Source organism: Bacillus ndiopicus, from assembly GCF_000612805.1.
Classification (GTDB): domain Bacteria; phylum Bacillota; class Bacilli; order Bacillales_A; family Planococcaceae; genus Metasolibacillus; species Metasolibacillus ndiopicus.
On the sequence record NZ_HG964404.1, the window covers coordinates 384,105 to 499,447 of the forward strand.

Here is a 115,343-nt window from a genome sequence, read left to right on the forward strand (position 1 = left end):
TAAGCATATCGTTCGCGGTGTTGCAACACGCATCAAGCAGCTTTCTAGCACCGTTTCCAATACAACCGAGCGCCCTCCTTATGTCCATCAAGTACCTTTAGAATTTATTCCAGGTCTAGGTAAGAAAACGTTGGACAAGCTATTAGCGGCTTTCGGTACAGAAATGGATATTTTGCATCGCACAACACTTGAGCAACTCACAGCCATTGTAGCACAGCCATTGGCAGAAAAAATAATACTCGCCCGCGCTGGACAAATTCAATTTACAGCAGGTGGCGGTGGCGTATATGGTAAAATAAAGTGACAATGCAATTAGGGGGAAAATAATGTTTCAAACAGAGAGATGTACAATAAAAAAATTAACTTACGAAGATTTAGCAGATATTCAAAATTTGTACCAACAGCATGAGGTGCGGAAATATCTTGGCGGTGTTGTAGTACCTTCTATCGTTAAAGAAAATGTAGAGGCCCTTTTAACAACGCCAGATGCAGGGCACCACTGGGTTGCTAGGGAGCTAGACTCTCAGCAATTTATTGGGCTTGTATCGCTTGATTTACATCATGATGGGCAATCTATCGAACTATCCTATCAACTATCCCCTACTTGGTGGGGCAAAGGCTATGCAACAGAAATTTTGCAGTCCATCTTACAGTTTGCCTTTAAAGAGTTACAGTTACCATATGTTGTAGCTGAAACACAAACCGCTAATATTGCTTCTTGTAAACTATTAGAGCGTTTAGGGATGACTGTAAAAGAAAAAGTGGAGCGCTTTGGTGCGGAACAAGCGATTTATTCTATACAAAAGCCAAACTAAAAAACTTGTAAGAATGGTAGAAATTAATCTACTATTCTTACAAGCCTAGTTTTCCGCTTGCATTAATCGAATATTGCCTTTATGGAATTCGCGCATATTGCGTGGATAAGCATAGCCCGCAATTAAATACTCACTATCTTTCTCCTGCTCAATACATTTGCGTAATGCCTTTATATAAGTTGCGGCATCACGTTGACGTTTCTTAATTTCCTCTATCTCCATCGTCATATTTCCATGTCCCGGAATGAGATAATGAATGTTATGCTGCTGTAATATGACATCAACTTTCGCAAGCGTTTCCTCATACGCAAAGCTACAATCATAAATATATGGAAATTCCACATCTGATAAATAATCGCCTGCAATCCAAATGCCAAGTGGCTCGACAATGGCAAATAAGCCATCATTCGTATGCCCGTTTGCCAAATAAAAAGTAATTGTTGTTTCACCAATAGTTACTGTTTGTTTTTCATGCTGAATCACAATATCAACTGTTGGATAGCTTAACGAATATGCCCGGTCTATATAATAATTATCGTCGAAGGTGCGAATTTGCTCTACTATTTGCTCTTTATCCGCACGCTTTTGAAAAGCCTCACTTGCTATCACGATTGCATCTGGAAATGCACCATAACCAATAATATGATCCCAATCCGAATGTGTAAATAATAAATATAAAGGACGACCGCTCTGTATTTTAGCAATATGTGCTTGGATTGTCTCGATTTCCTGTGGTAGCCAATTAGGATCTACAAGTAGTATACAATCCTCTGTTTCTATCACTGTAGAAGTTGTTTTAAACAATTGGCTCCTAAAAATAGTTAATTGTTTATCTTGGAACTGTATCATTGTTTCCTCCATCATTTGCAGCTCAATATCTACTAATATCCAGCAATTTATTCGCCGTATTGTTAATGCCATTATAAGCATCTTCAAAGCCATCCATGCTAGAGGAAAGCTGCTCTGTAAATGCGACGATTTGGTTTGTTGATAAGTTTACACTATCGATGGATGCTTTAATTTTCTCTAATTGCTGTGCGATTTTTTCTGCACTTTCTGTACTATTTTGTGCCATTTTTTGAATTTCAGAGGCAACAACTGCAAAGCCTCGTCCATGCTCACCAGAACGAGCAGCTTCAATAGATGCATTTAATCCAAGAATTCTTGATTTGACAGCAATATCCTTTACAAAGGATACAATTGTATTGATTTGTTGTATATCTTCATTCATCGTTTCTGAAAGCTCTGACAAATCGACAAGACGTTCCGCTACATCATCACTAGCTTGTATCAATGAATCATTCGTTGTTGTCATGTCGCCTACTGTACTAGATAAATCAGTTGCTAGTGTTCGTATACTATCTATTTTTTCATTGGAAATAACAGCACTAATAACGCCAATCACCTGTCCTTTATCAACTATCGGCTGCGCTGTTGCTATATACGCAAAACCAAATAATTCAGGACCGTGCTCCTCGCGCAAATATTGACCTGAATATAGTGCCTTTATTGATGTTGTACCTTTATAGTTTTCAACGTTATCTCCTATTTTAATAGGAAGGCGAATTTTCTTCCCTTCTTTGTATGCAATGATTTTTTCTGTATCAGTGACAATTACACATGCATCCTCCGAGTATGTTGTGTGATAAAATTCGATTGCGTCAACTATTGTTTTTAACTTTTCGTTCATGGCACGGCCCTCCCTAATTTGTATTAGTGTTTAAATTTTAACATCTCCCCTACCATTTTAACTATTAAAAATTATTAATCCAGCTCTTTTTTACCATCAATCGCAATCCCATTTAATGCTTGTGTTGCTAGTCGGTCTGCCTCTTCATTTTGCTTTCTTGAGACATGCTCATAAACCGGTATGATATTTAGCTTTGCTAGTCTTGCATCGACTTTATCGGCCCATTCTGCCAATTCCTTTTCGTAAACAGGCCATTCACCAGCCATTTGTTGAATAACAACTTGTGAATCACCTTTAAAGTGAACTGTGCTATTATGCACATTTAGCTCTTCCAACGTGCTGATGCTCAAATGTAGTGCTGCATATTCCGCATCATTATTCGATACTAAGCCTTCTACAAATGCATTTTTTCGAATTCGATATTGTTTGCCATCCTGTTCAAAATAAACAACATAGCCTAAGCCAGCCTGTCTCGTATTTTTTTGAAAGCCACCATCAAAATAGATGGTAATATTTTGTGGCTCAGAAGCAATTTCCTTCACATATTTTTTTAATTCCTTAACTGTCCACGTGCTATCATAGGCATCCAGAAGCACAATATTTTTCGCCCTGCCTGTTAACATTAAATCTTCCACAATCATCAAGGCTTGTGCCGCTGGTAAATGCTCCGAATTGAAAACTACTTGCGCACCATTTTTCGCTTTATATACCCATTCAATTTTAATGTTCATTCATCTATCTCCTTGTCAGCAAATTATTACTATTATTGTCTCTCTATAGACTTGAAATATCACAAATATTTTTTTCCAAAAAAATTTGATAAATGAAAATTAATCCTTAGTTAACAATAGCATTTTAGCACAAATGACATCGATAAATGTTTCAGGTAGTAAGTTAAGATGTAAAAAACTAGGGCTGAAGGAAAGCAATTTACACTCCCATTAACCCCTTTTTTACGCTATATTCGACTTTTCAGAGGACGATTTAAGACGCTTCTCCTCATCAATCTGTTGGAACTCAGCCATTCGAGCAGTTGCACGCCAGTAATGATAAACAAGGCGGTCAATCCACAGTAACGCGCCTACTTTGGATACAGCAACATCTAGCTCTGTTTCATTGGCAACAGAACGCTCGAAATATTCATTGCGTTTATTGCGACGTGCTTGCGCCATCATTTGTGAATGCGCCTCCAAGGTTTTAGAAATTTCACTTAGCGTTCCTTCATTGCTTAGACTTTGCTCCACAGCGGTTAATATTCCTTGCCATTCTGCCATTAATTGTGGCTGCAATACTAGCGCTTCTAGCTGCTGCTGTTCTCGTAGTACTTTTATAAGCCTTACTAAATGATCCTGTGTATGTAAAATGGCAATATGCTTATTGCGCTCTCTTTGCGAAGTCGATTGGATCGCATTAAGGAAGTCATGTGTAATTTTAATTGCTTCCTCTACTTCATCAATTTTTCGTTCATATTCCGTTGTTATTTTTTTAGTTGCCATTAGGGTACTCTGTGCAGTCGTCAGCACCGTCATAATATCGCGTATTGTCTTAAACGAAACATCAAGTGCTACGGAAGGTACTTCTAATAGCTTTGTATCCAAATTGCGTGTTAATGCATTTTCACGTTCCGGTACGATTTTCATTAATAGCTTTGCAAACTGTTTAATAAAAGGCATAAAAATAATCGCACCAAGCACGCTAAATAAAGTATGGAAAATTGCTAATGCCATCGTTTCATCGAAGCGCCCCGTAATTGCTTCCGTTATCCACTTCACCATTTGCAAAAAATATGGGAATGAAACTGTCACGAGTAGCGCTGTCACTACATTAAACAATAAATGGGTCATCGCTGTGCGCTTTGCCGATACAGATGCTCCAATAGCAGCAAATAAGGCTGTCGCAGTTGTACCGATATTTTGTCCGATAACTAAATAAGCTGCCTGCTCAAAATCAATAGCACCCGTAAATAGTGCCGCTAACGTTGCCGCCATCGCCGCGCTAGATGCCTGCATAATAATTGTCATAACAATCCCGATAACAATAAGCAGAAACGCTGAAAATACAGAGTTTGCAGGAATTTTATCGAAGGCAATTAAATTTTGCGCATCCCCCATCCCTTGTTGTAGCATATCGATTCCTAAAAACAACAAGCCAAAGCCTGCTAGTACACCGCCAAATTTTTTAATATCGCGCGGTGCAATAAATGACATAAAAACACCGAAGCCAATAATCGGTAATGCCATCGCTTGTAAGCTAATTTTAAAACCAATTAATGAAATAATCCAACCTGTCGATGTACTACCGATATTCGCACCAATAATAACACCGATGGATTGAACAAAGGTTAGCAATCCTGCACTAACAAAACCGATAGTCAGAAGCGTGGTTGCTGTAGAAGATTGCACTAAAACCGTCATAAAAATCCCTGATAACATGGAGCTAAATGTTCCCCTTGTGAACTTATTTAGCCAGCGCTTCAATGCCTCTCCCGCTATTTCCTTCAGGCCATTCGTTAGCATCGACATGCCAAGTAAAAAGAGCCCGATTCCGCCAAAAATCGTCAGCATACATTCACCTCCAAATCAATAATTATTCAACTTTATACATAAAAAAATTCGAGCTTCAATGCAAAGCTAGTAAATATTTATATTACCATTTTACTACTAAAAAATTAACTGAAATTTCATAACTGATTTACAAATAATCAATAATGACGAAGTATTTTTCACAATATAGCAGTATGATAGCAATTTACCCGTCATATTTGTTACACAAATGTAAATTACCTTTCTTAATACTTATGTATCAACGGTTTAGAATTGTTACATTGCTTCTTGGATAAACTTACCTAGCAAATACACAATTTATGCATGCTACAATCAGTTCGAGCTTGAAATCGAGGAGGGACCATGATGAAAAAACAAATATTCACAGCAGCATTAGCATTATCTGTTAGCTGTAGCTCACTACCATTACTACCTACTGCACTTCAAACATCCGAAGTAGCCGCTGCCTCTGTTAATGTAAGTCAACAAGCAGTGAATCAAAAAGCAGATCAAATTATCGCGACTGGAAAAAGCTTAATTGGCAAAGCAACATATAGCAATACGGTATACAAACCAACAGCACCTTATAAATTTTCTTGCGCCTCATTTTTAATGTATATTTTTGAGAAGAACGGCGTTGATTTAGGTACGTATAATGAAGATTATATGTTGCAGCAAGGTACTGCTGTATCTAGAAGCCAGCTACAAAAAGGCGATCTAGTATTTTTCAAAAGTAAAAAAACCGGAACAGACCCTGACCATGTCGGGATTTATATGGGCAATAACAAACTGCTACATATGGCTGACTCCAAGCAAAATATTGTAGTGTCAGATATGACTAGTAAACCTTATTATAAAGAAAATTATTATGGTGCTCGTCGCGTTCTGCCAGCATTAATGGCTTCGAACCCAGCTTCAACAGGCGACAAAATTGTCAAGCAAGCCTTTCTTTCTCAAGATAGTGTTCGCATTGGCTCAGTTAACTTAGCCGCACAAAAACGCTTTACTGCTGGAGGCTTTGTTCAATATGTATTAGGACAAAGTGGCGTGAAGGTGAATACAACTGTTTTATCACAACAAATGAAGCTTGGAACAACTGTTTCACGCAGCAATTTACAAAAAGGTGATTTAGTATTTTTCAGCAGCGCAAGGGGCTCTAAAAACCCGTCACTCGTTGGTATTTACGCGGGTGAGCACCGCATTATTTTACCTACTTCAGATGGTGTCATTACGCGCGTATTACTAGCAGACTACTACAAAGATCGCTATATTACGGCGAAGCGCATTACAAAATAATCTATTGAAGAGAGCGGAGGTGTCTATTTTAGACGCCCCCGCTCTTATTATTACCTTTCAATTCACTTGCAAAGTCAATCATTGACCTGCTTGACATCGGCCCTTTTATTAAAACAATAGAATTTTGCGTTAGCATTTTCCTCAGTAATTCCATTACTCCTGTTACATCTGTGAAGCTATGCACCGCAGCTTTTGTACCATCAGCTTTCGCTTGTATTGCTATTTCCTTTGCACTCTTACCAATTGTAATCAATGTATCAATAGATTGCTTGGCAATGAGCGAGCCTATTTCACGATGATATTGGCGCTCATATTTACCTAGCCTTTTTATATCGCCTAATATAACAATCCGTTTTTTTCCTTTTCCTACTGCTTCTAATACCTTCAAAGCTGCTTCTATCGAGGTTGGATTATTCGTCCATGTATCGTCAATAATCGTACTTCCTGCTACCCCTTTTGAAAACTGTAAATGGCGTTCCATATTTTTAAATGTTCGCAGCTTGGCAATTGCCTTGCGCAAAGGAAAACCCATTTCAGTTGTTGCCGCAAATGCCGCTAAAGCATTATACACTTGATGCTCCCCATAGCCTGGTACGAAACAATCGAAACGTTCTTTTTGTGCTGTTAAAGAAAAGCGCATACCACCTGTTACATACTGAATATTGCTTGCTTTGAAATTTGCATTTTTCTTTACACTAAATGTCACAACTTTCCCTTTAAAAGCTGCTAAAGAAATTTTTTTGCTGTTGTCATCATCCGCATTCATGATTAATGTGCCATTTTCCTGAATACCCTCTACAATTTCTGCCTTCGCCTGAATATAACCCTGTAAGCTTTTGCAGCCATCTAAGTGATGTACACCAATATTTGTAATAATCCCAATAGTCGGCTTGTAAATTAAGCATTGGTGCTTGATATTGCCTAAATTGCCTAAGCCTAACTCGAAAACGGCTGCTTTTGTTTGCTGGTCAACCATCGTCAAGTAGTTGAGCGATTGTCTTGGCTCATTAATACTACTCACTGTCGCTTGCACTGGCCAATCACCTAGTAAAATATGACGAATCATTTCCTTCGTTGTTGTTTTACCACATGTGCCTGTTAAAGCAACTACTGGAATCGTAAAGAGCTCTCGATAATAATCGACAAATTGCCAAAACGCTCGATGCATATTTTTCACATGCAATATTGTTATGGAAGCAGGAGCCTTTCGCAATTCTTCTTCCGCCTTATCTGACACAATCACAAGTGGCGTAAGCTGTGCCAACCTCTTCCAGTCTACTTCCTCACTTTTACGAAGGAAGACTAGCGCATAACGCCTTACGCTATCTAGCTGCTGGTAGTGTAAAGCCTGCTTCACTGAAAAATTTGTAGCGCCTTGTATGAATTGACCATTGAACAATGCTTGAAGGTCTTTTACGGGCAATGCTATCAAGCTAGCTCCTCCCCCCTGCGTAATTGCGCTGCTAATTCATGGATTGCCTCACTATACATATCACCTTTTATTAAAATGATTGTATTATTATCCGCGATTTTATTTAAGAGACTACGCGCCAACATATTATTTTTAAAGCTGTAAATCTCCGCATCAAGGCCCAACTGCTGCGCTTTAGATGCCATAATACTTGCATGCTCACCAACCGTAATAAGTATATCAACACCATGCTTGTAAATAATTTCACCTGCTAGCTTGTGAATGCTATAACCCCATGAGCCTAAGTCAGTAATCGTTCCAATTACAGCAATTTTCTTTTTACCAATCCCGAGTTTGTTTAAAACACGCAAGGCAGCATCTAAAGATGTTGTTGTAATGCTCCACGTATCATCAATTAACAGAGACCCGTTAATACCCCTTAACATTTGTAGCTGCTTATTTAATTTACGGAATGTTGCAAGCTGTGCAATAGCCTTTTGTAAAGGTACTCCGATTTCATGTACAACAGCTAATGCTGCTAATGCGTTATACACTTGATGTTCCCCATAACCAGGCATTTTCACAACATACTGCTTTCCTCCATGATGCAAAATAAAACGCATGCCACGCTCTGTATAGGTGATGCTGCTTACTATAAAATCTGCATTACTTTTACCAAAGCGAATGATTTTCCCTTGAAATCCGCGAAAGTTAATCTTTTTTGTATTGGCGTCATCCGCGTTAATAATAAGCGTACCTTTTCCTACTATTTGCAGCATTTCAGCCTTAGCTTCGATGTAACCTTCCTGCGTTTTACAATAATTCAAATGATGCGATCCTATATTTGTAATTACACCGATTGAAGGTTTAAAATACCGCCCTGCTCCAAGAACATCTCCAGGAGCACCAACTGCTGTTTCAAAAACTGCTGCTTTTGTCGTTTCCCCAATACGTAATAAATTTTGTAACAGCTCTGTTCGGGAATTATTACTTAAATGTGTTGCTACAATTTCATACTCACTTGACAGTATATGCTTCACCATTTCTTTTGTTGTCGTTTTGCCAGCCGTTCCTGTAATGGTAACGATCGGAATTTTAAATTGACTGCGATAATACTCAACAAATTTCCAATAGGCATTTGTCATATCCTCCACTTTCAAAATCGTTACTCCGTCAGGCACTTCCTTTAAACGGTATGCCCATTCAGTCACAATTACTAACGGCAAAAAAGTCAATAAGCTTTGCCAGTTGACAATTTTCGTATTTGTAAAAAATATTGTCCGTTTATGCTTTATTTGTTTTAAACGGTATGCACCATGTTCAATCAAAAGATCTGGTGACCCTTTTACAAGCTCTCCACCGATAATTTCTACTACAGCACCAACAGGTATAGGCTTCATACACTCCCCCCTTCTGCTAGTAGCATATGCTAACAAGACAAACACATTTGGATGAATGTTCTATTATTTTTATAAGATGTGCGTGATAGTCAACTATATGAAGCCCTCTTACGCTCATACATATAGAAAGATAGAAATCGTATATAGCCAAGTAGGAGGAGTGATGATGTGAAAACGATTGTTTTTATTGGAACGAGTAAAAGTGGCTCGAGTCGTGAAGCAATTAAAGCTGCTGAAAGTCTCGGCTATTTTACCGTGCTTTTTACAAATAATGAAAAGCAATTTCAGCAAAGAAAGGAATATGCTGATGTGCATAAAATGATGCTAGTCGATATAACAAATATGGATGCTATGAGAAAGGCTATCCACACTTTACAAAAAACCCAGTTATCGATTATCTGCATCGTCAGCTTTACAGACCCTTATGTGCATACAGCCTCACAATTATGCGATGAGTTTTGCCAAAGTTATACGCAATCTAAGGCGATTGCCAGTATGGAAAACAAAGAGGCGACAAGACAGCACTTACAAAAATTCGAGTTCACACCGAAATTTGCCATATTACAAGCAAATAAAGTGAGTGAGCTTCCTAAAATGAGCTTCCCTTTAATTGTAAAATCCCCAAAATCGACTGGCTCGAAAGATGTTCTTTTGGCACTAAACAAAAAGCAACTCAACCTTCATATAACAACACTACAAGAAAAATATCCAAAAGATACAATTATGATTGAAGAATATATCGATGGCCCCCAATACTTAGTCGAAACAATTATTCATAATGGAAAGCCGCATTTAATTGCGGTCATTGAGCAAGATATTACACAGGGCAAGCGCTTTATTATTACAGGTTACACCGTGCTTGCAAATATTCCTCCGAAAATGCAGGAAGCTTTGCAGGACATTGCAGAGTCGATTACAAATGCCTTTCAGTTAAAAAACGGTGCCATGCATTTGGAGCTACGTCAGACAAAAGCAGGCTGGAAGCTTATTGAAATTAACCCGCGCATTTCGGGTGGCGCAATGAATCATATGCTACAGGCGGCCTTTGGCTTTAGTTTAGTAAAGGAAACATTAAAGCTTTTAACAGGTGAAAAACCAAATATTGAACCACTGCATCGTCGCTTCGTCTATACTAAATATTTAGTTGTCGATCGAAAAGGTATATTAGAAAGAGTGACAGGCAGAAATAAAGCCAAAAACAGCCGCGGTGTTGTCGAAGTCTATATAAAGCCGAGAAGAGGAACTTTATTAATCCCACCGCTCTCTATGGGACATCGCTATGCCTATGTCATCGCAACAGGTAACACCAAGCACGAAGCCAAAAGAAACGCCTACTCCGCAGCCAAAAAAATTCACTTCCATATGAGAACCATATAGTTACCAAAAATAAGCATCTCCTCGTGGTGAGGAGATGCTGTTTTGCAGTTATTAGTGATTTTGTGTTTTATTTGCGTGTTTTTGTGAGTTATCTGCGCTTTCTTATGACTTATCTGCGGTTTTCTCAAGTTATCTACGTATTCCATGTTTTATCAGCGATTTCTCATGGCTTATCTATGAATTTTATAATATATCAGCGACTTTGGGACATTTATCGGCGATTTTTTGATTATATCAGCGACTTCGAGTCATTTATCGGCGACTTTCTGATTATATCAGCGACTTCGAATCATTTATCGGCGACCTTTAAATTTTCTCAGCATTTTCTTATAATTTCCCAGGCTATTTTCCTTCATACAAGTCCGCTAAAAATTTCACGGTTTCAAACATATTGGTTTTGCTTGCACCTTTGATAAGAATTGTATCGCCTTGTTTAATGATTTTTTCAAGCAACTCATGAAGCTTCTCCTTATTCGTAAAATGATACGTATTTTGGGGGTTAAAGCCCTTTGCCTTTGCTGCGGCATTCATTTCATCTGTGCGGAAGCCATAGGTTATAAAAATATCAATATCTTGCTCTGTTACATATTCCCCTACCTTTTTGTACTCAGCCTCGCGCAAATCCCCGAGCTCTCGCATTTGCCCAATAATGGCTACCTTTCGACGCCTCGCAATGGATGACAATACATCAATCGCTGCCTTTACTCCCTGTGGATGTGAATGCACTGTATCATCAATCAGCGTAATATTGCGCTTGCATCGATAAATCGTCAAACGTCTAGGTGGTTTCTTAAAGATTAGCCCTTGCTTAATTTCCTCTGCTGTAAACTGCAAATAATCGGCAATCGCAATCGCGTTCAAAGCATTGTACACATGATGTTCCCCTAAAATTGGGATAAAGAGCGAAACTTCCTTACCGCGTAGCTTAATTTGGAATGTCATGCCATCCTCTTTGTAGCGCACATTATATGCCTTGTAATCCGCATTAGAACGAATACCTACCGTTATTATTTTGCCTTTAAATTGCTTCAGCGTTAAATAATTCGAATTCGCATCATCTTTATTAATAACTAAAACGCCTTGCTGATTCATTCCTTGAATTAGTTCAGATTTGGCAAGTGCCACTTGCTTGACATCACCATCGAAATTCCCGACATGTGCCAAGCCAACATTGGTTACGATACTCATAGTCGGCTGAATAATACGACAGTGCTCGGTAATAACACCTTTGTATGCCATTCCATATTCCAATACAGCCGCATCATAGCCGTTTTCTAGCTCTATTGCATGCTTTTTCGTATGCTCTGTTGTATTCCAATAATCCTTTGATTCAAAGGTAGACCATTTCGTTCGTAAAATAGATGATAAAAATGCCTTCGTTGTCGTTTTACCGGCACTCCCTGTAATCCCAATAATCGGCATATCATCAGGTCGTTTTTTCGATGTGGCTACAGTTTTTGCTACCGCTTGCTCCTGTTCAGCTTTATGCGCTCGCTTCGTCTGCCTTGCCTTCGCTAAAACTTGCTTGTTTTGCGCTAAATATTTCGCATAGCCAATCGTATTTTTTACAACATCTAGCTCTAAGTAAAATGTTGGCGGACATCCTGGGCGCCAATTCACCTCATAAATCCAAAGCTTCATATTTTGATCTAAGCCAACATCGACGCCAATTTCATCAATTAATTCACCAAACTCCTGCATTTGAATATGATCTAAATGCTTCGCAAGCGCTAATGAAAAATGCTCTAATGTACGCTTTAAATCGAATGCCTGCTCTGTAAATTCCTGCTGTAAAAAAGGCTCTAAATAATTCGTAAAGCCGCCATTATTAATGTTGGGAACTAAGCTGCCGGCTGGTGCTACGCGTGGATAAACCGTCGTTACAACCCAATTGCCCTCCCCATTTTTTTGCACATGTAAACGAAAATCAAACACTAGGCCCGATTTTGTAACAGAGCGAATATAAGGTTGCACAATAAAAGTACCTGTTGCCAACTGTTCTGTTAATAATGCATCTAGCTGCGTTTTTGTATATTTTGTCGTTTCACTATTGTGTTTAACAGCGTAACTCGTACCTTCTTTGGAAATAAAATAAATGCCCTTTCCTTTGCGCCCATCAATCGGCTTAAAGGCGATTGTAGGATACTTGGCTAAAAACTGATAAACAGTATCAATCTTTTGAGTAATTTCTGTCGGTATAATGTATTTCGCAAAATCCTTATACGCGGTTAAACGCTTCGCTACATTCCATTTGTTCCCAATAGAATTCGTTGTAAAAGGAACTTCCTTACGTAGTTTTCCTATTATATCCCTTGATACAGCAAGCTTTTCTGGACTTCCTGCATTATAAACGACATCTGGAAAAGGCTGCTCCTTTTCATGCCATGCCCCATTTTCATACACTTGCGCCATTATTGTTTTCTTCGTAAAATTAACGCTTTTCGGTGTGAAATAAAAAAAATTAACACCTTCCGCCTTCGCCACCGCAGCAAAGGCATACGATTTTAAAACCGTAGTCGGATCTTTCCGATGGTGTAGCATGCCAATCGTCGTCAAAAATATCCCTCCTTCTACTATCTCTATTTATTAGATTCAAATAAAATCAAAACACCTAGGACAGAAGCTTAAAGGACGGAGAAAAAGAGGGCTAATTATCACCTCTTTTGTGCCAAGAAAAGTGGGACCACCATAGGAGCAATTCAAAAAATCGAAATACGGCTTTACTTATTCATTTTAAAATTGAAAGAAACTAGTGTTTTCAAGCTTTTAAAAAAGAAAAAAGCTGCCCAGAAAGCAGCGTATTAGCCTGCTTTTCGGACAACCTTAGTCTTCTTTCGTTTAACTGCTAAAAATATAAGATTTTCTACGATAAACGCTTAACACTAGCCCTACAAGACAGGCATTTATTAGCGTTGGCATAAAGCCGTACGTTATAAATGGTAAGGGGACTGCCATAATTGGTAACATCCCGATGCTCATGCCAAGCGAATAAAGTACCTGTGTTGCAAATAGCGTGCTCGCACCTATCACAAGCAGCTTGGCAAAGGATTGTGATTGCTTTATACAATGCTTGCCCATTTGTACAATTAGTACGAATAATAGTAGCGCCACAATAAATGCAAACACATAGCCATATGATTTAATTAATTGAACAAAGACAAAATCCGTATGACCATTTAAAAAGAATGTTGATTCAATTGCTCCAAACCATTTTGCATTGTCTATTATCCCTTTAACATATAAATAAATATAGCCCTCTGTAGTAGGATATTTCTCTGGGTTTAAAAAACCTATCACCCTCCCTAGCTGATAAGGTTTAATTATTCCCCCTAGCACATTAAATGCGATAAATAGCACGAAAAGAATAATTGCTACTACAGCACTTATAGCAAATACTATTTTTTGTTTGCGCTCAAAATACCCCTGCAATAGCATGACAAACGTCATAACAGAAAAAACTAAAAGCACTGAAGTACTTCCTGTACTAGCAATTAGTATAAAACCAGTTCCCACTAAAAGAATTACTTGCCATAACTTCACAGTGTGCTTTAAAAACAACGCTGCCCATGCGATACAAAAAAACGGAAGTGTATACCATGCATTTAATTTGTAAGCTCCAATGACAATCACTTTTTGACCAGCGCTAACGTAGCCAGAGAAAAAATGTAACCACAATAAAAAGCCAATCGCTATACCATAAAAAATAAATCCTTTGTTTTCCAGTTTCTGCACATCAAACAGCATTAAACATACTAATACAATTATAGCAAAGCCAATATGTAAAGCATTTCGCCAGAATATCGAATTAAAGCCCACTATTTTATGCTCTTCATGCATAACCGCTAACAACGGCAAAAAACTGAATGCTAACAGCAGTGTTACAAGCCCAATCATCAGCCAATCTACTTTCGGCTTATGTACTTTGCCAAGCTCCTGTCCAAGTGTCATGGGGCTACCCATATGCTGTATGGCTAAGGCTTCTGCTGCTTCCTCTTGATAGCCCTTATCCATCCACGCTTTTTTTGCATGAGTGATATGCTGCTCAAGCTCCTTTTCTACATGTTTTTGAGCAGGCTTGGAGCGAATAAACGACGTAACTTGCTGCAAAAATTGCTTACGATTCATTTGGCTTCACCTCATTTAATAGTCTTTTAAATGACCATTTCGCTTCACTTTGCTGTGATGTTGCCACATATTTATGTAGGCCTTTTTTCGTTAGCCTATACGATTTTTCTCCCTGCTCATGCCAAAGCCCTTCCACATAGCCTGCCACCTCTGCTTGGTGTAGCTTAATAAACACTAGCCCTTCATTTTGCCAAATGCTTTTTACTCCCTTAACATGCAATAGTTGAATTAGCTCCGTTGCTGTTTTGCGCTCTGTTAAAAGAGAAAATAGCTCTTGTTCAATATCTGGCTGCATTTTGTCACGAATCTTCATGCGTTGTTCTTCTGTAAAATGCACATTGGCAAATGTATTATTTTTCAGTGCTCGCTTTAAATTTTTCAATCGCTCGTCCATTACAATGCCTCCAATCGTGTTTTTAATAATGCCTTGCCTTTACGAAGTCTTGTTTTCACCGTATTTTCATTCACTTGTAGAAGCGCTGCAATTTGTTTCATCGTATATTCTTCAAAGTAAAATAAGTAAATTGCCTCACGGTAAATAACAGGTAACCGCATAACTGCATTTGCTAATGCCGCATCCTCATCCTGCTGAATAATTTGCTGCTCGATTGCCTCTTGACTTTGGACATTATGTAAAACCGTATCATCTGCTGTATAAACATTTTGGTTGTGCCAGCTTTTCAAATAATCTTTCGCGTGATTTATCGCAATGCGCCAAAGCCATGTTTTGAGCGAAGATTTTGCTTTATAGGTTGGTAGCGCCTTATAGCATTTCAAAAAAATCTCCTGCGTCAAATCCTCTGCCACAGCCTCGTTATGAACATACGCATAAACGAGCTGCAAAATGCTCTGCCCATACATTTGCATAAGTGACTCCATAATTTCCTCTGTCGTTTGCTCATCACGAAACGCCATCACATCATCCATCGTCTCCCCTCCATTTCACACATTAGACGATTGCCAGATTGAAAATGTTTGCATAATTTTTAACAAGTTAAAGGCTTTGGGAATAACAGATCAATTGCTGTTTTCCCAAAGCCCTTTACCCAACAAAGCTAAATTTTAAAAAGCGCTTTTTCCCAATTTGTAGCACATCTTCATTTCGAAGCGTTAGCGTCATTTCCTCTAAGGAAAGCTTCCTTTCATTTAAGGCAATACCATTTTGCTTAATTAATCGTTGAAATTCGCTTTTGCTTTTTACAAGTCCCCTCTCAATAAGTGCTGGCATTACATCGTTTAATGTCATTTGCTCATTTTCCAGCAGCAATGCAGGGATGTTGGCTGGGATTTTCCCCTTTTGGAATGCTGTTTCAAAATATGTTTTTGCCGCTAGCATTGCCTCCTTTCCGTGATATAGGGCTGTAACAATTCCAGCTAACTCGATTTTTATATCTCTAGGATTTTCACCCTTCTCTAAACGCTTTTTTATTTGCTGAATTGTTGCGGGATGCTCATCTGTTGCAAGCTCAAAATACTTGATAATGAGTTTGTCAGGTACTTCCATCATTTTTTTAAACATCACTTCTGGCGCTTCATTCACACCGATATAATTGTTTAGGCTTTTGCTCATTTTCTCAATGCCATCGAGCCCCTCCAACAATGGCATAAAAATCGCTATTTGCTTTTCAAGCCCTACATGCTTTTGCAATGTGCGCCCCATTAAAATATTAAATGTTTGGTCAGTCCCACCTAACTCAATATCCGCTTGTAGTTCAACTGAATCGTAAGCCTGCATTAACGGGTAAAAAAACTCATGAATGCCAATGGGTATTTGATTTTTATAGCGCTTTTGAAAATCATCACGCTCTAAAATACGCGCTACAGATGTTGAGGCAGCCAATTTAATAACCTCTTCAAATGTCAATTTTGATAGCCATTCACTGTTAAAACGAACCGTTGTTTTTGTTGTATCAAGCACTTTAAATACTTGCTCACAATATGTTTTCGCATTTTCCTTAACAATCTCGTCACTTAATGCGACACGACCCTTCGCTTTACCAGTAGGATCACCAATACGCCCTGTAAAATCACCAATCACAATAACTGCATGATGCCCTAAATCCTGAAGCTGCTTTATTTTGCGCAAAACTACTGCGTGACCTAAATGAATATCGGGTGCAGAAGGGTCTAAGCCTAATTTAACAATTAACGGTTTTTGTTGCTCATAAGAACGCTGCAATTTCAATTGTAGTTCTTCAACATCTACAATTGTATCAGCACCTTTTTGAATAATCGCAAGCTGTTCCAATGGTTGTAAAAACATACTAACATCTCCTTTTAAAGTCTATAAGAACAAAATAAAAACGCCCCTTAGACATAATGTCTAAAGGACGTATAATGAACGTGTTACCACCTTTTATTTAAGAGCTGCTCACACAACTCTCCTCTACCGGTACGGCATACTGCGATACCTCTTGCATTGATTACGGATGCAAACCCGTCGTAGCCTACTAACTATTCGGTACGCAGCTCCAAGATGTATTCATTTTAATTTTCCTTGCGCCTCTCAACAACCGGCTACTTTCTGTAAGTTCCATTAAAATTACTCGTTCTCTTCAACGCTTTTACTCTTATACTTCGAAATGTTCGAACAAATCTTACATTTAATTATATTTGGGAAATTTGTTTTGTCAATAGCAATTACATTTCCGAAAAATCACTAATTAATAGGATTGTATCACCATTTCGACTCAATAAATACATTTGCACTTAACAATGAAGTGGAAAGAAGCCGAACCCCTGAGAGCGTGGTCGTACTGACCGTTGCTCTTTTATCCGTTTTCTCTAGCGTGACCATTTCTTCGCTTTGCGTTGTCGGCTCGCGCTCGATTGACATTGGGCAGAGCAAAGAAACAGTTACTAAATTGCGTGCAGCGTCGATATTTTCTATTCGAAAATAACAAGTTGCAAAGCCGCTTTCATAATCCGTTAGCTGTAAATGTGTACCTCGCCTTGTCAATAGCGCAATTGGAATCGTATCGCTACCGATAATTTTCAATAATAAATGATTGAAATGCTTTGTCCGAGTATGCTCAATTAAGTTTTGAAAATGCAGTATTTCCTGTAGTACCTCACATAAACGATTTTGCTGTTCGTCCAACACGCCCCTCGCCTCCCGCGCAAAAGCATCTGTACTTTTACCTTATGTTAAATGCCTGCAATATGACAAGGGGCTTCGCCTAATTTTAAAAAATGAGTGACACTATTTTAAATAAATAACAAGCTCCTGACGATATGAACCATTTTCCTCATAATGATCTAGTGCATGGAAATCGTACTGGTAGCTACCGAAAGGAAATGTTACACTTTCTCCTTGTACTGCTGCTAATAAACCCGCAACATCTGTTGAGACCATTTCTAAAAGCTGTTCCCCTGTTGTGGTTAATGCAAAAATCACATTCATTTTCTATCTCTCCTTATGAACCTATAAATAATGTAGCTTGACTAATGGCGACGAAAAAATCTGCCTGCTGAATAGGGCTATGTGGCTCAATTTGTAGTATTACATGAAAAGCATCCTCTGCTTCTACATAAACGGCCTGCCAACGTGCAACAATTTCATCATTTACTAAAAAATTGGACCAGCCTTCCATTTGCTTATCAATTTTCATTATACCGCCTGACCAATGAATGGTTAGCTCTGGTAGCCCGATACGCCAATTTTCATATGTCACCGTATAGCGTTCTTGCTTTATATAAGAAAACGCCTCAAACCATAGTTTACCACGACGAATTTTTTTCGTAATGCGAAATGTTGGCTCACCTCGTAAATCGGTCATTTCATATGTTAGAAAATAGCGATAGTCAAAATAACCATCTACTAATCGTTTTAATCGATTACTATACACACGTGCTACATCAGCGACCTTCTCGCCATCAATACCGACAATCGGCACTTTTTCTGTAGAGGCAATATTCCCTAATAATTGATACGTATATTGATTCATTGCAAGCTCCTTAAAATAATATCGTTAATTTATTATAAATGCGCTTTAAAAAATAAGTTTCGTTACTTAGCATCGTACGACTCTTATTTGCTTTATCGGGATGATTTGTGATAATTCCATCAACACCATGCTCTAAAAAGTATTGCAGGTCACGCTCTGCATTTACTGTCCAAATAAACAGCTCCGCCTCACTCTGTTTTACTTGCTCCATAATGCGGCCTGTGACAACATCTTGCTGTATCGCAATAAAATCAGCTTCAATTTGCGGTATTCTCCCAATATAAAGCGCAAAGACAAGTCCTACTTTTAAACGGGGCTCTAATTCGTTTAATTTCCAAATAACTGCGCTATCCAACGATTGAATATAATGCTTTTCAAGCGCATCATACTTCTCAAGTAGCTGGGTTAAACGCTCTAAATAATCGTCTGTTTCATATCCATGTGGCTTAATTTCAATTAATAATTGGATATTAAGCTCATCACTTTTTTGTAGCATTTCTTCTAAAGAAGGAATTTTATCCTGCAATTTACCTGCTCTAACAGTAACGTTCGTGAGCTCATCCAATGTCATTTGACGCACGGTTTCTTTACGTCCAGCCATTCTCGACAATGTCGCATCATGAAAAACCACAAATTGCCCATCCTTCGTTTGCTGTATATCAATTTCGACCATATCAGCCCCTGCCTCCGCAGATGCAATAAGGGAGCTCATCGTATTTTCTACACCACGCTCCATAAAGCCTCGATGAGCAATGACCTTCGTCGTTGGCTCATATAGCGTTTTCTCTAAATTAATGACTTGTACGGCACTTACCAAAAAAAATACGAAAATGGTGCAAATAATCGTCCAATGCATAATCGTTTCACGGAATGATTCATTCTCTAGTGTTACTTGTTTGTCACGCGTTAAACGGAAGCCAACAAGCACAACGAGCTGTGAAAATACGGCCTGTAATAAAGTAAATAAAAATAGCAACAAACCTTGTGCAAATGTCAATGTGAAGGCTGCTGCAACCAAAGCCCACTCTGGTATTACCCGCTCAATAATAAATAACGGTACAAATGTTAGCGTTAATAATATAGCAGTTAAGCTTAAGTGCAAGACAAGTATTAACCCTAGCATACCGACAAGCTCAAACAATCGGCGCTTGGAAAACTGCCAGCTCATTTTTACAGCCTGTAACACTGTTGTCCATTGATATACTGTAAAATATGGCATCGTCAAAATAAAACGTAAACCAATTAAAAACAATAACGCCATACCAACGATATACAGCATGCGCCCTTTTGAAGATGTCATTAATTCATCAACGATAAAATTAGGAATGCTTAAGCTTTGCGTAATCGCGGATGGCAATATAGAAGAAATAAGAGGCATAACTAGCACTAAATAAAGGAAGAGTAAGCCTGTTTCAAAGCTAATAAAATAAACAACCTTTTGATTTAAACGGCGCAATAGCTGCTGCAATGTATATGGAATACCTCTTTGTTGATGATATGCCAGCAAAATAAGCATGCCCATCTCATAATAAATAAACAGGAGGACAATTAGAATCATTAGCGTTAATACAAATAAAAATAGTGGATGAGCGAGTAGCTGTATGATATTTTCCTCTGTAATACTATCAATTTTTAAAATGTGTAATGTCGCAGCTAATAGTAATGAAATAGCTGGTAGTACAATGAGTAATTGAAATAGCCGAATCGCCAAAAAGACGCGGATATAATCTACTCGGTACATGTAAATATTGTGAAAAACTAGTCGTGTTATACGTAAAACACGCTCCATTCACTCACCTCCATCTTCTATTTTACGCAAAAAACGACAAATTGTATGCAAGAAAGCTCAACTTTATGCGTTGTATCTTTGGATTTCCAATGGTAAAATTAAAATCTTTACCACAATGCTAAAATGATTTTAGATATAATGGTGGCGTTAGTCAGCTATTTTAAGGAGGAGCAAATGCAAGGAATTATTTCGAAAATCAATGGTGTGTCACTCTGGCATCTTGTTCAAGGTCAAGGTGTTCCGATTGTGCTCTTACATGGGGGGCCTGGTTCGTATGATTATTTACAACCTGTTGCTGAGTTATTAGATGAGCGTTATTTTAAAATTATTCGCTATGAGCAACGAGGGAGCTGGAGGTCTGAGAAAACTGGCCCCTATGATATTGAGACATTTATTGAAGATTTGGAGCAATTACGGATTCATTTAGGCGTGGAAAAATGGGTTGTGTGTGGGCATTCTTGGGGCGCATCATTGGCATTAGCCTATTCCACCAAATATCCTGCGAATGTAAAGGCGCTAATTTACATATCAGGAACAGGAATTAATTCCGCCTGGCACGCTGATTATCGTACAAATAGATTGAACAGCATGAGTCCCACTGATAGAGAAGAATATATTTATTTACGTTCAGTAATGGAAACAATGATCGGTGTAGAAAAAGAACATACGCAAGATCGATTGCGTGAGCTTAGTTTAAGAACGGATTTATTTAATCAAAATAGCTTTACTCAACTTCCACGTATTGACGGACAGTTTGTAAACAATGAAGTGAATCAAAAAATTGGCTCGGAATGTAATGGGTATTTTGAAAATGAGAAATTTAAGAAAGCTATTTCCTTAACTCAATTCCCTTGTCTTTTTGTTCATGGAGAGGCAGATCCACGCCCGTATCATTACGTGAAAGAGCTTGCATCTAATTTACAAACTAGCGAATTGGCAGTGATTCCTCGTGCTGGACATTATCCATGGCTTGATAATTCTGCGGCTTTAGGAAAGGAAATTAACAAATTTCTACTTAAACATGTTTTGACATGATACTAAACCAAGTCAATGTTACGCTTTAAAAAATACAAAAAAGCTACTGAGCAGTCCGATTTTTTTCTGACTTTCCAGTAGCTTCATATTATTTAAACTGCTGTATGGGCGAAAAATTCCTCATAAAGCGCCTTTAAAATTTGATTCTCATATTGGCTTAGTACGCCAAATACGAGACTTACTTCTGAAGAACCTTGATTAATCATTTCAATATTAGCGCCTGTATTTGAAATAGCTGTCGCTGCGCGCGCTGCTAAGCCCGTGTTATTTCGCATACCCTCGCCAACAATTACAACCATTGAGAAGTCATGACGGAAATGCACGTCTTCTGCTTGTAGTTCCTCTTTCACGCGCTTCATAATACGCGCTTCAATTTCATCATTTAATTGATGCGAGCGCATAATTACTGAAATATCATCCAGTCCAGATGGTGTATGCTCATATGAAATATTTTCTTCCTCGATAATTTGCAGTAAACGTCTACCGAAGCCTACTTCACGATTCATTAAATATTTCGATACATATAAAATTGAAAATCCACTATCAGTCGCAATACCTGTAACAGGGCTACCTGTTGCTGGGCGTTTCGGTACAATGCGTGTACCCTCTGCAGCAGGATTATTTGTGTTTTTAATATTTACTGGAATCCCTTGTTTATATACAGGCATTAACGCCTCATCATGAAATACTGAGAACCCCGCATATGAAAGTTCGCGCATTTCACGATATGTGATTTCCTTAATTTCCACTGGACAATTCACCACTTTCGGATTTGCTGAAAAGACGCAATCAACGTCTGTAAAATTTTCATATAAATCTGCATTAACAGCAGAAGCTAAAATCGAACCTGTTATATCAGAGCCGCCGCGATCAAACGTACGCAACACGCCCGCCTTTGTATACCCAAAAAAGCCTGGGAATACAATAATTTCTTCGACATTAGCAAGCTTGCTTAGATTTTCATATGTTTCAGGCAAAGCAAAAGTTCGCTCAGGTAAATCGTTTACAATTAATCCCTCTTTCGGGCTGATATATTTGGCAGGCATTCCGATTGAACTGAAATAAGCTGCGATAAGCTTTGCATTATTATCCTCACCACTGGCCTTTATGCTATCCATAAATTGCGCCTCTTGTGATTTGTCTGCATCTAAACGTTCGCGCAAATCATCTGTGATTACTTGGACAATCGTATCATCTAATCCTAGCTCTGCTGCAATATCAGCATAGCGTTCAATTACTGTACTTAATTTTAACTCAGTATCCACATTTCGCAGTGCACTATTCGCAAGATCAATTAATAAATCCGTTACTTTAATGTCATCATTAGTGCGCTTCCCTGGAGCAGATACTGCAATAATTTTTCTTGCAGGATTAGCCTTTACAATATTCGCAACTTTTTTTATTTGTTGTGCGTTCGCAACAGAAGTTCCACCAAATTTACATACAATCATTCTACCAAATCCTTACTTAATAATATTTTTGTACTTTCCATAAAAACAATTGATTTTACACAGTGTACAAACTTATTACAAATACGTCAAGACTAATTTGTAGTAAGTTTGAGGTTTATTATAAAAAAGATGAACATTTTTCAAAACTTTTGCACTTATTATATGGTTTTTCATTTAAAAAAGTGCGAAATTCCTAGTTGAAAAACAATTCAGACAAGTTTTCGCAAATCACTTTACAGAGCATTATTGTATACGCATATCCCCTAAAAAACAATAGAAATCTTACCAGATTACTAAAGTTTCTTTCATAACAAATAATAAGAGCAAATTTTAGATAGTGAACATTCCAATCCAATAACAAAAAATTGCCCGAAAAGTGGCGTGCTAGCCTGCTTTTCGGACAATTTTTTCGCCAAGACAAATAACGTCTTACTTCATCCAATTGTTCAAAGGTAAAAATATTATTTAAAATAATCTGAAGCGTTGGTATACCCGCCTTCACTGTCGCTACCTTCATGCTCTCACGCAATACACCAAATTTATTAATCAAAAGCATCGTAGCTCTGTGTGATAACGCTTTTATCTCCCCTTTCGCAATTCCTTTTCCATCCTCAATTCCATGTTGCATTTGCTGCTCAGTTATATCTTTGTTGACGTCAAAAATATAACGCAACATCGTTTCGACATTTCCTATTGCAGATTGTTTATCTTGTAGCTCATGTAGATAATAGAAGGTACGTAACATACCTTCTATTAAATATTCTCCCTGCTTTATTTGCATATCAGGCAACAATGCTAGCACCATTTGATACAGAAACGGCACTATCATTTTCTTGAAATTTTATTGCTAAATCAAACGGTAATGATTCATGCTATAATCTTTAAACAGAAGAATCTTTCTTTCTGTATAATTTGGTTGTGATGACTTATTTTTATCAATAGCGGTTCTTATTTTTAATAAAAAAATTGAAAGCCAGTGAAATTTTACTGATTGTAAAATTTTACTGGCTTTTTAGTTTAGAGATGGGTTTTGTCCCTGCCTCTTTATTTAAAAATATTGCGTTTTTATTTTATAATCATCTAACTTTGAATTGGACATGCCTTGCCAGGGCTGCACTTAGGTGGTGGGAAACCGCCACTTCCAGCTCCTTGTTCGTTTGCAGCGCTTGCTACTGAACCAAATGACAAACTTAAAAGTAAAAGAGCTGCAGTAACAATAGACCATAGTTTTTTCTTCTTTTTCATTGTTTTCTCTCCTTTTGTATTTAAAATTCGCCTTACCCTAAGTTATATTCTACATTATTAGTTAAATTCCTTCCGTTTTTGGAAGCTTATTTAAAATAAATAAAATACTTTTTGAAACTTTTCATTTGAAATACCGTGGAATAATCTGTAATTAAAAGCACTTCATCATCGCTTCAAACAAGTTGCTTTACAATAAAAAAAATGAAGCGTATAGTTTTTATTTAGCTAGGTAAATAATTTTAAGGAGCGTTAACATGAATCCGATATTCCATGCTTTATTCCAAAAAACTCGTTATTTTACGAATCGTTTAAATGAAGTACTGAAACAGCATAATTTGTATAGTTCACAATGGACTATTTTATTTTGCTTACATACACACGGTCCAATGACATTAACGCAAATCTGGAAGTATTTAAATGTTGAAGCGCCCAGTATAACAAGGGCAATTACTCGACTTGAAACGTTAGGGTGGGTACAAAGAATAGATGGTGAAGATAAACGAGAAAAAATTGTTACCTTAACATCAGAGGCTGAGCAACGATTGCCAGCTATTTCGAAAACTATTTTAGCTTTTGAGGAAGAAATGGTAGGGTCGCTTACTGTTGAAGAACAACAGCAATTTATAATGCTACTGGAAAAAATGAAAGGTTGATTGACATGCAACATGAAGAAAATTCGAAAATCTGGACGAAGCGGTTTATTAGTCTGTTTTTAACAAATATTTCGGTGTTTTTTGTTTTTTATGGGCTCGTAACGACTTTACCGCTTTACGCGATTGGTGAGCTTCATCAAACTGATAAAGAAGCAGGTTTATTACTATCAGGTTTTTTATTATCAGCTATTATTGTACGTCCATTTTCGGGTAAATTATTAGATGTTTTTGGAAAAAAGAAGCTTTTAGTGATTTCGATTGCTGGCTATTTTTTATGTACGGTTTTATATTTATTTATTCATCCATTCGGACTTTTACTTGGACTACGCTTTATTCAAGGAATCTTCTTTAGTATTATCACAACTGCAGCAGGTTCTTTAGCTGCGGAGATTGTACCAGCAAAGCGTAAAGGAGCAGGTCTTGGCTATTTTAATATGTCTACTAATTTGGCTGTCGTGATTGGACCATTCGTTGGCTTACTACTTATTCAATATAGTAGCTTTAGTGCATTGTTTATAGTGATGAGTATTTGTATATTAGCCGGGGGCATCTTAGCTGTAACGATAAATACGAATGATTTACCGAAGCCTGCACATCAGGGCAAATTGACTTTTAAATTTAATGATTTATTTGAACGTAATGCACTTCCTATAGCGGCTATTGCTAGTTTAGTAGCCTTTTCATATGCGAGTGTTTTATCGTTTTTATCAGTATACGCACAACAAAAGGACCTCATGGCTGTTGCGACTCTATTTTATGCTGTGTTTGCAGCGGCCATGCTAATTACGCGACCTTATACAGGGAAACTCTACGATACAAAAGGACCGCAATTTGTCATACTTCCTGGTATTATATTCTTTGCTATAGGGCTTGTTATGCTCGCATTTGTCTCAGGACCATCATTGTTTTTATTTTCAGCTATCTTTATTGGATTTGGTTACGGAGCCGTGACAACAAGTTTGCAAGCATTAGCAGTTCAATCCGCAGCACTTCAACGCAGTGGCTATGCAACTGCAACATATTTTACGATGTTTGACATCGGGATTGCTCTCGGTTCGTATATATTGGGGATGATAGCAGTGCAAGCGAGTTATGCTTCAGTATATCTAAGTAGTGCAGGTATACTGGTTGTTGTCTTCCTTATATATTTAATGCGTTTAGCCAAAATAAAAGCAAAAAAAGTAGCGCAGGAGAGCGTTTAAAAACCGTTGGGTCCCCCCAACGGTTTTTCCTATTCCTTTGAACTCCCCCCGCCCTTATGAGTTGCTTGGTTCAGGTCTTTATTTTGCTAACCTCAGCACGAACAAAGTTGACTGGAAGCAAATGTTTTTGATGTAACAACTACTTGTTTGCTATACCATTTTGCTTTGTACTCTAGTATGATTCTAAATTGCGACCATGATGCTACATTGAATGCTTTAGCTAACTTGTGTTTTTTTAGCATATTCGCTACCGATTACATTATGGTTTTTAATGATTTCGGTGGCGACTTTATGCAAATAGCCTGTTCTTACATAAGCTATTTTTTCATGAATACGTACTATTGCATATACAAAATACTGCTCTTTTGATATTTCAAGCAAATTTCAATATGATTAATGTTGGAAAAAGGTAAATTGTATTTAGTAAGTACTTCACTGAAAAACAAACTCCAGCTTCCCCTCTTGCAATTTCAAACGAGCCTTGCCTTTTTTGCCACTTTTCCATGTAAAGCGGATTTCACGCGTTTCTTTGCCAGCTAATAGCTTTTTCGCATCAATTGCAGTTACTTTGCCCTTCATTAGCACTTTGCTAATCGCGAATTTACATGCTTTATTTTGGCATGTGTATGCACGGAAGCCTTCTACAACTGGAGTTCGACATAATGGGCAGCTACCCACAACGACAATTTCCTTTTCGGCTACTTCCATTTGCAATGCCTTCATACGCGCTGTTGTTTCTTCAATAAATGTAAGCATTTCTCTGTAAAAGGTAGTTGCATTTAATTCACCATCAACAATATCCTTTAGCTTCTTGCTCCAAACAGCAGTGAGTACGGGGGAGATGATATCGTGGTCGCCTAAGCTAGCAATCACATCTATCCCAAAATCGGTGGCGGCTAGCGATTTCCCTTGCCGTTCTAGCATACCAATCGTTATCAATTTTTCTATAATTTCAGCTCGTGTAGCTGATGTTCCAATTCCCTCGGCATCCTTCAATATTTTTTGCAGCTCTGCATTTTCTACAAAGCGCCCTGCATAAAACATCGCATCGAGTAATGTGCTATCAGTGTAACGTGGTGGTGGCTCAGTCATTTTTGATAAAGTTTTTATTTCTTCAATTGGTAATATTTGATCTATCTTTAATAACGGTAGCGAACGCTCTTCCTTTTTGCGAAATGCTTCATATAAAGCTGTATAACCCTTTTCTACAATGGTATTGCCTGTTTGTTTAAAAAGCTCGCCACCTGATTGTAAAATAATCGTCGTTTTATCGAATATGTAGGCAGGCAAAAAGATGGCTAAAAGGCGCTTGCAAATAAGGTGGTACACTTTCCATTCCGCCTCTGTTAGCTTCTTACGCCCTACCGCCACATCCGTTACAGTGATGGCATGGTGATCTGTTAATTTTTTATCGTCAACGTAACGTTTAGAGGACGCTACGCGCGAAATATTTGCTTTATTGCCTAAAATACCGCTTGTCACGGCTTTATACTCATCTAGTGAACTTACAGCTTCAAGATGTGCTGTAATATTTTGCGCAAAGGCTGTTGGTAAATGCTTTGACTCGGTACGTGGATACGTGATTAGCTTTTTTTCATACAAACTTTGGGCAATTTTTAACGTATTTGCCGATGTAAAGCCGAAAAATTTATTCGCTTCCTTCTGTAGTTCGAGTAATGAATGCAGTGATGGTGCAGGTAGTGTTTTGCGCTCTGTTTCCAGCTCTTTGACAATTGCAGTTTCTGTAATACGCGCTACAATTTCCTGCACTTGGTCAGGCCGTATTTTATTTGTCTTATTTATTGGATCAAACCATAACGCAGTCATTTCTGGCAGCTGCAATTCAATTTGTGCGTAGGGCTCTGGCTTGAAATTTTTGATTTCGAGCTCTCGTTTCACTACAATAGCGAGCGTTGGCGTCATGACACGACCGACTTTAATCGTGCGCCCACCCTTCACCGTTGCAACACGTGTTAAATTCAAGCCAATTAACCAATCAAAAATCATCCGATACATAGCCGCATTGCGTAGATTGCGAATTAATACATCATTCTCATCTAGCAAATACATTAATGCTTGCTGTATTGCACTATCCGTTGTTTGCGACGTCCAAAAGCGCTTTACAGGCAGTCGACAACCCGCTTTTTTATAAAAGGAATAAAAGATATTTTCACCTTCCATCCCCGCATCACAAGCATTAATAATAAAATCATAATGCCCTGTCTTCAGCTTTTGCTCAAGCTCCTTATACACTTTATAGGCAGTCTTTTTTACGCGGAATTCATAGCGCTCTGGCATCATTGGCAGCACCGCTAAATCCCATTTCTTCCATTCTTTTTTATATTCATGTGGCTCTTTTAGCTCCACAACATGTCCTACAAATGAAGCAAAGTCAATTGTATATGGTAGCTGCATTCGCTTGTAAACCTTTTCTATATCTCGCATAAGCGATGGTTTTTCTGCAATGAGTAACGCTCTCATTTTTACATCGCCCCTTTCTCTACTACTAAGTATATAGAGCGTACGTATGTTTGTAAAATTGTTTCTATACAAGTTAACTCTAGTCGCAGAAGATACTTGCTAAAAAAAGCCTACTTCAATCCAGTACAGTATCGAATTTAGGTGAGCTAATCAGCTTGTATAAAATGAAAAATAATATCTTTAAAAAACAAAATTTTATTAATCCAATTTGGCTTTTGTTTTTTTCATAACTGCTTTAAAAGAACTACTAGAGCTATTTTTATCATAAGATATAATTTACATCACAAAGTCCTCTAGACTTAGCGACAATGCTTCACCAGAAAAACCTTCGTATATTTATTCATTTATAATTCACTAATTTTGAACAGTATAAAAGTAAATAATATGTGTATTATAGTAAAAAAACTATTTTTAGATATGTTGATACTACTGGCTAAATGAGAGTAAGTCTTTCATAAGGAAACACTAAATCTTATTCTCTTTAAATCATTTTGCATTGTTTGGAATGAATGTAGAAGGTAATTATAATATTTTGAGAGTTATTATGTTGAGCTTTATAGAAAATCATATTGAAAATCTAAAGTTACATACTTACAGAAGATGAGAAAATATCCTTTATAAACACTTGGAGTAGCGTTATTATATTTAGAAAGGAATATAGTTCTTACGTACGAAGCATTAAGTTATGTAGACGCCAAAGATAGTATTCAATAAATATGACTTAGTATGTAAAAATAGCCGGCCTATTCAAGTTTTATTGATATATAATGGGTTTATTTGATAAAGGCCATTTTCTCAAAGTTTGTTCCTGTTAAAACTGAAAGACAGACCTAATCTACAAGGCATGTAGATTAAATCTGTTTTTTTGGTTTGATATTTCATGAATCTAGAATTTGCTAAAGCCCCCGTTAGCCTATTATCTACTCCTGGTATTAAGATAGAAAACTCGTTTTCAGACCTGATTTTCATAAATTTGCCATCATATTATTTTCGTACTGCTTCAAATGTAATGATTTGACTCACATTTGATGGTTGCTGCTTATAATTATAAGCAGCCGAACATGTAATTTCAGAAAAACCAACACTTTCTAAAATAAGTTTGAACTCTTCAATACCATACCAACGCATTGCGAATCTTTGTAATTCAGTTTCAATCAATTTTCCTTTTCGCCATTTCTCGTATTTTATATAGGATACAGTTTTTTGATTAAGCCAATCAATTTCAATAGACTTGCTTTCCATCATAATCCCATCGCCGCTTGGTAGAGAGAAAGTTGAAGTTGATATCTCTCCTGTTTTCCAGCCATGAAGTAATTCAAGGTCAACAATTAAACGACCACCTGAAACAAGGTGCTTAAAAAAGCATTTTAATGCGGATAAAGAATCTTCTCGATTTTCAATCAAACAGAAAGAACCAGTAGGAATCATAATCGCCTCATAATTTGATGGCAACGAAAATCTCTTTAAATCTTCTTCATACAAATTTGGATTGTATCCCCGTTCTTCACAACGTTCTCGACAAGAATTTAACATTTCAGGAGAATAATCAATACCATCAACTATATATCCCGCCTCAAGAAATGGAATCATAAAACGACCTGATCCAACTGCTGCTTCTAGAATCCGTCCTTTACAAGTTTTTAATCGTTCAAGGTAGTATTCAATATCACCGTCAATTGAATATCCCACTGGTTTGGTAAAATCATAAACCTCCGTACTTAATGCACCATAATAACTAAACATTTCATTTCCTCCGATATTATGCACGGAAGAACTTTCTTCCGCACCCCAATTTTATTGATTAAAACCTATGATTTCTTTTTAATTGGTACATATATTTCCATGACTGCATTTTCTAAACCATGACAACGTTCATCGTAAAACTCAAAGTCTATTTTTGTTTCATCAAAAACATATTCACTGTCTTGAAACCATTCTTCAAAAATATATTTCCATGTTGCCTTTACAACTTCTGATAATGGGTCTGTATTGTATGTTGCTGCTGTTGCAACATTGTCAATAGGCGGGGTTGTAAAAACTGCATATTCCGCTTTTGGAACATCAATTGTCATCATATCCGACGTTACCTTTGAATAATCATCAACAATAACGCCGAACAAATATTTGACATTACTTTCATTAGATGAAGATACGCAAATCCCAACTTCTCCATGCTTTGGTGGATTCAATTTTTCATACATTTTGCTCTCTAAATTTTCACCAGTATAAGTATCCCAGTATGCAGCAATGTCTTTCGTATACCCCTTTGAGATTTTGGTTTTGATTCCATAACCGGCAACTTTAAAAGCAGATTTTTTAGTAAAGATAGGGTTCATGTTACAACTTTCAATTTTCAAGCTATTTTCGCTTCTTTGTAAGCTATTGTTTCTAGCAATATAAACAGTTGGACTATAACCAAATTCTTTCCGAAAAGCTTTGGAAAACCCACTTGCTGTTTTAAAACCATAATCAAAAGCAATGTCAATAATTTTCCTGTTTGATAGAAGTTCTTCTCTAGCTTGAATTAATCTTTTTTTACGAACATAATCCATAAGAGGTGTTCCTTGAAAGATACTGAAAACTCTGCAAAAGTGGAAAACAGAATAGCCTACATGTTCTGCAATCTCATTTGCGGTAAGTTCTTCCTTAATGTGCATTTCAATATATGTGATACTACGCTTAATGTCATCTTTATAATTCAATGTACCAACCTCCCTTCTTCTGTATGGCGAATTCATTATAACAATTTGTAAAATTAGATGCTGTTCCGTTTTTGCTAAAAAACTGTTTACATTTTTTTTGCTCTTTAAAATTTCAAGATACTGCTTCAGCCTAATAAAAAAGGAATCTTTAGATAATGAACAATCACTTTTGTTCGTTCTAATGGGTAAGAAAAGGGATATTTCTATTCTATTTTTAGGGTATTCTTTCTCTGCTAACTTGCACCATTAGCTGAAGAAGAATCCTTTCCACAACAGCTATGCCCCTTATAAAATAAAAATAATCACCTCATTTAATATGCCCATTGAATTGGAGGTGCCTTATTATAAAAAAGGAAATGAATTTATACTTTATCGGATGGTGTTTATGGTAGTAATTGTCTCTGTATCGATTGATTCTGTTTAGCAAGAAAATCATCCAACTATTACTTGAAGTGCATCAATCAGCTTTTTTGCGTTTGCTATGGCATCTTGAAAAGCATTTTCATCAACTTTGTATATGATAACTGCCGAAATTCGTATGCCAGGAGCAACCATTTTGGAAAAACTCATCATATACAATGTATTTTGAGGTTGTTGGCTGAACAAGGTAGGTAGTGGACCACCACGATACCTAAATTTGCCATTGTAATCATCTTCTACAATCCAAAATTGATCCTGCGCAGATTTTTGCAGCAATTGTTTCCTACGTGGCTCAGACATAATGACACCAACTGCACATTGATGAGAAGGCGTAACAAAAACAAGTTTGATTTGTGGATGAATACAATCTACTAGTATTCCGTACTCATCAAGAGGCACCGAAAAAACATTCATGTGCCGATATTTCATGGTCATCCAGGTAGCAGGAAATCCAAGATCTTCAACAGAAACCATTTCTCCTTCATTTAAAAATGCTTGGGCAATGAGATCTATGCTATGCTGCACACCTAAAGTTAAGATAATTTGATCAATATCTACATGAATACCTCTTTCAAATGTCAGGTAACGTTGAATCTGTTCACGTAGCGGTGTGAAACCATAAGTGTTGCCATAACCCCAATTGTTCAGATCTGCTTCTGCTTTATGTGGAATTCATAGCGTTCCGGCATCATTGGCAACACTGTTAAATCCCATTTCTTCCATTCTTTTATATATTCATGTGGCTCTTTTAGCTCCACAACATGTCCTACAAACGAAGCAAAGTCAATTGTATATGGTAGCTGCATACGCTTGTAAACCTTTTCAATATCTCGCAAAAGTACAGCCTGTTAATACGGGATAAAGCCGGGCATTCATTTTCAAGATTCAGTCTGAAGATGACTTGAATAGCGTTAATACTTTTTAGTAGTAGAACATTCTTTATATCTAAATCGCCATACTCTCCTAAACATACTTTCTATTTTTCTATAACGAATTGGTTGCTCTATAAACTTCCAAGAAATCGATGCGATTAGAAGAGTAATTCCAATTTGTATAAGAATATGAGGTATGGAATTTTCTCCACCTGAATGTGGTAAGAACAAAACTAAGACTGGGTAATGCCAAATGTAAATTCCATATGAACGAACACCAAGCCATTGTAACGTCCTACATCCCAAAATACGAGTAATCCAAGTTGATGGGTGAACCGCCGCAGCTATAACTATAACCGAAGCAATACTTTGAAGAACCATCCCACCACGGTAAAGAAAAGCCTCATACTGATTGGTCTGCCAAATCATCCAAAATAAAAAAGCAAAACTTATTCCCCCACCTATATCCAAAGAAAAACGCAGATATTTGTTATTTGCAACCTTCCCCTCAAACATTTTACTAGGTAAGCAAAATGCGAGTGCCGCTCCAATCAGCAATGCAAACGCACGAGTATCTGTCCCGAAATATACTCTGCTTGTGTCCATTAACCCAGGTTGATAAAGGAATGCCATTCCTAATACGGAAGCTAACGTACCAACAAGGATAAACGCAATAAACAGCTTGCGGTTATGAACGAAACGGAGTCCAAGTAAGAGCAAGATTGGCCAAACCAGATAAAACTGCTCCTCGATTGCAAGTGACCAGAAATGCAATAGAGGTGAAGGTTCTCCAAAATTAGAGAAGTAGCCGACATCGTTAAAAATGAACCACCAATTAATCACATAAAAAAACGAAGCTAAAAAGTCACCCCATAGGTTTTCTAATCTTGAAAAGTTAAATAGCAATAGCCATACCGCCACTACAAACAATACTAAAATTTGTCCTGGTAAAAGGCGTCTAACTCGTTTGACCCAAAAATGACGTAAATTAACCTTCCCTGTATTCACCCATTCCATAATCAAAAGATCTGTAATGAGATATCCAGATAAGACAAAGAATATGCCTACACCTAGAAATCCCCCAGACGCCCATTCAAAATCAAGATGATAGAGGATTACTACAAATACAGCGAGCGCTCTTATCCCATCTAACCCTGGCATATAGCGATTTTTCTTAATTTTATTTCCACCCATCTCTACTTTATCCTCCGTTATTTTCGGAAGATTCAATTTGTTTTTTAATATAGTTCAAGTAAATAGGATAAAAATCCGCCTTGAAATGTATTCCATCTTCTTTATATAGATCCTGATTTTTTTCGAAAATAGAAGACAGGTCGATATAATTAATCTTCTCGGTTACCGCCATTTTTTCGAGTCCCTTATTATAGTCCGATATATTTTTATAGCGTGGTTCCGCCTTTATTGCCTCTTTTGTCACAAATGGAACCGATAAAACATGTATCTTCACATTTGGTAGCTGTGTCTTTATTTTTTCTATTAATACGGCGTAATTATCCAGTGACTCTTTCTGAGGATTGTCTACAGGGAATAACAAGTCATCTGAACCCAACATGATATATACATGTTCTGGGTTCTGATTTACAATATTATCAACTTCTTGAATGGCGAATAAAGCAGTTGCACCTGCATTAGCAATAACATTAGTCTCCTCCAACAAATCAGATAAACCTATTAAAAGTGAATCACCCAAAAAAACACTTTTACCATAAAAAGATTTATACGGGGCCTTCGCATCAATAGTAACTATTTCCTTTTCAATTTGATTGTTTCCGCAGGCCGTAGCAAATACTGCAAAGACCCCAATAAACACACTTAGAAAAATTTTTTTCGTCATAACAAATTACCTCCTAATTTTTTTGATTAAAGAACACTGTGATGTCCTTTATCTTTTACAATAGAAAGATTAATATAACGAAATAAAGATGAGGTCAAGACGAGGTCAATATCATTTAAAAAAAGAGAAATGTTGTTGTGACTAAAGACACACTGAAAGGACTATGAAAATAGGAAGTTTTGGTGTCGCGGATATTATGTAGATACAATAGGACGAACGGAAAAATCATTCAGGAATTTATAAAAAATCACTTTCCTTTCAAATAACCCACAAACAATGATATTCCTCACATAGCAAGGGGTTTTCAAATGATAAAAAAAACATCCGTTCAAAGGACCTTTGAACAGATGGCACAAAAATTAGAAGTTTCCAATAAAAACATCTACAATTTTTTATTTAAATAAAAGTAAAACAGCACTCCATTTTCTGTATTCGATACACCATACTGAGTACCATGAAGCTCTAAAATATTTTTCGAAATAGCAAGCCCTAATCCCGTTCCACCTTGCGAACGTTGACGTGACGTATCAGCACGATAAAAACGATCCCATATTTTCTCTAAATGTTCCTGAGCAATATGTGCCCCCTGATTCTCCACACATACTTTAATACGTTCGTTGTCCTCTATCGTAGAAATCATAATATTTTTATTTTCTGTCGTGTAATTAATCGCATTGGTAATAAAATTCGTTAAAACTTGTTCTATTCGGTGTTGATTTGCAACTACCATAATGCTAGAAAGTTGTTTATGAACATGTAATTGCTTATTCAATATGTCGATTTCCAATTGCTCACATATATACTCAATGACTTGGTCGATATAGAAGTCATGCATCTCCATTTTATACGTACCAGACTCAAATTTTGCTAATTCGAGCATATCAACAATGAGAATATTCATTTTATCTACTTCTTTTGCCATTGCCTTAAAATAATAATCTTTTTTATTACTCGCAACACCATCTTCCAAAATGGAGATACAACTCTTCATAATACTTAAAGGTGTCTTTAATTCATGAGAAACACCAGAAATAAATTCTTTTCGAGTATTTTCTAATTGCTTTTCCTTCTCTATATCTTGATGCAACTGATTAATATACGAATGCAAGGTTTTGGAAAGTGTATTAATATTGCATGATAAAGTACCAATCTCATCTTTTGTTTTAATAGGTATTGTCTCTGAAAAATCCAAGTTTGCTATCTTGTTTGTAGTATCATTTATTTGTAATAATGGTTTAGCGATTATTTTTGAATAATAGAATGATGCAAGAACAATAAGTAGTAGCACTAATATAATTAGATATATATAATATTCAGCTAACATTTGAACTGCTTCATCAACTGGTTGTAATGATGTCATAGCAAAAATATAAGTTGTTTCGCCAGTCGTATCTTTTATGGGGCTAATAAATATTTTGTAGTTAATATTATTTTCTTCATAGTCCTTTGTTTCTGCATTACTATTTCGATTTCCATTTGAAATTAAATCGACTTGAAATTGTTTTATTCTATCGATAACCACACGATTTGTATAGATGTTTGAACCCTCGGGTAAGTGTAAATTCTTAATGGCTCCTGTTAAATATAATGGAGATTCCCCTTGAAAAGTAGGTACTACAGCTTTTTTGCCATATAACTTTTCAGATAGCTGCCTATTCTCTAATGCAACATTCGAATTTTCTAGTGTTAAAATTGTTGGAATTATCAAATCATCTTTTTTCACTCCGTCAACAATAATACCTTTCCCCTGTTCAAAATCAAATTTTAACCTTTGCAAATCTTCTAATCCAGTGAAGCTATATAATGGGATGTTAATTACACAATTAGAAAAATCATTATTTTGAGAAGAGTCTAGTTGGATTTCTACAGAAAAATCATTTGAGTATTTAATATTTCCTACTTTATCTAATGTTACAATCCATGTCGTATTTTCTTGATAAAAATCCTGCTCAAGCTTTTGAACTGTTGGTACATCTTCTTCTGCCTTTAAGTACTCTTCCTTAAAAGATTGAATGCTCTTTTCGATATCATTTACTTTTTGGTTTGCATAGTATTGCTTGAAAAATACGGTCTGCCCTATAAATATAGTCACTAAAATAAGCATACATAATGAGGTTGTTAGCATAAATAATTTTGATACAATGCCGATTTTCATGCTTTACCCTCAAATTTATAACCAGCCCGAATAACAGTTACAATACAATTTGCTTTATTACCTAATTTATTTCGTAAATTACGGATATGACTATTAACTGTGCGATCATCACCAGCAAATTCATACCCCCAAATTTTAATGATTAGTTGTTCCCGCGTAATAATAATCCCTAGATTTTGCATTAAATATGTTAATATTTCAAACTCCGTGTATGTCAAACTTATATTTTCACCATCTACCATCAATGTACGTGAAGGTAAATGGACATGAATACCATTATTAATTAAAGTATCTTCATTAGGTACATTACCCACTTGAGAATATCGACTTTCAATTAATCGTTTTACTCTCGCTAATAAAATTGGCGGACTATATGGTTTTGTAATATAATCATCAGCACCTAATTGAAAACCAAGTAACGTATCATCCTCATCCACACGAGCTGTCAACATAATAATAGGAACGCTAGATGACTTGCGAATTCGTCTACAAACAGACCATCCATCTAACTGTGGCAACATAATATCCAAAATAATTAAATGTACTTCATGTTCTTCAAAAATAGCCGAAGCTTCATTTCCATTAACTGCTTCCAATACTTCAAAACCTTCATTTAGTAAATAATCTTTAGCTATTTCTCGTAAAATATCTTCATCTTCTACTATTAGTATTGTTTTTTGCATTTTTCTCCCTCGCCATATCATTAAAAGTTAATACCATTTAAGAATACCCCAACGAGATAAAGATGAGATAAAGATTTTATCTTGCTGCTATTGATTCCAGAGGTTCATAGTCGCTTGAATTGCAGTAGCATTAAGAATTAAAGCAATCATACCAATGATTACAATTCCTTAAAACGGAATTCTCCAACCAAAAACTTCACTTATATACGTTCCAACAGGTGCTCTGATTGCAGTGGCAAGACCTTTTTGCTGAATCAAGATAAACACACCTTTAATCTTTTCATCGCGGAGTGCACCGTTAATCGATGGAAGGCAATTAACTGCCCTTTGAAAACAACCGCATACACTCCGTATGGTGTTGGAGATTGTTGTAACAATTGCTCTCTGCTTGTTAATGGGATTATTTGTGCTTTTACATTTAATTTCTCAGCAGCCAGTAACACATTATCCTTTGCGACATCAATAAAAGGGCATTGCGCCGTTTGAAAAATTGTTAACTCCTGCACATGCTGTACTCGCTCCTCCCAATTGCTCGGGAAATACGGCTTTGGTTGTTTGTTAAAGGCATAAACAAGCAACTCAAAATCATCCAATGCACAGTCTATTTGCTCAAAGCCCCACTTGATAAAAATATCTTTGCTCGGCGTCCAAGAAGTGCCTGCATTCGTTACTACGACAACCCCATTTTTATTTTGTGCTTTAGCATCCTCAATACAAGCTTGGATTAACTTTGAAGCATAGCCTTTACCTGTTATACCTACCCATAAGCAATGAATCATCATATAATTTTCTCCATAAACGACCCTAGACGATTGCTCAATTGGAGTATATTCGATAAAGCCTGCCTGCTTCTCACCTTCCATCAATTTTATATATTGTAACCCCTGCTGAAATTGTTGCCGCATCCATTCGCTTTTATCTTGATAACCTATAGCACCTTTGTCACTTCGTAAACAGTAGCAGCCCTCAGATACCAGGCTTTGCTCATTTAGCTTTATCATTTTCACCAGTGTCATCTTTATCCCCCAATATTTCCTATATAATACTTTAAGTATACATTTTCTCTATTCCATCTGCATTATCAAATGCTATAATGCAACTATGTGTAATTGAGGGGGGTAACTATGGGATTTGGAAAACGTACTATTTTTTGGCTTGTGCCACTTGGCATTCTAGGGGCTTTGATTTATTTTTATGGTCCAAAGGATGATATTACTAACAATAAATACATAGATGAAATGAAGCAAATATCGTTAAGTGAAACGAATGCAACGTCAATCGAGGAAGTATTTAATCACTATTGCGAAAAAGGTAAATGGGTCTTTTTTAAAACTCAACGCGAACAGGCCGTTGTTGAATTTAAAGGTAAATGTATGATTAATAATGAAAATCAACCAATTAATATGCAATTTTTAGTTGGTAATAAGGATAGCGATTACCAACTTGGCGCGTTGCTTATTAATAATCTTCAACAAACAACAGAAGAGCGCACGAAGTTTATTGACTATTTATACGAAAATTTATAATAATGAGCTTGTCTGAAAAGCGGCGTGTCTACCCGCTTTTCGGACAATTCAACATACATTTTTAGCATTTTGAAAGCTGTTTTTTCAAGCGCTGTAATAAGCGTTGCCGTCTTTTTTTCAACGTATCAGTTTTTAATTGCAAGCTTTCCGCAATTTCTTTGTCGCTATTTTGCTCTACATAATAACTGTGCAAAATATAACGCTCCTCTGCCGCTAGCTCTTCCCATACCACTGCTAGCTTTGACGTTTCAATCACACATGTATTTTGTTGATTATCCATATTAAATTGCAATACATCATCACTAATAAGCATCACGCGTTGCTGCTCAACATTTTGCTTGCGCATTTCAGCAATCACTTGGTAACGCATCATAAAATATGCATATGTTTCAAAGCTCCCTTTTTTCTCATCATATGACTGCATTGCCTCCCATAGTGCAACCATCGCTATATGGCGAAACTCATCAAAATTTTTATATACACGACAGCGATGTAGCACCTTCTGAACTAACGGTTTATACTGCTCATAGCATTGCTCAAAATCCATTTGCAAGTCCTTTTGCATTGTGCACAAGCGAGTTATTCCTAGGTGGCTTAAATATAGTCATTTAGCATTAGGCAAGCAAAAAAGAAAATAGCATATTTTTATAAAAAAAATAGCAGAAAATTAATTTTTTATACACAGAAAATTACATTTATTCAAATTTCATTATTAATCAATCTTTTTTATAATTGAATGTAAACGTAACTATTGACCTTGCTGGGGTACACCCGTGTGGCACAACGATTTGCATAGTCCTCATAATGAAATGTGAATTTATTGTAACACTGGATTGCAATTGGTAGTCTCTACATATTTAACTTCGGACAAGTACCCTATATATGTTAACAGCAAAAAAGATTGTAAGCGAAAGGTCTATTTGTACCTTCCGCCTACAATCTGTTGCTTGCTTAGATTGTAAAGCGTTAACTGATAGTAGTTTGTACCACGTTGATCTCAAGACTTGAAAAAAATAAAAGGAATTGGCGGAAGCTAGCTGTCCGTAAAGGTTAACAATCAGCGGGGATGAACTACTAATTGCAGTTTCACTTTATTTAGCTGTGGAATCCGTGTAAGTTACAGGGATATTATATTCTTGGTATTTTGCACGCATGCCACCACGGCTCTCACGAACATGGACATTTTCCTTAAATGTCAGCACATCTCCATTGTCTAAGCCTATAATAAATGTCGAATTGCCAGGTTCCTCTTCAGGCACTTCAATTAGCTCAATTTCTTTTACATTTTCCCAGCCCACATGCTGTTTATTAGACTCAAATAATCCCCTATATGTAAGACCGTTATCATCCATCGCTATATAACATTTTGAGCTTCCATAAAAAAGAGCAATGGCTACTAATAATAAAAGAGAGCTTGAAATAATTGAGATTTTTTTCTTTTTCCCAAAGAACAGCAATGCACAACATGCAATCAGCAGGGCAACCCCAATGCCAAATACAATATAAGCTTCCATTGGCGTGTAATAAAACCAAGTATATCGCTCAAAATAAAATGTCATTGGAATGGCGGATGGTATAAAGAAAATAATTAATGGTGAAAAAATAAGTAAGCTTACACCTATTATTAAAAAAAGATAGCGATATGATACGCTATTATCCATGTATTGTCCCCCCTTACATTGTATATACTATCATACTATTTAATCCCAATATATTAAATAGTCAAAATATATAGTTTATTCAATATATATTTTAAAGTATAATGGCTTTGAATTATGCACTGGCATACAAAAGCTGCTAGAAACAGATGCTTATCCGCCCTCCAAAGCCCTTAGTCAATTCGTATAAATAACAGGAATGTTATATTTATTATATTTAGCACGCATTTTGCTACGACTTTCCTGCACGAAAGGATTTTCCTTGAAGGACAAAACTTTGCCATTATCCAACGAAACCTTATAAGTTGCATTACCACTCTTACCTGCTGGTACTTCTATTCGCTCAATTTGTGTAACATTTTCCCAGCCTGCATATTGCTTTTGTTGCTCAAAAAGACCTCTATATGTAAAACCGTTATCATCCATTGTAATATAGCATCTAGAGCTTCCATAAAAAATAAAAATGGCTGCTAACAGTAAAATACTACTAGTGATAACAGACCATTTCCTCATTTTGCCGAAAAATAAAAAAGCACAGCACATAATTAAAACAGCGAGACCGATAGCAAATACAGTGAATGTTTCTGTTGGAACATAGTATACCCATGTATATTTTACAAAATAAAAGGTCATTGGAATCATTCTTGGTATTAGAAAAACGATTAATGGTGAAAAAATGAATAGGCATGTACCTATTACAAAAAATGCGTAACGATAAGACATATTATTTACCATCTATTGCACCCCTTGCATAATATATGTAAACATTATATACTATTATCTTAAAATAGTTAATTATTATAAAATTCAGACTACATGATATAATTAATTACACAATAGCTAACTTTAGCTCAGATTGAAAATTAATCTAAAACCGTTACGACACGTATAAACAGGCGTCGTACAGCCCTCTCTTCAAAATCTGTGACATCTGTCGGGGCTATCTTGAAAGGAGTTTCTATTATATGAACATACGCGCCGCGATTAATCTTACCATTTCGATGGCAATATTCGGCTCAATTGGTTTTTTCACAAAGCATACTGGCATTCCTGCGGTTGAACTCGTCTTTGTACGTTGCATTTTTGCAACATTATTTTTAGGAGGTCTATGGTTAATTGCTGGTGGCTTAAAAACGGAGCAATGGAATAAAAAGCAGCTAGCTACCACTGCATTATGTGGTGTTTTTCTCGTTTTAAACTGGGTATTTTTATTTAAGGCATTTGAGGAAATGTCAATTTCTGTAGCTATTTCTATTTATAATTTAGCTCCTATTTTCGTGTTGTTCCTTGGTGCCATTTTACTCGCTGAAAAAATGACTTTACCTGCCATTTTAGCAACAACCGTTTGCTTTTTTGGTAGTGTATTAATTGTTGGAATCGAGCATTTCCAATCACTTGATCAGCTATTTAATTCTGGCTTTATATGGGCTTTATTGTCAGCTATTTTTTATGCCTTAACGATGTTTACAAGCAAAAATATTAGTGGGCTTTCCTCTTATGCTGTAACATTTATTCAAACCGCAGTTGGGATCGTTATGCTTATGCCTTTTTGCGATTTTACGGTGTTTGAGGGACTGACAACAACAAACTGGTTATTTATTTTAGGGACAGGTATTGTACATACAGGCTTTGTTTACTATTTATTTTTTGATAGCATACGTAATTTATCAACAATTATCGTTTCAGTGCTCGTATTTGTTGATCCTGTCGTAGCTATTTTACTTGATGTTATTATTTTGTCATTCAGACCAACCACTCTACAAATTTTGGGGATTATACTTATTTTCGGTAGCATTATTTACACTGTTTTTATGCCTCAACCAGCAACAATAGAACAAAGAAAAAAAATATCCGAATCACCATAAAACAATGGGCTGATGGAAAACGCAAGTTCACACTTGCTTTTCCATCAGCCCTCGTTTTATATTTAGCAATCAAATTTTTCTACAATATTTTGTAAATGTAAAGATTGATTCTTTAATTGTGCAGAAATCGAGTTCAATTCTTGCAGAACATTTACTTGCTGCTCAATTGTACTAGCCACTTCTTGCGTGTAGCTTGCAGCATCATTTGCATCAGATGCGATATGAGCTACAGATGCTGCGACCTCTTCAGCAGTTGCTGAAATATGCTCTGTAAGTGACGATACTTCGCCAATCTCTTCAGCCATCTCTTCAATCGCTGTATGAATTTTATTAAATGTGTCACCAGCAGTTTGTACAACGGCTACACCCGTAACTGCATTTTGAACACTTTCATTTATTGCTTGCGCTACATGCTCAGTATCTTGACGGATAGCAGTTGTTACTTGTACAATCGCTGCTGCTGAATACTTAGATTGCTCCGCTAAACGGCGAACTTCATCAGCTACAATGGAGAAGCCTTTTCCATGCTCACCTGCTCTTGCTGCCTCAATTGCTGCGTTCAATGCTAATAAGTTGGTTTGTTCTGTAATTTCAGTAATTGCTGCAGTAATTTTGTCAATTTCGTTTGAGCGCTCAATTAACTGATTGATTAAGTTGCTCGTTAATGTAGTTGATTGTTGAATTGCTTGCATTTGCTTCTCTGCTATTTCAATATTGCCGCTTCCTTCATTAGCCAATGTTTGTGTAGTCAATGCGTTTGTATGTAATGTCACAGTTGAATGAACAATTTTCTGAACAGCATCGGCTGTCTCATCCATTGCACTTGCACTTTCATTTGCGGCAGTTGCAGAATTATGAGATCCCTTTGCTAGCTTATCTGCGACTTCAGATGTTTGCTGAACAGATGATGCTACCTCATTTGTATTTTTCGTAAGCTGCTCACTTGAGAGCGATAGCTTCGCCGTATTTTCTGTTACAGAAACGATAATAGATTTTAGCTCATTTTTCATCGTATTAAACGAATTTGCTAAATCGCGAAATTCATCCCTGGATTTTACTTTTACATCGTCATGCTGTAAATTCCCTTGTGCAATAACAGTTAAAGCAGATTGCAATTGTTTAATCGGATTTAAAAAGCTTCTGCTCATGACAATACTAATAATAACCGCTATTACAATACTTAAAACAAGAACTATTATGCTAAGTACAGATGCCGTAGTTGCTGTATTTTTAGCTTTGTTCTGTATGCTTTCTAAATTTGCTGCGTAGTAATCTGTTAAATTTGTCGCACTTTTAATTAAGTTTTGATTTGGTGGACGCAAATTATTGACAATAATTCCTTTTGCCCGATCGTAGTTCATTGCCTTCGTCTGCGCTATTGCATCAGCCATCGCAAGATTAAATTCCGTCATCGAATCATCTATTGCTACAAGCTCCTCACTTACAAATGAATCACTATTATTATTTTCTAGTGATTCAATTAGTTTATTCATCTGCTCACGCTGATCAATTATTTCTGGTAAGATGCTTAAATCACCAGAAATCACATATTGCCGAATAAGCATTCCTTGCGTACTCATATTGTTACGAATATCCGCAATTGTTAATGCATTCGCTTGTTCTTCCTCAATCATACTTTGATACATCGATTGAACTCGTTGAAGCTGTGTATAGTTTATACCAGATGCAATTACCACCATTAGGATAATGGTCGCAAAACTAATAAAAATTTTCGTGCGTATAGACACCCAATTCACCTTCTCATTATTACAAATATGAGTATTATTATATATGAAATAATTCCTGATAACATCTTTTTATCAAAAATTGTAAAATTATGATTTTTCAGATATTAATTTAATCACAAGTCCTAAAAGTCTAGACACAAAAGGAGTGTGAGGCTTCTCTCACACTCCTTTTGTCATCTTTGAATAAAAAACTAATGCTTATCACTTTATATTGGCTAATATTTTTCTCATTTTGTTTTAACAGTCTTTTCAATAATTGTCGTCACATGATTGAGCAGTTTCTTCAATTTATCAATCTCTGTAGTCGAATGTGATAGGAAATAATAATTTTTTGTTCCTTCACTGCGCATATCAATTAAGCCAACTTGTTTTAAAATTTTTAAGTGGTGTGATACTGCTGGTCTAGAAAGCTGTGTTGCATCCGTTAAATCAATAACGCGTAATCCTTTACAGTTATCAGCCTGTAAAAGTGTAATAATAATGGATTGTCGCTTTTCATCACCAAGCGCGATCAGAAAATCACTAACCTCGTCAAAATCCTTTTTTAATTGCTGTAAACTATCCATAACACACCTCAAACGTTCATTATTTCAAACCATTAAACCACCCTACTTTATGATTGTCAATCATTTATCCCGCATCAACGGACAATAGATTTCTCCCTCCTGTTTATTGAAGTTTCATTTTATGTCGGTGTTATTTAGTTGACATTTTTATTATTGTGTCATAATAATATGATTAATGGTTTAAACAAACGAACGAATGGTAGGGATTTTAAAATGGAAAAATATATGAATGCAGCAACAATTAATCGTTATGGTCAAAAACAGCTTGAACTAACAAAAGTCGAAATACCTGAGGTCTCTTCCGATGATGTATTAGTGGAAATTCATGCAGCAAGCATTAATCCGATTGATTTTAAAATTAGAGATGGTAAATTAAAAATGCTTCTAACTTATAAAATGCCATTAATTTTGGGCAATGATTTTTCTGGTGTTGTAGTTCAAGTAGGAAAATGCGTGACGGATTTTAAAGTGGGTGATGAAGTATATGGGCGACCAAGAAAATCAAGAATTGGAACATTTGCAGAGTATATCGCTGTTCATAAGGACGATATTGCGATGAAACCTAAAAATTTAAGCTTTGAGGAAGCTGCGGCTGTACCATTAGTTGGCTTGACTACTTATCAAGCCTTCCATGATGTGATGCAGCTAAAGCTAAATAACAAAATCCTTATTCAGGCTGGTTCAGGTGGGGTTGGAACCTTTGCTATCCAACTAGCAAAGCATATGGGCGCGTATGTTGCAACTACAACAAGTGCTAAAAATGAAGCATTAGTTAAAGAGTTAGGCGCAGATCTAGTCATTGACTATCGAACAGAAGAGTTTGATGAAAAGCTGACGAATTATGATTATGTCTATGATACTTTAGGTGGCGAATCACTCAAAAAATCGTTTAAAATTCTGAAGCCTGGCGGAAAAATCGTTTCTCTCTCAGGCATACCAAATCACCGTTTTGCTCAAGAGTATGGGTTAAACTTTTGGAAATCTTCCCTTTTAAAATTAGCAACAAGAAAATTAACTGCGCTAGAAAAGCAGTATAAGGTCCAATACAATTTTTTATTTATGAAGCCTAGCGGTGCACAGCTTGCTACTATTAGAGAATTGATTGAAGCACAAAAAATCAAACCAATTATTGATCGTGTCATATTGTTTGAGGATATTCAGCAAGCCTTCGACTATTCTGAATCAGGCAGAGCAAAAGGAAAAGTGATTGTTAAAATAAAATAATTTGGATACATCAAATTTCATCTTACAAAGAGAGCATAGCTTTTTAACAAAAAATAAGGACTGATTGAAAATGTATGACCTTTTCAATCAGTCCCTTTATAAGTATGCTTAATCCCCTGAACGAACCTCTGTCATTTGCTTCCAAACAGAGCCTTTTGCTTCTTCTCCCTGCTCAATGCGGGCAATCGCCATTTTTACTTGTAGCTTTACTTCAAACTCTGGGTCTTGTGCAGCTTGATGTAGCGCTTGTAACGCGTTTTCAGTCCCTGTTTCATATAAAAACATCGCAGCACGCCAGCGCACTAGTTTGTTTTTATCCTGTAGCGCTCCAATCATCGCCTCTTCAAAGGCTACTAAGCCCAAATCACTCATGCAATCTCCCGCTGTACGGCGCACCGCTGCACTTTTATCTTGTAAAGCTTGCTCAAGTGCAGGGACAACAGCTTCATCCTCAATCATGCCAAGATAAACTGTTGCTAAGCGTCGGATGGCCATTTGATCATCTTTTAAAGCATAGCTTAACATTTCGATATCTTCTACATTTGGGTCTGGCATTTGGTCAAGTAATTGGAAACGTTGCTGCCAATCCTCCGTTTGCTGCAATTGTACTAAAGTTACCTTCTCACGAGGAGCTGGCGTATAGTTCGCTTTATCGTTTGCAGCCTCGACAATTTCATTAATGCGCTCCGTAGGATATGTAGCCCAGACTTCCTGAAGCACATTTTCTACGACCTCTTGTTTATCACCGTAGCGTACACCATAATCTACCCATTTGCGTAGGAAAATATAGTTTTCATCGCTACCTTTTGTTTGCATAGCCTGAAACGCTTCTGCGTAAGCTTCTCCTGTAGCGAGGCGAACTTCACCTTCACTATCAAAGGCTTTTACTTGCAATGGCAGTCCTTTAAACATTTGCACATGCACATAGACTTCTCCGAAATGATCGACAGCTTGATTTTCTACAGCATTCGTCGTGTCATTTTCTCCTAACGCGTTACGAATGCTAGATAAAATATTTTCCCATGCAAATTTAGCATTGCGCTCTACTGCTAAAAAATCTGCCACATGGTAAATGCCCTTCACACCTTCAACAGTAAAAATAGCTTGAATAAAGGATGGCGCATCTGCAATATTGTCCTTCGTATAGTTAAAGCTTTTGCCAAATGGCAGTTCCTGATCAATAACAATTTTCATTGAATTCGGACTTGGTGTTGGCTCAATTGTAAGTATTTTCATCTTTCACTTCTCCTATCCATTCACAATTTCATCTAAATAGCTCCAGCGTTCAATTAAATGCTCATATGTTGCATTTAGTTCGTCTAACTTTTGCGTCAGCTCCTGCAATTTCGTAAAATCAGAGCCTGCCGTTGCAATGCCCTCTTCAGCCTTCACAATTTGTTGCTCCACTTTTTCGATATCTGCCGCGATTGTTTCCCATTCTTTTTGCTCTTTGAAGCTTAGCTTTTTCTTTTCCTGCTTCACTTTTTCCTGTTTAGGCTTTTCCTGCTTTTCCTCTTTTGTCGCCTGTTGCTGTTTTTGTGCACTGTGCGCTAAATAATCTGTATAAAGCATTAAGCTTTCCTCAACTTGCCCTTTACCATCTAAAATCCATAGCTTTTTGGCGATACGGTCTAAGAAAAAGCGATCATGGGAAATCGTCATGACAACGCCAGGGAATTGCTCGATAAAGTCCTCAAGTACACCAAGCGTTTCAATATCTAAATCGTTCGTTGGCTCATCCAATAAAAGAACGTTCGGCTGCTCCATTAAAAGGCGTAGTAAATGCAGTCGCTTGCGCTCCCCACCTGATAGCTTACCAATTGGCGTACCGTGCGTATGTAATGGGAATAAAAAGCGCTCTAGCATTTGTGCCGCGCTATAACGAACACCATCTGCATCGGTAATATCGTTTGATGCTTCACGCACATATTCAATCATTCGCTGATGCTCATTCATTTTCGGTATTGCCTGTTTGAAATGCAAGCGCTTCACAGTAGAGCCTACGACTACTTCCCCTTTATCTGGCTCAAGCTCACCTGCCAAAATATTTAGCAATGTCGATTTACCATGACCATTCGCTCCGATAATACCAATGCGATCACCTTGCTGAATTAAAAAGCTAAAATCCTGTAAAATCACACGCTCTCCAAACTGCTTTGAAATCTTGTCTGCCTCAAGCACTTTTTTTCCTAAGCGTGTTGTCGCAAGCCCCAAATCTAAATTAGCATCATCCTGTGTGCGATCAATTTTTTCATCCAACTCCTCAAAGCGCTGAATACGTGCCTTTTGCTTTGTCGTTCTCGCTTTTGCACCACGTCGAATCCATTTCAACTCATTGCGATAGCGATTGCGCAGTTTCGCCTGTGTCGCTGCTGTCATTTCCTCACGTATTGCTTTTGCCTCTAAATAAGCTGCATAGTTTCCTGTATGACGATAAAGCGTTTGGTCTGCTAGCTCATAAATGTGCGTTGCCACTTCGTCTAAAAAGTAGCGGTCATGGGTAATGAAAATAACTGCTCCTTTCAAGCGAGTTACCATTTCTTGTAGCCATTCTGTCGATTCAATATCTAAATGGTTCGTTGGCTCATCTAATAAATACAAATCGGCTGGCTCAATTAACACGCGAGCAAGTGCCACACGCTTTTGCTGCCCACCTGACAACTCTGTTACAGCACGATCAAACATATCGATACCAAGCTTCGTTAATGCCTGCTTTGCTAATGCATTGACATCCCATGCCCCTTCCGTATCCATGCGCTGCTGTAGGTGGAACAATTGATTTTGGAGCGCCTCATTCGCTGGTTCAGCCGCTAGTTTAGCGAGCGTTTCCTCATATGTACGGTTTAATTGCAGCACTGGTGAATCCCCCGTAAACACCGCCTGTAGTACAGTTTCACCTTGTTTAAAAGCTGGGTCCTGCTCCAAATATGCGATGCGATATTTATTCGGGTGATCAAGCTCGATTTTATCGGCTTCTTGCGTTTTCGCTAAAATGGATAAAAGCGTCGACTTCCCAGTGCCGTTAATTCCGATTAATCCCGCACGCTCCCCTTCATAAATAGTAAATTCGATATCGTTAAATAGCGTTTTATCGCCTACCGTTTTTGTTAAATTCGATACAATTAAATGACTCATTTGTTCTCATCTCTTTCCTGCATTTGTTTTTATTATAGAGGATATAGGAAGGAATTGCACAGGTTGTGGCTGTTATACTAAAATGATTTCCAATACAGAGGTTTTGAAAGTCGCTGATATTTTTGTGAAACCCGCCGATATATTTCTAAAGTCGCCGATATATTTCTAAAGTCGCCGATATTTCATCGAAACCCGCCGATATATTTCAAAAGTCGCCGATATCCCATCGAAACCCGCTGATATAATCACAAAAACGTGTCCGAAAGTCATTTTCGAACACGCTACATGTTAAAATTGCACGACTGAAATCTTTTTGCTTGCTGTATCAACAGCAATCTCCCCACCGATTGGCAATGTCATAATTGGCTGTGTATGCCCGAAGTCGACATCATACATAACAGGTATGTCTTGCAATAACGGATGCTTATCTAAAATAAAACGCAACTGCTCACTTGTCACTTTGCTCACTCGTTGGAAGCGTCCAATTAATAACGCCCTAACGCCACTTGCTACTTGCAGCAGTGAAGTCAAATCGCGCGCAAACGTTTCTGGATTTGTCATTTCGTCATCCTCGACAAATAAAATACAATCCTTTAATTCAGGCATATACGGTGTGCCTTGCAGCAAATTTAATGTGCACAAATTGCCACCGTATAATTTACCTTGTGCCTTGCCTACTGTGTACACTTTCCATTCTGTCGGCTCATACTGCCTGTTATCTTGGTCCATAAACCATAAATCATCGCTCCATTTTTCAGACGGCACAATATCATATACTTCCTCGTTCATCAAACATTGCTCAAAATACTTCGTTTGATATGCTTGCAAACCTTTCATGCGGAAACTTGAAAAATGTGGGCCTGAGTACGTGATAAATCCACATTTATGGTGAATCGCTGTCGCCAGCGCTGTAATATCGCTATAGCCACATAATATTTTAGGATTCTCTGCTATTAAATCATAATCTAAATATGGAAGTAACTCGTTACTGTTAAAGCCGCCAATTGACGTCAAAATGGCTTTCACATTTTTATCGGCAAATGCGGCATGAATATCTGCGACACGTTCTGCAATTGGTGACGAATTTTGCATATCACATGTATGTACATACTCCCCAAAACTCACTTTGAAGCCCATACTTTCCAACACCAGTGCTGCTTCTTTGATGCCTTCATCCCCTAAAATTTGCGCACTGCGACTAGGTGCGATAACGCGTATTTCATCGCCTTTTTGTAATTTTTTCATTTGTCTATTCCCCCATTTTGAGCAAATTGTCGAATTTTATGTGCAACTTCTTTTTCCGTGATAACAAGCGATGCAAATCGGGCTACCTCCCCATCCCCAACACAAACGCTGTACTTTGCCGCTTCAAATAATGTGTAGTCATTCATATCATTACCGAACGCAATAAAATCCGCTTGTAACCCCCGCGCTTTATGGATACCTAAAGGGCTAATGTCAACGATATTTTCTGAAGTGTATTGTGAAATCGTTACAGGAAGTTTCATTAGCTCGTCCAGTGCTTCCTTTGGCACATCGAATAATACAAGCTTACACACTTGTGATAGTTCATTCAACTTCATATTTTTCGCTGCTTGATGATGAATGCGATGGTAAATAGGATGCGCTTCGTCCCCTGTATATGCATAATCCCAATCGCTATCCGCTAAATACGCGAGCTGAAATTGTGCAGTGATATGACACAATTTCTCCCTTACTGTTTGTTCAAAGTAAATCGCTTCTATCCCATCATGCCCCTTCATCAACGCCCCATTGCCACCAATTAATTTACAGCCGTGGAATACTTCCGGCAAAATCGGCAAAAGATCACGAATCGGGCGTGCCGAAGCAAAAACAACATCATGCCCCGCCTCCATTAACTGCAAAATTGCCTGCTGAATTTCCTCACTAATCGTCTTTCCATCAAAGGAAATTGTTCCATCGATATCAAATACAAAATGCATTTCGCCTCACCTCTGTCCTTTAGTATAATGGTGAAAAATATAACATAAAGGACAGGTGTCCCAATTTGCTAGAATTATTTTCTACATATTATGCTTATTTCTCGGAAAATTTAAAGAAGGCGGAGATTCGTACATTTGAAAAAGAGGAACCGATTTTACTCGCTGGCGAAGATATTGATGGGCTATATTTTTTACTGGAAGGTAGCTATAATGTGCTGAGCCCTGAAATTAATGGGAAGGAATTATTGCTTCGAAAATGCACACCACCTTCGATTTTAGGTGATATTGAGCTGTTTCAACATTGTGTCATTCAATCCCATTGCATTGCGAAAACTCGTTGCACATTTCTGTTTATTACAAAGCAAGCTTACGAGCAAACATTTAAATTCGATACCGATTTTACACAGCTATTGCTTGAAGAGCTTACATTCAAATTAAAAACATGTACAACTTTATCGCGTGTCAATGCCCTTTCTTCAGTGGCTGTGAAGTTTGCGGCGTATTTATGCACAATTGAATCACCTAATATTACAAATGGCTATTTAAAAGTGCAAAATTTGCAGGAGGTGGCTGCTTTAATCGGTACAACAAGCCGACATATGAATCGTGTGCTGCAAAAATGGACGGAGCAACAAATCATTGAACGACAGGACGACACGATTCACATTAAAGACTGGCAAGCGATTCAGATAATTTCTGAAGGTGTTCGGTTTGTATAAAATCTCCAATCGTATGAAAGAAGGGCTATCCGAAAAGTCGATTTTTGGACTGCCCTTCTTAAGAAATACTTTTCACTTGATTTACCATTTACCTTCTTCTCTTTATATAAAAAATTATCAGAAAAACTTTGTTTATTAAAACAACATCGATAGTAGCTCATATTGTATATTTGCTATATAATTTAATTATTAAATATTTTAACAGGTTGGGGTATTATGTCAAAAGATGATCAATTACATCATGTAGAAATTATTATGAGAGAGATGCTTAAAATACAGCAAAAATCGAAAATGTTTGTCGAACTTCTATCTGAAGGGGAATCGCTATCCCAAAACCAACTAATCCTTCTACTTCAATTAAAAATTAATGATGGTATGAAAGCAACTGAAGTTGCTGATTTCTTCAGTGTGACGCCTGGCGCTGTTACGTCGATGTGCGATAAACTGGAGAAATTAGATCTAGTACAACGTGTTAGAGAAAATGAAGACCGACGTGTCGTAAAAATGGTTCTAACAAAGAACGGTGAAATAAAGGTTCAAAATTTATTTTTGAAGTTCTCGCAAGATAAGCTTACAGATATGGCAAAAATTCTGAGTGATGTTAATCAGTTAATGCAAGAAATTTTTTAGGATTTCATATAATTGAAATCCTTTTTTATTGCCCAGAAAAAAATATAAGGATTCATTTGGCGGATTGTCATATGAATTCTTCCGCATTACCTACCCATAGTGACCTTATTATTAACCCTTGACAAAATGTAGTTGTATATATTTTAATTAATATATATTTTAATAATTGAAATATATATTAATTAAATCAATCAGAGGTGATTATTCGTGATTCAAAAACTCCGCACTGTTACTCTAACAAATGGTAATATTAAAACCTTAGCAGCAGACTGTGAGCAATTAAACATCCGCGGATCTGTTGCTTTACATCAAGAAGTACGAGTTAAAAAAATCTCTTCCCATGGACATAGTTCTTTTCATTTATGTGTGGTAGCGCAGACTTTAAACTGTACAGGGTCATGCACAATAAAAGATTTTGGTGAAATCAATGAAATAAAAAGTGCTGGTAGCTTAAAAATGACCACTGGGCAAGTAATAAAAATAAATAGTTCTGGAAAGTTGATTATTACACAAAGTTTAGAGGCTAAAACTGTGGATGTGATTGGTATTGTAAAAGCAGTAGAAATAGTTGCTGAACGTTTTACCTTAAAATTATCTGGTAAAAGTGAGATTGGAGACCTGAGTGCTGACGATATATGGATTGAAAAAGATACGATTTCAATCTTTCCATTATTAAAGAAAAAGTTATATTGTAGTCGCCTAAAAGGGAAGCATTTACGTCTGTCCTATACAAATGCGGAAATAGTAGACGGAGATGTTGTCATTGTAGGAAGTAATTGTAGAATAAAAACGCTATATTATACAGATAGTTATTCAATTGACCAAAATGCGGAAGTACAACAAATTATAAGGAGAGAAAAAGAATGACAATCATCAAAATTATTCGAGGCTTTTTTTGCTCGTTGACCCTCCTTGTATTAGCTGTCCTCTATACTGGATTGATTTTAAGTGCGTTATTGTCATTACTAGCTGGTATTTTACGAACATTTGGTCTTGAACAAATCAAGATGAGCATATGGAATGGCATTGACCTTCCAGTCATTTTCAGTATACCTCTATCCCTTCTTGTAGCTCTATTACTATTCTTTTGTTCAGTGTATGTCAAACGCTCCATCCAATTCTGTCTATCAGAACTTAAATTTTAAAAGGACTCCTATTATAAGGGTCCTTTTATTTTGTTGATAAAGTGCTTTGTTAAATGATGATTACTTCGCCATGTACTTCATAAGTATTTTTCTCATTTTACTCTTCAGTAAATTTAGTCACATCTTCAAGTTCTTCCTCATAAGATTCAGGGAGCGTTTGAATCGCAACCAGCTAAAAAATAAAAACAAAGTATCAATAGTTTTTGAGTATTCATTACCCTCCTAATATTTTGTGCAGAAGCATCATCACACGCTGTAGTTTTTTATGTATAACTTTTTAAATCAATACATACTAAATAATGTCTTGAGTGTCTCAAAAATAGTGTGCCAGTTATTTAAGTTGCGCATTTTAGTATAGCATGAAGGGTTTTTTAATTTAAAAGATTTTTATTGACAATCTATGAGCTGGTTTAGTTAAAATGAAGCAATTTAATTAATATCCCCTAAATAAGTTGTAGCTTTTCCACTTTCAAAATAAGAAATCAAATGCGTTCTTAGTGCTTGTGGAAATAGTTTATAATCTAATAAATCATTAATCAGTAACCACTCTGTACCTGCTTGCCCCTTGTCTGGATTACTTCCGTTATCAAATGTATCTTGATGAATATGGCACAAAAACATAAATTCAGTTTGTTGTGCCTGAGCATGGTACATAGCAAATTCATGGTTTTTTCCAATGTATTCGCGTACAAAGAGCAATTCCCCAATTTCAACTTCCGCACCTATCTCTTCTTTACATTCTCTTTCTAAAGCTTGGTGCAAATTTTCACCATGCTCTTGACCACCCCCAGGCAAAATATAATATGTATCACCATTTTCTTGCATTTTTATTGCTAATAACTTTCCGTCTTTTACTATTATTGCTTTTGCTGAATTTCTTATTGTCATTTTTTAATTTTCTCCTTGAAAAATCTACTATTCATACTTGGTTTTCTAAAAAACTAATCTTTCCCTAATCTTTATTCAATAAATATGTATATATTTCCTTCTTCAGCCAGCCTGTGCTTGAAACAGAAGTTGAATGGCTAAATTCTCAAACTATTTTTATTAACAACCACACAGTGAGCTTATATAACAGTTGAACGTATTTCGAATAAAAAACGGAGTGCCACTAGGCATCTCCGTTTTTTTCATTCGTTAATTGCTGTAAAAACTGCTCCATAAACGCATGACGGGACTCCGCCATTTCGCGTCCCTTCGTCGTCACCATTAAATCCTTTAATAGTAACAGCTTTTCGTAAAAATGCGTGACAGAGGCAGTTGATTTTGTGCGGTATTCGTCTGCTGTCATATTAAAGCGAGCTTCTTCTTCATCATCGTACAGCTTGCGCCCCTTCGCACCGCCATAGGCAAAAGTTCTTGCGATACCTACTGCGCCAATCGCATCTAAACGGTCTGCATCTCGCACGATTTTCGCCTCTATCGTTTTTGCTTCAAGCGAATTGCCGCCATTAAACGACACTGATTCGATAATATCCTCGATATGCTTGCGCTCATCAGCCGTTATATCGAGCTTTTCCAAAATATCATTTTGCGCTGATTTATCCGCTGCATATTTAGCATCGCTCACATCGTGTAAGTAAACGGCTAGCTTGACAATTTTCTCGTCCGCAGTTGGCTCTTTTTGTAAAATGGCTTCCGCATTCATTAACACGCGCTCAATATGCTGAAAATCATGGCTTGCATCCATTTGCTCGTATATTTTTTGTACTAGTGCCTTACATTGTTCAATGACATCCATCTTAAAATAGCCCTTCCGCTCGACCGTCAGCCGTTACGCCCATTCTAAGTGCTGCTGGTTCCTTTGGTAGGCCAGGCATCGTCATAATTTCGCCTGTTAAGCATACTAAAAAGCCTGCGCCTAGTTTTGGAACGATTTCTCGAATTGTAATTGTAAAGTTTTCAGGTCGACCAAGTAGAGATGGTTGATCTGATAATGAATATTGTGTTTTTGCCATACAGATAGGCAGTTCACCCCAGCCGAATTTTTCAATTTGAGCAAGCTGTTTTTTCGCGCTATCTGTTAATTGAATGCCGCTACCACCGTATACTTTTTGTACAATTGTCGTAATTTTTTGTTCAACAGTTTCAGACAAATCATATAAATGGTGGAAGTTTTGAGGTGTTTCAAGCACTTGCAATACTTCTTTGGCAAGCTCGATGCCTCCCTCTCCCCCTTGCTCCCAAACATTTGTACGAGCAATGCGTACACCATTATCCTTCGCCCAAGTTAATACGACTGCTAGCTCTTCTTCTGTATCTGTTACGAAGCGATTTAGTGCGATAACAGGCTCAACACCAAATGTGCGAACATTTTCAATATGGCGTGCTAAGTTTTCAATACCAGAAGCCACAGCTTGTGCATTTTCAGCTTGTAAATCAGCCTTCGCTACACCGCCATGCATCTTTAAAGCACGAATTGTTGTCACAACAACGACAGCATCTGGTGTAATGCCACTTTGGCGCGCTTTAATATTCATAAATTTCTCCGCACCTAAGTCTGCACCAAAACCAGCCTCTGTCACTACGATGTCAGCTAATTTTCGCGCTGTTTGCGTTGCCATTACTGAGTTGCAGCCATGTGCAATATTAGCAAATGGTCCACCATGTATTAAAGCTGGTGTACCTCCAAGCGTTTGTACTAAATTCGGTTTAAATGCTTCTTTTAATAATAATGTCAAGGCACCTTCTACGCCTAATTGATGCACAAATACGGGCTGGCGATCATATGTATAGCCAATCACAATATTTGATATACGCTTTTTCAAATCCTCAATGCTTGTAGCCAAGCAAAAAACTGCCATAATTTCAGAGGCTACTGTAATATCAAAGCCATCTTCACGCGGAACGCCTTGCAGAGGACCACCTAAGCCAATTGTCACTTTACGTAATGCACGGTCGTTTAAATCTACAACACGCTTCCAAATAATACGGCGAGGATCGATGTTCAAAACGTTTCCTTGATGGATATGGTTATCAATAAGCGCTGCTAGTGCATTATTTGCAGATGTAATCGCATGAAGATCACCTGTGAAATGCAGGTTAATATCTTCCATTGGTACAACCTGCGCATAGCCACCACCTGTTGCTCCACCTTTTACACCCATTACAGGTCCTAATGAAGGCTCACGCAATGCAACCATTACTTTTTTGCTTAATTGATGTAGGGCATCTGCTAGTCCAACTGTTACCGTTGATTTTCCTTCTCCAGCAGGAGTTGGACTTGTTGCAGTAACAAGTACTACTTTTCCTGTTTTCGTTGACGTAATTTGATTTACGTCAATTTTTGCTTTGTAGCGGCCATATTGCTCAATCGCTTGCTCTGGAATACCAGCATACTTTGCGATTTCCGTAATTGGCTGCATTTTTGCATTGTTAGCAATTTCTAAATCGGATAAATATTTTGTCAGTGTCATATCATTCCCTGCTTTCTATCCTAATTACTTATATTATAAATCATTTATTCAAAAAAAACTCGCTGAAAAAGCGAAAAGCGTCAAAATTCGCCAAATTATTGACATTGAGGAATGAATGGCGTATATTATAATGCATAATTAACTTAATTTTTCGACACATTAAAATTTAATCCGCAAGTATGGGAGGCGAGCGCTCATGCACCAAGGAAAGGTTAAATGGTTTAATAATGAAAAAGGCTATGGCTTTATTGAATGTGCGAACGGTGAAGATGTTTTCGTCCATTTCACCGGCATTATTGGAGAGGGCTTCCGCCAGTTAGAAGAAGGACAAGATGTAGCATTTGAAATTGTGGAGGGTAACCGAGGACCACAAGCAGCAAATGTTTCTAAATTATAAAAAAGTGTAGGCAAAGATGCAATTCCCTTTGTCTACACTTTTTTAATTTACTTTAAGACATATGTCGCATTTTCACAAATAATTGTTTGCTCCTCAAAAGCTCCCTCAAAAATAACTGTATGCATGCCTAATCCGTCAGCTAAAATAGCATCCCAAACTTCCCCTTCGCCTTGCGCACAATAACAAACAATTTTCGCATTCGATAAATAGAGCGTATATTTTACTGCGTTTAATTGTTCATCAAACTGTTCCTCTGAGTGCAAATTACCTAACAGCTGTAACTGCTTTATAAAATCCAGTCGATTCACTAAATAAACTACTTCCGTAAGATTCAAATTGCCTTTTGGATGCGGAGCGATAATATTTAATGCGCTATATTCAGCGCGGCGCTCTTCAGAGGATACATCCCATTGAATAAAGAACGGAAAGTCGAAGCGTTGTTCAGGATGACCGATATGGAGTAGCTGCCAGCTAACAACCGAACCATCTGGCCGTGTACGTGAAAAGCGCTCAGGTCCTTTTACATGCAAGCCCGCATCACGAAACATTTTGGCATCCTGCTCAATAGTTGTTGTACGAATTGCCATACGTGCAAAGCCATTTTCTCTTCCTTTTTTCTCATACGTTTCATGCAATGTATAAGGCTGTTTTGCAGCAATTTCAAACTGTGATTCATTATCAATCCCAATCCACTCAATATATGTTAAATCGAAATAACTTAACGTATTATATGTTCCCCACTGCTTATGCTGTCCACCTTGAACTGCGTGAAAACCATACGCCTTCATCTCTTCCAAAGTTCGTTCTGGTTTCTCTACAAAATGGACAATATGGTCTAACTCATACATAGTTAATCCCCCTCTGCATTAATGGATAGCGCAATTCTTATCTACCTTCAATTTTAATCAATGCCCGATTTCACTTTAATTGTGGATCCCAAGCTTTACATACATTCACCCAGTCTTTGGCATTTGAAAACTGCTTGAGCTGTTCACACGTTAATTCAATTGCTGAATTGGCTGTGCCACAGGCAGGAAAAACGGTCTGAAAGCGCTGTAAGGAAATATCTAAAAAAACAGGCATATTTGTTGCTAAGGCAAATGGACAAACCCCGCCAACTGGATGCCCTGTATACGTTAAAACATCCTCAGGACTAAGCATTTTTGCCTTTATTTGAAAGGCTGCTTTGAATGCCGCGTTATCCATTTTCGCATCACCGGCTGCCACTACTAAAATTGCAGCACCGTCCGCTGAATAAAATGCTAACGTTTTAGCAATGCGTGCTGGAATAACATTTAAAGCATTTGCTGCTTGCTCAACTGTCGCTGTTGATTCAGAAAAAGTTAAAATATGCTCCTCATATTGAAGTGTTTGTAAATATGTACGTACACGTCCGCTCGCCATCTGCTTATCCTCCTATTCAAGCTCTGCTAATAAAGCAATTAGTTTTTCACTAGCCTCTTTTTTACCGTTTGCCTTAGTGACTTGTCCATTTTGTTGAACGATCAAATGAAGCGCATCATTGCCATACAATGATTGTGAACTGTTCGCTACAGTAAATTGTGCATTCGATGTCGCCATACGTAACTTTGCACGCTCAATTAAGTAATTTGGGTCTGATGTCGCTTCTAGCTTAAAGCCAACCAATGTAACGTCTGGCGCCCAGCCCTTAATTTGTGGTAATATTTTCGGCGCTTTTTTAAAGCGAATTGTTGGCGGCTCATCTGAAGGCATTTTCCCACCAGCCTCTAAAGCATTCCCTGCTTGGTCAAACACTTGATCCACAATCCAATCAGAGCCAGCAACTGCCATAATAACAATATCGATTTGCTCCTCCTGTAGCAGTTTTTGCAATTTGTCAGCCAAATCTTCAATGCCTTCAAAGCCAATCTGACGCATTTGTCCTACGCGCTCAGGTAATTTTGCAAAATAGCCATGCATATAAAGCACTTCTGCTCCCGCATCAAGCGCTTCTTCTGCTAAATAGCAGCCCATAATTCCTTTTGATAAATTAGTGTGTCCACGCACTTGATCCCACTTCTCCAGTGTGCCACCACTCGTAATAATAATTTTCTTACCTTGTAGCATTTTTTCTCTCTCCTTACTTAATCAGTAGACGCCGATGCCCTCTTCGATTGAAGTTTCACTTTATCTGTCAAATTCTCTTCATTTTCCTCTAGCCATTGCTTTAATACTTCTACAAATTTCTGCGCTGCCGGTGATAATGATTGCTTTGTAGCCAGTCCAAGCGTTCGGAAGCTTTCTTGCTTTAATGGAATCATTCGGACGTTTGAAGGGAGCTGTGACAATACGAGCTTCGGTAAAATGGACACCCCTACATGATGCCCAACCATCGACATAATTCCCCAATCATCAAAAAGCTCAAAGCGAATATTCGGCTTAATACCATATTTTTCGAATGTCGCTACAACATCGTTCATCCCTCGATAAGACGGCATAATAAAGGGCTCTTGCGCAATTTCAAATAAATCTATCTCCTCTTTATTATATAGCTGACTTTTCGAAGATACGATACAAAATAAATAATCTTTTTTTAATGGCATGAAATTAAATTGCTTCGAGCTCGTCCGATTTAAAAAGCCACAGTCTATCTCGCCATTAATAAGCCATTGCTCGATTTCATAATAATCCCCTTCGCGCAATTCGATTTTAATTCCAGGGTATTGGTCATCGATGGAGTGAATAATATTAGGCATCCATTGTGTAGAAATACTCGAGATAAGCCCTATGCGTACCGTCCCTTTTGTAACACCGACAATATTCGCCGCCTCCTGCTGCAATAATTCCTCCGCCTGCAAAACTTGACGCATTGCAAGCAGCATCGACTGTCCTTCTGTTGTTAGCTTCACACCATTGCGATTGCGATGGATTAAAGCAAAGCCAAACTCCTTTTCCAAGCTTGATACCGCATGGCTAACGGCCGACTGTGTTAAACCAAGTAGCTGTGCTGCCTCCGTAAAGCTTTGCACCTCCGCCACTTTATTCAAAATCTCATATTTTACTAAACTCATAGCGACCTCCTTATTATTAGCTAGATATTTCATGTTGATTTAGTTTATCCCAACAACTTAGGGTTTCTTAAAATAAAATATTAGGTGTGTTGACTTTTATTTTACAAATAAAACCTAGGAATTTGTTGATTTCTGTTGCAGGGATGCTTTCCGCAGGCACAGCTTTAGCTAATTTATTTTCGGCTCCTCGCCAAAAATAATTAGTTGGAGCTATGCCCGTGGAATGCGAGCCAATCGTAACGGGAATCAACTGCATTTTCAGCTTTTTTAAAAAATCCACACCAAAAAGCACTCGCACCATTTTGAACCATATTATACTGCATTTTGTTGACCGCAGTTTTGTTGATGAAACATTAATTTTACTCTTAAATTGCTCAATTATCTCGTTAAAGCAACCTTCTCTTTATTGCAAGTAGCATATCTCCCTCGACATTGGAAATAAAAAGGCTTATTTTTATACATGAAAATTTTTCATATTACATATTATAAACATTCGTTTTACTAATCGCAAAGCACAGTTTATATTGTTTTTTATAGCATTATTGTTTGACGAGGATGGGGTGAATGTTTTGAGCATACAAAGTAAAGCAAATATATTAATGGTGATTGTGACGATGTTTTGGGGGTTATCCTATACGTTCATGGTCATGGGGTTAGATGCGCTTGAAACATACAATATCGTTGCACTCAGATGTATTATCGCATTTACAGTAGCAGGACTTATTTTTTATAAGAAAATGTTGAAAATAAACAAGCAAACGATTTTTTATGCAAGTATTCAAGGCTTTCTTTTATTTATTGTTTTTTCGTTATCATTATTTGGTTTGCAAACAACTTCAGCATCAAACGCAGGATTTATTTTAAGTTTAACTGTTGTGCTTGTTCCAATTTTTGTGAGCATTTTAGAAAGAAAATTGCCCTCACGCGCGATTACCTTCGCTATCGTTATGACAATGATTGGTATTTCAGTTTTAACTTTAAGGGGATCGATGTCATTCCAAATAGGTGATATTTTAGTTGCGATTGCTGCTATTTGTTACGCTATTTATTTAATTTTAAATAGCAAGTTTACGAAGGATGTTGACTCAATTGCCTACGGTATTTATCAATTAGGCTTTGCAGGTATTTTCGGTGCAGTTTTTTGTTTATTTTTCGAAGTACCACAAATACCTGTAACAACATCTGGTTGGATTGCCATTTTAGGACTAGGTATTATTTGTAGTGCATTTTGCTTTATCGGTCAATCCGTTGTACAAAAATATACTTCCCCTACACATACGGGCTTAATTTTTTCTTTAGAGCCTATTTTTGCTGCGATTTTTGCACTTATTTTCTTAGGTGAAGTGTTAACGGTTCAATTACTAATTGGTGGTGCATTTATTTTAGCAGGTAATCTTGTTGCACAGCTTGAGCAACTTTATCAGCTACGCTTTGTACGCGAAGAAGCAATTGAAGAAAATTCATACTAGGCTAAATGGTCATGCTTCCATATTGCATGATCGTTTAGCTTTTTTTAATAAGCTCATCTAATCACTTGCTTTTTCCTCCTTTACACTTTATTATTTACCTACTGGTAAGTAAATTAAAGAGGTGGAGAAATGGCAACTAAAGAACAGACTTTACATGCGATTAAAGAAACGGCCTATCAGATGTTTGCACAGTTTGGTATTGATAAAACGAGCTTTGCTATGATTGCAAAAGAAATCGGCATATCCAAGCCCGCGCTTTATTATTATTTTGATTCAAAGGACGCATTAGTTGAAGCAATTTTTGAGGAGATTTATCAGTCCATTGAGGCTGATTTTTCAGTGGATATTAGCAGTGTCCGCAAAGAAGATTTCATTGCATATGTCCTTCAATTTGGCTACAAACAAATTGATGAACAGCTTCAAGATGAATATTTCAATGCAGTATTTAATGAGTATTTGTTGCTTTCTACTCGCAATGACTTTTATGCAAAGCGCTTACAGGCTATTCAACAAGGTTATCTCGATAGCTTTACTGATTTATTACAGCATGGTGTTGAAATTGGCTTCCTCGACAACGAGAACATCAACTATAAAGCAACGATTCTAGCAATGGTGCTAGATAATATTAGCAATTATATTTTAACAGGCTACCAGCTTGACTATCAGAAAACATGGCAAATTGCTGTACAGCAGGTGCTTCATTATGACTAAACGTATAGAGGGCTTAGATGCTGCACGTGCACTTGCGATGTTTGGTATGCTGATTGTCAATTTTACAGTTATCACTGGGGCCGATACAAGCGGACAATCTTTTTTACAAGTTTTTATGCATCTTTTTGAAGGCCGTGCCTCTGCTACATTTGTTATACTTGCAGGCATCGGCATCTCGTTATTAACAAAACGTGCTTATTTATCAAAGGAGCCTGCGCTCATTCGTGATAAGCGCACCGCTATTCAAAAGCGTGCTCTATTTTTATTTGTACTCGGCTTATTGCTTTACATAGTTGGCTGGACAGGTGATATTTTACATTACTATGGTATGTACATGTTGATTGCATCACTTTGTATTATGCTTTCGGCCAAATGGCTGTTTTCAATTTCCGCTATCATTACTGTAGTGGCGCAGTTTTTGCAAATTAAATATAACTATTTATTTGGCTGGGACCCGCAGCAGCCCCTATTACTTTATCTCGATTTCTGGACACCTGAAGGGTTTTTACGCAATTTATTTTTCAATGGCTATCATCCTATACTGCCATGGATAAGCTTCTTTCTTATCGGAATGGGATTAGGTCGATTCGATTTAAGCTCAAAGAAAATTCAAAAAAGCTTGCTCATTTTCAGCATTAGTAGCTGCATTTTATGTGAAGGCTTATCGCGTAGGCTACAGCATGTAAGCTTATCTTTTTTAGATAATGACAGTGCAGCCTTTTTATTTGGTACTGGTCCTATCCCTCCAAATATTTTTTATATTGCATCCAACACTGCCTCGTCGATTGTAATCATTGTGCTAACACTGCAGCTATGCGAAAAATTGGCTAACAATATTATTGTTAAAACACTGATACATACAGGTCAGCTTTCATTGACACATTATGTAGCGCATATTTTTATTGGCGTTTCTATTTTGGAGCTATTAGGTCGTTCACAAAATCAATCTTTGGCCTTTGTGCTTGGTTTTACAACTGTTTATTTTTTCATCACTATGCTATTATCCTTTATTTGGCGCAGAAAGTTTTCGCGTGGTCCTGTCGAATGGTGTATGAGAAAAATTGCTTAGCCTTCTGTTCTATTTATTTACAGTAAGGAATACAATCTAATTAGGCGCGCTTTATTCTGACAGTTCGAAATATATAATTAGTTTTCAAGAAATGAAACACACTGTATCATAGAAAATGTGATTTTTCTTTTAGTGTATATACAACGGTGTAGTGAATGAAACAATATATAAAGGACGTGTTATTAAAATGATCGGACGTAATGACCCATGCCTTTGTGGTAGCGGTAAAAAATATAAAAAATGCTGTGAAGGAAAAGCACAAGTAACCTCTGCTTCGTTATTTAACGACGAAATAGAAATGATTTTACAAAGCTTTTATGAAGCGTATCCACAGCGTAAAGATACGATGCAATATATTGATCTTGTACAGGCTTGGAGCCCTAAACTACAGGATCACCTACAAAAAGAGCTAATTGAAGCAGTTGCTTTAGATGAATTTTTCTTCCATACTAGACCTGATATTTGGACAGGCTATTTAAAGAAAGTAAGCAAGAAAACGGTTCGCCCTGCAACCGTTCGCTTACTAGAAAATTGGACATCGCCAACATTATTTATCGGGGCGATTTCTCATGTAGATGAGCAATATATTCATGCAACACATTCAATTACAAAAGAAAGCTATAAAATTCGCCGCGAAAACAAAAAGCCAATTCCTGAAGGGATGCAAATCTTTACTTTCCTATTACCTGATGGCTCAGAGCAGGAAGGACATTTCCTAGCGGTCTCTACACTTATTTTCTTCTCTTCCGAATACGAAAAGGTTTTCCAAGAATTCACAAACAACTGCCCAAGCACTGAAGAAGTAACGCAATTTTTACAGGATAACCATTTCGCATTTTGGCAATTGCTTGTGGAAAATGGCTATGCAGGAGAGGAATTTACATCATTTGAAACAGATGTATTAGCGCAAGTGAAGCAATTTTTACAGCAACAAGCGCTAAATGAGGAGCAATTAATTCCTGTATTAGAGGATTATTTAATAGAGCAACAGCCAGCAGCGCGTAAAGCTGCTGCAATCGCTGCAGGAGCCATCCGTTTTGGACAAGAACGTGGATTATTTGAAGGTTCCTTTACGGTGAAGGAAATTGCTGAGCATTTCGGCATTTCAGCTACATCGCTAAATAAATATTATCAGGATATGCTTGCATACCAGCTTGCAACTGCATAATGAAAAATAATGGCTGTTGGAAAAGCAGGTTTACACCTGTATTTTCCAACAGCCTTTTAAATTGATTATTTATTGTTGACTTTCATTAATTCTCGCCCTAAAAATTGTAGCTGCTCTCCAACTGTACACGATTCTATACAAAATTTATGTGCACCTGGCTTGCCACGCTTTTGTCGTAAATCATTAATAATAGGGCAGTCGACACAGTACGTATCCGTAATATAATCAATTTCTTGCATAACAGATACTTTATTCAAATTCGCTCCCCCCTTTTTTTGCATTTCTTTATTATACTGCCTTGCAAATTATTTTGTCCATTATTCATCGTTTCAGTTTATAATTATATTCAGTCATAGATGGAAAATGAGGGATTGTATGTTAGAAATTTATATTGACGGTGCAAGCGCAGGTTATCCAGGTGCTAGTGGCATCGGCTTGTTTATAAAAGGTGAAGGGCATCATCTTCAAATTAGTGAGTATATTGGTGAAACAAATAACCATATTGCGGAATTTACAGCACTTGTACGCGGCTTAGAGGAGGCAAAGCAGCTAGGTGCAACACTCGTTTCCTTACGCTCAGATTCGAAAATTGTCGTCGCCTCCATTGAAAAATCATATGTGAAAAATGAAGAATTCAAGCCTTATTTAGCGCAGGCTGAGGAATTAATTCAAGCATTTGAACTTTTTTTCATTAAGTGGATTCCCGAAAAGGAAAATCGCGCAGCAGATGCGCTTGCACGCGAGGCGATTCAAACAAAAACGAACCGTAGAAAAGAAGGCATTTAAAAAATTTGACCAGAGTATTTTCTGGTCAAATTTTTTATTTATTAATGTTTAAGAGAGCGCCAACTGCCCCTGCATAACCTTTATCCTGTAAAAAAATAGGCTTATGCTTTTTCAACAACGTGTAATTAGCAATAACTTTTTGTAAATCCGCATTATCCGCTAATGTCGAGCCGATATACACGATATGCTCTGTTTCCTTCTGTTCTGCAAATTGAATACTTAATGTTGTAATGACTTCACCAACAAGTCCTTGTACAGTTGCTAAAATATCCTCCTGTGGATGCTCTGTTGCAGCTGTAATGCCGACCTTTCCAAAATTGCTTGCTGTTAAATCGCCCGCAATTGGTGTATCCATTCCTTGATAAATATCACGCACAAGCAAATCAATATTTTCGCGTACACCATTCGACGCTAGCTTTGTAATTTCTTTAAAGTCTCTATGTCCCGTTAGTAGCGCAGCAAGTCCTACCAATGTCCCACCACCTACACCTGTGCCACCAACGCGCACATGCTGACCATTTCCCATGTAATGAATCGATGTCCCTGTACCAATATTAGTAATAATGGCATCATCTATTTCATGACCTTCTTGAACAAGTAGATATTGAACACCTTTTAATGTTGCTTCAAATTCTAAAATATATTCAATCGATTTCATCGTTTCTAGCTGTTCTCGTAGCTGCTCTGTACGACCACCTGTTAACCCGATTTCTTCAACATTAGGATGCTGCTTTAACCACTCTTTTACACGCAATAAATCATTCGATGGGAAGCTTTCTAGCACTAACTGGTCACGCTCATTAAAATAAGCCATTTTCGTTAATGTTCCCCCTGCATCGATTCCTATCGACTTAAACATAAAAATCCCCTTTAAATTATATGCTCACTACTTCTTTCGGGAATAAATTGCGCTTTCTATATTCCTCAATAATGACATATTCATATTTTTTCAGTAATTGACAAATATTCTCTTCATAAGCTTTAACAGTTGGAACTTCCAATAACTTTTCGATTGTAAGCTCCTCTTCTTTTAGTAGACTTTGCCATTTCATATTTTCCGTTTTTGGCATTGTACATTGATGCAATCGCATCCACTTCGAAAGTGATTTTAAGCCCGCATATGTTAAAATCACCTTTCCAGCAGATTGTGCGCTAATGTCCTGCAATGTTTTTTGTAGCTTACTAGAAGGCTTCATTTTTATTAATTGTTTAATATACGTTTCGCCATCTTCGGTTGTTTGCTCTTTTTCTTGTATGGAAAAAGGTAGACTTTCGCGATGTGTTGCCTGCTTGACAATATCGATGCGGTCTTGCTGTACTTTACAGTTTACATATGTAACCATAATATCAAACGTTGTTTCAAGCTGTCTCGAATATGTAAAGAGCATCAGCATATCATTCGTTTGCTGCTCCTCCATTAACGCTTCCCCGTCCGTTTTAGCAAAAATTTGCTGAAGACTTTGTGCATCAGCTAATGCACGATGCTGTGTACATGCTTCTAAGTTGAGCTCAGCCATCAATCTTTGTAGGCTAGGTTGCTCACGTAAGCTGTTTGCAATCATATATTTTTGTTGATAATCAACCATTGGAAATAAAAAATCACTACTTAAATGGTTGCGTTCCATTTCGTCCTCTAAAACTTTGCGATCAAACTCCCCGAACGTAAATAACACATATTGTCCATCACACCAGCACTTAAACCTTTGGATTGCCTCTTTAAATGTTGGCGCCGTAAGTAATTCCTCCGTCGTAATACCTGTTAGCTTTTGAATATGATTGTTCAATTTTTTAAATTTATAAGGCTGAACTAGTTGCGTAAATGTTTCCTGCATTCCATTCGGCAGCCATTTGACTGCACCAATTTCTATAATGCATTGTCGCCCTCGAATTAGCGCAGCCTCAATATCAATAAATATGTACGTTTTATCACGTGTCATGTAGCCACCTACCATTGTTGTATTGCTTCTACTATTCTAACTTAGAATGGGTATTAGGAAAACCCCCAATCCATGACACTTTGGCAAATTCTAGCCATCATCGGCTAAAATGGTCGTGCAAGCCTCTTTTCAAAATAAAATAGTGATTTTGGCAGTTACTATTTTATATTTCAACCATTTTGCGTTACGATAGAGGATGTATATAGTTGAGGAGGATTCGGTATGACAAATAAAGTGCTTCAAAAGGATGCAATGCGCGTTTTAAAGGAAACGAGCCGCACTTTTTATATTCCGATAACGTTTTTACAAAAAGAATTGAAAATGGCTGTTGCAACTGCTTATCTTGCAATGCGTGCCATTGATGAAATTGAGGACCATGAGGAAATTGATAATGCAATAAAGTATGAGCTATTAATGGCAACAAGTGAGCTCTTAAAAAAGCCTTTTGATGCACAAGAGTACGCTACACTGCTTGCACCACTCCAAGATAAATGGCCTGAGGTAACAGTGCGTTTAGCAGATTGGCTAGAGGCATGTCCAGCGCGAGCACTTCCACTCGTTACTGCTGCGACAAGTGAAATGGCGATGGGTATGGCAAAATGGGCAAAGGCCAATTGGCAAGTGACAACGCGAGAAGATTTAGACGATTATACATATTACGTCGCAGGGCTTGTCGGTGTGATGCTGTCTGATTTATGGTGGGAATTTGAAGGAATTAAAACTGACCGTGATCTAGCTATCGGCTATGGACGTGGTTTACAGGCAGTTAATATTTTACGCAATGAGCAGGAAGATTTAGACGAGCGTGGTGTCAGCTTCGTACCGGATGGCTGGGGACGCCCTGAATTATTTGCTTATGCAGAGGATAACTTAGCTAAGGCAGATGAATATATGAAGAGCATTAATAAACGCACAGTCTTGCTATTCTGTCGTTTACCGCTTGCTTTAGCTCATAAAACTTTAAAAGCGCTACGTGATGGACGTGAAAAAATGTCTCGCACAGAAGTAGAGCAGACCGTGGAAGAAATTCAAGCGGACTAACAAAAATGTGTGGATGACTAAAGCATCCACACATTTTCACTTTTTTGCCCACTGACTATAAGCAATATCAATTATATCCTTTAATGTCTCCATATTTATATCTTCTATTTTTTTAAAGCTTACGCTGCTGCTACCTATTTTCACCTTCCCAAGCTCATCCTTGTATTTTTTCACAACGTATTGATTATCTTCTACTGCATTAATATAAAGACTGTAATAATGCTTTTGAATGGCTATCCCTATCATAAACCAGTGCACTTGCTTTTTATCTGAGCGTTGATAAGTATAATCGCCATATCCGATAATTGTCTGCTCAGTTCCCCCCCCAAAAAATCCCTTCCCAAAGAAAACGCTGACTTGATGGAAATTTTTCTACAATTGAAAAATCAATCTGCTCGATTACTTTTTTATGCTGCTTATCTAATGAATCTAAATATATTTGAAAATCCTTCGTCGTTTTTTTCATACAAACACCTCTAATACATTTTTTTAAAGCATACTTATTGTTTTATCACAACTTGATTGCGCCCCTCTGCTTTTGCCTTGTATAGTGCCTGGTCGGCAGCGTCAATGAAATCCGTTATTTTTGCATAATCACTTAAATTTTGAGCGAAAACAATACCCGCACTGATGGTAATGATTTTGTTTTCCGCCATTTTATGCTCAATGTTCATCTTTTCAATCGCTTGGCGCACAGCCTCGCCTACTTCAAAACATTGTGCTTTCGTTGTCGATGTTAATAATATAGCAAACTCTTCTCCACCATAGCGCGCTAAAAAACCGTTTGGCGGAACTTGTTGTAAAGCAGTTTGAGCAAATGTGTATAAAATAGCATCCCCTGCAACATGGCCATAGCAATCGTTGTATGCCTTATATTCATCAATATCCATCAGAATAAGTCCCATATTTGTTCCTTCAGGAAACACCCCTTCGCATTGGTCATTAAAATATTGGCGATTATACACTTGTGTCAACCCATCTTTCCATGCTTGTTGCTGCAAGCGTTTGTTCATTTCCAATATATCCTGCATGCTTTTCTTTACTTTAGCATCTAAAGAATGGTTAAGTATTTGCAATTCATTGTTCAAATATTTCGTTCGTTGTAGCTCCTTGGCATAGGAGTGACTAGTAGCAATGACCTGGCAAACTCCAAAAATAGTAGCTCCGTACATGGCAAGCTGCCCTGTGGATAATAAATTTTGTGCAACTAAATAGTCATTGATAACCGTTATAAACATTAAAAAGCTACCAATCATTAACCAAATTGCAGTAAAATCCTTTTGCAAAGTTTGCTTTATAAGTAAGAACAGCATATAAAAAAATATAGGAACGACTAATAAAAATACGCGCATAAAATATGCTTGAAAAACAGCTACCTCTGTAACTAGTGTAATTACGCTTAGCATGCAAACCGTCGTCAAAATGACAAAAAACATCCACTTCAATATGCGATCTCGATACAATAAATAAATCATCAGCACACTAACAACACTAAGCCACTCTGTAATCAAGTATTCGATGCGGGTGATTGTAAGCCAAGACATGCTTGGGCATATTGTAGCAATAAATATATTGCCAGCAAACAAACCGCGCAACACCATTAAAAAACAAAAAATACCAAACACTAAAAATAAGTACTGCTTTTTAGCTAATAGAGCAAAGAGAATACCAAATACACCAATAATAAATAGTATACCTATTTGGAAAAATAGCTGATAATGCTGATAATGATAGTAATTCGTTACATCCTGAGGACTACCGATAACCAAATCATTATTAACTCCACCTTGTTGATGATGAAAATTTGAAATTTGCAATACAATATTTAACGTCTTGTTTTTCGGTGTGAAATAACCAATTTTAGCACTCATTTCCGGCTTACTTTGCTGCTTTGTTTTCCCCACCTGTCCTCCTTGCAAAACAAGCTGACCATCAATATAAAGTCGATAAGCCGTATACATGTATTGAGAATAGATAGCCATGTTTTCATTCACTTGCTGGGCATCTAATGTAATTTGCTTATGAAACGTCGCATATCCATTTGCGTCTCCCCATAATTTTTGGAAAGACAACGGTGCTGGGACAATGCTTGGAGAATACTGCCCTATTTCTTCAGGGCTTAACAGCCGCTGAGGGTACATTTCCCACTCCCCATCTAATTGATATACCGTCTGCTCCGTCATTGGAATCGTCTGTTGAATTGCTTCTTTATTTCCCCCACATCCACTAATAACGAATAGTACTGCTAGTAGAAAAAAACATATAAATCGTCGCATAACGATTCTCCTCACATATAGAAATAGTCGGTATACATTCACAAACCGACCCTTCACTTTTATTTAAATTGATTTGCATATACCATCAAGTGAGCAATAATGCCCCCAACTCGCTACCATTTACCCTATTATAATTAGTACTTATTCACTTGGATAGATACCTGTTTTAAAAATCTACCTATATGTACTATTTTTCATCATTTAAAACATGCGAAATTAGGCTGCTTTTTAGAAAGTGTCACATTTCATCTAACACAACTCCTTTGATAAGTGGCAAATAGAAATTTACAACATATTGGAGCGCATCCTCTTGTCGCTTTTTCAAACGCTTTATCAAGCTTTGTTCATACATCTTCATCATAAAGACCCCTACACTTTATACAACGAATAAAAATTTTTCCTCTCTGCAAAATAAAAAATTGCCAAGAAAATCGAAATTTTCAAGGCAATCCTTTCATTTATACCTTATAATGACCAGCCACTTCTTTAAGGCTATTCACTGTATCGTTTAATTGCGTAATGGCATTCGTCATATTGTCCATGCTTTCAACTTGGTCACTTACTTGCCCAGACATTTCTTTCATGCCAGAAGATGTTTGTCGCGCTAAGCTAGACACATCCTCCATCGTCGCCGTCACTTGCTGCGTGCTTGCAGCAATTTCCTGCGCTGCACCAGACACAGAATCCACTTCTATAGCTAAAGAGCGAATATCCGAATTTATACCTTCAAACGATTGCTGCACTTTATCCGCTATGACATGCCCTTCATCTAAAACTGTTGCAAGTGCTCGAATCACTTGAACAATTTCATTTGTTTCGTGCTGTACATTTGTTACAACTTGTGAAATTCGCCCAGCCGCAGTTCTTGAATCTTCCGCTAACTTCCGCACCTCATCTGCTACTACTGCAAAGCCTTTTCCTGCCTCACCAGCACGCGCCGCCTCTATTGAAGCATTCAATGCTAGTAAATTCGTTTGATCAGATATATCTGTAATTACTTTCGTAAAATCTCCAATTGTTGACGATAGTTTTACCAGTTCCTGTGTACTTGCAACGGAGGAATCATTTTTTTCATAAATCATTGTTAACTGCTTTTGTAATTGATTCATAATGGCTAAACCAACATTCGCATTTTCTTCTGTCGTACGAGAAATCGCTGAAATTTCTGTAATCGCTTCTGCAATATGCTGAATACCTTGTGCTAACTCGCTCATCGCATATGCACTTTCCTCTGTGCTCGTTAATTGGCTATTTGAGCCCTCTGCAACTTGCTCTGATTGTGCTTGAATCATTTGTGAAGCCTGTAATGTTTGACCAGCATTATGTTGGATTGTCGTTGTCGCATGTTGTATATCATTTGCTTCTTGCTGTAAATCACGAATAATGCTTTGGAAATTATCCATCATCGCATTAAAAGACGTAACAAGCTGACCAATTTCATCCTGTGAGCTTACATTAATACGCTTCGTTAAATCTGCTTCTCCTTGCCCAATATCCTCCAAAGAATCTTTTACTGCTAAAATGCGTGAAACTTGTCTTGAAAGAGTATGATTTGTCACAATAAAAATAACGAATATAACAATAAGCGCAGCGATTACTGTACTAATTTGAATATTTGTTAAAATGGCATTCGATACAGCCACTGTTAAATAAGAGCCATTTGACAATTTCTTTACATAATGAGTGACGCGCTGCCCCTCATATTTTCCTGTCCATTGCTCTAATGCTTCTTGCTCTGTGAAATGCTCACTGCTAAAGCCTAAATCCTCTAAAGATTGCTCGGAAGTTGCTGCTAGCACCTCTCCACTTTCTGACACCATCGCTGCATATAAAACAGTAGCAGATAAATTTTCCTTTAGCTTATTAATATAATACTCACTACCGATGCTTGTTTCTAAATCTAAAAGCTGTTGACCATGACGAGCTACTTGCACAATTTGGGGCTGAGCAGGATCCCAGCTACCCACGCCAACGAATTTATAAAATTCGTCATCGACATCGCGAATTTGCGCCTTTTGCACAATTTGCTGTGCACGGCCATCTAGTAGCTGCATATATTCAGCTGCTTGTCCGTTCGGATCTGCACCAAAATTGAAATCAATTGATGGTGCAACAGATGTTACACCTGTATTCCCTTTATCATCTGTACTCCAAATTTCATCGATGCCACTACGCTTTGCAATTTCCTTTAAATCCTCATATGTAGCGCCTTTATTAATAATATAGGATGCCATGACAGACTGCCCTAGCATTTCCTTTTCCATAATTTTTTCTGCTTCCATTCTTGAATGGATAGCCCCTTCCATTCCCATTGCAACTGACTCTACTAATGCTTCCCCGTTGCTCTTCATATTTTGAGAAGTCGTATGGTAAATATAAATAGAGAATGCACCAATAATTATTACAACGACTAGCATAATTTCTAACATCATCTTCCATTTCAGCGACTTTACCATTTGCAACATCTCCCAAAGAAAAACTATATTTTAATCTCATCATACAACAATAGTTCTTTTTTATTAAGACTTTTACACTATTAATAGGATATTAATTTATTTATTTTCAATAAAATGCCACAAAGTTAATTTAATCTTTCAAAGTTAACAAAAATAATATATTTTTTAATATATATAGCTGCTTTGTAAAGATTGTTATAACATGTTACGATTAAGTGCGGAGGAGGGATTTTATGCAAACATATAAAATTTATGTAACGAATATTTCACAAGCTCTTGCTGCATTAAAAGAAGAGGGCTATGTTGGCAAAGATAGCGGTACATTTATTGAAATAACATTCGACCCAAATCAAAAGATGTCCGTCATTATGCTATTAAATAAACATAAAATTGTTGTGTATGATATTGAAGAAGCGTAAACAAAAAGGCTATTGGGAGATGTAGGCATCCCCAATACCCTTTTTATTATTCGGCTCTATTATACGTTAATGTTAATAATCTCAATAAATTTAATATAAACCCAATTGCAGAAGTTTTTCCCTTTTCCTAATTTAATAAATTTTTTAGTCCCCAATCAACATATTAAAAGGAGTTATTTTGCCACCAATTTTAAACAAGAAAGGAATAAGTGCCAATAAAATAATTCCTACTACAAATGTTGATATAACTAACTCTTTCCATATAATTGAATTATTTAAAAACATTTGATAGATAATTAATGAATTTATTGGAAGGTTAAGTAATAAACCAGTGAGAAGTCCTGGTGCATACTTTTTCATCAAAATGGTCGCAATAAGGTGCGGAAAAATGGCATTAAAAATCATTGAGCCTAAAAATCCAATAAAAATCCATTTCGTAAAATCTGATTCTGGCATATATAAAAAACTAAATGCAGATAAATAAGCCAGAATAGTTATAAAAATAACAGCAAAATGGAATTCACTTGAAGTAACTGGCTTTTGAAACCTTGAAGATTGCTGTGACCATTTAGGCAACCAAATTGCTTCTTCGATATTATGAAGTGTAATAGCAAAACAAAAAAATACTACGAGATAATAGTCCATATACTTTTTCCCCACTCTTAAAGTAACTTACATCGTTAATTTAATAAGAATTACACATTAATTTTTGATAATGTCAGACTGCCATATGTGTCCGTTATTTCAAATACAAATTCTTATTTCGTTGATTAAACGACCACCAGCAGAATAAGAAGGTTCAACATAGCGTTTAACCCATTGATAGACTTGTTCTTTTTTAGGAAGCGGTAATGTATCGATATACTTTAACAAGTTGCTAGACGCTTTGCTCACCTTTGTAACCTCCCTGGAATTTTACGAATATTCGTTCTTTTTTATTGTAGCAAGTTTATGGAAAGTTATCAAATATCAACATTGTTCTTTAACAGAGCCTATTATTTAACCATGACAAACCTCCTGCTGCTTCTCTGTTAATTCGATTTCAAAGCCTAAATCCTCTAGCATTTTATAATCTTTATTTTTTTCCTGTCCTGCTGTTGTTAAATAGTCACCTACGAAAATGCTATTTGCTGCGTATAGTCCCAATGGTTGAAGTGAACCTAAGTTAATTTCGCGACCACCAGAGATGCGAATTTCCTTCGTTGGATTAATAAAGCGGAATAACGCGAGCACCTTTAGGCAATAGCGTGGATTCAGCTCCTTCGTTCCCTCAAGCTTCGTGCCGTCAATCGCATTTAAAAAATTGACAGGGATCGAATCTGCATCTAGTGCATGTAACGCATAGGCAATATCGACAACATCCTGCTTCGTTTCCTTCATCCCAACAATTGCCCCTGAACATGGTGACAACCCATGCTTTTTCGCAATTTCTACTGTATTGACACGGTCTTGATACGTATGTGAAGTTGTAATAAAATCATGGTGCCTTGCTGATGTATTTAAATTATGATTATAGCGATCAACACCAGCCTCTTTTAGTTGCCCCGCCTGCTCCTCCTTTAGCAAACCTAAACAAGCACAGACCTTTAAACCATACTTTTCTTTAATTTCCTTCACAGCCTCACTAACGACGTTGACATCCTTGCGCGTAGGACCTCGGCCGCTTGCCACAATACAAAATGTACCGATTTGATTGTCAAACGCCTGCTTAGCTCCTGCTAAAATTTCCTCTTTCGTAATGAAGCGATATTTTTCAATTGGTGCCGTAGAAATAGATGATTGCGAGCAGTAGCCACAGTTTTCAGGACAATAGCCACTTTTCGCATTTAGTATCATATTGAGCTTCACTTTATTTCCATAATAATGTTTGCGAATTGTATACGCTCCATGTAATAAAGGCAATAATTCCTCATCGGGTGTATTTAAAATAGCTAATGCCTCATCATTCGTTAAAAGTTTTCCTTCAATCACTTCATTCGCTAATTGTTGCCAACTCATACTGTTCCCCCTACTAACTATTTAATTGGTAAAATGCGCAATGTTTTTTGTAAGCGATAGGCAAGTAAGCCCGCGAAAATAGCCAAAATAAAATCCTTCGGCATCGGTGGAACCATCCATGCCCATGCTATTTTATAACTAAAGCCTTCTGGTGCTGCCGCCCATAGCTGATAAGCAAAATACATCCAATTTGTTCCTAACAGATAAATTAAAATCATCGTAATTAAGCCGCTAGCTACGTACGCTTTTCTTGTTTGATAGCGCTCAACAATCGCTCCTGCAATATAAGCGCAAATAATAAAGCTAACGATAAAGCCAAATGTCGGAGAAACTAAAGCTGAAGGTCCTCCAGAAAATTTCGCAAAAACCGGTGCACCTGCTAGTCCAATACACATATACACGGTGCAAGCAACCGCCCCCTTCACTCGACCAAGCACAAGCCCTGCCAAGACGCCAAAAAAGGTTTGGAGCGTAATTGGTACACCACCCGCTACTAAAAATGGCACAAACGAAGTAATGTTCGCTCCTACCATCATTAATGTGGCAAATGCACTACAGTAAAGTAAATCTACCGTGCGCCAAGTCGTACTTTTCGATACCGCTTCCATTCAAAACACCTCATTTACGTTAACCTTATAAAAATATAAGTTAACGTAAATGTTAGCGAAATATTTTATTTTAGTCAATATGAAAATTTGCTAAAATTTTCATATAACGAATAGAAATGAGGGAAAATCAATTGACACGAGGACTTTTGCATCATATCGAATTGTATGTTTCTAATTTGGAGCGCTCCGTAGCATTTTGGGGCTGGCTTTTAGAGGAATTAGGCTACGAACCTTTTCAAAAATGGGAAAGTGGGCAAAGTTGGAAGCTTGCAGATACATATATCGTTTTTGTACAAACAGACGAGAAATTTCAGGATATCCCTTACCATAGGTGTAGAGTAGGTTTAAACCATTTGGCATTTCACGCAAATTCACGTCAACATGTTGATGAGATAACCAATAGGCTAAAGGAAAAAGGCATAAGAATTCTTTACACCGAAAAGCATCCATTTGCTGGTGGAGAACACCATTACGCAGTTTATTTTGAAGATCCTGACAGAATAAAAGTCGAGTTAGTAGCCCCAAACTAAATAAGAGCCATGCGGAGAAATAACTCTGCATGGCTCGTTGATTTTAATTGGCACTTACACTTTCACCAAGATACGCATTTAACATCCATGTATGCTTCTCAATGCTTTGATACATTGCATTTAGCATATCCTCTGTGCGGTCATCGCCTTCCTCTGCCGCAATGGTCATCGTTTCATTTAGCGCCTGCATAATTGTTTTAAAATCGGCGACAACAACAGCCACCATTTGTTCAGCCGTTTCATTACCCTCAGCTTCCTTAATTAATGAATGTTCTAGATGCTCACGCAATGTTGCAACAGGCTTGGCATCCTTTGACAAAATGCGCTCTGCCAACTCATCTAAATTTAATGTTGTTTCATTATATAATTCTTCAAATTTTTCATGCAGTGTAAAGAATGATGGACCACTAACATACCAGTGATAATTGTGTAATTTCGTATACAGTACAGAATACGTTGATACAAGCTCGTTTAATTTTGTGTTTAAATTTTTAGACATAAATCAATAACTCCTTTGTATTTTAGTACACTATACTTTACCCACTTTTTATTTTTTTAATCATATATTTTTATTGAAAATGCTACATACTAATTCAAAAGCAGCCTTGGTTAAATAATTAGCAGGCTCAGCCATCGCCATTTCGGTTGTAATATTGTTTCTCACAACAGCATGGCAATATTGAAAATGCTGAGCTAGAAATTCTCTGTCTTCTTCCTCAATCGCTCCTGATAACAGAGCAACAGGTATACCTTGCTTTTTTGCATATGTAAGTACGCCAAATGGTGCTTTACCGTGTAACGTTTGTGAATCTGACCGTCCTTCACCTGTAATAATTAAATCTGCAGCTTCAATTGCCTGTGCAAAATTTAATCGATTTAGTACAAGCTCAATGCCTTGATTAAATTGTCCATTCAAAAAAGCGATTAATGCACCGCCCATACCACCAGCTGCACCTGCACCTTTGTAATCATGCAAGCGAATGCCCATTTCCTTTTCAACAATATCTGCCCAATGTGTTAAGGCACTATCAAAATAGGCGATGTTCTGTACACCCTTTTGCTTACCAAAAACCGCAGTCGCGCCCTTTGTGCCAACAAGTGGATTATCGACATCACAGGCGATGGAGAAATTGGCATGCTGAATTCTTTTATCCCAATTGGTAAAATCTAAGCGATGAACATTATATAAACCTTCGATTGTATTTTCAACTTCCTGTCCCATTTCATTGAGAAGACGCAAACCTAGTGCGCGCAACATGCCTACACCACCATCATTTGTTGCGCTACCACCAATACAAATAATAAAATCAGTATAGCCTTGTTCCAATGTATGCCGAATTAACTGCCCCGTTCCATAGCTTGAGGCAATTCTGGGATTTCTTTCATCCTCAAGTAGTAGCGTCAAACCAGAGGCTTGTGCCATTTCAATGATGCAAGTTTTACCATCACCTAATATGCCATAGCTCGCTACAATTTCTCTTCCTAAAGGGTCTAGCACATTTGCTGTTTTCATTTGTCCATTTGTACATTGCACAAGTGTTTCAAGCGTTCCTTCCCCACCATCTGCAACAGGTAATAGTAGCATTGTAGCACTGGACAACAACTGTTTAATGCCCTGCTCTATACTTTTCGCTGCCTCAAATGCCGTTAATGTTCCTTTAAATGAATCTGGGCTAATGACAATTTTCAATTTCCTCACCCTTTACAGTTAGTAAAAATATTATAGCATCCATTTCAGCCTAATTACCGATAGAATACTTTTTTAATCTTTGATATGCTAATGGATGGTTTCAAAAAAACGTGTCCTGCAAACACGAATAAGGTGGAATATGAATGAAGAATTACAGAGTTTTATTGTATTATTTTTACACAACAATCGAGGACCCTGCAGCATTTTCTGAAAAGCATTTACAGGAGTGCAAGGAGCTTGAGCTAAAAGGGCGTATTTTAGTTGCAACAGAAGGTATTAATGGTACTGTTTCTGGCACAATTGAAGCTACAAATGCCTATATGGAGCTAATGAAAAATGATCCATTATTTGATGGTATTGTTTTCAAAATTGATGAGGTAGAAGGTCACGCATTCAAAAAAATGCATGTACGACCTCGCCCTGAATTAGTAAATTTAAGCTTAGAGGATGATATAAATCCACATGAAATTACTGGCGAATATTTATCACCTGCACAATTTTTAGAGCAAATGCAGAAGGAAGATACGGTCGTATTAGATGTGCGTAACACATATGAGTATGATGTCGGTCATTTCCGCGGCGCCATTCGCCCAGATGTCGAAAACTTCCGCGATACACCGCAATGGGTACGTGAAAACAGAGAATTATTTGAAGGCAAGCGCGTTTTAACTTATTGTACAGGCGGTATCCGCTGCGAAAAATTTTCTGGCTGGTTAAAGCGTGAAGGCTTTGAGGATGTTGGGCAATTACATGGTGGTATTGCTACTTACGGCAAAGACCCAGAGACAAAAGGTCAGCTATGGGATGGTCAAATGTATGTATTTGACGAACGTTTAACTGTGCCAATTAACCAAGTTGAGCATGTCGTTGTTGGAAAAGATCATTTTGATGGCACACCTTGTGAACGCTATATTAATTGTGCCAACCCAGAATGTAACAAGCAAATTTTAACATCGGAAGAAAACGAAGCGAAGCATTTAGGTGGCTGTACAATTGAATGTACGAAGCATGAGCGCAATCGCTATATCGTACGACATGGTTTAACAGAGGAGCAAGTGCAGCAAGCAATCGCTGCACTTGAGCAAGCATAAAACGGAAAGCGCAAGAAATCAATGTTGATTTCTCGCGCTTTTTTAGTTTACGGGCGAATTAAAGCTTTTTGCGGGCGAAATCCACCTTCAATTGGGCGAAACTATTCGTTTTACGGGCGAATTTGTCTACTAATCGGGCGATTCATTACTTTAGGCCTACTCTCATAGTAGCGCAAGCTGTTCTTGCATTTGCTTCTGAAATGCGGATGTCTTCCAAAGCGTGACAGCTTCTAGTTCACCATATTTTGCAACTAGCTCTTGGACGCAGCGATAACCTATATAATAGGCGAGCCTTGTATAGCCAAACCGTGTGCCACCATTAATAGAAAACCATTCTTTGAAAATATTTTGCGCAGATAGCTGTTGTAAATCATCTCTGAATTTTTCTATAATATTTTGTTCATTCTCTTGACAAAACACCAGCCACTGAGGGTCATCGTAGTATACAAAATACACATCCTCGTGCGCTTGAACTGCTTTCATAGAAAAATAAGTAGCAACGCCTTCTTGTAATAACCAAATATACGGATTTCCCCAATCAACAAGCTGCCAGTTAATCTTCTCTTGTAAAGATATTAAATTGTGCGTCGCATGCCCAAATTCATGCGCGATAATCACTTTCAAATGCTCTTCCTGTGCTGAAAGCTTCTCTAAGCAAAAGGCAATTTCAGGGATAAATTGGCGATATGTATATGCGTTACTTCCATAAATACCTACAAGCAAATGCGTATTTTGTGTAAATTGAATATTATATGCCGTCTCGTAAAAATCGGTTATCTCTTTAATTAAAGCTGGCATAGAGAGCGCCATCGCTCGTATTGCTTGCAATTGCAAAGGATGCTTAGTTAAGGCAGCTTCCATTTTTTGTTCCTTATTGTGGCAATGATAGGTGAAATACTCTTCAAAATGCTCCTTATTGCGAGCAAAGTATTGTTCTAAATAAGTAGTTGTTGGCTCATAATGTTCTACAAATTCTGTTGCAACATCAATAATTTTCATATGAATTCCCCGCTAACCTTCATTTTTCAATAAATGAATGACAGACTGCAATATTGAAACATTGTCTACTACAACTAATTGTAACTTTTTACGTGTACGAACAATTGTATGATAAAGCACTTGTAGTGGGTCAATTGTTGCGCTTTTTCTTGCAGCAGACAGACGCCCATTTGCTTTATATGTGAAATGGTTATCAATAATAACGCAGACACGATTGAACTCATGCCCTAAAATATCGCGTGTCGTTGGCCGCTCAAAATGGTAGCAATCTACAACAAGCCATTTCGTTCTTTTACATTCTTCAATATACGTGATAAAAGCAGCTCTTGTCGAAAAGTAATGCACGCTAATATTTGGGAAATGTTGTTTACCGATAACTAAGCGTTGATCAAAAAGCTGTTGCACAAATGAGTGCATTTCTTTATTGTAGCGCATGACCATTTTAAGCTCATATATTTTCGTATCAAAATGCTTTTCAATATAGCCAAGCACATCAATCCGCTTTCCTTTTCCAAATAAATAATGCCCTGCATCAAGTGAAAAGACAGCAGGCGTCTCGCTTTGTTTTAGCTTCATACGAATATGCGATAGTTGCTCATAGCTCAGCTTTTGCGCTTCATCTATTACAACAATATCAACATCTGTCAAAGACATCTCACTTACCGTTTGGATAGCCCAGCCGTATTGCTCATTTAGAATGCGTTGTCCTCGATTTAAAATATTGCCATGAACAAGCACAACTTTTTTCCCTGCGTTTTTCCATGTTTTCACTAAATCATATGTCAGTAAAGTTTTACCTGTACCTGGTGCTCCATCAATAACGACTGATGTATTTTGTTCAACTAAATTAAGAATTTCTCGTTTAAAAGTCATCTGCGGAGAGGTTAAAAAATATTCTCCATTTATAAATGCATGCGGCAATTCGAATGGTGACACAAGATAATTAATCGGATCAAATACATCATCAATATTTGTCAGCATTCTAATTTGCTGATTTTCTAACACTTGTAGTAGATGGACAAATGATACCTCAATCAGTTGCTCACCTTTCAATTGGTACAATGTTCTCGTTGATGATACAAACGTAAAGCTTAAAATATCAACTTCTAAAAATTTTAAATAATAAACATTTTGCTTTAATTGCTTACGTATCCGATCTTCCGTACTTTCACTTTTTAATTCGATATTCACAATATAATTTTTGCCAATTCGTAATAAATCAAATTCCTTGCTAATCTGTTTAATTCGATAGCCAACGAAAAATTGATGAAGCTTCGGTTCACCAGCATTTATAAGCTCCTCCACGAGCATATATAAATCCTCCAGCTCATTCGTACGCATTTTTTCCATATCGAATTGCTCCGTATATTGTAAAAAAGCTGCCTCAGATAAGTCTGTGTATGCATCGAGCAAGGACTGTAAATGGATTGCTTTCATTAATATCACCCACCTATTAGTTTACCGAATAATGGTATAGAGTGAAATGCTAACCATGCATATTATTTTATGAAAATTAATCTTTGGCTATTCGCCTTTATAAAGAACCAAACACCCAACAATGGTTATAACGATAAAGCTGTGATGGTCGGTGCGCACCTTCCTTTACCTCTTCTCCTGTTGCCACAACCCTATCAGCAATATGGCGTCGGAATTGTGCTTTGAAAAGGCTTTTTCCTAAAATCATTTCATAGACCGCCTGTAAACGAGGCAAAGTAAATTTTTCGGGCATTAAATTGAAAGCGATATTTGTATACTCGACTTTGTTACGTAAACGATACAATGAATACAAAATAATTTTTGCATGGTCAAAGGCAATTGTATTGACCGCATCCTCCACAATTTCAATGACCTCTGTCGTTTTTGTGCCGTATGCTTGCTTGCGTACACGAAGCGTTGCCTGCGCCTGCACCTCTTTTGCTTTATTCGTTAATGTCAGCAAAATCTCCTCAGTTTCTTCAAGCATTTCCTTCGTTTCTTTATATTCTCTCAGCAAGCTTTCCGTTGTAACAGTAAACCAGCCCGCATCACGTGCGTCGTCCCCTGCCTTTAGCTGCATTTTATTTTTAGGCGCAAGTGCCATATAAGATGCACTTAAAATACGCATGCGCGGGTCTCTCTCTACATCTGACCATGTGTATAATTGTTCAGCATATATATCTGTAATACCTGTTTCCTCCATTAGCTCTCGCCCTACAGCCTGCTCCAACGATTCATTAATATCCATAAAGCCACCAGGTAGCGCCCAACAATGCTGGAATGGATGGTGCTTGCGTTGAATAAGCAATACTTCTAAGGCTGGCTGCTCTTGAGAAACTGTAAATACAACGATATCCGTTGCAACACTTGGTTTTTCGTAGCGTTCTTTTTCTTTTTTGTAATGCTCTAAAAATTGCTGCTCATTATCAAATGTCATATAATCACCCTCCTGTACTACAAACCAATTCAACTAATTAATGCACGCACATGCTTAATTGCTTGCTCCATCCTTTCATTATATGTGCCGCTAATTGTGACAAGTGGAATATTACGCTGCGCAAACATTTCTTTTAGTAGCGCATTATTTTTTTCACGTACTAAATCCTCACCTAATACACGATAGCCATCCTCAACCCATGGTACATCTGGCTCTAAATACAAATATAAATCATAGTGCTGTGTCGCAATTGCTTCCTCAACAATGGGTAGCTCATAGCCTTGGTAGACCTTTGTATAATATTGTGTGACCACTTGCTCCGAATCAATAAAAAGTACCTTATTCGTCTGTTTAAGACGTTGAAACTCTAAATGCTTATGTCCATACGTAATCTCTTCATAATGACGATCCATAATTAAATCTGATCCATTGCCAATTTCCTCACAAATTGTACGCCCATATTCCTCAACATAAGTCGTTTGAAAAAGCTTCGCCAAATTACGTACTAAAGTACTTTTACCACAGCTTTCTGTACCAACAACCGCTATTTTTTTCGTAAAGAATGGACGCGCACTAACAGGTAGCATATCCCAATGCTTATAAACACCTTCTGTACGAATTTGTGTTGCACTAATCGGGAACATTTGTCGTTCTTCATCTATTACAACATGCTCTGCATCGGGATAAATTTGATCAAACCACTTGCTATAGCTACTTTCTGAGCTAAAAACATGTGTAATTGGCTCACGGATCGCTGCTTTAATACGTTCGCCGCCCTCTAGCCAGTTATAATCCTCATCTGGAGAATCTGCATCTTCAATATATAAAATTTCTATATTTGGGCAATCTCTCGTTTCCTGCGAAATCCACAATGCGCGCTCTTTATAAGGAATATACGGGATATTTCCCTGCTCGCAAAGCCTACGATCACGCGCTTCATCATATAAAACAATGACATATAATTTATCGACCATTGCACTAGCCTTTAATGTACTGTATAAATGCCCTTGATGGAACGGAATAAATTTACCACCATAAAATCCTACTCTCATAATACTTGCACCTGACCTTTCGAAATGCGCAACCAGTTGACGTAGCCGTATACCGAGTTCGCAAGGAATGCACTCCACATCACAACCATAGTCCAATCATTACCGCCTGTTTGTACTAGTGTAATTACCCATAATGTAATTGTTAATACATTTACTAAAATCCAAAGAATCCATTGTTCTGCAAAGCGTAAAATCATTAAAATTTGCGCAATCACTGATAAGACAACTGCCATACTATCGATACGTACTTGCTGTGCATTAATTGTCGTTAATAACCATGCATAAAGCACTGCTCCAATAACAAAAGTCGATACAACAAGAAGCCACTGTTTCCCTGAAAGCCTTTTTGCATAAACCGTTTCGCCATGAACCGCTTCATTTTCAGGCTTTTTATGCTTTAACCACATATACAGACCGATAAATTGTGTTGGCAAATAAAATAATAAGTTCAGCATTGATTCTCCGTACAATTGATAAGTGTATGCAATATAACCATAGGTTGCTGTTTGAATAACACCGAAGAAGTAGTTACTAATTCTCCCCTTCGCCACTAAAACAACACATAGCATGCCTGATATTGATGAAATTAACCCTAAAATCGTATCATCCCATGCAAAAAATAAAATTAAATTGATGACCGTAAACAAAGCAAGCCAAATACGCTCAAACCAAGTCCAGTCTGCCCATTTCCCAAAAATTGTTGACATTTTATATCTCCCCTTTTACTTAGTAACATTTCGATACTTTATAGTTAGTATAAAAATGTTACTAACATAACGCAATAGGTCGAATGATTTATTTATAGTGCTGAGGCTTTTTAAACCGAGTTCGCATATACCAAAAAAATTTTAAGAGACATAGCGTAAAGGGGAATAGTATGAAATAATTTATATGATAAAATGGGGAGGAATTCGAAAATGCAAGTAAGGTTGACAAATTATACAGAAGATTGGATATTGATGTTCCAACAAGAAGTACAACTATTAAAATCTATTTTTGGTGATGAAATTATATCTTTTGAGCATTTTGGTAGCACATCTATCCCTGGTATGAAGGCTAAGCCTGTAGTTGATATGATGTGTATTGTAAAGGATATTGAAACAATAGACCTTTACAATGAGCAAATGAAATCATTGAACTATGATTTGACTGGCGAATGGGGAATAGAAGGTAGAAGATTATTCCGAAAAGGTGGAGAAAATAGAACACATCATATTCATTTCTATCAATTTGGCAACCCACATATTAAGCGGCATTTAGTATTTCGAGATTATCTTCTTGCTCACCCAAAAGAAGCCAGTGAATATAGTAAATTCAAAGAGGATTTGGCAGACAAATATGAGTCAACCCATGATTACAGTCCTGCCAAAAAAGCATTTGTTTCACATTTGGAGGAAAAAGCACTTGCTTGGTACAAACAAAAAAGTCACATCTAATTATTCCAATGGTGTATTATAAATATTAAGATATTCAAGAAAGCGAGGAAATCAAAATGTTTTATTACGTATCAAATTGTATTTGTTGCAAAAAGGATTTTAAAATATTGGAAGGCACTCGTAAATACCAGCTATATAAGCAAAATATGAACGGTAAATTTACATGTGATCAATGTAGCCACAAAGTTGAACTGGACGCACGAAAAGCGATGTTTGGTAAATTAGGATTTTAAATGAAAAAAGTAGTACCACCTTTATTTAAAAAGACGGTACTACTCTTTTATTTTTAAGCAAAAGTATCTATACTAACTTAACTTTCCGCCAGTAAGCTCTCAATTTCCTTCTCCGTTAAACCTGTGGCACGTTTGATTGTAACGAGGTCTAAATTTAAAGAAATTAGCTCTCTTGCTACTTTGAGGATACCTTTTTCAATGCCTTTTTCAATTCCTTTTTCAATTCCCTCTTGAAGGCTTTTTTCACGCACATCATCTAGTCGAGCTTCTTCATCCAAAATCGCCTTTAAACGAGATTGATAAGCGATAATCGTATTTGGTGTTTGGCTTAAGCTTTCCCATACATTGAATGCCTCTAACAATGTTTCATCTTTCATTGCTAACACCTCCAATTTGTTATTTTAACTATATTATATGGAAAATACTTTGTAGTATAGCAAAATCGACCTCATCTATAATATCTATCACTTCAACCATATCCCATAAGAAAATGCGGACAATTTCTTCGTTTGCCGTGAATGGCATTAGCTGCTTCAAATCACCATAGTATATAGGATTGTATTTAATTTCGCCATTTTCCTCATTTTCACTTTTTGCTACGCCTACAAATAATAACTCTTTTATATGTTGCCCCGTTTCTTCATAAAGCTCACGAATGGCGCATTGTTTTGGTGTTTCGTCAGCTTCTCTCATTCCTGCGGGCAATTCCCACTGTTCTCGCCAGCGATTATAACATAGTAGAATTTTCCCTTCGCATTGAATAATAGCGTAAGATCCTGCTAACCGTTCTAATGCTGTTATTTCAGATTCTTCAAGTCGTATTAACTCTAAAAATGTATAGCCATGTTTTTTGGTTTGCATATAGCCTCCTATTAATAGGTCAGTCGTTCTGTTGAAATTAATTGGTTGTTCTCAAATTTTGCGATTATAATATCAGGCATCTGTAAGCTATGCCAAAAAACAATATTATATTGTTTATCAAAATGATTTAATAGTAGAGTTAGGATATTGCCGTGTGTGCCAATAATAATATTTTCATCTTTGTGGAGGGTTAGTAATTTTTCGATTGTTGGGATAACACGATTTTGAGCCGCTATGTTTGATTCGCCGCCTAGGAAAGAAAAAGTAGGCTCTGCCCATACTTTTTGGATGGCACTTAAAAAATCAGGTATTATTTCTTTTGCTAAAATGCGTTCATTTAATGTTTCCTCATGAATAATTGGTAAATTTTTATCATTTGCTATTGGTTGAATTGTTTCGATAGCTCGTTGATAATTGCTTGCATACATTGCATGGATTTCTATAGCATTAAATACTTTTGTTAATTTCAGTGCTTCAGCGATACCTTCCTCAGATAATGGGCGACCATACTCATCTGGTGTATAGTGGGAATGTGCATGACGTACGAAATAGATTGTGTTCATATATTGTCCCTACTTCACATACTGCTCTGGGATTGGCTTATCTGGCCTTTGCGGACAATAGTGGCAGTATGGGTCACTGCATTTTTCCTCAAGCCATGTATTGCATGAAGGACAAAAATAAGCATCATATTGATCGTTTCGAATTTTTTGGCTATTACAATGCTTGCAGCGCTCATTTGAAATTTCCCCCTCGAATTTAAAGCCATTAATAATGATATAATCATCTTCTTGCCGAATATTCATTTATTTTTCCTCCATCATTTATTAGTCAATTGTTGTGTTCTCTACTACATTCTTACGTAATATATGTAAAATTTAGTAATCATCTATTATATTTTGCTTTAGTTTATCATTGTATGCAATAGCAAAAGGTGATGGATTTGTATTTTCGATTTTTGAAAAGATGTGTTTCTATCTGGAAAAATTAAAATAAAAACACGAATGGCTGTCTGGAAATATAGGTATTACCCTATTTTCCTGACAGCCTAATTTTCATTTAAAATTCTTCCCCTACTAACTCCTGTACAACATTATCATAGGCTAGTTGAATTTCAATTTTATCTGCTTTATCATTAGCAATCCATTGCGATACTTGCTCCTGCAAAGTTTGCGAAGCGCCATTTAGCTGAATTTGCATAATCGTTGATTTTAATAGTTGTTCATAGTGCTTGACTGCTTGTCGATTCATGGTGTACACCTCTTTAAATTACTTGCTCGATTTGCTGACGTAGTGTTTTCGCAGCAGCTACCATATTGGCAAGTGCCGCAACTGTTTCAGGCTCTTTTCGTGTTTTCAGCCCACAATCAGGATTTACCCAAAATTGATTACGCGCTAATACTTGCAAACTATCTTGCATAATTGTCAGCATCTCTTCCTCACTTGGAACACGCGGACTATGAATATCATAAACACCTAAGCCAATCCCTTTATCATACGGATTGTGCTGTAACGAGCTAATCAGCTCTCCATGGCTTCTAGATGTTTCAATTGAAATAACATCCGCATCTAAGGCGCTAATTGGTTCAATGAAATCATTAAACTCGCAGTAGCACATATGTGTATGAATTTGCGTTTCATCTTTTACGCTTGCGGTTGCTAGCTTAAAGGCACCTACTGCCCATTCTAAATAAGTGTCCCATTGCTCTTTACGGAGTGGTAAACCCTCTCTTAATGCGGGCTCATCCACTTGGATAATTGCAATACCCGCCTGCTCAAGTGCTTCAATTTCTTTACGCAACGCTAAGGCAATTTGATAGGTTACATCCTTTCGCGCTATATCGTCACGTACAAACGACCAATTTAAAATCGTTACAGGACCTGTTAACATTCCTTTAACATGACGCTTCGTTAAGCTTTGAGCATAGGCTGTTTCCTTCACAGTCATAGCTGCCTCCCATGCTACATCTCCATAAATAATTGGCGGTTTTACGCAGCGAGAGCCGTAAGATACTACCCATGCATTTTCGGTAAATGCAAAGCCTGTTAATTTTTCACCGAAATATTCCACCATATCTGTACGCTCAAATTCACCATGCACAAGTACATCCATATCTAGCTCTTCTTGAATTGTAATCCAGCGTGCTGTTTCTTTCTCTAAAAATGCGCTATATTCAGCGTTTGTTAAATTGCCCTTGCGCCACGCATTGCGCTTTTGTTTTACTTCGTCTGATTGCGGGAAGCTACCAATAGTTGTTGTTGGGAACAATGGTAACTGCAATGCCTCTTGTTGAATGGATAAACGCTCTACAAATGCTGTGTTGCGCTCAAAATCAGCTTGCTGAATAGTTTGAACAGCCTGCTGTACTACCTTGTTGTTGCGAATCGGATGATTTTTCAACGCCTCTATCGCCTTCATGCTTGCCGAAATAGCGCTATTATTCGATGTATCTTGACCATTTAAATAAGCTGCTACTTCTACAATTTCTACAACTTTTTCATCCGCAAATGCTAGTGCATTACGCAATGTTGAATCAAGCTTTGTTTCGAATTTCGTCGTAATTGCTGTATGCTGCAAATGACATGAAGATTGAATCCATAGCTCTCTCGCACCTGAAAGCTGTTCAATTGCCTTCACAGTTGCGTTTACTTCCGCTAAATTCGCACGCCAAATATCTCGTCCGTTAATGACGCCAGCCGCTAAAACTTTGTCTTTTGGGAAGCCGTACTGACGTAGTGCATCCATATTGTACGTATAGCCATGTACGAAATCTAGACCGATTCCTTGAACAGGAAGCTGAATAAGCTGCTCATATGCTGATAAAGACTCAAAATAGGTTTGCAGCATGATTTTAGCTTCCGGAACAGCTATAGAAAGCTGCGCATACATCTCTTGCACAAGCTTAATTTCTTCATTATCTAATGAAGTAACAAGCGCCGGCTCTTCAAGCTGTATCCATTCTGCCCCAACATCTACTAACTCCTTTATTACTTGCGCATATAGAGGTAAAATCGCTAACACCAATGATGCCTTTGCTAGACGGTCATAGCCTTTTGTTAGCTTTATCAGTGTATAGGGCCCAATTAATGTTGGCTTTGCCGTAATATCGAACGCCGCCTTCACTTCAACAAAATGCTTTAACACCGTATTTTCTGTTAGCTGTAATGCTTGACCTTCATATTCAGGTACAATATAGTGATAGTTTGTATTAAACCATTTCGTCATTTCACTTGCGACAGCGTCTTTATTCCCACGTGCCATCGCATAATATGTTTGCAAATCTACTTTGCCGCCCTGCCATTTAAAACGCTTCGGTACAAGCCCGAACATTACTGCCGTATCAAGCACACGATCATAATTTGTAAAATCACCAACCGAAACAAAATCCAATCCTAGCTGCAATTGTTTTTCAATACGGCTTAAGCGAATTTCCTTTTGCTGCTTTAAAAAATCCTCCTCTGTTATTTCTTGTTTCCAAAATTTCTCCAACGCCTTTTTCCACTCTCGATTTTCCCCAATATATGGATAGCCAATAGTTGTTGTTACATACGTCATTTCATAAACCTGCCTTTCAATTTTTGTTTTTTGTACAACAAAAAAGCCATCTTCCTTTTATGGAAAATGGCTAAAGAAATTTACACATCGCAAAAAACACGTAATGGTTATCCCATTCGTACTTGTTTGATTGCTCGTACTCGTAACATCAATCGTTACTTTTCACCACCTATTTCCACGTAGGTATTTTGGTGTGTACTAGATATTGGCAGGTCTCCTGGCTTATCATCACTGCGCCTCACAGCCTTCCCAGTTTTTCACCAGTGGCATTTGTGATTTGCTCCGATTTACAGTTGCGGGACAGCGTCGGATTTGCACCGACTTCCCTTTTAAGCCAAACTTTCGCTTGGCACCAAACCTTACACATTATTCAATTGTGCCCTTACTGTATCATACTTCTCTATAAAAATGCTATCTTTTCTTAATAATTTTATTTCTTTAGTATGATTTAAAAAAGGTGCAGTGGAGACTGTCCCCACTGCACCTCTATTATTATTTACGCTTTAAAAATAACAATGCCAATATTGCCAATATAGCAATAATAATTGATGGCATTAGCCATTTGCTTGTAGAGTTTTCTTCCTCTACTGATTGCTGTAGCTGAACATAATGCAATGCGGCTTCCGTTGATGCTTCTGTAGCTTGTTCATGACCTTCGCCGTGGTGACCATGGCCACCACCACCTGTAGTGAAATAAGAAAGATCAACAGTGCTACCTACCCAATCTTGCGCCTTATCTGAAGATGCAGATACGCGCGGATGGCCTGATAATGGATAATCCTTACCACCAATCACTAAAATCGTCGCTTCATCCACCGTTTTTACATCATCAATAACACCTGTTGGCCCTGCAACAAAGCCTCCCATTTGCGGTAGTGTATGTCCGTTCATATCATAGTTCAAATGTTCAAAGATAAAATCAATATATTGTGCCTTCGTTAAAGTTGCATCTGGATTATCAAGCTTAAGCTCCTTATGGAACAATGCCATATTTAAATCATTGTATGTAATATCTCCTTCTAAAGAAGATACGTATTCCTCTTGAAGGCTAGCATTTGCTTTTTGCTCAAAATTTTCACCTTCTAAATGGAAAAAGTCCGCAATCCATGCCGCAAATTCCATGCGAGATAGGTTATCCTCTTGCGATAACTTCATATCTTCACTATTATAACCAAGTAACCCCAGACTATTTAACAATAGTATTTTCTGCGCATTTTCAGCAGTTGGATCAATATCCTCATAGATATTTTTTTCTGTCATTGTATGCGCTGATACACTTTGAGTTGCAAATAACAAGCATAACGCCAATAATGTCATTATTCTTTTCATACTCTTTCCTCCTATGGTCTATCTACTTTTTTAGTATAGCCTAGAAATGTGAGTAAAGTATGAAGATGCACTATTTTTTTGCTCCTCTCTATTATTTCGTCAAAAATTGTTCAATTACTTGCTGAAACGCTGCCATTTTATGTTGCTCTTTCAAGGCTACGCGGAACCATTGTCCATTCATTCCAGCAAAATTTTGCGTATGGCGCAGTACGATGCCTTGTTTTAATAGCGAAAAATAAAAATCCGTTGCATCATATGCAAGTGGTAAACGAAACGCAATATAGTTTGTTTCACTATTCGTTACAGTACAACCTTTTTCCGATAAAAATTTAGCTATTGCTACACGGCTTGTCGCTGCTTGCTGTCTTGACTCTCTACAGAAGCTATCCTCCTGCAATGTCTGCAAACCAAGCGCTATCGATATAGCACTTACATTCCAATGTGGTAGCCCTTGCTTAATTTCAGAAGCTTGCTGTGTTAGTGCATAGCCAAGTCTGACACCTGCCATGCTATACATTTTGGTCATCGAGCGAAGAATGATTAAATGATCGAAGCTTGCAACTAAATCAATCATCGAGTGCGTTTCATCTGTCCAATCCATAAATGCCTCATCAACAACAAGATCACATCCTACTAGCTGTGCATGTTGCAGCAATTCAATTAGCTGTTCTTTAGGCGTTACAACACCTGTTGGATTGTTTGGGTTACAAATATATAAAGCTTTTGCTTCAAACATCGCCTGTTTTAAGCGCTCCATTGGCAATGAATAACTCGTTAGCTCATCTACCTCAATCGCTTGTATAATTGCTTGCTCTTGTACTAACGTACGTGTATATTCCGAAAAAGAAGGCTGCACAATAACAACCGTTTCTTTCCTATAACGCTTAGCTAAAGCCATTAAAAGCTCTGCTGCCCCATTTCCTATCACAACATGTTCTGTCTCTACATGATGTCGGTGCGCCAATTGACTGCGCAGAGGCTCTGCATTTTCATGAGGATAGGAGGCAATTTTTTCGAATAAAGACGACCAGATAGCCGAAAAACTTGCCGGTGGTCCTAAGAAATTGACATTCTCACTTAAATCAATAATATGTTCTGGCATGTCAAGCTGTAGCTGCTTGTACAACGTTGCTGGATTAGCGCCATGTGCAGGATATTGCATAAATAACACCTCCAATTAGTAATGTAAAAATAATCGTTACAGTGTATAAGTGCTGTATAGTACGCAAAATATGCTGTTTATTTAATTCCACAATAGGCTCCCCCATATAGGCACGGAATGATGATTTACCTTGATAAATATTTTCGCCACCTAAACGAATTCCTAATTGCAAGGCAGTTGCAGCTTCTAAATAGCCGCTATTTGGGCTTGGATGTTTTTTAGCATCTCTCAGCCAATAACGAAGGCGCATTCTCATTGAAAAAGGGCCTTCATTTTTCGTAAATAATAAAATAAATAATCCAGTGATGCGGCTCGGTATAAAATTTGCGATATCATCAAGCTTTGCAGCAAAGCGACCAAACTGTTGATAACGCTCGTTACGATAGCCAATCATGGAATCAAGTGTATTGATTGCCTTATAAACCCATGCGCCTGTCGCACCGAATAACAGCGCATAAAAAATCGGTGCAGTAATGCCATCGCTTGTATTTTCAGAAACAGTTTCAACGACACCGCGCACGATTTCAGGCTCCTCTAAATGCTCTGTATCACGACCAACAATCCAGCTAAGCTTCGTGCGCGCCTCCTGCATATCGCCTTGCCGCAATGCATGATAAACGACCATCGCTGCATCCTTCAGGCTTTTTTGTGCAATGGCAACTGCACTTAAAATAACCTCAAGCATAGCAGCTAGCCATATTGAAACAAATCCAGCAAAATAAATAATTAACCAAACGATAAATCCTGTCATGCAAACAACAAATACTGCGGTTACCAACCCTTTTATAAAACGAGCCGACCCGTGATTAAGGCGTTTTTCAAAAAATGAAATAAGCTTGCCTACCCAAATAACAGGATGTGGCCATGAACGCGGGTCTCCAACAATGCGGTCAAGTACAATAGCTACGCAAACAATGGCAATATTCATCGTAGCTCCCCTTTTTGGTACGCCTCATAGCCATCAATCGCTTTATACAACGTGGTCGCAACGCCTTTTCCTATCAGTGCGCCTAAACGTGTAATCGAGCCTCCATATTCATGGAACTCACCTCGTTCCGTCATCGCAAGAGCAACGCTATCTGTTGATGTTCCTGTTGCAATGGTACCACTTTGTTGGTCCATTATACGGCGCTCATACAGCACCTTTACTTTTGCCTCAATAATGCAATTGTAAGCTTGAATAAATGCCTCCTCACTTACATCCCCTTCTATAAATACGAAAATATTTATCGTTCCAACAGCAGGTCTATATGTATATTGAAAGGATTGTGTTACATCTACTGCATTTCCTAAACCAGCTGTTATAAAAACTATAATGGAGGTTTCTCCATCCGTATAATGATCCTTCATAATAAAGCGCTGTGGTACTGCTGTCATCATTGCAACTGTAGCATCCAAAGGTACTTTATAGCGCTTTAAAAATTGCTCATATTCCAATTTTGCATCCTCGGGATAATAGTCTTTATGAACCGTTCGATTGACAAAATATTGATAATAGCCAATCCCCGGATTGACCATTGCTGAGCTTAATACTTTTAGTGGCTGCTCACTTTTCATAATAAGAAGCTGCTCATCTAGCTCAATTGTTAACATGCTGTATCCTCCAATCCAATGAAAAGGGCGTCCCAAATTGGACGCCTCTATCTCACAAAAACAAAATGATTGTTATTGCGCAAGCTAAACAAACGACCATGTAAGCGAGGGCAATAATAAATTTCCTTTGCTCCTTCATAAATATATACTCAAGCGCTACGCGAATAGCAAACACGAGGGCAAAAAATAAAAATAATAAGAAATATAAATACTTCCCACTAAATCCTTTCACTGCAATATTGACGATGAAAAATGCAGACAAAAGAATTTCAAATACAAGATGAGCTTTGTTTACGTATTGATCCATAAACTTTTCATTCTTTTTAACGTTAAATTTTTTTCTTAGCCTTAAATCAAGTATGCCAGCAATAACAAAGCCAGCAATGAAAACGATAATAATCACAACTTTAACCCTGCCCCAATTTTTTATTTTTGTAAATACTTATTTCGCCATTCATTCGGAACCAAATTCCCACCTGTTGACCAAACAAGATGGTGTGCGTTTTGCATAAACGGTTTTAATCCATGTGTATCTAAATACATCTCGCCTTTACGAGCAAGCTGTACTGGTCCAAAAAAGCCAGCATGTGCTGATGGCTCCATAAAAATATGCTCACTACTAAACATTTCTCGTAAGCTCTCAAATAGAAAAGAGTCTTCTACAGTATAACAACCGCTCACAATCGTTTCCATCTGTGCACCTACAAATTTCGATGCTCGGCCTACTGCTAAACCATCAGCCTCTGTTATATTTGTTAAGCCAATTTGCGCAACATCAATTTCATCATGTAATCCGGTCATCATACCTAGTAGCATACACGGTGACTGCGTCGGCTCAGCGAAGAAAATATGCACATCTGGGCCATATAACTGCTTTAGGCCATAGCTTATCCCTCCTGGCGCACCACCAACACCACACGGTATATAAACAAATAACGGATTTTCTTTGTTAACAGTAATGTTCTTGGCATCTAACTGTGCCTTCAAACGCAATGCCGCTACAGCATAACCAGCAAATAAATCCAGCGAATTTTCATCATCAACAAAATGACATGTTGCATCTTGCTCTGCTTCCAAACGCCCTTGTCTTACCGCCTCGCTATAATCTGCCTCGTATTCAACAACCGTCACCCCAAGAGTTCGCAGCAATTGCTTTTTCCATTCCTTTGCATCCATCGACATATGCACGGTTACATCAAAACCTAATTTTGCACTTATAATACCGATACTCAATCCTAAATTACCTGTTGAACCAACTGCAATTTTATAATTCTTGAAAAATTGTCGAAACTCTTCATTATTTAATTTACGATAATCGTCTTCTATAGACAATAACCCGTGCTCAAATGCTAAACTTTCAGCATGCTTAATAATCTCATAGATACCGCCTCGTGCTTTAACAGAACCTGCAATCGGTAGTGCATGATCACATTTCAATAGAAGATTCCCCTCTATTTTTATGTGATTAGAGCTTTCTAAATAGGACTTCATCCGTGCTATGTCAATTATTGGAGATTCGATAATTCCTTGCAATTCACGCATTTCTGGAAAAGCTACTTCAAAATATGGTGCAAAGCGTTGCAGCCTTGCCTCTGCGTCATGCACCATTTCCATCGAAAAAGGATAATTTTGTGCATCATTTACTTGATTATTTAGCCAAAAAGCTGGTTCAGCTCGTTGTAAAAATGGAATTAAAGGGAATTTCTCGCTAAACTGCGCTAATGAATTATGCATTATTATTCATTTCTCCTTTCAATTTTTCAGCCCGTTCACAAATTTGTTGAAATTTTTTTTCGAAGGCAATATTGTTTTCCTCCGTACGCTTTTTTGGACCTTTTGTTCTTCCTCCTGCTCGGCGAAATTTTGCACTTTCATAACGAAAAGCTAGCAACTGGTCTATATTGTCCGCCGTCATCTCTCTTCCATTATGGTCAACTACAAATGCTCCTTTTGCTAAACACATTGCTGCTAGACCATAATCTCCTGTAATAACAATATCATTTTTCGAAAGCGTATTCACTAGCTTAAAATCAACTGAATCTGGCCCCTTAGGCACAACAATTGTTATAACATTATCACGTTCAATGCGATGAGACGTATCGCAAAACAAGATTGGTTTTATCTTATATCGAGATGAAACAGATAGCGCCAAATCAATAACTGGGCATGCATCTGCATCAATTAATAACTGGATCAATTTTTATTTCTCCTTTCAAAAAAATGCTTTTGTTACTCTTATTTTATTATTTTTATATAATTTTTTGTCGGCTTATTTCCATCCTTTTTTTCACAAACGAATAAAAATTGATTGAATTGCAAGAAAAATCATAATACTATAACATTTAATAGCATTTGAGGAGGGAACAATTTATGATGACTGAAATTAATAACGAGCAATTAGCGAAAACATATGTTGATGGTGTGTTTGAGAAATTAAAAAAGAAATACGCTTTTGAATCAGAATTTTTACAAGCAGCCGAAGAAATCTTTTTATCATTAGTACCTGTTTTTGCCCAAAACCCAGAATATATTCACCATAATATTTTAGCACGTATTGTTGAACCTGACCGCATAATTTCATTCCGAGTAGCATGGCAAGATGATCAAAACAATGTGCAAGTGAATCGCGGCTATCGTGTGCAATTTAATAATGTGCTAGGCCCATATAAAGGTGGATTCCGATTCCACCCTACCGTAAATGAGTCCATCATGAAATTTTTAGCCTTTGAGCAAATTTTCAAAAATGCCTTAACTGGCCTGCCGATCGGTGGGGCTAAAGGTGGCTCGGATTTTGACCCTAAAGGAAAATCTGACGCTGAAATTATGCGTTTTTGCCAAGCATTTATGACAGAAATGTATCATTATATCGGTCCTAATAAAGATGTCCCTGCAGGTGATATCGGTGTTGGCGCTCGTGAAATTGGCTATATGTGGGGACAATACAAGCGCATTCGCGGGCAATTTGAACCGGGAGTTTTAACTGGCAAAAAGCCTGGCTACGGCGGCTCGTTAGGACGTAAAGAAGCAACAGGCTACGGTTTAGCCTATTTTGTGAGCGAAATGTTACATGATGCAAATTTAATGTTTATTAATAAAACGGTTATTGTATCTGGCTCCGGTAATGTAGCCATTTATGCAATTGAAAAGGCGCAGCATTTCGGCGCAAAAGTAGTTGCTTGCTCAGATTCTAACGGCTATATTTACGATCCAAAAGGTCTTGACTTAAAAGCGATTAAAGAAATTAAAGAAGAAAAAGGCGCGCGTATTAGCACATATTTAAATTATCACCCTGAGGCAGAATATCATGAGGACTGCTCTAAAATATGGACGATTCCTTGTGATATTGCCCTACCTTGTGCAACTCAAAATGAAATTAATGGCGATGCAGCACGAACTCTTGTTGAAAATGGCGTCAAGTTAGTAGCGGAAGGTGCGAATATGCCATCTGATTTAGAAGCTATCAATGTCTTTTTAGACGCAGGTATTTTATTTGGACCTGGAAAGGCAGCAAATGCTGGTGGTGTCGCTGTTTCTGCACTTGAAATGGCACAAAATTCAAGCCGTAATAGCTGGACATTTAGCGAAGTAGATAACAAATTACATGAAATCATGCAATCTATTTTCCTCGAAAGCAAAGAAGCTGCTGAAAAATACGGCCATAAAAATAATTTAGTAGTCGGCTCTAACATCGCAGGCTTTAAAAAAGTGGCAAACGGTATGATTGCAGAGGGTATTTATTAATTAAACGAAGGGGTGTGGGGAAAGCAAGCCCACACTTGCACTTCCCCCTCCCTTAAAATCCCCTATTTATCAAAAAGGCAAAAGCATTTTCTATGAAACAACATAGTTTTTATTTAATCCCCCAAGCCGTTGAGTTGAACCAGTAAGTTTTTAAATTTAGGAATTATCAGGCAAAGTTCCAGCATTCCATTTAAAAAGTTTAAAAAAATTTCACACTCTATAAAAAAACGAACATTTTATGTAGACAAGTTTATAATCGTTCGTGTTACAATATAGCTATATTTTGTGAAATGGAGGGTTTCTTGTGGAATTAGTGTACACAGGTAAAACAAAAGATGTCTTTAAACTGGAAGATGGGCATTATTTATTGAAGTTTAAAGATGACGTTACAGGTGAAAATGGCGTATTTGATCCAGGTGCGAATACAGTTGGCTTAACAATCGACGGCGCTGGCTTAGCAGGACTTCGCCTTACTTCGTTTTTCTATTCAAAACTAAATGAACAAGGTGTACCAACGCACTATGTAGATGCAAATTTCACTGACGCAACAATGACTGTGAAACCTGCAACAGTATTTGGCAAGGGCTTAGAAGTTATTTGCCGCTTTAAAGCTGTCGGCTCTTTTTTACGTCGTTACGGTGCTTATGCACAAGAAGGTCAAGATTTAAATGCCTTTGTAGAAGTAACGATAAAAGATGACGAGCGACAAGACCCACCTATTTCGGCGGACGCACTTGATATGCTAGGTATTTTATCATTAGAAGAATATGAGATTTTAAAGCAACGTACAATTGAAATTTCTAAATTTGTAGCAGCTGAGCTTGCTGAAAAAGGCCTAACTTTATATGATATTAAGCTAGAATTTGGCCGCGATGCAAAAACGAACGAAATCATCTTAATCGATGAAATTTCTGGTGGTAATATGCGCGCTTACAAAGGCACAGAATACATTGAGCCACTTCAATTAGAAAAAATTATCCTTGCGTAAAAGACTATAGGGAAAGCAGGCTGAGACCTGTCTTTTCCTATAGTTTTTTCATTTTAATCCCACTTGCAACCTTTTTAAACCAAAAACGACTAATTTTTAAAAGGAGGCTAGAATCTTGAAAAAATTAATCTATCTTATTGGTTTCACTACTATTTTTCTCTTTAGTTGTTCTCCACCTGTTTTTAGTCCAGAGCAATATATTGAAGTAGACAAGTACACAGGCAATGGGGATGAATATGAAGATTTCTATACTGTTACAAGCAATAAAGAGGTTCAAACAGTAAGAGAAATATTGAATACTATCGTTTGGGAACAAAAGAAAATCGACATGGAACGCCCTCCAGATTATCGATTTATCTTCCAGTTCAAAGATCCAAAAATTGAAGCGAAAGCAGTTCCTTACGCTTTTTGGATTAATCAAAACATTGTTGAGTTAGCGGTTTTAGCATCTTCAGATCAATATGTTCAACTCGATGAAAATCAATCAGCGGAGTTTTTTGAAATTTTAACTAGGGATAAATTGAAATAGGTGTAGAGAGATTCTTCACACCTATTTTATCCCGCAAGTAAAATACCTGCTGCCGCCCCTAGTAAAACAATTAGCCAAGATGGCGTCCTCCAAAACATCAACAAGCTAAACAATATAGCAACAACAACAAAATCCTTTGCTGTTATAACCGTGGTTACCCATAACGGATCAAATAATGTAGCAAGTAAAATACCTACTACTGCTGCATTCATCCCTTTTATCATAGCGCCAAGCTTTGGATTTCGGCTTAATTGTAGCCAAAACGGTAATGCGCCAATGATTAGTAAAAAGGCGGGTAAAAATATCGCTACTGTTGCTAACGCTGCACCAAATAGTCCTCCGATATCCGCACCTATATAAGTAGCAAATGTAAATAATGGACCTGGAACTGCCTGCGTTAACCCGTAGCCTGCAAAAAAGCTTTCCTCTGTCATGATGCCTGTAGCAACAAATTCGCGCTCTAATAAGGGCAAAACAACATGCCCCCCACCAAAAACAAGGGCACCCGCACGATAAAACCGTTCAAACCAATCAAGCCACTGCCACTTCGTAAATTGACTAATAACTGGTAGCACAATTAATAAGCCGATATAAAAAGTCAAACAAGCTATACCAAAACGCTTTGATAAAGAGAGCTCCAAGCTCTCTCCTTCTTTTGTTATTTCACTTTTCCTAAACAGTATGTAGCCTAAAATCCCGCTAACTACTATGACAAAAATATGTGCCAATGCCCCTTCTACTAACAGCACTCCTGTCATTGCAAAAAGCGTTAAAATCTTTGTTTTCGATTCCGTAGCAAATGATTTCCCCATGCCAATAACAGCGTGAATAACAATCGCTACAGCAACAAGCTTCAAGCCATGTAGCCAGCTTAGTTCGTAATTTGCTTGTACAAAAAACAACGAAAAGACTACCAATATTAATACCGATGGCAATGTAAACCCTAAAAACGATAAAACACCACCCAGCAATCCTCCTCTTGCTAAACCAATGGCAATCCCCACTTGACTACTCGCTGGTCCTGGGAGAAATTGTGATAATGCAAGAATATTGGCATACGTCTTATCACTTAACCATTGCTTACGTTTCACATATGTATCGTAAAAATAGCTAAGATGCGCGCTAGGTCCTCCAAAAGATGTGCACCCAAGCTTGAAGGCTGTCCAAAAAACTTCGAAATATTTCAACATATTACGCCACAACCCCTTTCTATTTTTCTACTAGTATGAAAGAACTTTACTATGTAAATCCATCAATATTATTTCTTTTTTCAAAAGCAATGTAAATGACATCATTAAATGTTTACATTCTTTTAAAAATATTTACAATAGAATTTCCTGTTGAATCACGATAAATAATTTCCCCGTCGTAATTTTTGCGCAATTCCGTAAATGATGGTACAATTTATTTCGAATATCGGAATACGAGGAGGCTTTTTATGTCAACATTAAAACGTAGTGAAGTTAATATTGAAGAAACTTGGAATTTAGCAGATTTATTTGCTACAGAGCAACAATTTGAGGATGCGATTGCGGAAGCGCAATCAACTGCAGCGTCAATCGCTGAAACATATAAAGGTAAGATTGTAGATGCACAAAGTGCTGTCAATGTGATTGCTGCATACGAAAAACTTTACGAAAAATTAGTTCCAATCGGTACATATGCAAACCTTGCTCTTAGCGTAGAGCAAACAAATGGTGAAGCACAAATGCGAGCTGCAAAAATTGGACAAATAAATTCAGCAATTAGTGCTCAATTATCATTTATCCGAAGTGAGCTTTTGCAGTTAGATGAAAAGGTACTAGTTGAAGCAAGTGAGCAAGCGCCACAATATGATAACTATATTCGCAAGCTGTTACTTCAAAAACCATACCAATTACATCCTGAAGCTGAAAAAGCATTAGCTGCATTTGGTACTACTTTTGACGCTGCATACGGCTTATACAATACAACTAAATTAGTAGATATGCAGTTCCCTAACTTTGAAGCAAATGGAGAAAGCTACCCACTTAGCTACAACTTATTTGAAGGTGATTGGGAGTCTGAAAACAATAAAGAGGTGCGTCACGCTGCTTTTGAAGCATTCCATAGTAAGTTACGTGACTATCAGCATACGACAGCAAAAACATATGATACACACTTAAAAACAGAAAAAACAGAAGCGGATTTACGTGGCTATAGCTCTGTTTTCGATTTCTTACTACAGTCACAAGAAGTAGACCGTTCACTTTACGATCGCCAAATCAACTTAATTATGTCTGAGCTAGCGCCACATATGCGCCGCTACGCAAAATTACTACAAAAAGTTCATAAGCTAGAGAAAATGACATTTGCAGATTTAAAAATTTCACTTGACCCGTCTTATGAGCCAAAAATTACAATCGACGAATCGCGTAAGTATATGAAAGAAGGCTTAGCAGCAATGGGGGCTGACTATGCAGAAATGCTAGATCGTTCATTTGATGAGCGCTGGACAGATTTCGCAAACAATGCGGGTAAATCAACTGGTGCATTTTGTTCAAGTCCATTCGGCTACCACCCATATATTTTAATTTCATGGACGAGTAAAATGAACGAAGTGTTCGTATTAGCACATGAGCTTGGTCACGCAGGCCACTTCTACTTAGCTAATGCAAATCAAAATATTTACAATGCTCGCCCTTCACTATACTTTATCGAGGCGCCATCAACGATGAATGAAATGCTTATGGCAAATCACTTATTACAAAACTCAACTGATGCACGCTTCAAACGTTGGGTTATCTCAACAATCGTATCACGTACTTACTACCATAACTTTGTGACGCACTTATTAGAAGCAGCTTACCAACGCAAAGTCTATGAAATTATTGATGCTGGCGGCTCGGTCAATGCGCCGAAATTAAACGAATTAAAACGTGGCGTGATTGAAGAGTTCTGGGGTGATACTGTAGATATTTTAGATGGTGCTGAATTAACTTGGATGCGCCAACCACACTACTATATGGGCTTATATCCATATACGTACTCTGCTGGCTTAACAATTTCTACACAAGTATCGAAGCGTATTTTAGAGGAAGGTGAACCTGCTGTAGCAGATTGGATTAACGTCCTAAAAGCTGGTGGCACAAAATCACCTGTTGAGCTTGCAAAAATGGCTGGTGTTGATATTACAACTGAAGAACCATTACGCAATACAATTGCCTACATTGGTAGCTTAATTGATGAGCTTGAAAAATTAACTGCTGAGCTTGGTGAAATTTAAAAGTGAAAAGCATATTAATTGCATCTCACTGTATATTTCCAACCTTAGATATCATAAGGACGGCAGATTTTTATGAACAAAAAATGGGATTTAAAGCTGTTCATTATTTGAATGCAAATGAACCTCATATTTGTTTATATCGCGATACAACAGAGATTATTTTAACGCAATCCAATGGTCAAAAAGTAATTCCAAATCGAGAATTATATGGTTACGGCTATGATGCTTACTTTATCACCAAAAATCAAGAAGAACACCAAAAGGAATTGGTCAATTCAGATGTGAAAATTGTCCGTTCATTAAATAACACAGATTACAATAATAAAGAATTTGTCATTGAAGATATCGATGGAAGATGGATTGCATTTGGGATTAAAGTAGATTAAATATTGCTCGCCTAACCAATATGAAGCTGTTGGAAAAGTAGCCAAATGCGCCGCTTTTCCAGCAGCTCTTTTTAATTGTAATAGAAAAAACTGTAGGCAAACTCAAAGTTAGCCTACAGTTTAAATTAATGTAAAATTGAACCGCCATCAATAATTAGTTCAATACCCGTTACGAATTTTGATTCATCAGAAGCTAAGTAAAGGACACCGTATGCAATATCAGATGGTTGACCAAGAACATTTAAAGGAATTCCCGCCATTGTTGCCTCTCTTACTTCTTTGTTGCTTGTGAACATTTCAATCATCGGTGTTTCAATTGTGCCCGGGTGCACTGAGTTTACGCGAATATTGTATTTACCATAATCAAGCGCAACATTTTTTGTTAACAGTCGAAGTCCACCTTTTGAACTGTTGTAAGCAGCATTCCCAACGCCATTAATACCTGAAAGAGAAGAAATATTGACGATGCTTCCGCCACCTACCTTTTTCATTTCAGGAAGAACAGCTTTGATTCCTAAGAAAGGCCCTTTCGTATTAATATCGAGAATTCTATCCCAGGTAGACTCCTCTACTTCCTCGATTGGCTGAGTAATTAAGCCTGTAATTCCTGCATTATTAACAAGAATATCAACCTTTCCATATTCCTTTACAGCCGCTTCCACAACTTTTTTCCAATCATCCGCTGATGCAACGTTGTGTGCAACCGCTATTGCTTCTCCCCCATTTTCATTAATGTCTTTTACTACACTCTCTAATAATTCAAATTGAACGTCTGTTGCAACTACTTTTGCTCCTTCACGCGCAAATAAACGCGCTTCTTCTGCCCCTTGTCCACTTGCAGCCCCAGTAATGATTGCTACTTTGTTTGCTAATCGTGCCATTTGATATCTCTCCTTTAAAATTAAAAAATGATAGTCTAACTATCATCATTATAGTCTTTAATCTATTCTATTACAAATAATTAGATTGCCTAGTTTTGAACAAATTGACGACCTATTATTAATTTGTTAGCATCATGTAAGAGTAATGCTGAAGGAGTTGTTATCGTGGATCCACGAAGTAGATGGGAACAAGAGCGCCAAGACGGAAAAAATAAGCGGATGAAATTCATTGTGGAGGCCGCAGAACGAGTATTTAGTATTAAAGGCTTTGAAAAGACAACAATGCAGGATATTGCGGATGATCTTAATTTAGGGATTGCAACTATTTTTCGATACTTTCCTAAAAAAGATAAACTAATTGTAGCAGTAGCTATTAATGTAGTAGAGAGATACTATAACCTCTTTACCGCTGTTGCAGCTAAAAATGCTACTTGTTATGAGAAAATGGAAGCATTGTTTGATTATTTTATAGCGGATATTGAACCAGAAAATTTAGCTTGTACAAAATTGTTGGAGGTTTTTGAAAGCTATGCTTCTACATCGCTTGAAGAGCTAGAAGATTATCAGGAGTATACTTTAATTCGGAAAAAAATTGCTAAAACACTTACTGAAATGATTGAAGAAGGGTCGTTGGATGGTTCAATTCGGACTGATATTGCAGCGAAGGACGTTTTATCATCCATCATCAACGCATTTGGATTGTTTTCAAGAAAGCTATCTTTGTACGAAAGAATCCCCTTTTTTGAGGATGAATTAGACCCACATGTTCAATTGGCTATCATTAAAGGTATATTTATGGAGTATATAAAGCCTAAACAAGGTTGAAGGGATTGCCTGAAAAGCAGGCTGGCGCGCCACTTTTCGGGCAATCTTTTACTATCTTAATGCAGAGGTAACCATTTAGAAAAATGTAAGTATCCATTAAAAAGGTTACAACACTAATTTTTATGGCGTTTCTTTCAATTCTAAAATAAATAAGTATCAAAAAAGATTTCGACTTTCAGGACAATCCATTTGTTATTTTTCTACAGCTACTAATAAAAACATAGGCCTCCTTAGCTCATCCTTCATTCCTTCCACTGCTTTTAACATTTCCTCTGATGGATATGATTCCTTCATGGATTTGATTGTAAAACCTGCCTCAATCAATGTATTTAAATAGGTGGATAATGTGCGGTGATATTTGACAACATCCTCTGCTAAAAATGATGTTTGGCGCACTCCTTGCAAATGATAGTCATCTACAGCCCAATGCAGTCGCTCCCCATTTTCATCATAATGCCAATCTTGGGCTGCGCGAGAAGTGAAAATAGGATGTTCTACTGAAAATACAAAGGAGCCTCCCTTTTTCAGCAGGTTAAATATTTTTTGGCAAACGAAATCGAACGCTTCGACATAGTGAAAGGCAAGTGAGCTTATAACTATATCAAATTGCCCCTCAGCAAAATCGATATCCTCAATTGGCATTTGTAAATATGAAATTTTATCACTACTTGATAATGTTTGTGCTTTTTGCAACATTTTTTCTGAAATATCTATACCAATTACAGCGCTTGCCCCTTCTTCGACTGCGTAACGACAATGCCAGCCATAGCCACACCCTAAATCTAGCACAGACTTATTTTCAAATGATGGCAATAAATCTTGGGTATTCGGATTATCGTGTGGAATACTCCACAAAATTAAAAACTTAATCAGAGTACAATTAACATAGTAAGTAAGCAAAAATTAATTACTTTTCATTAAATCATTTTCCCATTATGGCTATTAATCTTCCTTCAAAAAATACCTCGGATAAGGCACATAACCTCTAAACTTTCCGTACACCCCTCTATTTCTATTTAAACAAATAGGATGATAGTTAGTTAAAACTTTTTCATATCTCTTGAATGGCTTTAATAATTGACATATATATAATTGTTAAGTAAACTTAACTTAACTAAAAAACTTTAAAATGAATTGGAGATGATAGATCTATGCAAGATTATTTGATAATCATAGACAAAATCAATCAAAAGTTTGAGCAATTTAAGTTATTAGTTTTACAAGAAACCGAAGAGGTTAAGGAATTAGAAAACTTTCACTTAACTCCTCAACAAGAAATAATAATGTTTTATATCATTCGTAATGAGCCAGTAATTGCGAATGATATTGCAAACTATTTTGATGTTTCAAAAAGTGCAGTTAGCCAAGTAATTTCAAAACTTGAAGAAATGAAAATGATAAATCGTCAAGTGAATTCAATAAATCGTAGGGAGACCCTTATTTATCTTGGGGATAAGGGTCAAGAATTTCATCAGCTTCTTAAAAAAATCGATGAAATTCTTGTGAAAAAGTATTACTCAAAAGTAAGTTTAACAGAATTAAAAAATGTTCTTGATATATTAAATATGATTGTCGGAACTAAAAAAAACAAAGGGAGTTAAGATAATGGGGAAAAACTTGAAGCAACTAACCGATTGTATATACTATTTACCGCATGATCCTGAAACAGATCGACCAATCCTATCTGCCATATGTGGGACTCACCAAACTTTAATTGTTGATGCAGGAAATTCTGATAAGCATGCAAAGTTATTTCTAAATGAACTAAATCAACGTCAGATTACTAATTATCATTCTGTAGCATTAACACATTGGCATTGGGATCATAGCTTTGGAACAAATCAGATGAATCTGTTAGCCATAGCACATGAAAAAACAAAAATGCAACTTAGAAAAATTACGGAATATGAATGGTCAGATGACGCTTTAGATGATCGTGTAGAAAAAGGCTTAGAGAATCAATTTTGTTCAGATATGATAAAAAAAGAATTTGGGGTAGACAGAAATATCACCATCACTTTACCTAATATTACATTTAAAGAACAATTTGAGATTGATTTAGGTGGTATTCGGTGTTTAATCAAACATGTAGGTGGGGATCATTCTGATGACTCTTCACTCATTTTTGTAGAGGAAGAAAAAGTACTTTTTTTAGGTGACTGTTTATATCCAAGTATTTATACACAACAACCACAATATAAGATTGATAATGTTAGACACCTCTTAGAAAATATTGAAATGTTTGATGCCGAGATTTATGTGCTCTCGCATGAAACTCCATTATCTAAAGATGATTTTATGGGTTATATAAGTCTATTGAAGTTAATTTGTGATTTAACAGAAAAACATCAAAGCAACCACATGAATTTGGTCAATGAACTAACTACTAAAATGAATCGTAAATTAAGTCAGTTAGAAGAAGAAATTATTTATTGTTTTATTAACGGATTATAAATTGATCAATCCAGAAAACCCTGAACCCCAAAAAATTGCTGATTATAGAAATAAAACTTAAAGACAATATTCATAATTTCAATGTCTGAGAAGTGCAATGCTCAGGCATTTTTTATTATTTAAGTTTTAACAATGAAACGATATATAGTAAAGGATAGTTTAAATGTTAACCAATATGATTAATCTTCCAAACTTTAAGATTCTGGATATGAAAGAAAGTGCAGATGATTATAGATTCTTAGTTGAGTCTACTACTCTACCTCCTTCTCATTGTCTAAAATGTGGTACTGTTGCAAACTTATATAAACATGGTAAGAAACAACAGCTATTTTTCGACCTGCCAATGCACGCAAAACGTGTCGGCATTTATGTCAATCGCCAACGATATAAATGTAGGGAATGTAATGAAACATTTTTTGAAAATTTACCAGATATGGATGTCAATCGTTCTGTTACTAATAGACTAATAAATTGGATTCAAGAAGCAAGTCTGGAAAAAACATTTACCAGTGTTGCGGAGGAGATTGGCGTTGACGAAAAAACTGTACGAAACATCTTTAATGACTACGTTGCTGAACTTGAAGCTCAAACTGATTTTAGAACACCTAAATGGCTTGGTATTGATGAAGTTCATTTGCTTAAAAATTATCGTTGTGTAATTACTGATGTTGAAAACAAGTCGGTAATTGATATTTTACGAAAACGGAATAAAGATGTGGTTATCAGTTACCTTTCAAGACTCCAAGACATTGATAAAATTGAACTTGTAGCAATGGATATGTGGAATCCTTATAAAAGTGCTGTGAAATTAGTGATACCACATGCTAAAATCGTAATTGATAAATTTCATGTTGTTAAATTAGCCAATGAAGCCTTGGAAAAGATCCGAAAGGCTAATCGTCAAAATGTGTCAGCCAAAGAACGTAGGCAACTCATGAGAGACCGTTATGTACTTCTTACAAGACGTAAAGACCTTAATGACTTTGATAACCAAATAAAATTACAAATATGGACTGATATGTTCCCGTTACTTGGTCAAGCATATGAGCTTAAAGAGCAATTCTTTGACATTTATGAGGCTGAATCAATCAACGAAGCCTATAAACTGTATCAAAACTGGTTTTCAAATGTACCTAAAGAATTGATGGCTTATTTTGAGGGTCTAATAAAAGCAATGAATAATTGGGAAGAAGAGATATTCAACTATTTCAATTCTCCAATTACAAACGCCTATACAGAATCCTTGAATCGTTTAATTAAGACAATGAACCATATTGGTCGTGGTTACTCTTTTGAAACCCTCAGAGCAAAAATCTTATTTACACAAGGCTATCGTAAATTAAAAAAGAAAAAGAAATTCAAAGAAGTTGAAGTTACGTTCGGAAAAATGTTACCTGATCATTTCCCGAATTGGGAACAAACTGGCTATGAATGGGTGTATGAGGAAATCTATGGAGCTGATTTTTCCACACTTACCAAGTCTATGGAAGAGGGTACTTTTTAGCCCTCTTTCCACACTATTTTCCGATTACCCTAAATCTTTTAAAATATGCCATTCCCCTGCCGCTTTTAAACCTTCTACAGAACGAGGCATTTGCGCGTACATCTCGAAAAATTGGTCGTTATCATATTTATTTTGTTTCATAGTTTGTCCTCCACCTTTAGTTTCCCTTTTATTTTACTAATTCTCCCCTACTCACAAAAGCATTTCTTCCTAGTGTCACAGAGTAATTTTTGCAATATTCCGTTAACAGTGCTACAATTTATTTCGTATAACGTAATAATTAGGAGGCTTTCAGCATTATGGCAACATTAAAACGAAGCGAAGTAAAACTAGCAGAAACATGGAATCTAGAAGATTTATTTAAAACAGAGCAACAATTTGAGGATGCAATTGCAGATGTAAAAACATACGCAGCTACAACTGAAGCAAAATATAAGGGGCAAATTACAAATGATGAAAAAGCGATTGAAGTCATCGCTGCATATGAAACGTACCTCGAGAAAATAATGCCAATTACAACATTTGCTTTTCTTTCTCAAAATGTGGATCAAACGAATAGCGATTCACAATTGCGTTCTGCAAAAGTGTCACAGCTTTCGGCTTCTTTAAATTCAAAACTGTCATTTATTCAAAGTGAGCTTTTACAGCTTGATGAGGACATTTTACGCGGAGCAAGCTCGCTTGCCCCACAATATGCTCATTTTATCGATAAGCTATTGCGTCAAAAAGAATACCAGCTACACCCGCAGGCAGAAAAAGCGCTTGCGTCTTTCGGCACAACATTTGGCGCTGCCTTTGAGCTTTACTACATTACAAAATTAGTAGATCTGCAATTCCCAGATTTCGAAGTGAACGGCAAAAGCTACCCACTTAGCTATAATTTATTTGAAGGTGACTGGGAATTTGAAAATGATACGGCTATTCGCCGCGCTGCCTTCCATGCATTCCATCAGAAATTGCAAGACTACCAGCACACGACAGCGAAAACTTATGATACACATATTCAACGAGAAAAATCTGAGGCTGATTTACGCGGCTATCATTCAGTTTTTGACTTCTTATTACAATCTCAAGAAGTAGACCGCACATTGTATGATAGACAAATTGATTTAATTATGACGGAGCTTGCACCACATATGCGCCGCTATGCAAAATTACTGCAAAAGGTGCATGGCTTAGAGCAAATGACTTTTGCAGATTTAAAAATTTCTTTAGACCCTGCATATGAGCCGCAAGTTTCTATCGATGAAGCGCGTAAATATGTGAAGGATGGACTCTCTATTTTAGGAGCTGATTATGCTGAAATGCTAGATCGCTCATTCGATGAACGCTGGATTGATTTCGCTCAAAATATTGGAAAATCAAATGGTGCATTTTGCTCTAGCCCATATGGCTATCACCCATATGTATTAATTTCTTGGACAAGTCGTATGAAGCAAGTATTCGTTTTAGCGCATGAGCTTGGCCATGCTGGACATTTCCATTTAGCGAATACACATCAAAATATTTTTAGCGCTCGCCCATCTATGTACTTTATTGAAGCACCGTCGACAATGAATGAAATGCTGATGGCGCACCATTTATTACAAAATGCTAGTGATGCACGCTTTAAACGCTGGGTGATTGCGAAAATGGTTTCACGTACTTACTACCATAACTTTGTAACACATTTATTAGAAGGTGCTTATCAACGTAAAGTCTATGAAATTATCGACGCTGGTGGCTCTGTCAATGCGCCAAAGCTAAACGAACTAAAACGCAGCGTGCTAGAAGAATTCTGGGGTGACACTGTGGAAATTACTGAAGGTGCTGAATTAACATGGATGCGCCAACTTCACTACTATAAAGGCTTATATCCATATACGTATTCTGCTGGCTTAACAATTGCGACAGAAGCCTCGCAGCGCATTTTAGCTGAAGGTGAAACAGCCGTTGCAGATTGGCTCGATATGTTAAAAGCAGGTGGCTCAAAAACACCTGTTGAATTAGCAAAAATGGCGGGTGTCGATATTACGACAGAGAAACCGTTACGCAATACGATTGCCTATATTGGTAGCTTAATAGATGAGCTTGAAAAATTGACAGAAGAGCTTGGTGAATAAGTTGCAATCAGTTTCACAATAGGTCCAAAAAAGCGCAAGAAATCCATTTTAACAATATAGATTTCTTGCGCTTTTTAAACATACTTACTACAGGCTTGGGACTACTGTTACTGGCTGTTGAAATAGCACTGATACCCCTGTATCGATGGCTGCACTCCCAACCGCCTTTGCAACAACACCTACAACGCGCTCATCAAACGCTCTTGGTATAACGTACTCTTCATTCAATTCTTCATCTGATACAAGCGACGCAATTGCTTCAACTGCAGCTATTTTCATAGCTTCATTAATATCCGTTGCTCTAACATCTAGCGCCCCACGGAATACACCAGGAAATGCGAGCACATTATTAATTTGGTTAGGATAATCTGAGCGTCCTGTTCCAATAATACGTACTCCCCATGCTTTGGCATTATCGTATGTAATTTCTGGGTTTGGGTTAGCCAAAGCAAATACAATCGGATCATTATTCATCGATTCGATATGTTCCTTTGTTAATAAATTAGCAACGGATACACCGATAAACACATCCGCCCCAACTAATGCATTACTTAAAGTCCCTTGCTGTAATTCACGATTTGTTAAGTGCGCAACACTATCTTTAATCGGATTCATCCCTTCTTTACGACCTTTATAAATAATCCCTGTCGTGTCACACATTAAAATATTAGTAAAGCCCATTTGCACAAGAATACGTAAAATCGCAATGCCGGCTGCACCAGCACCGTTAATAACTACTTTTACCTCGCTAAATTTCTTATTAACAATTTTCAATGCATTCGTTAAACCAGCGCCAACGACAATTGCTGTACCATGCTGATCATCATGGAAAACAGGAATTCCACACTCTGCACGTAGTCGATCTTCAATTTCAAAGCAGCGCGGTGCTGAAATATCCTCTAAATTTATACCGCCAAATGTTGGAGCTAAATGTTTTACTGTTTGCACAATTTCATCTACATTTTTTGTATTTAAGCAAATCGGCACAGCATCCACATTAGCAAAGCGTTTTAATAATAATGCCTTCCCTTCCATTACTGGTAACGCAGCTTCAGGTCCAATATCACCAAGTCCAAGCACAGCCGTACCATCTGTTACAACAGCTACAAAATTGCCCTTTACTGTATAGTCATATACAAGAGATGGGTTCTTTTCAATTTCTATGCACGGTGCTGCCACCCCAGGTGAATAAGCTAAGCTTAAATCATATTTATCCTCAAGAGGCACCTTTGCTTTTATCTCCATTTTTCCACAATACTCTTCATGTAATTCTAACGCTTTTTGCATAACATCCATTTTCATTTCCCCTTTTAGTAATCTGAATTTTCTTTATAGTTACGTATCATATAGCTTCAAAAAAATTAAGTCAACGATAATGTTTAATTTATTCTCGAATATACTTAATATTTCTCTAAAAATCATATATATCAACATCTTGCTCATTATTTCACATATAAAAAATTGAAATTATATACAAAATAATTATTTTTCCAAAATAACAATAAGGTAACGCTTACATTTTTCATCGCTTGTCTATGTATAGTGCTTTTTGTGAAAATATGCACGATTCGTTTTCATCAGGAAATTATGAAAGATTTCACAAAGTCCTCGCCGCAATCCAATTAAATTCCGTCACATTTTAGACACATTTATTTTCACCTTTCATGTGTATTTTAAAAATTCAAAAAATAGTGTAAAGTTGAGCATAGAGAAAGAAGGCGATTTTTTGTTAATGTTATTATTTTTGATAGGCTTTTTAGGCAATATTATCGGCACACTCGCTGGTGGCGGTGGACTCATAACATTGCCAACCATGCTTTTAATTGGCATGCCTGTACACTCTGCAATCGGAGCAAATAAAGTGGCAAGCGCCGTTAGTGCACTATCCAATTTTTACTCCGCTCTACGCCATAAAGAAGTTACTTTTGCAGAAGCACGTCCCATAGCCATATTATGCTTTAGTGGTGGCTTGCTTGGTGGCTTAATTGCCTCGTTTTTATCGAGCAAAGTACTAACCGTTATTGCGCTATGCTTACTTATTTTTGCTTTTACGCTATCTTTTCTAGGGAAAACGAATTTCGGTGAAAAAGCCGTGTTGGAGCTAAGGCATCGCACACGCGCCCTATTAATTGGTGTTGGTATTTATGATGGGATGTTTGGACCTGGTAGTGGAACATTGCTATTATATATTTATGCAAGCGCTGGCTTAAGCTATATGAAGGCTGTCGTATTAGGTCGTGTTGGCGTTTTTGCTACATGCTTTGGTGCAGCTATTACATACATATTAACTGGACAAATTTTATGGATGGAAACATTATCGTTAATGGCTGGTGCGATTATCGGTGCGCAAATCGGTTTACTACTTTCGCGGAAAGTGAGCAATAAGCTTGCCAGCCATTTATTGCGTATTATTACGGTTATTTTAATCGCCCAACTAGCTTACGACTTACTTGTGTTATCGTAAAGGAGGTAGCGAATGAATCAGCAACAACAGCCCCAAGAGGAACCTTTAACAGAAGAGGAATTTTTGGAGCTCGTGCTAGCAGAACAGGAAAAAGCTTTAGAGGAAGAAAGACAACGACGGCTAAACGGACAGCCAAAAATACGACGCCAGCGCCCTGTCGTACGTCTAATCGTTTATTTAATGGCTTTTGCCTTAGTATTTAATACGTTTGCGATTATTTTTCAAATTTATTCAATTCCAGCAATTGAATTTATTAAAGTTTCAACGAAGCTATCACAGCAGGAAAATATTCAGCAATATAAAAAAGCAGTTGTAGAAATTTCATCTGAAAATAGTAAGGGTACAGGCTTTGCTATTTCAGCAGATGGTTATATTGTAACAAATGAGCATGTCATCGATGATGCGCTAGCACTCACTGTCGTCTTTCCTAACAACGGTTTATATAAGGCACAGGTGATTATGAGCAACCCAACAGTCGATTTAGCGATTTTAAAGGTCGAGGCAAATGAGGAGCTACCTTATCTACCATTAGCAGATACGTTCCAGCCTGACGCGCAGCATGTCTATGTAATTGGTAACCCGCTTTATTTCACTGGCATCGCGAATGAAGGAGTCGTATTAGAGCCCCTACTACTTGAAGGCTGGCAGGAGCAGGTTATCATGCTGCAAGCCCCTATTTATAAAGGAAATAGCGGTAGCCCTGTTCTAACTGAAGACGGTCATGTGGTTGGCGTCGTTTTTGCTACAACGAAGCATGACCAAAATGGGCGGGTTGGCTTATTTGTGCCAATTGAGCTTGTACATCAGGAATTACAGCAAATAGCAGAAAAATAGTACACGCTACAAATGCCAAAGCGCGGTTCAATCAACGCTTTGGCATTTTTCCCATACCTCAATCTCATAATGGATTTCTAAAAATTTCAGTCCAAATAAAGTCATTTTATGACTGGCCGTTAAATAGCTTGCTGAAATCGCCTCAATTGTAAATTGCTCTTGCAGTGGTAGCTTGCATATAAAGGAGCCTATTGCCAAATAAATTCCTGCATCTATGCCATTTCGGCTTGTTAAATGCAGTTGCCCATTTTCTTCATACAATGATAAAACCCCGACCATCGTGGAAAAAGGCAATGGCAAAGCAATATTCATATAGGTCTTATCTGATGAATGCTTTGAATAAATTGCTGTAAAAACACGGCGATTTTTTATTGTGCGTATCCATGCTCTCGGATATTCTCGCCCATCCATCTGTTCATCTACAAGTACAATTTTGCCTGTCATCTCTGTTTTCCCTTTGCTTAATGGCAAATTGATTTGTTGCGTCCATCTACTCAAAGCTTTATAAATAAACGCGAATGGCAAAAACCATCTTTGCCAATGCACTTGCGCAAATAGACGATATGCATCTGTCTGCTCGTAAAAATGAGGGATAGCGGAATGTAGCTTTGTCGTATCAACAAAATCATCCAAAGATTCTACTAAGCCAGCATGCGCGGCCCCCTCCTCCTTGAGTCTCCCTCTAATTTGACTAACAGGAAATTGAAATGGCTGCTGCTTCGTTGCTGGTATATATAGCATCCAGGCAAGCACCGTAAAGACACCGAATACATAACAGTTAACAAAGCCATGAAAACGCAGCATATCCGGAATTTCAACAATGACACGCCCGGTGAAATTACCGTAAGCATATAACACAGACCAGAAAATTGAAAAGCAAATGGCGGCAATGGACAAACGAATAAAAATCGCCTGCACATAAGGAAATTTCGTGCGCATTGTTATGAAAAACAACAAATAGATAGCAGTGATATAAAGGATTGCGGATACCATTTCAATTACTGTCGATAAGGTAATTCCTATCGCCATCATAATTGGACCTGAGATAATAACTGCAACGACGGGCTTGTACAGCGAACTTTTTGTAGTACGACCGAGCAGCCCTACCGAAATACAGAGCAGGAAAGCGGAATAATGGAAATGAATCGCCGTCAACCATGTTATAAGAGGTGAAAAGCCTGTGTCAATTCCTACAGAATAGGCGAAAAACCACATGCCACCAATTACTAAATATATCAGTCCAATATCAATAGCAATTTCTGCCGTATTTATAAATCCTAGCTGCAAAAAGCGGCGTAAGCCTATTAAACTAATCATCGCGGTTGCTAGTAAATAA

General features: G+C 37.3%; 116 protein-coding genes, 6 pseudogenes, 1 riboswitch and 1 other annotated feature (2 of these 124 cut by a window edge). Of the genes and pseudogenes, 37 read left to right on the forward strand and 85 right to left on the reverse strand.

All coding sequences use genetic code 11. The features are described from left to right. Together TY13_RS06730 and TY13_RS06735 are read left to right on the forward strand one after the other, a co-directional pair. Nucleotides 1-304, forward strand: the end of a protein-coding gene (locus tag TY13_RS06730) for an endonuclease Q family protein (RefSeq protein ID WP_042473415.1). Its footprint begins 857 nt before the window's first position; the window shows 304 of its 1,161 coding nt (coding positions 858-1,161); its start codon lies beyond the left edge, outside the window; it ends in the stop codon at nucleotides 302-304. 22 nt (nucleotides 305-326) lie between these two features. Then, complete coding sequence (locus tag TY13_RS06735; RefSeq protein ID WP_042473419.1) at nucleotides 327-815, forward strand: GNAT family N-acetyltransferase; 489 nt, start codon at nucleotides 327-329, stop codon at nucleotides 813-815. 45 nt (nucleotides 816-860) lie between these two features. On the opposite strand, the gene TY13_RS06740 is transcribed toward TY13_RS06735, so the two are convergent. The 4 genes from TY13_RS06740 to TY13_RS06755 all read right to left on the reverse strand — a co-directional run bounded on the left by TY13_RS06740 (nucleotide 861) and on the right by TY13_RS06755 (nucleotide 5,069). Further along, nucleotides 861-1,736 carry an MBL fold metallo-hydrolase gene (locus TY13_RS06740; protein WP_230199394.1) on the reverse strand — a complete coding sequence of 292 codons (876 nt, stop codon included), beginning with the start codon at nucleotides 1,734-1,736 and terminating at the stop codon, nucleotides 861-863. Next, entirely contained in the window at nucleotides 1,687-2,505 is an 819-nt protein-coding gene (locus TY13_RS06745) for a methyl-accepting chemotaxis protein (RefSeq protein WP_042473422.1), read from the reverse strand. The genes TY13_RS06740 and TY13_RS06745 overlap by 50 nt, the downstream gene beginning before the upstream one ends. Before the next feature lie 74 nt (nucleotides 2,506-2,579). Then, the gene (locus TY13_RS06750) at nucleotides 2,580-3,236 is read right to left on the reverse strand and encodes a reverse transcriptase-like protein (protein WP_042473424.1); all 657 of its coding nucleotides are present in this window, start codon (nucleotides 3,234-3,236) and stop codon (nucleotides 2,580-2,582) included. 222 nt (nucleotides 3,237-3,458) lie between these two features. Further along, nucleotides 3,459-5,069: a Na/Pi cotransporter family protein gene (locus TY13_RS06755; protein ID WP_042473425.1), complete on the reverse strand. Its 1,611-nt coding sequence runs from the start codon at nucleotides 5,067-5,069 to the stop codon at nucleotides 3,459-3,461. 342 nt (nucleotides 5,070-5,411) lie between these two features. On the opposite strand from TY13_RS06755, the gene TY13_RS06760 reads away from it, so the two are divergent. Then, nucleotides 5,412-6,344, forward strand: a complete 933-nt coding sequence (locus TY13_RS06760) for a C40 family peptidase (RefSeq protein ID WP_230199395.1) — start codon at nucleotides 5,412-5,414, stop codon at nucleotides 6,342-6,344. Nucleotides 6,345-6,372: 28 nt separating this feature from the next. Here the strand turns inward: TY13_RS06760 and TY13_RS06765 are convergent, their stop codons facing one another. Both TY13_RS06765 and TY13_RS06770 read right to left on the reverse strand, forming a co-directional pair. Beyond that, nucleotides 6,373-7,776, reverse strand: coding sequence for a UDP-N-acetylmuramoyl-tripeptide--D-alanyl-D-alanine ligase (locus TY13_RS06765; RefSeq protein ID WP_042473428.1), 1,404 nt, complete (start codon nucleotides 7,774-7,776; stop codon nucleotides 6,373-6,375). Continuing rightward, nucleotides 7,773-9,155, reverse strand: a complete 1,383-nt coding sequence (locus tag TY13_RS06770; RefSeq protein ID WP_042473431.1) for a Mur ligase family protein — start codon at nucleotides 9,153-9,155, stop codon at nucleotides 7,773-7,775. Before TY13_RS06770 ends, TY13_RS06765 begins: the two co-directional genes overlap by 4 nt. Nucleotides 9,156-9,323: 168 nt before the next feature. Between TY13_RS06770 and TY13_RS06775 the strand changes: the two genes are divergently transcribed. After that, nucleotides 9,324-10,532 (forward strand): ATP-grasp domain-containing protein, encoded by a 1,209-nt coding sequence (locus TY13_RS06775; RefSeq protein WP_042473433.1) that lies wholly within the window; start codon nucleotides 9,324-9,326, stop codon nucleotides 10,530-10,532. A gap of 342 nt (nucleotides 10,533-10,874) precedes the next feature. On the opposite strand, the gene TY13_RS20085 is transcribed toward TY13_RS06775, so the two are convergent. The 9 genes from TY13_RS20085 to TY13_RS06820 all read right to left on the reverse strand — a co-directional run bounded on the left by TY13_RS20085 (nucleotide 10,875) and on the right by TY13_RS06820 (nucleotide 20,393). After that, the gene (locus tag TY13_RS20085) at nucleotides 10,875-13,088 is read right to left on the reverse strand and encodes a YheC/YheD family protein (protein ID WP_074432940.1); all 2,214 of its coding nucleotides are present in this window, start codon (nucleotides 13,086-13,088) and stop codon (nucleotides 10,875-10,877) included. A 282-nt stretch (nucleotides 13,089-13,370) separates the two neighbouring features. Further along, complete coding sequence (locus TY13_RS06785; RefSeq protein WP_042473436.1) at nucleotides 13,371-14,657, reverse strand: FtsW/RodA/SpoVE family cell cycle protein; 1,287 nt, start codon at nucleotides 14,655-14,657, stop codon at nucleotides 13,371-13,373. Next, complete coding sequence (locus TY13_RS06790) at nucleotides 14,647-15,051, reverse strand: helix-turn-helix domain-containing protein (protein WP_042473439.1); 405 nt, start codon at nucleotides 15,049-15,051, stop codon at nucleotides 14,647-14,649. The genes TY13_RS06785 and TY13_RS06790 overlap by 11 nt, the downstream gene beginning before the upstream one ends. Next, nucleotides 15,051-15,584 carry a sigma-70 family RNA polymerase sigma factor gene (locus TY13_RS06795; protein ID WP_042473442.1) on the reverse strand — a complete coding sequence of 178 codons (534 nt, stop codon included), beginning with the start codon at nucleotides 15,582-15,584 and terminating at the stop codon, nucleotides 15,051-15,053. The genes TY13_RS06790 and TY13_RS06795 overlap by 1 nt, the downstream gene beginning before the upstream one ends. A 115-nt stretch (nucleotides 15,585-15,699) precedes the next feature. Continuing rightward, nucleotides 15,700-16,920 (reverse strand): tyrosine--tRNA ligase, encoded by a 1,221-nt coding sequence (tyrS, locus tag TY13_RS06800; RefSeq protein ID WP_042473444.1) that lies wholly within the window; start codon nucleotides 16,918-16,920, stop codon nucleotides 15,700-15,702. 60 nt (nucleotides 16,921-16,980) lie between these two features. Continuing rightward, nucleotides 16,981-17,225 (reverse strand) — a binding site (T-box leader). Between the two features lie 109 nt (nucleotides 17,226-17,334). Then, a complete protein-coding gene (locus TY13_RS06805; protein ID WP_042473445.1) occupies nucleotides 17,335-17,760 on the reverse strand; it encodes a hypothetical protein in 426 nt (141 codons plus the stop codon). A 99-nt stretch (nucleotides 17,761-17,859) separates the two neighbouring features. Next, a complete protein-coding gene (locus TY13_RS06810) occupies nucleotides 17,860-18,060 on the reverse strand; it encodes a hypothetical protein (RefSeq protein ID WP_042473447.1) in 201 nt (66 codons plus the stop codon). 13 nt (nucleotides 18,061-18,073) lie between these two features. Continuing rightward, entirely contained in the window at nucleotides 18,074-18,604 is a 531-nt protein-coding gene (locus tag TY13_RS06815) for a tubby C-terminal domain-like protein (RefSeq protein ID WP_042473448.1), read from the reverse strand. 10 nt (nucleotides 18,605-18,614) lie between these two features. Continuing rightward, a complete protein-coding gene (locus TY13_RS06820; protein ID WP_042473451.1) occupies nucleotides 18,615-20,393 on the reverse strand; it encodes a glycerophosphoryl diester phosphodiesterase membrane domain-containing protein in 1,779 nt (592 codons plus the stop codon). A gap of 174 nt (nucleotides 20,394-20,567) precedes the next feature. Here TY13_RS06820 and TY13_RS19745 point away from each other — a divergent pair, with 174 nt between their 5' ends. Next, nucleotides 20,568-21,428 (forward strand): alpha/beta fold hydrolase, encoded by an 861-nt coding sequence (locus tag TY13_RS19745; RefSeq protein ID WP_052344249.1) that lies wholly within the window; start codon nucleotides 20,568-20,570, stop codon nucleotides 21,426-21,428. A gap of 92 nt (nucleotides 21,429-21,520) precedes the next feature. Here the strand turns inward: TY13_RS19745 and TY13_RS06830 are convergent, their stop codons facing one another. The 3 genes from TY13_RS06830 to TY13_RS20600 form a co-directional block, all read right to left on the reverse strand. Continuing rightward, a complete protein-coding gene (locus TY13_RS06830; RefSeq protein ID WP_042473453.1) occupies nucleotides 21,521-22,879 on the reverse strand; it encodes an aspartate kinase in 1,359 nt (452 codons plus the stop codon). A 193-nt stretch (nucleotides 22,880-23,072) separates the two neighbouring features. Further along, a complete protein-coding gene (locus TY13_RS06835) occupies nucleotides 23,073-23,669 on the reverse strand; it encodes a hypothetical protein (protein ID WP_154661548.1) in 597 nt (198 codons plus the stop codon). Between the two features lie 290 nt (nucleotides 23,670-23,959). Next, entirely contained in the window at nucleotides 23,960-24,124 is a 165-nt protein-coding gene (locus tag TY13_RS20600) for a hypothetical protein (RefSeq protein ID WP_154661549.1), read from the reverse strand. Between the two features lie 254 nt (nucleotides 24,125-24,378). On the opposite strand from TY13_RS20600, the gene TY13_RS06840 reads away from it, so the two are divergent. Both TY13_RS06840 and TY13_RS06845 read left to right on the forward strand, forming a co-directional pair. Further along, entirely contained in the window at nucleotides 24,379-24,777 is a 399-nt protein-coding gene (locus TY13_RS06840) for a MarR family winged helix-turn-helix transcriptional regulator (protein WP_042473458.1), read from the forward strand. A 5-nt stretch (nucleotides 24,778-24,782) separates the two neighbouring features. Further along, a complete protein-coding gene (locus tag TY13_RS06845; protein WP_042473462.1) occupies nucleotides 24,783-25,979 on the forward strand; it encodes an MFS transporter in 1,197 nt (398 codons plus the stop codon). A gap of 95 nt (nucleotides 25,980-26,074) precedes the next feature. Here the strand turns inward: TY13_RS06845 and TY13_RS20395 are convergent. The 8 genes and pseudogenes from TY13_RS20395 to TY13_RS06880 form a co-directional block, all read right to left on the reverse strand. Continuing rightward, nucleotides 26,075-26,321 (reverse strand): annotated as a pseudogene (locus TY13_RS20395) (zinc ribbon domain-containing protein); the annotation flags it as partial. Between the two features lie 90 nt (nucleotides 26,322-26,411). Then, nucleotides 26,412-28,460: a type IA DNA topoisomerase gene (locus TY13_RS06850; protein WP_052344250.1), complete on the reverse strand. Its 2,049-nt coding sequence runs from the start codon at nucleotides 28,458-28,460 to the stop codon at nucleotides 26,412-26,414. 984 nt (nucleotides 28,461-29,444) lie between these two features. Next, on the reverse strand, nucleotides 29,445-30,203 hold the full coding sequence (locus tag TY13_RS06855) for a class I SAM-dependent methyltransferase (RefSeq protein ID WP_042473464.1): 759 nt from the start codon (nucleotides 30,201-30,203) through the stop codon (nucleotides 29,445-29,447). A gap of 65 nt (nucleotides 30,204-30,268) precedes the next feature. Continuing rightward, a complete protein-coding gene (locus TY13_RS06860) occupies nucleotides 30,269-31,162 on the reverse strand; it encodes an AraC family transcriptional regulator (protein ID WP_042473466.1) in 894 nt (297 codons plus the stop codon). A gap of 519 nt (nucleotides 31,163-31,681) precedes the next feature. Beyond that, nucleotides 31,682-32,239 (reverse strand): annotated as a pseudogene (locus tag TY13_RS06865) (aminotransferase-like domain-containing protein); the annotation flags it as partial. Continuing rightward, nucleotides 32,227-32,418, reverse strand: coding sequence for a hypothetical protein (locus TY13_RS21170; protein WP_042473469.1), 192 nt, complete (start codon nucleotides 32,416-32,418; stop codon nucleotides 32,227-32,229). The gene TY13_RS21170 and the pseudogene TY13_RS06865, both read right to left, overlap by 13 nt. Before the next feature lie 75 nt (nucleotides 32,419-32,493). Further along, nucleotides 32,494-33,648, reverse strand: a complete 1,155-nt coding sequence (locus TY13_RS06875) for an acyltransferase family protein (protein WP_074432941.1) — start codon at nucleotides 33,646-33,648, stop codon at nucleotides 32,494-32,496. Between the two features lie 7 nt (nucleotides 33,649-33,655). Then, entirely contained in the window at nucleotides 33,656-34,309 is a 654-nt protein-coding gene (locus TY13_RS06880; RefSeq protein ID WP_052344251.1) for a GDSL-type esterase/lipase family protein, read from the reverse strand. 162 nt (nucleotides 34,310-34,471) lie between these two features. Here TY13_RS06880 and TY13_RS20605 point away from each other — a divergent pair. Beyond that, nucleotides 34,472-34,557: pseudogene (locus TY13_RS20605) on the forward strand (IS200/IS605 family transposase); the annotation flags it as partial. 134 nt (nucleotides 34,558-34,691) lie between these two features. Here TY13_RS20605 and TY13_RS06885 read toward each other — a convergent pair. From TY13_RS06885 to TY13_RS06895, 3 genes are all read right to left on the reverse strand, one after another. Then, on the reverse strand, nucleotides 34,692-36,464 hold the full coding sequence (locus TY13_RS06885; RefSeq protein ID WP_042473472.1) for a HAMP domain-containing sensor histidine kinase: 1,773 nt from the start codon (nucleotides 36,462-36,464) through the stop codon (nucleotides 34,692-34,694). Beyond that, nucleotides 36,461-37,147: a response regulator transcription factor gene (locus tag TY13_RS06890; RefSeq protein ID WP_042473474.1), complete on the reverse strand. Its 687-nt coding sequence runs from the start codon at nucleotides 37,145-37,147 to the stop codon at nucleotides 36,461-36,463. Before TY13_RS06890 ends, TY13_RS06885 begins: the two co-directional genes overlap by 4 nt. A 254-nt stretch (nucleotides 37,148-37,401) precedes the next feature. Then, the gene (locus tag TY13_RS06895; protein WP_042473477.1) at nucleotides 37,402-38,163 is read right to left on the reverse strand and encodes a GNAT family N-acetyltransferase; all 762 of its coding nucleotides are present in this window, start codon (nucleotides 38,161-38,163) and stop codon (nucleotides 37,402-37,404) included. 108 nt (nucleotides 38,164-38,271) lie between these two features. Between TY13_RS06895 and TY13_RS06900 the strand changes: the two genes are divergently transcribed. After that, entirely contained in the window at nucleotides 38,272-38,673 is a 402-nt protein-coding gene (locus tag TY13_RS06900) for a hypothetical protein (protein ID WP_042473480.1), read from the forward strand. 61 nt (nucleotides 38,674-38,734) lie between these two features. Here TY13_RS06900 and TY13_RS19750 read toward each other — a convergent pair whose 3' ends face one another. The 3 genes from TY13_RS19750 to TY13_RS06915 form a co-directional block, all read right to left on the reverse strand. Then, the gene (locus tag TY13_RS19750; RefSeq protein WP_195891673.1) at nucleotides 38,735-39,220 is read right to left on the reverse strand and encodes an RNA polymerase sigma factor; all 486 of its coding nucleotides are present in this window, start codon (nucleotides 39,218-39,220) and stop codon (nucleotides 38,735-38,737) included. Nucleotides 39,221-39,764: 544 nt separating this feature from the next. Then, entirely contained in the window at nucleotides 39,765-40,334 is a 570-nt protein-coding gene (locus TY13_RS06910; protein WP_042473482.1) for an Asp23/Gls24 family envelope stress response protein, read from the reverse strand. Between the two features lie 174 nt (nucleotides 40,335-40,508). Continuing rightward, nucleotides 40,509-41,066, reverse strand: a complete 558-nt coding sequence (locus TY13_RS06915; protein WP_042473483.1) for a hypothetical protein — start codon at nucleotides 41,064-41,066, stop codon at nucleotides 40,509-40,511. 230 nt (nucleotides 41,067-41,296) lie between these two features. Here TY13_RS06915 and TY13_RS06920 point away from each other — a divergent pair, with 230 nt between their 5' ends. Beyond that, a complete protein-coding gene (locus TY13_RS06920) occupies nucleotides 41,297-42,196 on the forward strand; it encodes a DMT family transporter (RefSeq protein ID WP_042473487.1) in 900 nt (299 codons plus the stop codon). A 62-nt stretch (nucleotides 42,197-42,258) separates the two neighbouring features. Here TY13_RS06920 and TY13_RS21265 read toward each other — a convergent pair whose 3' ends face one another. The 3 genes and pseudogenes from TY13_RS21265 to TY13_RS06930 form a co-directional block, all read right to left on the reverse strand. After that, nucleotides 42,259-43,206 carry a methyl-accepting chemotaxis protein gene (locus TY13_RS21265; RefSeq protein ID WP_407637714.1) on the reverse strand — a complete coding sequence of 316 codons (948 nt, stop codon included), beginning with the start codon at nucleotides 43,204-43,206 and terminating at the stop codon, nucleotides 42,259-42,261. Next, a pseudogene (locus TY13_RS21270) lies at nucleotides 43,201-43,953 on the reverse strand (MCP four helix bundle domain-containing protein); the annotation flags it as partial. The gene TY13_RS21265 and the pseudogene TY13_RS21270, both read right to left, overlap by 6 nt. Before the next feature lie 218 nt (nucleotides 43,954-44,171). Beyond that, nucleotides 44,172-44,510 (reverse strand): ArsR/SmtB family transcription factor, encoded by a 339-nt coding sequence (locus TY13_RS06930; RefSeq protein WP_042473493.1) that lies wholly within the window; start codon nucleotides 44,508-44,510, stop codon nucleotides 44,172-44,174. A 225-nt stretch (nucleotides 44,511-44,735) separates the two neighbouring features. On the opposite strand from TY13_RS06930, the gene TY13_RS06935 reads away from it, so the two are divergent. Further along, on the forward strand, nucleotides 44,736-45,734 hold the full coding sequence (locus TY13_RS06935) for an NADP-dependent oxidoreductase (protein WP_042474244.1): 999 nt from the start codon (nucleotides 44,736-44,738) through the stop codon (nucleotides 45,732-45,734). A gap of 108 nt (nucleotides 45,735-45,842) precedes the next feature. On the opposite strand, the gene TY13_RS06940 is transcribed toward TY13_RS06935, so the two are convergent. The 4 genes from TY13_RS06940 to TY13_RS06955 all read right to left on the reverse strand — a co-directional run bounded on the left by TY13_RS06940 (nucleotide 45,843) and on the right by TY13_RS06955 (nucleotide 50,833). Then, nucleotides 45,843-46,970: a conserved virulence factor C family protein gene (locus TY13_RS06940; protein ID WP_042473495.1), complete on the reverse strand. Its 1,128-nt coding sequence runs from the start codon at nucleotides 46,968-46,970 to the stop codon at nucleotides 45,843-45,845. 12 nt (nucleotides 46,971-46,982) lie between these two features. Continuing rightward, the gene (locus TY13_RS06945) at nucleotides 46,983-48,869 is read right to left on the reverse strand and encodes an ABC-F family ATP-binding cassette domain-containing protein (protein WP_042473497.1); all 1,887 of its coding nucleotides are present in this window, start codon (nucleotides 48,867-48,869) and stop codon (nucleotides 46,983-46,985) included. A gap of 288 nt (nucleotides 48,870-49,157) precedes the next feature. Then, the gene (locus TY13_RS06950; RefSeq protein WP_042473500.1) at nucleotides 49,158-50,114 is read right to left on the reverse strand and encodes a S66 family peptidase; all 957 of its coding nucleotides are present in this window, start codon (nucleotides 50,112-50,114) and stop codon (nucleotides 49,158-49,160) included. Continuing rightward, nucleotides 50,111-50,833 (reverse strand): HAD-IIB family hydrolase, encoded by a 723-nt coding sequence (locus tag TY13_RS06955; RefSeq protein ID WP_042473502.1) that lies wholly within the window; start codon nucleotides 50,831-50,833, stop codon nucleotides 50,111-50,113. Before TY13_RS06955 ends, TY13_RS06950 begins: the two co-directional genes overlap by 4 nt. Before the next feature lie 65 nt (nucleotides 50,834-50,898). Between TY13_RS06955 and TY13_RS06960 the strand changes: the two genes are divergently transcribed. The 3 genes from TY13_RS06960 (at nucleotide 50,899) to TY13_RS06970 (ending at nucleotide 53,049) form a co-directional block, all read left to right on the forward strand. Beyond that, nucleotides 50,899-51,552 (forward strand): Crp/Fnr family transcriptional regulator, encoded by a 654-nt coding sequence (locus TY13_RS06960; protein WP_042473505.1) that lies wholly within the window; start codon nucleotides 50,899-50,901, stop codon nucleotides 51,550-51,552. A gap of 216 nt (nucleotides 51,553-51,768) precedes the next feature. Beyond that, on the forward strand, nucleotides 51,769-52,182 hold the full coding sequence (locus tag TY13_RS06965; protein WP_042473508.1) for a MarR family transcriptional regulator: 414 nt from the start codon (nucleotides 51,769-51,771) through the stop codon (nucleotides 52,180-52,182). Between the two features lie 207 nt (nucleotides 52,183-52,389). Continuing rightward, nucleotides 52,390-53,049, forward strand: coding sequence for a hypothetical protein (locus TY13_RS06970; protein ID WP_042473511.1), 660 nt, complete (start codon nucleotides 52,390-52,392; stop codon nucleotides 53,047-53,049). Nucleotides 53,050-53,756: 707 nt separating this feature from the next. Here TY13_RS06970 and TY13_RS06980 read toward each other — a convergent pair. The 3 genes from TY13_RS06980 to TY13_RS06990 form a co-directional block, all read right to left on the reverse strand. Next, nucleotides 53,757-54,215: an NUDIX domain-containing protein gene (locus TY13_RS06980; RefSeq protein ID WP_042473516.1), complete on the reverse strand. Its 459-nt coding sequence runs from the start codon at nucleotides 54,213-54,215 to the stop codon at nucleotides 53,757-53,759. A gap of 223 nt (nucleotides 54,216-54,438) precedes the next feature. Next, nucleotides 54,439-55,068, reverse strand: a complete 630-nt coding sequence (locus TY13_RS06985; protein ID WP_042473518.1) for an HD domain-containing protein — start codon at nucleotides 55,066-55,068, stop codon at nucleotides 54,439-54,441. Nucleotide 55,069: 1 nt separating this feature from the next. Continuing rightward, nucleotides 55,070-56,743, reverse strand: coding sequence for a formate--tetrahydrofolate ligase (locus TY13_RS06990; protein WP_042473521.1), 1,674 nt, complete (start codon nucleotides 56,741-56,743; stop codon nucleotides 55,070-55,072). A gap of 196 nt (nucleotides 56,744-56,939) precedes the next feature. Between TY13_RS06990 and TY13_RS06995 the strand changes: the two genes are divergently transcribed. Beyond that, a complete protein-coding gene (locus TY13_RS06995; RefSeq protein WP_042473524.1) occupies nucleotides 56,940-57,140 on the forward strand; it encodes a cold-shock protein in 201 nt (66 codons plus the stop codon). A 47-nt stretch (nucleotides 57,141-57,187) separates the two neighbouring features. On the opposite strand, the gene TY13_RS07000 is transcribed toward TY13_RS06995, so the two are convergent. From TY13_RS07000 to TY13_RS07020, 5 genes are all read right to left on the reverse strand, one after another. Then, complete coding sequence (locus TY13_RS07000) at nucleotides 57,188-57,988, reverse strand: VOC family protein (RefSeq protein WP_042473525.1); 801 nt, start codon at nucleotides 57,986-57,988, stop codon at nucleotides 57,188-57,190. Nucleotides 57,989-58,058: 70 nt separating this feature from the next. Then, nucleotides 58,059-58,544, reverse strand: a complete 486-nt coding sequence (locus TY13_RS07005) for a YbaK/EbsC family protein (protein WP_042473528.1) — start codon at nucleotides 58,542-58,544, stop codon at nucleotides 58,059-58,061. A 12-nt stretch (nucleotides 58,545-58,556) separates the two neighbouring features. After that, nucleotides 58,557-59,228 (reverse strand): phosphopantothenoylcysteine decarboxylase domain-containing protein, encoded by a 672-nt coding sequence (locus tag TY13_RS07010; protein WP_042473531.1) that lies wholly within the window; start codon nucleotides 59,226-59,228, stop codon nucleotides 58,557-58,559. A gap of 17 nt (nucleotides 59,229-59,245) precedes the next feature. After that, the gene (locus TY13_RS07015) at nucleotides 59,246-60,172 is read right to left on the reverse strand and encodes a LysR family transcriptional regulator (RefSeq protein ID WP_042473533.1); all 927 of its coding nucleotides are present in this window, start codon (nucleotides 60,170-60,172) and stop codon (nucleotides 59,246-59,248) included. A 67-nt stretch (nucleotides 60,173-60,239) separates the two neighbouring features. Beyond that, nucleotides 60,240-60,473, reverse strand: coding sequence for a hypothetical protein (locus tag TY13_RS07020; RefSeq protein ID WP_042473535.1), 234 nt, complete (start codon nucleotides 60,471-60,473; stop codon nucleotides 60,240-60,242). A gap of 268 nt (nucleotides 60,474-60,741) precedes the next feature. Here TY13_RS07020 and TY13_RS07025 point away from each other — a divergent pair, with 268 nt between their 5' ends. From TY13_RS07025 to TY13_RS07040, 4 genes are all read left to right on the forward strand, one after another. Next, nucleotides 60,742-61,641 (forward strand): DMT family transporter, encoded by a 900-nt coding sequence (locus TY13_RS07025; RefSeq protein WP_042473537.1) that lies wholly within the window; start codon nucleotides 60,742-60,744, stop codon nucleotides 61,639-61,641. Nucleotides 61,642-61,770: 129 nt separating this feature from the next. Continuing rightward, the gene (locus TY13_RS07030; protein WP_042473539.1) at nucleotides 61,771-62,352 is read left to right on the forward strand and encodes a TetR/AcrR family transcriptional regulator; all 582 of its coding nucleotides are present in this window, start codon (nucleotides 61,771-61,773) and stop codon (nucleotides 62,350-62,352) included. Next, entirely contained in the window at nucleotides 62,345-63,421 is a 1,077-nt protein-coding gene (locus TY13_RS07035; RefSeq protein WP_042473541.1) for a DUF418 domain-containing protein, read from the forward strand. The genes TY13_RS07030 and TY13_RS07035 overlap by 8 nt, the downstream gene beginning before the upstream one ends. 187 nt (nucleotides 63,422-63,608) lie before the next feature. Next, nucleotides 63,609-64,589, forward strand: a complete 981-nt coding sequence (locus TY13_RS07040; protein ID WP_042473543.1) for an SEC-C metal-binding domain-containing protein — start codon at nucleotides 63,609-63,611, stop codon at nucleotides 64,587-64,589. Between the two features lie 65 nt (nucleotides 64,590-64,654). Here TY13_RS07040 and TY13_RS07045 read toward each other — a convergent pair whose 3' ends face one another. Beyond that, nucleotides 64,655-64,846 (reverse strand): zinc-finger domain-containing protein, encoded by a 192-nt coding sequence (locus TY13_RS07045; RefSeq protein WP_042473545.1) that lies wholly within the window; start codon nucleotides 64,844-64,846, stop codon nucleotides 64,655-64,657. A gap of 118 nt (nucleotides 64,847-64,964) precedes the next feature. Between TY13_RS07045 and TY13_RS07050 the strand changes: the two genes are divergently transcribed. After that, nucleotides 64,965-65,375, forward strand: coding sequence for a ribonuclease HI family protein (locus tag TY13_RS07050; protein ID WP_042473546.1), 411 nt, complete (start codon nucleotides 64,965-64,967; stop codon nucleotides 65,373-65,375). Nucleotides 65,376-65,409: 34 nt separating this feature from the next. Here the strand turns inward: TY13_RS07050 and coaW are convergent, their stop codons facing one another. Together coaW and TY13_RS07060 are read right to left on the reverse strand one after the other, a co-directional pair. Then, the gene (coaW, locus tag TY13_RS07055; RefSeq protein ID WP_042473548.1) at nucleotides 65,410-66,234 is read right to left on the reverse strand and encodes a type II pantothenate kinase; all 825 of its coding nucleotides are present in this window, start codon (nucleotides 66,232-66,234) and stop codon (nucleotides 65,410-65,412) included. A 16-nt stretch (nucleotides 66,235-66,250) separates the two neighbouring features. Then, nucleotides 66,251-67,312, reverse strand: coding sequence for a 3'-5' exonuclease (locus TY13_RS07060; RefSeq protein WP_042473550.1), 1,062 nt, complete (start codon nucleotides 67,310-67,312; stop codon nucleotides 66,251-66,253). A 222-nt stretch (nucleotides 67,313-67,534) separates the two neighbouring features. Here TY13_RS07060 and TY13_RS07065 point away from each other — a divergent pair, with 222 nt between their 5' ends. Beyond that, nucleotides 67,535-68,353 carry a squalene/phytoene synthase family protein gene (locus TY13_RS07065; protein ID WP_042473552.1) on the forward strand — a complete coding sequence of 273 codons (819 nt, stop codon included), beginning with the start codon at nucleotides 67,535-67,537 and terminating at the stop codon, nucleotides 68,351-68,353. Nucleotides 68,354-68,389: 36 nt separating this feature from the next. Here the strand turns inward: TY13_RS07065 and TY13_RS07070 are convergent, their stop codons facing one another. The 5 genes from TY13_RS07070 to TY13_RS07080 all read right to left on the reverse strand — a co-directional run bounded on the left by TY13_RS07070 (nucleotide 68,390) and on the right by TY13_RS07080 (nucleotide 73,085). Beyond that, nucleotides 68,390-68,659: a DUF1801 domain-containing protein gene (locus TY13_RS07070; protein ID WP_154661551.1), complete on the reverse strand. Its 270-nt coding sequence runs from the start codon at nucleotides 68,657-68,659 to the stop codon at nucleotides 68,390-68,392. A gap of 7 nt (nucleotides 68,660-68,666) precedes the next feature. Then, nucleotides 68,667-68,819, reverse strand: coding sequence for a hypothetical protein (locus tag TY13_RS20610; RefSeq protein WP_154661552.1), 153 nt, complete (start codon nucleotides 68,817-68,819; stop codon nucleotides 68,667-68,669). A gap of 34 nt (nucleotides 68,820-68,853) precedes the next feature. Further along, complete coding sequence (locus TY13_RS07075) at nucleotides 68,854-70,629, reverse strand: sensor domain-containing diguanylate cyclase (RefSeq protein ID WP_042473556.1); 1,776 nt, start codon at nucleotides 70,627-70,629, stop codon at nucleotides 68,854-68,856. A gap of 238 nt (nucleotides 70,630-70,867) precedes the next feature. After that, entirely contained in the window at nucleotides 70,868-70,990 is a 123-nt protein-coding gene (locus tag TY13_RS21120) for a hypothetical protein (RefSeq protein WP_268258004.1), read from the reverse strand. Nucleotides 70,991-71,087: 97 nt separating this feature from the next. Continuing rightward, nucleotides 71,088-73,085, reverse strand: a complete 1,998-nt coding sequence (locus tag TY13_RS07080) for a methyl-accepting chemotaxis protein (protein ID WP_042473558.1) — start codon at nucleotides 73,083-73,085, stop codon at nucleotides 71,088-71,090. A 233-nt stretch (nucleotides 73,086-73,318) separates the two neighbouring features. Here TY13_RS07080 and TY13_RS07085 point away from each other — a divergent pair, with 233 nt between their 5' ends. Continuing rightward, entirely contained in the window at nucleotides 73,319-73,504 is a 186-nt protein-coding gene (locus TY13_RS07085; RefSeq protein WP_042473560.1) for a hypothetical protein, read from the forward strand. Nucleotides 73,505-73,648: 144 nt separating this feature from the next. On the opposite strand, the gene TY13_RS07090 is transcribed toward TY13_RS07085, so the two are convergent. The 4 genes and pseudogenes from TY13_RS07090 to TY13_RS07100 form a co-directional block, all read right to left on the reverse strand. Further along, entirely contained in the window at nucleotides 73,649-74,149 is a 501-nt protein-coding gene (locus TY13_RS07090) for an HXXEE domain-containing protein (protein ID WP_042473562.1), read from the reverse strand. 111 nt (nucleotides 74,150-74,260) lie between these two features. Beyond that, nucleotides 74,261-74,398 (reverse strand): annotated as a pseudogene (locus TY13_RS20615) (IS1595 family transposase); the annotation flags it as partial. A gap of 105 nt (nucleotides 74,399-74,503) precedes the next feature. After that, on the reverse strand, nucleotides 74,504-75,502 hold the full coding sequence (bioB, locus tag TY13_RS07095) for a biotin synthase BioB (RefSeq protein WP_042473563.1): 999 nt from the start codon (nucleotides 75,500-75,502) through the stop codon (nucleotides 74,504-74,506). 17 nt (nucleotides 75,503-75,519) lie between these two features. After that, nucleotides 75,520-76,110, reverse strand: coding sequence for a biotin transporter BioY (locus tag TY13_RS07100; RefSeq protein WP_042473564.1), 591 nt, complete (start codon nucleotides 76,108-76,110; stop codon nucleotides 75,520-75,522). Nucleotides 76,111-76,241: 131 nt separating this feature from the next. Between TY13_RS07100 and TY13_RS07105 the strand changes: the two genes are divergently transcribed. After that, nucleotides 76,242-76,640 (forward strand): VOC family protein, encoded by a 399-nt coding sequence (locus tag TY13_RS07105; RefSeq protein ID WP_042473566.1) that lies wholly within the window; start codon nucleotides 76,242-76,244, stop codon nucleotides 76,638-76,640. Between the two features lie 43 nt (nucleotides 76,641-76,683). Here TY13_RS07105 and TY13_RS07110 read toward each other — a convergent pair whose 3' ends face one another. Continuing rightward, nucleotides 76,684-77,139, reverse strand: a complete 456-nt coding sequence (locus TY13_RS07110; protein ID WP_042473568.1) for a Dps family protein — start codon at nucleotides 77,137-77,139, stop codon at nucleotides 76,684-76,686. A 60-nt stretch (nucleotides 77,140-77,199) separates the two neighbouring features. Then, the gene (locus tag TY13_RS07115; RefSeq protein ID WP_042473571.1) at nucleotides 77,200-78,330 is read right to left on the reverse strand and encodes a glycerate kinase; all 1,131 of its coding nucleotides are present in this window, start codon (nucleotides 78,328-78,330) and stop codon (nucleotides 77,200-77,202) included. Nucleotides 78,331-78,473: 143 nt separating this feature from the next. Between TY13_RS07115 and trhO the strand changes: the two genes are divergently transcribed. Beyond that, entirely contained in the window at nucleotides 78,474-79,421 is a 948-nt protein-coding gene (gene trhO / locus TY13_RS07120; RefSeq protein ID WP_042473573.1) for an oxygen-dependent tRNA uridine(34) hydroxylase TrhO, read from the forward strand. 162 nt (nucleotides 79,422-79,583) lie between these two features. Here the strand turns inward: trhO and TY13_RS07125 are convergent, their stop codons facing one another. The 5 genes from TY13_RS07125 to pnuC all read right to left on the reverse strand — a co-directional run bounded on the left by TY13_RS07125 (nucleotide 79,584) and on the right by pnuC (nucleotide 84,592). After that, on the reverse strand, nucleotides 79,584-80,420 hold the full coding sequence (locus TY13_RS07125) for a hypothetical protein (protein ID WP_042473575.1): 837 nt from the start codon (nucleotides 80,418-80,420) through the stop codon (nucleotides 79,584-79,586). A 12-nt stretch (nucleotides 80,421-80,432) separates the two neighbouring features. Further along, the gene (locus TY13_RS07130; protein WP_042473577.1) at nucleotides 80,433-81,857 is read right to left on the reverse strand and encodes an AAA family ATPase; all 1,425 of its coding nucleotides are present in this window, start codon (nucleotides 81,855-81,857) and stop codon (nucleotides 80,433-80,435) included. A gap of 97 nt (nucleotides 81,858-81,954) precedes the next feature. Next, the gene (locus TY13_RS07135) at nucleotides 81,955-82,833 is read right to left on the reverse strand and encodes an NUDIX domain-containing protein (protein ID WP_042473579.1); all 879 of its coding nucleotides are present in this window, start codon (nucleotides 82,831-82,833) and stop codon (nucleotides 81,955-81,957) included. A gap of 29 nt (nucleotides 82,834-82,862) precedes the next feature. Then, nucleotides 82,863-83,885 carry a multifunctional transcriptional regulator/nicotinamide-nucleotide adenylyltransferase/ribosylnicotinamide kinase NadR gene (gene nadR, locus TY13_RS07140; protein ID WP_042473581.1) on the reverse strand — a complete coding sequence of 341 codons (1,023 nt, stop codon included), beginning with the start codon at nucleotides 83,883-83,885 and terminating at the stop codon, nucleotides 82,863-82,865. Further along, nucleotides 83,882-84,592, reverse strand: a complete 711-nt coding sequence (gene pnuC, locus TY13_RS07145; protein WP_042473585.1) for a nicotinamide riboside transporter PnuC — start codon at nucleotides 84,590-84,592, stop codon at nucleotides 83,882-83,884. The genes nadR and pnuC overlap by 4 nt, the downstream gene beginning before the upstream one ends. 210 nt (nucleotides 84,593-84,802) lie before the next feature. Here pnuC and TY13_RS07150 point away from each other — a divergent pair, with 210 nt between their 5' ends. Beyond that, entirely contained in the window at nucleotides 84,803-85,321 is a 519-nt protein-coding gene (locus TY13_RS07150; RefSeq protein ID WP_042473587.1) for a GrpB family protein, read from the forward strand. Between the two features lie 310 nt (nucleotides 85,322-85,631). Here TY13_RS07150 and TY13_RS07155 read toward each other — a convergent pair whose 3' ends face one another. The 13 genes from TY13_RS07155 to TY13_RS07215 form a co-directional block, all read right to left on the reverse strand. Next, nucleotides 85,632-85,940 (reverse strand): Rpn family recombination-promoting nuclease/putative transposase, encoded by a 309-nt coding sequence (locus tag TY13_RS07155; protein WP_326583399.1) that lies wholly within the window; start codon nucleotides 85,938-85,940, stop codon nucleotides 85,632-85,634. Nucleotides 85,941-85,959: 19 nt separating this feature from the next. Next, entirely contained in the window at nucleotides 85,960-86,415 is a 456-nt protein-coding gene (locus TY13_RS07160; RefSeq protein ID WP_042473593.1) for an NUDIX domain-containing protein, read from the reverse strand. Between the two features lie 11 nt (nucleotides 86,416-86,426). Beyond that, a complete protein-coding gene (locus TY13_RS07165) occupies nucleotides 86,427-86,978 on the reverse strand; it encodes a histidine phosphatase family protein (RefSeq protein ID WP_042473595.1) in 552 nt (183 codons plus the stop codon). Between the two features lie 9 nt (nucleotides 86,979-86,987). Next, on the reverse strand, nucleotides 86,988-87,221 hold the full coding sequence (locus TY13_RS07170) for a hypothetical protein (RefSeq protein WP_042473598.1): 234 nt from the start codon (nucleotides 87,219-87,221) through the stop codon (nucleotides 86,988-86,990). A gap of 253 nt (nucleotides 87,222-87,474) precedes the next feature. Then, nucleotides 87,475-87,666, reverse strand: coding sequence for a hypothetical protein (locus TY13_RS07175; RefSeq protein WP_042473601.1), 192 nt, complete (start codon nucleotides 87,664-87,666; stop codon nucleotides 87,475-87,477). A gap of 13 nt (nucleotides 87,667-87,679) precedes the next feature. After that, nucleotides 87,680-89,971, reverse strand: a complete 2,292-nt coding sequence (metE, locus tag TY13_RS07180) for a 5-methyltetrahydropteroyltriglutamate--homocysteine S-methyltransferase (protein ID WP_042473603.1) — start codon at nucleotides 89,969-89,971, stop codon at nucleotides 87,680-87,682. A gap of 190 nt (nucleotides 89,972-90,161) precedes the next feature. Continuing rightward, nucleotides 90,162-90,343, reverse strand: a riboswitch (cobalamin riboswitch). A 120-nt stretch (nucleotides 90,344-90,463) separates the two neighbouring features. Further along, a complete protein-coding gene (locus tag TY13_RS07185) occupies nucleotides 90,464-91,300 on the reverse strand; it encodes a hypothetical protein (RefSeq protein ID WP_042473606.1) in 837 nt (278 codons plus the stop codon). A 91-nt stretch (nucleotides 91,301-91,391) separates the two neighbouring features. Continuing rightward, nucleotides 91,392-92,462, reverse strand: coding sequence for a pyridoxal phosphate-dependent aminotransferase (locus TY13_RS07190; RefSeq protein WP_042473609.1), 1,071 nt, complete (start codon nucleotides 92,460-92,462; stop codon nucleotides 91,392-91,394). Continuing rightward, a complete protein-coding gene (gene cbiB, locus TY13_RS07195) occupies nucleotides 92,437-93,390 on the reverse strand; it encodes an adenosylcobinamide-phosphate synthase CbiB (protein ID WP_042473611.1) in 954 nt (317 codons plus the stop codon). Before cbiB ends, TY13_RS07190 begins: the two co-directional genes overlap by 26 nt. Further along, nucleotides 93,387-94,055 carry an adenosylcobinamide amidohydrolase gene (locus tag TY13_RS07200; protein ID WP_042473615.1) on the reverse strand — a complete coding sequence of 223 codons (669 nt, stop codon included), beginning with the start codon at nucleotides 94,053-94,055 and terminating at the stop codon, nucleotides 93,387-93,389. The genes cbiB and TY13_RS07200 overlap by 4 nt, the downstream gene beginning before the upstream one ends. A gap of 52 nt (nucleotides 94,056-94,107) precedes the next feature. Next, nucleotides 94,108-94,458 carry a DUF4181 domain-containing protein gene (locus TY13_RS07205; RefSeq protein ID WP_042473618.1) on the reverse strand — a complete coding sequence of 117 codons (351 nt, stop codon included), beginning with the start codon at nucleotides 94,456-94,458 and terminating at the stop codon, nucleotides 94,108-94,110. A 23-nt stretch (nucleotides 94,459-94,481) separates the two neighbouring features. After that, nucleotides 94,482-95,789: a D-serine ammonia-lyase gene (locus tag TY13_RS07210; protein ID WP_042473621.1), complete on the reverse strand. Its 1,308-nt coding sequence runs from the start codon at nucleotides 95,787-95,789 to the stop codon at nucleotides 94,482-94,484. Further along, a complete protein-coding gene (locus tag TY13_RS07215; RefSeq protein WP_042474247.1) occupies nucleotides 95,782-96,249 on the reverse strand; it encodes a YaiI/YqxD family protein in 468 nt (155 codons plus the stop codon). The genes TY13_RS07210 and TY13_RS07215 overlap by 8 nt, the downstream gene beginning before the upstream one ends. Nucleotides 96,250-96,425: 176 nt before the next feature. Here TY13_RS07215 and gdhA point away from each other — a divergent pair, with 176 nt between their 5' ends. From gdhA to TY13_RS07230, 3 genes are all read left to right on the forward strand, one after another. Further along, nucleotides 96,426-97,796, forward strand: a complete 1,371-nt coding sequence (gene gdhA / locus TY13_RS07220) for an NADP-specific glutamate dehydrogenase (protein ID WP_154661553.1) — start codon at nucleotides 96,426-96,428, stop codon at nucleotides 97,794-97,796. A 304-nt stretch (nucleotides 97,797-98,100) separates the two neighbouring features. Beyond that, nucleotides 98,101-98,784, forward strand: a complete 684-nt coding sequence (locus TY13_RS07225; RefSeq protein WP_042473623.1) for a phosphoribosylaminoimidazolesuccinocarboxamide synthase — start codon at nucleotides 98,101-98,103, stop codon at nucleotides 98,782-98,784. A 115-nt stretch (nucleotides 98,785-98,899) separates the two neighbouring features. After that, entirely contained in the window at nucleotides 98,900-99,313 is a 414-nt protein-coding gene (locus tag TY13_RS07230) for a hypothetical protein (RefSeq protein ID WP_052344254.1), read from the forward strand. Nucleotides 99,314-99,339: 26 nt separating this feature from the next. Here the strand turns inward: TY13_RS07230 and chrA are convergent, their stop codons facing one another. Further along, on the reverse strand, nucleotides 99,340-100,503 hold the full coding sequence (gene chrA / locus TY13_RS07235) for a chromate efflux transporter (RefSeq protein WP_042473629.1): 1,164 nt from the start codon (nucleotides 100,501-100,503) through the stop codon (nucleotides 99,340-99,342). 248 nt (nucleotides 100,504-100,751) lie between these two features. On the opposite strand from chrA, the gene pepF (TY13_RS07240) reads away from it, so the two are divergent. Then, nucleotides 100,752-102,557 carry an oligoendopeptidase F gene (pepF, locus tag TY13_RS07240; protein WP_042473632.1) on the forward strand — a complete coding sequence of 602 codons (1,806 nt, stop codon included), beginning with the start codon at nucleotides 100,752-100,754 and terminating at the stop codon, nucleotides 102,555-102,557. A 2-nt stretch (nucleotides 102,558-102,559) separates the two neighbouring features. Further along, nucleotides 102,560-102,943: a VOC family protein gene (locus tag TY13_RS07245; protein ID WP_042473634.1), complete on the forward strand. Its 384-nt coding sequence runs from the start codon at nucleotides 102,560-102,562 to the stop codon at nucleotides 102,941-102,943. A 125-nt stretch (nucleotides 102,944-103,068) separates the two neighbouring features. Here the strand turns inward: TY13_RS07245 and TY13_RS07250 are convergent, their stop codons facing one another. Further along, nucleotides 103,069-103,824, reverse strand: coding sequence for an SDR family NAD(P)-dependent oxidoreductase (locus TY13_RS07250; protein ID WP_042473636.1), 756 nt, complete (start codon nucleotides 103,822-103,824; stop codon nucleotides 103,069-103,071). 165 nt (nucleotides 103,825-103,989) lie between these two features. Between TY13_RS07250 and TY13_RS07255 the strand changes: the two genes are divergently transcribed. Further along, on the forward strand, nucleotides 103,990-104,649 hold the full coding sequence (locus TY13_RS07255) for a TetR/AcrR family transcriptional regulator (RefSeq protein ID WP_052344255.1): 660 nt from the start codon (nucleotides 103,990-103,992) through the stop codon (nucleotides 104,647-104,649). Between the two features lie 192 nt (nucleotides 104,650-104,841). Here the strand turns inward: TY13_RS07255 and TY13_RS07260 are convergent, their stop codons facing one another. After that, on the reverse strand, nucleotides 104,842-105,504 hold the full coding sequence (locus TY13_RS07260; protein ID WP_074432944.1) for a class I SAM-dependent methyltransferase: 663 nt from the start codon (nucleotides 105,502-105,504) through the stop codon (nucleotides 104,842-104,844). Nucleotides 105,505-105,800: 296 nt separating this feature from the next. On the opposite strand from TY13_RS07260, the gene TY13_RS07265 reads away from it, so the two are divergent. From TY13_RS07265 to TY13_RS07275, 3 genes are all read left to right on the forward strand, one after another. Then, nucleotides 105,801-106,250 carry a MarR family winged helix-turn-helix transcriptional regulator gene (locus TY13_RS07265; protein WP_042473640.1) on the forward strand — a complete coding sequence of 150 codons (450 nt, stop codon included), beginning with the start codon at nucleotides 105,801-105,803 and terminating at the stop codon, nucleotides 106,248-106,250. A gap of 4 nt (nucleotides 106,251-106,254) precedes the next feature. Continuing rightward, nucleotides 106,255-107,103, forward strand: a complete 849-nt coding sequence (locus TY13_RS07270) for an MBL fold metallo-hydrolase (protein WP_042473643.1) — start codon at nucleotides 106,255-106,257, stop codon at nucleotides 107,101-107,103. Nucleotides 107,104-107,266: 163 nt separating this feature from the next. Next, nucleotides 107,267-108,607, forward strand: coding sequence for an ISL3 family transposase (locus tag TY13_RS07275; protein WP_042473645.1), 1,341 nt, complete (start codon nucleotides 107,267-107,269; stop codon nucleotides 108,605-108,607). Between the two features lie 36 nt (nucleotides 108,608-108,643). Here TY13_RS07275 and TY13_RS20620 read toward each other — a convergent pair. Beyond that, nucleotides 108,644-108,748, reverse strand: a pseudogene (locus tag TY13_RS20620) (class I SAM-dependent methyltransferase); the annotation flags it as partial. Between the two features lie 158 nt (nucleotides 108,749-108,906). Here TY13_RS20620 and pepF (TY13_RS07280) point away from each other — a divergent pair. Beyond that, nucleotides 108,907-110,709 (forward strand): oligoendopeptidase F, encoded by a 1,803-nt coding sequence (pepF, locus tag TY13_RS07280; protein WP_042473648.1) that lies wholly within the window; start codon nucleotides 108,907-108,909, stop codon nucleotides 110,707-110,709. Nucleotides 110,710-110,796: 87 nt separating this feature from the next. Here pepF (TY13_RS07280) and TY13_RS07285 read toward each other — a convergent pair whose 3' ends face one another. Then, nucleotides 110,797-112,005 carry an NAD(P)-dependent malic enzyme gene (locus TY13_RS07285; protein WP_042473651.1) on the reverse strand — a complete coding sequence of 403 codons (1,209 nt, stop codon included), beginning with the start codon at nucleotides 112,003-112,005 and terminating at the stop codon, nucleotides 110,797-110,799. 436 nt (nucleotides 112,006-112,441) lie between these two features. Here TY13_RS07285 and TY13_RS07290 point away from each other — a divergent pair, with 436 nt between their 5' ends. Together TY13_RS07290 and TY13_RS07295 are read left to right on the forward strand one after the other, a co-directional pair. Beyond that, nucleotides 112,442-113,173 (forward strand): sulfite exporter TauE/SafE family protein, encoded by a 732-nt coding sequence (locus TY13_RS07290; protein WP_042474258.1) that lies wholly within the window; start codon nucleotides 112,442-112,444, stop codon nucleotides 113,171-113,173. 12 nt (nucleotides 113,174-113,185) lie between these two features. Next, nucleotides 113,186-114,007, forward strand: coding sequence for a S1C family serine protease (locus TY13_RS07295; RefSeq protein WP_042473654.1), 822 nt, complete (start codon nucleotides 113,186-113,188; stop codon nucleotides 114,005-114,007). A 27-nt stretch (nucleotides 114,008-114,034) separates the two neighbouring features. Here TY13_RS07295 and TY13_RS07300 read toward each other — a convergent pair whose 3' ends face one another. After that, nucleotides 114,035-115,343 carry the 3' portion of a YndJ family protein gene (locus tag TY13_RS07300; RefSeq protein WP_042473657.1) on the reverse strand. Its footprint extends 260 nt past the window's final position, so only the last 1,309 of its 1,569 coding nucleotides appear in the window; its start codon lies off the right edge, out of view; its stop codon occupies nucleotides 114,035-114,037.

What these genes read in the sequence shown, in the direction of transcription:
- TY13_RS06735 (WP_042473419.1), top strand. Translation starts at nt 327, where the DNA reads ATGTTTCAAACAGAGAGATGTACAATAAAAAAATTAACTTACGAAGAT.
- TY13_RS06740 (WP_230199394.1), bottom strand. Translation starts at nt 1,736, where the DNA reads ATGGCATTAACAATACGGCGAATAAATTGCTGGATATTAGTAGATATT.
- TY13_RS06745 (WP_042473422.1), bottom strand. Translation starts at nt 2,505, where the DNA reads ATGAACGAAAAGTTAAAAACAATAGTTGACGCAATCGAATTTTATCAC.
- TY13_RS06750 (WP_042473424.1), bottom strand. Translation starts at nt 3,236, where the DNA reads ATGAACATTAAAATTGAATGGGTATATAAAGCGAAAAATGGTGCGCAA.
- TY13_RS06755 (WP_042473425.1), bottom strand. Translation starts at nt 5,069, where the DNA reads ATGCTGACGATTTTTGGCGGAATCGGGCTCTTTTTACTTGGCATGTCG.
- TY13_RS06760 (WP_230199395.1), top strand. Translation starts at nt 5,412, where the DNA reads ATGATGAAAAAACAAATATTCACAGCAGCATTAGCATTATCTGTTAGC.
- TY13_RS06770 (WP_042473431.1), bottom strand. Translation starts at nt 9,155, where the DNA reads ATGAAGCCTATACCTGTTGGTGCTGTAGTAGAAATTATCGGTGGAGAG.
- TY13_RS06785 (WP_042473436.1), bottom strand. Translation starts at nt 14,657, where the DNA reads ATGAATCGTAAGCAATTTTTGCAGCAAGTTACGTCGTTTATTCGCTCC.
- TY13_RS06790 (WP_042473439.1), bottom strand. Translation starts at nt 15,051, where the DNA reads ATGGACGAGCGATTGAAAAATTTAAAGCGAGCACTGAAAAATAATACA.
- TY13_RS06795 (WP_042473442.1), bottom strand. Translation starts at nt 15,584, where the DNA reads ATGGATGATGTGATGGCGTTTCGTGATGAGCAAACGACAGAGGAAATT.
- tyrS (WP_042473444.1), bottom strand. Translation starts at nt 16,920, where the DNA reads ATGTTTTTACAACCATTGGAACAGCTTGCGATTATTCAAAAAGGTGCT.
- TY13_RS06810 (WP_042473447.1), bottom strand. Translation starts at nt 18,060, where the DNA reads ATGAATGTGATTTTTGCATTAACCACAACAGGGGAACAGCTTTTAGAA.
- TY13_RS06815 (WP_042473448.1), bottom strand. Translation starts at nt 18,604, where the DNA reads ATGAATCAATATACGTATCAATTATTAGGGAATATTGCCTCTACAGAA.
- TY13_RS06820 (WP_042473451.1), bottom strand. Translation starts at nt 20,393, where the DNA reads ATGGAGCGTGTTTTACGTATAACACGACTAGTTTTTCACAATATTTAC.
- TY13_RS19745 (WP_052344249.1), top strand. Translation starts at nt 20,568, where the DNA reads ATGCAAGGAATTATTTCGAAAATCAATGGTGTGTCACTCTGGCATCTT.
- TY13_RS06830 (WP_042473453.1), bottom strand. Translation starts at nt 22,879, where the DNA reads ATGATTGTATGTAAATTTGGTGGAACTTCTGTTGCGAACGCACAACAA.
- TY13_RS20600 (WP_154661549.1), bottom strand. Translation starts at nt 24,124, where the DNA reads ATGAAAAAGAAGAAAAAACTATGGTCTATTGTTACTGCAGCTCTTTTA.
- TY13_RS06840 (WP_042473458.1), top strand. Translation starts at nt 24,379, where the DNA reads ATGAATCCGATATTCCATGCTTTATTCCAAAAAACTCGTTATTTTACG.
- TY13_RS06845 (WP_042473462.1), top strand. Translation starts at nt 24,783, where the DNA reads ATGCAACATGAAGAAAATTCGAAAATCTGGACGAAGCGGTTTATTAGT.
- TY13_RS06850 (WP_052344250.1), bottom strand. Translation starts at nt 28,460, where the DNA reads ATGAGAGCGTTACTCATTGCAGAAAAACCATCGCTTATGCGAGATATA.
- TY13_RS06855 (WP_042473464.1), bottom strand. Translation starts at nt 30,203, where the DNA reads ATGTTTAGTTATTATGGTGCATTAAGTACGGAGGTTTATGATTTTACC.
- TY13_RS06875 (WP_074432941.1), bottom strand. Translation starts at nt 33,648, where the DNA reads ATGGGTGGAAATAAAATTAAGAAAAATCGCTATATGCCAGGGTTAGAT.
- TY13_RS06880 (WP_052344251.1), bottom strand. Translation starts at nt 34,309, where the DNA reads ATGACGAAAAAAATTTTTCTAAGTGTGTTTATTGGGGTCTTTGCAGTA.
- TY13_RS06885 (WP_042473472.1), bottom strand. Translation starts at nt 36,464, where the DNA reads ATGAAAATCGGCATTGTATCAAAATTATTTATGCTAACAACCTCATTA.
- TY13_RS06890 (WP_042473474.1), bottom strand. Translation starts at nt 37,147, where the DNA reads ATGCAAAAAACAATACTAATAGTAGAAGATGAAGATATTTTACGAGAA.
- TY13_RS06895 (WP_042473477.1), bottom strand. Translation starts at nt 38,163, where the DNA reads ATGACACTGGTGAAAATGATAAAGCTAAATGAGCAAAGCCTGGTATCT.
- TY13_RS06900 (WP_042473480.1), top strand. Translation starts at nt 38,272, where the DNA reads ATGGGATTTGGAAAACGTACTATTTTTTGGCTTGTGCCACTTGGCATT.
- TY13_RS19750 (WP_195891673.1), bottom strand. Translation starts at nt 39,220, where the DNA reads ATGGATTTTGAGCAATGCTATGAGCAGTATAAACCGTTAGTTCAGAAG.
- TY13_RS06910 (WP_042473482.1), bottom strand. Translation starts at nt 40,334, where the DNA reads ATGGATAATAGCGTATCATATCGCTATCTTTTTTTAATAATAGGTGTA.
- TY13_RS06915 (WP_042473483.1), bottom strand. Translation starts at nt 41,066, where the DNA reads ATGGTAAATAATATGTCTTATCGTTACGCATTTTTTGTAATAGGTACA.
- TY13_RS06920 (WP_042473487.1), top strand. Translation starts at nt 41,297, where the DNA reads ATGAACATACGCGCCGCGATTAATCTTACCATTTCGATGGCAATATTC.
- TY13_RS21265 (WP_407637714.1), bottom strand. Translation starts at nt 43,206, where the DNA reads ATGAAAAATGAGCTAAAATCTATTATCGTTTCTGTAACAGAAAATACG.
- TY13_RS06930 (WP_042473493.1), bottom strand. Translation starts at nt 44,510, where the DNA reads ATGGATAGTTTACAGCAATTAAAAAAGGATTTTGACGAGGTTAGTGAT.
- TY13_RS06935 (WP_042474244.1), top strand. Translation starts at nt 44,736, where the DNA reads ATGAATGCAGCAACAATTAATCGTTATGGTCAAAAACAGCTTGAACTA.
- TY13_RS06940 (WP_042473495.1), bottom strand. Translation starts at nt 46,970, where the DNA reads ATGAAAATACTTACAATTGAGCCAACACCAAGTCCGAATTCAATGAAA.
- TY13_RS06945 (WP_042473497.1), bottom strand. Translation starts at nt 48,869, where the DNA reads ATGAGTCATTTAATTGTATCGAATTTAACAAAAACGGTAGGCGATAAA.
- TY13_RS06950 (WP_042473500.1), bottom strand. Translation starts at nt 50,114, where the DNA reads ATGAAAAAATTACAAAAAGGCGATGAAATACGCGTTATCGCACCTAGT.
- TY13_RS06955 (WP_042473502.1), bottom strand. Translation starts at nt 50,833, where the DNA reads ATGCATTTTGTATTTGATATCGATGGAACAATTTCCTTTGATGGAAAG.
- TY13_RS06965 (WP_042473508.1), top strand. Translation starts at nt 51,769, where the DNA reads ATGTCAAAAGATGATCAATTACATCATGTAGAAATTATTATGAGAGAG.
- TY13_RS06980 (WP_042473516.1), bottom strand. Translation starts at nt 54,215, where the DNA reads ATGACAATAAGAAATTCAGCAAAAGCAATAATAGTAAAAGACGGAAAG.
- TY13_RS06985 (WP_042473518.1), bottom strand. Translation starts at nt 55,068, where the DNA reads ATGGATGTCATTGAACAATGTAAGGCACTAGTACAAAAAATATACGAG.
- TY13_RS06990 (WP_042473521.1), bottom strand. Translation starts at nt 56,743, where the DNA reads ATGACACTGACAAAATATTTATCCGATTTAGAAATTGCTAACAATGCA.
- TY13_RS06995 (WP_042473524.1), top strand. Translation starts at nt 56,940, where the DNA reads ATGCACCAAGGAAAGGTTAAATGGTTTAATAATGAAAAAGGCTATGGC.
- TY13_RS07000 (WP_042473525.1), bottom strand. Translation starts at nt 57,988, where the DNA reads ATGTATGAGTTAGACCATATTGTCCATTTTGTAGAGAAACCAGAACGA.
- TY13_RS07005 (WP_042473528.1), bottom strand. Translation starts at nt 58,544, where the DNA reads ATGGCGAGCGGACGTGTACGTACATATTTACAAACACTTCAATATGAG.
- TY13_RS07010 (WP_042473531.1), bottom strand. Translation starts at nt 59,228, where the DNA reads ATGCTACAAGGTAAGAAAATTATTATTACGAGTGGTGGCACACTGGAG.
- TY13_RS07015 (WP_042473533.1), bottom strand. Translation starts at nt 60,172, where the DNA reads ATGAGTTTAGTAAAATATGAGATTTTGAATAAAGTGGCGGAGGTGCAA.
- TY13_RS07020 (WP_042473535.1), bottom strand. Translation starts at nt 60,473, where the DNA reads ATGGTGCGAGTGCTTTTTGGTGTGGATTTTTTAAAAAAGCTGAAAATG.
- TY13_RS07030 (WP_042473539.1), top strand. Translation starts at nt 61,771, where the DNA reads ATGGCAACTAAAGAACAGACTTTACATGCGATTAAAGAAACGGCCTAT.
- TY13_RS07035 (WP_042473541.1), top strand. Translation starts at nt 62,345, where the DNA reads ATGACTAAACGTATAGAGGGCTTAGATGCTGCACGTGCACTTGCGATG.
- TY13_RS07040 (WP_042473543.1), top strand. Translation starts at nt 63,609, where the DNA reads ATGATCGGACGTAATGACCCATGCCTTTGTGGTAGCGGTAAAAAATAT.
- TY13_RS07050 (WP_042473546.1), top strand. Translation starts at nt 64,965, where the DNA reads ATGTTAGAAATTTATATTGACGGTGCAAGCGCAGGTTATCCAGGTGCT.
- coaW (WP_042473548.1), bottom strand. Translation starts at nt 66,234, where the DNA reads ATGTTTAAGTCGATAGGAATCGATGCAGGGGGAACATTAACGAAAATG.
- TY13_RS07060 (WP_042473550.1), bottom strand. Translation starts at nt 67,312, where the DNA reads ATGACACGTGATAAAACGTACATATTTATTGATATTGAGGCTGCGCTA.
- TY13_RS07065 (WP_042473552.1), top strand. Translation starts at nt 67,535, where the DNA reads ATGACAAATAAAGTGCTTCAAAAGGATGCAATGCGCGTTTTAAAGGAA.
- TY13_RS20610 (WP_154661552.1), bottom strand. Translation starts at nt 68,819, where the DNA reads ATGAAAAAAACGACGAAGGATTTTCAAATATATTTAGATTCATTAGAT.
- TY13_RS07075 (WP_042473556.1), bottom strand. Translation starts at nt 70,629, where the DNA reads ATGCGACGATTTATATGTTTTTTTCTACTAGCAGTACTATTCGTTATT.
- TY13_RS21120 (WP_268258004.1), bottom strand. Translation starts at nt 70,990, where the DNA reads ATGATGAAGATGTATGAACAAAGCTTGATAAAGCGTTTGAAAAAGCGA.
- TY13_RS07080 (WP_042473558.1), bottom strand. Translation starts at nt 73,085, where the DNA reads ATGGTAAAGTCGCTGAAATGGAAGATGATGTTAGAAATTATGCTAGTC.
- TY13_RS07085 (WP_042473560.1), top strand. Translation starts at nt 73,319, where the DNA reads ATGCAAACATATAAAATTTATGTAACGAATATTTCACAAGCTCTTGCT.
- TY13_RS07090 (WP_042473562.1), bottom strand. Translation starts at nt 74,149, where the DNA reads ATGGACTATTATCTCGTAGTATTTTTTTGTTTTGCTATTACACTTCAT.
- bioB (WP_042473563.1), bottom strand. Translation starts at nt 75,502, where the DNA reads ATGAGTTGGCAACAATTAGCGAATGAAGTGATTGAAGGAAAACTTTTA.
- TY13_RS07100 (WP_042473564.1), bottom strand. Translation starts at nt 76,110, where the DNA reads ATGGAAGCGGTATCGAAAAGTACGACTTGGCGCACGGTAGATTTACTT.
- TY13_RS07110 (WP_042473568.1), bottom strand. Translation starts at nt 77,139, where the DNA reads ATGTCTAAAAATTTAAACACAAAATTAAACGAGCTTGTATCAACGTAT.
- trhO (WP_042473573.1), top strand. Translation starts at nt 78,474, where the DNA reads ATGAAGAATTACAGAGTTTTATTGTATTATTTTTACACAACAATCGAG.
- TY13_RS07125 (WP_042473575.1), bottom strand. Translation starts at nt 80,420, where the DNA reads ATGAAAATTATTGATGTTGCAACAGAATTTGTAGAACATTATGAGCCA.
- TY13_RS07130 (WP_042473577.1), bottom strand. Translation starts at nt 81,857, where the DNA reads ATGAAAGCAATCCATTTACAGTCCTTGCTCGATGCATACACAGACTTA.
- TY13_RS07135 (WP_042473579.1), bottom strand. Translation starts at nt 82,833, where the DNA reads ATGACATTTGATAATGAGCAGCAATTTTTAGAGCATTACAAAAAAGAA.
- nadR (WP_042473581.1), bottom strand. Translation starts at nt 83,885, where the DNA reads ATGAGAGTAGGATTTTATGGTGGTAAATTTATTCCGTTCCATCAAGGG.
- pnuC (WP_042473585.1), bottom strand. Translation starts at nt 84,592, where the DNA reads ATGTCAACAATTTTTGGGAAATGGGCAGACTGGACTTGGTTTGAGCGT.
- TY13_RS07150 (WP_042473587.1), top strand. Translation starts at nt 84,803, where the DNA reads ATGCAAGTAAGGTTGACAAATTATACAGAAGATTGGATATTGATGTTC.
- TY13_RS07160 (WP_042473593.1), bottom strand. Translation starts at nt 86,415, where the DNA reads ATGCAAACCAAAAAACATGGCTATACATTTTTAGAGTTAATACGACTT.
- TY13_RS07165 (WP_042473595.1), bottom strand. Translation starts at nt 86,978, where the DNA reads ATGAACACAATCTATTTCGTACGTCATGCACATTCCCACTATACACCA.
- TY13_RS07170 (WP_042473598.1), bottom strand. Translation starts at nt 87,221, where the DNA reads ATGAATATTCGGCAAGAAGATGATTATATCATTATTAATGGCTTTAAA.
- TY13_RS07175 (WP_042473601.1), bottom strand. Translation starts at nt 87,666, where the DNA reads ATGAATCGACAAGCAGTCAAGCACTATGAACAACTATTAAAATCAACG.
- metE (WP_042473603.1), bottom strand. Translation starts at nt 89,971, where the DNA reads ATGACGTATGTAACAACAACTATTGGCTATCCATATATTGGGGAAAAT.
- TY13_RS07185 (WP_042473606.1), bottom strand. Translation starts at nt 91,300, where the DNA reads ATGAAAAGAATAATGACATTATTGGCGTTATGCTTGTTATTTGCAACT.
- TY13_RS07190 (WP_042473609.1), bottom strand. Translation starts at nt 92,462, where the DNA reads ATGCAATATCCTGCACATGGCGCTAATCCAGCAACGTTGTACAAGCAG.
- cbiB (WP_042473611.1), bottom strand. Translation starts at nt 93,390, where the DNA reads ATGAATATTGCCATTGTTTGCGTAGCTATTGTACTTGACCGCATTGTT.
- TY13_RS07200 (WP_042473615.1), bottom strand. Translation starts at nt 94,055, where the DNA reads ATGTTAACAATTGAGCTAGATGAGCAGCTTCTTATTATGAAAAGTGAG.
- TY13_RS07210 (WP_042473621.1), bottom strand. Translation starts at nt 95,789, where the DNA reads ATGCATAATTCATTAGCGCAGTTTAGCGAGAAATTCCCTTTAATTCCA.
- gdhA (WP_154661553.1), top strand. Translation starts at nt 96,426, where the DNA reads ATGATGACTGAAATTAATAACGAGCAATTAGCGAAAACATATGTTGAT.
- chrA (WP_042473629.1), bottom strand. Translation starts at nt 100,503, where the DNA reads ATGTTGAAATATTTCGAAGTTTTTTGGACAGCCTTCAAGCTTGGGTGC.
- pepF (WP_042473632.1), top strand. Translation starts at nt 100,752, where the DNA reads ATGTCAACATTAAAACGTAGTGAAGTTAATATTGAAGAAACTTGGAAT.
- TY13_RS07250 (WP_042473636.1), bottom strand. Translation starts at nt 103,824, where the DNA reads ATGGCACGATTAGCAAACAAAGTAGCAATCATTACTGGGGCTGCAAGT.
- TY13_RS07265 (WP_042473640.1), top strand. Translation starts at nt 105,801, where the DNA reads ATGCAAGATTATTTGATAATCATAGACAAAATCAATCAAAAGTTTGAG.
- TY13_RS07270 (WP_042473643.1), top strand. Translation starts at nt 106,255, where the DNA reads ATGGGGAAAAACTTGAAGCAACTAACCGATTGTATATACTATTTACCG.
- TY13_RS07275 (WP_042473645.1), top strand. Translation starts at nt 107,267, where the DNA reads ATGTTAACCAATATGATTAATCTTCCAAACTTTAAGATTCTGGATATG.
- pepF (WP_042473648.1), top strand. Translation starts at nt 108,907, where the DNA reads ATGGCAACATTAAAACGAAGCGAAGTAAAACTAGCAGAAACATGGAAT.
- TY13_RS07285 (WP_042473651.1), bottom strand. Translation starts at nt 112,005, where the DNA reads ATGGATGTTATGCAAAAAGCGTTAGAATTACATGAAGAGTATTGTGGA.
- TY13_RS07290 (WP_042474258.1), top strand. Translation starts at nt 112,442, where the DNA reads ATGTTATTATTTTTGATAGGCTTTTTAGGCAATATTATCGGCACACTC.
- TY13_RS07295 (WP_042473654.1), top strand. Translation starts at nt 113,186, where the DNA reads ATGAATCAGCAACAACAGCCCCAAGAGGAACCTTTAACAGAAGAGGAA.